Annotated in this window: 102 protein-coding genes, 1 tRNA gene, 1 other RNA gene and 2 pseudogenes (2 of these 106 cut by a window edge); 52 read left to right on the top strand and 54 right to left on the bottom strand. The window is 47.4% G+C overall.

Features of this window, described 5'->3' with window-relative positions; all coding sequences use genetic code 11:
- The 4 genes from guaB to MTO69_RS10185 all read left to right on the top strand — a co-directional run.
- On the top strand, positions 1-303 hold the 3' end of the coding sequence (guaB, locus tag MTO69_RS10200) for an IMP dehydrogenase (protein ID WP_248328919.1). It extends 1164 nt beyond the left edge of the window; only the last 303 of its 1467 coding nucleotides appear in the window; its start codon lies beyond the left edge, outside the window; it ends in the stop codon at positions 301-303.
- A gap of 97 nt (positions 304-400) precedes the next feature.
- On the top strand, positions 401-1954 hold the full coding sequence (gene guaA / locus MTO69_RS10195; RefSeq protein WP_248328918.1) for a glutamine-hydrolyzing GMP synthase: 1554 nt from the start codon (positions 401-403) through the stop codon (positions 1952-1954).
- A gap of 262 nt (positions 1955-2216) precedes the next feature.
- The gene (locus tag MTO69_RS10190) at positions 2217-3929 is read left to right on the top strand and encodes a chitinase (protein ID WP_248328916.1); all 1713 of its coding nucleotides are present in this window, start codon (positions 2217-2219) and stop codon (positions 3927-3929) included.
- A gap of 181 nt (positions 3930-4110) precedes the next feature.
- Positions 4111-4707 carry an acetate uptake transporter gene (locus MTO69_RS10185; protein ID WP_248328914.1) on the top strand — a complete coding sequence of 199 codons (597 nt, stop codon included), beginning with the start codon at positions 4111-4113 and terminating at the stop codon, positions 4705-4707.
- 109 nt (positions 4708-4816) lie between these two features.
- Here MTO69_RS10185 and MTO69_RS10180 read toward each other — a convergent pair whose 3' ends face one another.
- Together MTO69_RS10180 and MTO69_RS10175 are read right to left on the bottom strand one after the other, a co-directional pair.
- Positions 4817-6358, bottom strand: coding sequence for an alanine/glycine:cation symporter family protein (locus MTO69_RS10180; protein ID WP_248328912.1), 1542 nt, complete (start codon positions 6356-6358; stop codon positions 4817-4819).
- A 293-nt stretch (positions 6359-6651) separates the two neighbouring features.
- Positions 6652-7911, bottom strand: a complete 1260-nt coding sequence (locus MTO69_RS10175) for a D-amino acid dehydrogenase (RefSeq protein WP_248328910.1) — start codon at positions 7909-7911, stop codon at positions 6652-6654.
- Positions 7912-8014: 103 nt separating this feature from the next.
- Between MTO69_RS10175 and MTO69_RS10170 the strand changes: the two genes are divergently transcribed.
- Together MTO69_RS10170 and MTO69_RS10165 are read left to right on the top strand one after the other, a co-directional pair.
- Positions 8015-8923 (top strand): LysR substrate-binding domain-containing protein, encoded by a 909-nt coding sequence (locus tag MTO69_RS10170; RefSeq protein ID WP_248328908.1) that lies wholly within the window; start codon positions 8015-8017, stop codon positions 8921-8923.
- 187 nt (positions 8924-9110) lie between these two features.
- Positions 9111-10088: an ion channel gene (locus MTO69_RS10165; RefSeq protein WP_248328906.1), complete on the top strand. Its 978-nt coding sequence runs from the start codon at positions 9111-9113 to the stop codon at positions 10086-10088.
- 15 nt (positions 10089-10103) lie between these two features.
- On the opposite strand, the gene MTO69_RS10160 is transcribed toward MTO69_RS10165, so the two are convergent.
- A complete protein-coding gene (locus tag MTO69_RS10160; RefSeq protein WP_248328904.1) occupies positions 10104-10634 on the bottom strand; it encodes a hypothetical protein in 531 nt (176 codons plus the stop codon).
- A 145-nt stretch (positions 10635-10779) separates the two neighbouring features.
- Positions 10780-11505, bottom strand: coding sequence for a DUF3581 domain-containing protein (locus MTO69_RS10155; protein ID WP_248328902.1), 726 nt, complete (start codon positions 11503-11505; stop codon positions 10780-10782).
- Between the two features lie 264 nt (positions 11506-11769).
- On the opposite strand from MTO69_RS10155, the gene MTO69_RS10150 reads away from it, so the two are divergent.
- Entirely contained in the window at positions 11770-13038 is a 1269-nt protein-coding gene (locus tag MTO69_RS10150) for an O-acetylhomoserine aminocarboxypropyltransferase/cysteine synthase family protein (protein ID WP_248328900.1), read from the top strand.
- A gap of 40 nt (positions 13039-13078) precedes the next feature.
- Here the strand turns inward: MTO69_RS10150 and MTO69_RS10145 are convergent, their stop codons facing one another.
- The gene (locus MTO69_RS10145; protein WP_248328898.1) at positions 13079-14611 is read right to left on the bottom strand and encodes a bifunctional GNAT family N-acetyltransferase/carbon-nitrogen hydrolase family protein; all 1533 of its coding nucleotides are present in this window, start codon (positions 14609-14611) and stop codon (positions 13079-13081) included.
- Between the two features lie 151 nt (positions 14612-14762).
- The gene (locus MTO69_RS10140; RefSeq protein ID WP_248328896.1) at positions 14763-15521 is read right to left on the bottom strand and encodes a 1-acylglycerol-3-phosphate O-acyltransferase; all 759 of its coding nucleotides are present in this window, start codon (positions 15519-15521) and stop codon (positions 14763-14765) included.
- 397 nt (positions 15522-15918) lie between these two features.
- On the opposite strand from MTO69_RS10140, the gene MTO69_RS10135 reads away from it, so the two are divergent.
- From MTO69_RS10135 to MTO69_RS10125, 3 genes are all read left to right on the top strand, one after another.
- Positions 15919-18273: a S8 family serine peptidase gene (locus MTO69_RS10135; RefSeq protein ID WP_248328895.1), complete on the top strand. Its 2355-nt coding sequence runs from the start codon at positions 15919-15921 to the stop codon at positions 18271-18273.
- A 9-nt stretch (positions 18274-18282) separates the two neighbouring features.
- Positions 18283-18621 (top strand): ATPase, encoded by a 339-nt coding sequence (locus tag MTO69_RS10130; protein ID WP_248328893.1) that lies wholly within the window; start codon positions 18283-18285, stop codon positions 18619-18621.
- Between the two features lie 93 nt (positions 18622-18714).
- The gene (locus MTO69_RS10125) at positions 18715-19443 is read left to right on the top strand and encodes a DUF429 domain-containing protein (RefSeq protein WP_248328891.1); all 729 of its coding nucleotides are present in this window, start codon (positions 18715-18717) and stop codon (positions 19441-19443) included.
- Between the two features lie 11 nt (positions 19444-19454).
- Here the strand turns inward: MTO69_RS10125 and MTO69_RS10120 are convergent, their stop codons facing one another.
- A complete protein-coding gene (locus tag MTO69_RS10120; RefSeq protein WP_248328889.1) occupies positions 19455-20414 on the bottom strand; it encodes an L-threonylcarbamoyladenylate synthase in 960 nt (319 codons plus the stop codon).
- Between the two features lie 209 nt (positions 20415-20623).
- Between MTO69_RS10120 and lhgO the strand changes: the two genes are divergently transcribed.
- Positions 20624-21856, top strand: coding sequence for an L-2-hydroxyglutarate oxidase (gene lhgO, locus MTO69_RS10115; RefSeq protein WP_248328887.1), 1233 nt, complete (start codon positions 20624-20626; stop codon positions 21854-21856).
- 114 nt (positions 21857-21970) lie between these two features.
- Here the strand turns inward: lhgO and MTO69_RS10110 are convergent, their stop codons facing one another.
- Positions 21971-22399 carry a VOC family protein gene (locus MTO69_RS10110; RefSeq protein ID WP_248328885.1) on the bottom strand — a complete coding sequence of 143 codons (429 nt, stop codon included), beginning with the start codon at positions 22397-22399 and terminating at the stop codon, positions 21971-21973.
- A 125-nt stretch (positions 22400-22524) separates the two neighbouring features.
- A complete protein-coding gene (locus tag MTO69_RS10105; protein WP_248328883.1) occupies positions 22525-24135 on the bottom strand; it encodes a BCCT family transporter in 1611 nt (536 codons plus the stop codon).
- 342 nt (positions 24136-24477) lie between these two features.
- On the opposite strand from MTO69_RS10105, the gene MTO69_RS10100 reads away from it, so the two are divergent.
- Positions 24478-26172, top strand: a complete 1695-nt coding sequence (locus MTO69_RS10100; RefSeq protein WP_248328881.1) for a class I SAM-dependent methyltransferase — start codon at positions 24478-24480, stop codon at positions 26170-26172.
- A 313-nt stretch (positions 26173-26485) separates the two neighbouring features.
- Here the strand turns inward: MTO69_RS10100 and MTO69_RS10095 are convergent, their stop codons facing one another.
- Positions 26486-26926 (bottom strand): hypothetical protein, encoded by a 441-nt coding sequence (locus MTO69_RS10095; RefSeq protein ID WP_248328879.1) that lies wholly within the window; start codon positions 26924-26926, stop codon positions 26486-26488.
- Positions 26927-27144: 218 nt separating this feature from the next.
- Between MTO69_RS10095 and MTO69_RS10090 the strand changes: the two genes are divergently transcribed.
- On the top strand, positions 27145-28107 hold the full coding sequence (locus MTO69_RS10090; RefSeq protein WP_248328877.1) for an Mbeg1-like protein: 963 nt from the start codon (positions 27145-27147) through the stop codon (positions 28105-28107).
- Between the two features lie 182 nt (positions 28108-28289).
- Here MTO69_RS10090 and MTO69_RS10085 read toward each other — a convergent pair whose 3' ends face one another.
- A complete protein-coding gene (locus tag MTO69_RS10085; RefSeq protein ID WP_248328875.1) occupies positions 28290-29036 on the bottom strand; it encodes a hypothetical protein in 747 nt (248 codons plus the stop codon).
- Between the two features lie 110 nt (positions 29037-29146).
- Positions 29147-29743 (bottom strand): annotated as a pseudogene (locus tag MTO69_RS10080) (tyrosine-type recombinase/integrase).
- A 109-nt stretch (positions 29744-29852) separates the two neighbouring features.
- Between MTO69_RS10080 and MTO69_RS10075 the strand changes: the two are divergent.
- Genes MTO69_RS10075 through MTO69_RS10060 form a run of 4 tightly spaced genes read left to right on the top strand, consistent with a single transcriptional unit; the run spans position 29853 to position 36951 of the window.
- The gene (locus MTO69_RS10075) at positions 29853-31556 is read left to right on the top strand and encodes a type I restriction-modification system subunit M (protein WP_248328873.1); all 1704 of its coding nucleotides are present in this window, start codon (positions 29853-29855) and stop codon (positions 31554-31556) included.
- Entirely contained in the window at positions 31546-32778 is a 1233-nt protein-coding gene (locus MTO69_RS10070) for a restriction endonuclease subunit S (protein ID WP_248328871.1), read from the top strand. The genes MTO69_RS10075 and MTO69_RS10070 overlap by 11 nt, the downstream gene beginning before the upstream one ends.
- On the top strand, positions 32778-33707 hold the full coding sequence (locus tag MTO69_RS10065; RefSeq protein WP_248328869.1) for a COG2958 family protein: 930 nt from the start codon (positions 32778-32780) through the stop codon (positions 33705-33707). The genes MTO69_RS10070 and MTO69_RS10065 overlap by 1 nt, the downstream gene beginning before the upstream one ends.
- A 16-nt stretch (positions 33708-33723) precedes the next feature.
- On the top strand, positions 33724-36951 hold the full coding sequence (locus MTO69_RS10060) for a type I restriction endonuclease subunit R (protein ID WP_248328867.1): 3228 nt from the start codon (positions 33724-33726) through the stop codon (positions 36949-36951).
- Between the two features lie 121 nt (positions 36952-37072).
- Here the strand turns inward: MTO69_RS10060 and MTO69_RS10055 are convergent, their stop codons facing one another.
- The 9 genes from MTO69_RS10055 to smpB form a co-directional block, all read right to left on the bottom strand.
- A complete protein-coding gene (locus MTO69_RS10055; protein ID WP_248328865.1) occupies positions 37073-37702 on the bottom strand; it encodes a hypothetical protein in 630 nt (209 codons plus the stop codon).
- A 125-nt stretch (positions 37703-37827) separates the two neighbouring features.
- Positions 37828-38907, bottom strand: a complete 1080-nt coding sequence (locus MTO69_RS10050) for a helicase RepA family protein (protein WP_248328863.1) — start codon at positions 38905-38907, stop codon at positions 37828-37830.
- On the bottom strand, positions 38891-39787 hold the full coding sequence (locus MTO69_RS10045; RefSeq protein WP_248328861.1) for a toprim domain-containing protein: 897 nt from the start codon (positions 39785-39787) through the stop codon (positions 38891-38893). The genes MTO69_RS10050 and MTO69_RS10045 overlap by 17 nt, the downstream gene beginning before the upstream one ends.
- Positions 39772-40203 (bottom strand): hypothetical protein, encoded by a 432-nt coding sequence (locus tag MTO69_RS10040; protein ID WP_248328859.1) that lies wholly within the window; start codon positions 40201-40203, stop codon positions 39772-39774. The genes MTO69_RS10045 and MTO69_RS10040 overlap by 16 nt, the downstream gene beginning before the upstream one ends.
- A gap of 2 nt (positions 40204-40205) precedes the next feature.
- A complete protein-coding gene (locus tag MTO69_RS10035) occupies positions 40206-40448 on the bottom strand; it encodes a helix-turn-helix transcriptional regulator (RefSeq protein WP_248328857.1) in 243 nt (80 codons plus the stop codon).
- 97 nt (positions 40449-40545) lie between these two features.
- Positions 40546-41388, bottom strand: a complete 843-nt coding sequence (locus MTO69_RS10030; protein ID WP_248328855.1) for a hypothetical protein — start codon at positions 41386-41388, stop codon at positions 40546-40548.
- Positions 41378-42604, bottom strand: a complete 1227-nt coding sequence (locus MTO69_RS10025; RefSeq protein WP_248328853.1) for an integrase domain-containing protein — start codon at positions 42602-42604, stop codon at positions 41378-41380. Before MTO69_RS10025 ends, MTO69_RS10030 begins: the two co-directional genes overlap by 11 nt.
- 205 nt (positions 42605-42809) lie before the next feature.
- Positions 42810-43176, bottom strand: a transfer-messenger RNA (tmRNA) gene (ssrA, locus tag MTO69_RS10020).
- 67 nt (positions 43177-43243) lie between these two features.
- Positions 43244-43729, bottom strand: coding sequence for an SsrA-binding protein SmpB (gene smpB / locus MTO69_RS10015; protein ID WP_038205832.1), 486 nt, complete (start codon positions 43727-43729; stop codon positions 43244-43246).
- Between the two features lie 117 nt (positions 43730-43846).
- Here smpB and MTO69_RS10010 point away from each other — a divergent pair, with 117 nt between their 5' ends.
- Positions 43847-44290 (top strand): SRPBCC family protein, encoded by a 444-nt coding sequence (locus MTO69_RS10010; protein ID WP_248328851.1) that lies wholly within the window; start codon positions 43847-43849, stop codon positions 44288-44290.
- Entirely contained in the window at positions 44280-44633 is a 354-nt protein-coding gene (locus tag MTO69_RS10005) for an RnfH family protein (protein WP_248328849.1), read from the top strand. The genes MTO69_RS10010 and MTO69_RS10005 overlap by 11 nt, the downstream gene beginning before the upstream one ends.
- Positions 44634-44822: 189 nt before the next feature.
- Here the strand turns inward: MTO69_RS10005 and MTO69_RS10000 are convergent, their stop codons facing one another.
- The 4 genes from MTO69_RS10000 to nadK form a co-directional block, all read right to left on the bottom strand.
- Complete coding sequence (locus tag MTO69_RS10000) at positions 44823-45098, bottom strand: hypothetical protein (RefSeq protein WP_248328846.1); 276 nt, start codon at positions 45096-45098, stop codon at positions 44823-44825.
- On the bottom strand, positions 45082-45441 hold the full coding sequence (bamE, locus tag MTO69_RS09995) for an outer membrane protein assembly factor BamE (protein ID WP_248328844.1): 360 nt from the start codon (positions 45439-45441) through the stop codon (positions 45082-45084). Before bamE ends, MTO69_RS10000 begins: the two co-directional genes overlap by 17 nt.
- A 172-nt stretch (positions 45442-45613) precedes the next feature.
- Positions 45614-47278 (bottom strand): DNA repair protein RecN, encoded by a 1665-nt coding sequence (recN, locus tag MTO69_RS09990; RefSeq protein ID WP_248328842.1) that lies wholly within the window; start codon positions 47276-47278, stop codon positions 45614-45616.
- Positions 47279-47690: 412 nt separating this feature from the next.
- Positions 47691-48575 (bottom strand): NAD(+) kinase, encoded by an 885-nt coding sequence (nadK, locus tag MTO69_RS09985; RefSeq protein WP_248328840.1) that lies wholly within the window; start codon positions 48573-48575, stop codon positions 47691-47693.
- 144 nt (positions 48576-48719) lie between these two features.
- On the opposite strand from nadK, the gene grpE reads away from it, so the two are divergent.
- From grpE to dnaJ, 4 genes are all read left to right on the top strand, one after another.
- On the top strand, positions 48720-49316 hold the full coding sequence (grpE, locus tag MTO69_RS09980) for a nucleotide exchange factor GrpE (RefSeq protein ID WP_248328838.1): 597 nt from the start codon (positions 48720-48722) through the stop codon (positions 49314-49316).
- A 283-nt stretch (positions 49317-49599) separates the two neighbouring features.
- On the top strand, positions 49600-50871 hold the full coding sequence (locus MTO69_RS09975) for a dicarboxylate/amino acid:cation symporter (RefSeq protein WP_248334456.1): 1272 nt from the start codon (positions 49600-49602) through the stop codon (positions 50869-50871).
- Positions 50872-51193: 322 nt separating this feature from the next.
- Positions 51194-53104, top strand: coding sequence for a molecular chaperone DnaK (gene dnaK / locus MTO69_RS09970; protein ID WP_248328836.1), 1911 nt, complete (start codon positions 51194-51196; stop codon positions 53102-53104).
- A 184-nt stretch (positions 53105-53288) separates the two neighbouring features.
- Positions 53289-54431 (top strand): molecular chaperone DnaJ, encoded by a 1143-nt coding sequence (gene dnaJ, locus MTO69_RS09965; RefSeq protein ID WP_248328834.1) that lies wholly within the window; start codon positions 53289-53291, stop codon positions 54429-54431.
- A 56-nt stretch (positions 54432-54487) separates the two neighbouring features.
- Here dnaJ and MTO69_RS18880 read toward each other — a convergent pair whose 3' ends face one another.
- Positions 54488-54916, bottom strand: a complete 429-nt coding sequence (locus MTO69_RS18880) for a type IV pilin protein (protein ID WP_282567522.1) — start codon at positions 54914-54916, stop codon at positions 54488-54490.
- Between the two features lie 106 nt (positions 54917-55022).
- Between MTO69_RS18880 and MTO69_RS09950 the strand changes: the two genes are divergently transcribed.
- The 5 genes from MTO69_RS09950 to MTO69_RS09930 all read left to right on the top strand — a co-directional run bounded on the left by MTO69_RS09950 (position 55023) and on the right by MTO69_RS09930 (position 58815).
- On the top strand, positions 55023-55520 hold the full coding sequence (locus MTO69_RS09950; RefSeq protein ID WP_248328832.1) for a pilus assembly FimT family protein: 498 nt from the start codon (positions 55023-55025) through the stop codon (positions 55518-55520).
- On the top strand, positions 55511-56146 hold the full coding sequence (locus MTO69_RS09945) for a pilus assembly protein PilW (protein WP_248328830.1): 636 nt from the start codon (positions 55511-55513) through the stop codon (positions 56144-56146). The genes MTO69_RS09950 and MTO69_RS09945 overlap by 10 nt, the downstream gene beginning before the upstream one ends.
- Entirely contained in the window at positions 56146-56586 is a 441-nt protein-coding gene (locus MTO69_RS09940; protein WP_248328828.1) for a hypothetical protein, read from the top strand. Before MTO69_RS09945 ends, MTO69_RS09940 begins: the two co-directional genes overlap by 1 nt.
- Complete coding sequence (locus MTO69_RS09935; protein WP_248328826.1) at positions 56579-56974, top strand: type IV pilus modification PilV family protein; 396 nt, start codon at positions 56579-56581, stop codon at positions 56972-56974. Before MTO69_RS09940 ends, MTO69_RS09935 begins: the two co-directional genes overlap by 8 nt.
- Positions 56975-57255: 281 nt before the next feature.
- Positions 57256-58815, top strand: a complete 1560-nt coding sequence (locus MTO69_RS09930; RefSeq protein WP_248328824.1) for an AbgT family transporter — start codon at positions 57256-57258, stop codon at positions 58813-58815.
- A 47-nt stretch (positions 58816-58862) separates the two neighbouring features.
- Here the strand turns inward: MTO69_RS09930 and fghA are convergent, their stop codons facing one another.
- Together fghA and MTO69_RS09920 are read right to left on the bottom strand one after the other, a co-directional pair.
- Positions 58863-59708: an S-formylglutathione hydrolase gene (gene fghA, locus MTO69_RS09925; RefSeq protein ID WP_248328822.1), complete on the bottom strand. Its 846-nt coding sequence runs from the start codon at positions 59706-59708 to the stop codon at positions 58863-58865.
- A 71-nt stretch (positions 59709-59779) separates the two neighbouring features.
- A complete protein-coding gene (locus MTO69_RS09920) occupies positions 59780-60904 on the bottom strand; it encodes an S-(hydroxymethyl)glutathione dehydrogenase/class III alcohol dehydrogenase (protein ID WP_248328820.1) in 1125 nt (374 codons plus the stop codon).
- A gap of 168 nt (positions 60905-61072) precedes the next feature.
- On the opposite strand from MTO69_RS09920, the gene MTO69_RS09915 reads away from it, so the two are divergent.
- Complete coding sequence (locus tag MTO69_RS09915; protein ID WP_248328818.1) at positions 61073-61942, top strand: LysR family transcriptional regulator; 870 nt, start codon at positions 61073-61075, stop codon at positions 61940-61942.
- An 8-nt stretch (positions 61943-61950) separates the two neighbouring features.
- Positions 61951-62508: a tRNA adenosine(34) deaminase TadA gene (gene tadA / locus MTO69_RS09910; protein ID WP_248328816.1), complete on the top strand. Its 558-nt coding sequence runs from the start codon at positions 61951-61953 to the stop codon at positions 62506-62508.
- Between the two features lie 46 nt (positions 62509-62554).
- Here the strand turns inward: tadA and MTO69_RS09905 are convergent, their stop codons facing one another.
- Together MTO69_RS09905 and mltF are read right to left on the bottom strand one after the other, a co-directional pair.
- Entirely contained in the window at positions 62555-62692 is a 138-nt protein-coding gene (locus MTO69_RS09905; RefSeq protein WP_248328814.1) for a hypothetical protein, read from the bottom strand.
- A gap of 206 nt (positions 62693-62898) precedes the next feature.
- Positions 62899-64455 (bottom strand): membrane-bound lytic murein transglycosylase MltF, encoded by a 1557-nt coding sequence (gene mltF / locus MTO69_RS09900; RefSeq protein ID WP_248328812.1) that lies wholly within the window; start codon positions 64453-64455, stop codon positions 62899-62901.
- Between the two features lie 331 nt (positions 64456-64786).
- Between mltF and purL the strand changes: the two genes are divergently transcribed.
- Together purL and MTO69_RS09890 are read left to right on the top strand one after the other, a co-directional pair.
- Positions 64787-68683 (top strand): phosphoribosylformylglycinamidine synthase, encoded by a 3897-nt coding sequence (gene purL, locus MTO69_RS09895; RefSeq protein ID WP_248328810.1) that lies wholly within the window; start codon positions 64787-64789, stop codon positions 68681-68683.
- A 179-nt stretch (positions 68684-68862) separates the two neighbouring features.
- The gene (locus MTO69_RS09890) at positions 68863-69213 is read left to right on the top strand and encodes a DUF3622 domain-containing protein (protein ID WP_248328808.1); all 351 of its coding nucleotides are present in this window, start codon (positions 68863-68865) and stop codon (positions 69211-69213) included.
- Between the two features lie 67 nt (positions 69214-69280).
- On the opposite strand, the gene MTO69_RS09885 is transcribed toward MTO69_RS09890, so the two are convergent.
- The 5 genes and pseudogenes from MTO69_RS09885 to purM form a co-directional block, all read right to left on the bottom strand.
- Positions 69281-69472 (bottom strand): DUF4250 domain-containing protein, encoded by a 192-nt coding sequence (locus MTO69_RS09885; protein WP_248328806.1) that lies wholly within the window; start codon positions 69470-69472, stop codon positions 69281-69283.
- Entirely contained in the window at positions 69472-69678 is a 207-nt protein-coding gene (locus MTO69_RS09880; RefSeq protein ID WP_039478024.1) for a YaeP family protein, read from the bottom strand. Before MTO69_RS09880 ends, MTO69_RS09885 begins: the two co-directional genes overlap by 1 nt.
- A gap of 109 nt (positions 69679-69787) precedes the next feature.
- A pseudogene (locus MTO69_RS09875) lies at positions 69788-69943 on the bottom strand (DUF533 domain-containing protein); the annotation flags it as partial.
- Positions 69944-70004: 61 nt separating this feature from the next.
- Positions 70005-70646, bottom strand: coding sequence for a phosphoribosylglycinamide formyltransferase (gene purN / locus MTO69_RS09870; protein ID WP_248328804.1), 642 nt, complete (start codon positions 70644-70646; stop codon positions 70005-70007).
- Between the two features lie 2 nt (positions 70647-70648).
- Complete coding sequence (gene purM / locus MTO69_RS09865; protein ID WP_248328802.1) at positions 70649-71689, bottom strand: phosphoribosylformylglycinamidine cyclo-ligase; 1041 nt, start codon at positions 71687-71689, stop codon at positions 70649-70651.
- 176 nt (positions 71690-71865) lie between these two features.
- Between purM and upp the strand changes: the two genes are divergently transcribed.
- The gene (gene upp, locus MTO69_RS09860) at positions 71866-72492 is read left to right on the top strand and encodes a uracil phosphoribosyltransferase (RefSeq protein WP_248328800.1); all 627 of its coding nucleotides are present in this window, start codon (positions 71866-71868) and stop codon (positions 72490-72492) included.
- A 340-nt stretch (positions 72493-72832) separates the two neighbouring features.
- Here the strand turns inward: upp and rluF are convergent, their stop codons facing one another.
- From rluF to MTO69_RS09845, 3 genes are all read right to left on the bottom strand, one after another.
- Positions 72833-73861 carry a 23S rRNA pseudouridine(2604) synthase RluF gene (rluF, locus tag MTO69_RS09855; RefSeq protein ID WP_248328798.1) on the bottom strand — a complete coding sequence of 343 codons (1029 nt, stop codon included), beginning with the start codon at positions 73859-73861 and terminating at the stop codon, positions 72833-72835.
- A 93-nt stretch (positions 73862-73954) separates the two neighbouring features.
- The gene (gene smrA / locus MTO69_RS09850) at positions 73955-74536 is read right to left on the bottom strand and encodes a DNA endonuclease SmrA (protein WP_248328796.1); all 582 of its coding nucleotides are present in this window, start codon (positions 74534-74536) and stop codon (positions 73955-73957) included.
- A 132-nt stretch (positions 74537-74668) separates the two neighbouring features.
- Positions 74669-74809: a DUF3149 domain-containing protein gene (locus MTO69_RS09845; protein WP_248328794.1), complete on the bottom strand. Its 141-nt coding sequence runs from the start codon at positions 74807-74809 to the stop codon at positions 74669-74671.
- 261 nt (positions 74810-75070) lie between these two features.
- Between MTO69_RS09845 and MTO69_RS09840 the strand changes: the two genes are divergently transcribed.
- A tRNA-Pro gene (locus tag MTO69_RS09840) sits at positions 75071-75147 on the top strand.
- 306 nt (positions 75148-75453) lie between these two features.
- On the opposite strand, the gene MTO69_RS09835 is transcribed toward MTO69_RS09840, so the two are convergent.
- Positions 75454-76320, bottom strand: a complete 867-nt coding sequence (locus MTO69_RS09835; protein ID WP_248328792.1) for a TraB/GumN family protein — start codon at positions 76318-76320, stop codon at positions 75454-75456.
- 403 nt (positions 76321-76723) lie between these two features.
- Between MTO69_RS09835 and MTO69_RS09830 the strand changes: the two genes are divergently transcribed.
- Complete coding sequence (locus MTO69_RS09830; RefSeq protein WP_248328790.1) at positions 76724-79375, top strand: beta-N-acetylhexosaminidase; 2652 nt, start codon at positions 76724-76726, stop codon at positions 79373-79375.
- 69 nt (positions 79376-79444) lie between these two features.
- On the opposite strand, the gene MTO69_RS09825 is transcribed toward MTO69_RS09830, so the two are convergent.
- The 5 genes from MTO69_RS09825 to nagA all read right to left on the bottom strand — a co-directional run bounded on the left by MTO69_RS09825 (position 79445) and on the right by nagA (position 87045).
- Complete coding sequence (locus MTO69_RS09825; RefSeq protein ID WP_248328788.1) at positions 79445-80836, bottom strand: peptide MFS transporter; 1392 nt, start codon at positions 80834-80836, stop codon at positions 79445-79447.
- A 293-nt stretch (positions 80837-81129) separates the two neighbouring features.
- Complete coding sequence (gene asnB, locus MTO69_RS09820) at positions 81130-82794, bottom strand: asparagine synthase B (RefSeq protein ID WP_248328786.1); 1665 nt, start codon at positions 82792-82794, stop codon at positions 81130-81132.
- Positions 82795-83017: 223 nt separating this feature from the next.
- Positions 83018-84604: a cation:proton antiporter family protein gene (locus tag MTO69_RS09815; RefSeq protein ID WP_248328784.1), complete on the bottom strand. Its 1587-nt coding sequence runs from the start codon at positions 84602-84604 to the stop codon at positions 83018-83020.
- An 87-nt stretch (positions 84605-84691) separates the two neighbouring features.
- A complete protein-coding gene (nagC, locus tag MTO69_RS09810) occupies positions 84692-85906 on the bottom strand; it encodes a DNA-binding transcriptional regulator NagC (RefSeq protein WP_248328782.1) in 1215 nt (404 codons plus the stop codon).
- A gap of 2 nt (positions 85907-85908) precedes the next feature.
- Complete coding sequence (gene nagA / locus MTO69_RS09805) at positions 85909-87045, bottom strand: N-acetylglucosamine-6-phosphate deacetylase (protein WP_248328780.1); 1137 nt, start codon at positions 87043-87045, stop codon at positions 85909-85911.
- 479 nt (positions 87046-87524) lie between these two features.
- Between nagA and nagE the strand changes: the two genes are divergently transcribed.
- The gene (nagE, locus tag MTO69_RS09800; RefSeq protein ID WP_248328778.1) at positions 87525-89099 is read left to right on the top strand and encodes an N-acetylglucosamine-specific PTS transporter subunit IIBC; all 1575 of its coding nucleotides are present in this window, start codon (positions 87525-87527) and stop codon (positions 89097-89099) included.
- Between the two features lie 275 nt (positions 89100-89374).
- Positions 89375-91045 (top strand): glutamine--tRNA ligase, encoded by a 1671-nt coding sequence (gene glnS / locus MTO69_RS09795; RefSeq protein WP_248328776.1) that lies wholly within the window; start codon positions 89375-89377, stop codon positions 91043-91045.
- Positions 91046-91148: 103 nt separating this feature from the next.
- Here the strand turns inward: glnS and fcrX are convergent, their stop codons facing one another.
- Positions 91149-91595, bottom strand: a complete 447-nt coding sequence (gene fcrX, locus MTO69_RS09790) for a ferric iron uptake transcriptional regulator (RefSeq protein WP_248328774.1) — start codon at positions 91593-91595, stop codon at positions 91149-91151.
- 199 nt (positions 91596-91794) lie between these two features.
- Here fcrX and MTO69_RS09785 point away from each other — a divergent pair, with 199 nt between their 5' ends.
- Entirely contained in the window at positions 91795-92295 is a 501-nt protein-coding gene (locus tag MTO69_RS09785) for a DUF4442 domain-containing protein (RefSeq protein ID WP_248328772.1), read from the top strand.
- A 39-nt stretch (positions 92296-92334) separates the two neighbouring features.
- Here the strand turns inward: MTO69_RS09785 and fldA are convergent, their stop codons facing one another.
- The 3 genes from fldA to MTO69_RS09770 all read right to left on the bottom strand — a co-directional run bounded on the left by fldA (position 92335) and on the right by MTO69_RS09770 (position 93989).
- On the bottom strand, positions 92335-92868 hold the full coding sequence (gene fldA, locus MTO69_RS09780) for a flavodoxin FldA (protein ID WP_248328770.1): 534 nt from the start codon (positions 92866-92868) through the stop codon (positions 92335-92337).
- Between the two features lie 41 nt (positions 92869-92909).
- Complete coding sequence (locus tag MTO69_RS09775) at positions 92910-93131, bottom strand: DUF2788 domain-containing protein (RefSeq protein WP_004413180.1); 222 nt, start codon at positions 93129-93131, stop codon at positions 92910-92912.
- 93 nt (positions 93132-93224) lie between these two features.
- On the bottom strand, positions 93225-93989 hold the full coding sequence (locus MTO69_RS09770) for an alpha/beta fold hydrolase (protein WP_248328768.1): 765 nt from the start codon (positions 93987-93989) through the stop codon (positions 93225-93227).
- A 92-nt stretch (positions 93990-94081) separates the two neighbouring features.
- On the opposite strand from MTO69_RS09770, the gene seqA reads away from it, so the two are divergent.
- Both seqA and pgm read left to right on the top strand, forming a co-directional pair.
- Positions 94082-94621, top strand: coding sequence for a replication initiation negative regulator SeqA (seqA, locus tag MTO69_RS09765; protein WP_248328766.1), 540 nt, complete (start codon positions 94082-94084; stop codon positions 94619-94621).
- 87 nt (positions 94622-94708) lie between these two features.
- On the top strand, positions 94709-96355 hold the full coding sequence (pgm, locus tag MTO69_RS09760; RefSeq protein WP_248328764.1) for a phosphoglucomutase (alpha-D-glucose-1,6-bisphosphate-dependent): 1647 nt from the start codon (positions 94709-94711) through the stop codon (positions 96353-96355).
- A 58-nt stretch (positions 96356-96413) separates the two neighbouring features.
- On the opposite strand, the gene MTO69_RS09755 is transcribed toward pgm, so the two are convergent.
- Positions 96414-97163, bottom strand: a complete 750-nt coding sequence (locus MTO69_RS09755) for a DUF1853 family protein (RefSeq protein ID WP_248328763.1) — start codon at positions 97161-97163, stop codon at positions 96414-96416.
- A 122-nt stretch (positions 97164-97285) separates the two neighbouring features.
- Here MTO69_RS09755 and MTO69_RS09750 point away from each other — a divergent pair, with 122 nt between their 5' ends.
- The gene (locus MTO69_RS09750) at positions 97286-98044 is read left to right on the top strand and encodes a Nif3-like dinuclear metal center hexameric protein (protein ID WP_248328761.1); all 759 of its coding nucleotides are present in this window, start codon (positions 97286-97288) and stop codon (positions 98042-98044) included.
- Positions 98045-98238: 194 nt separating this feature from the next.
- On the opposite strand, the gene MTO69_RS09745 is transcribed toward MTO69_RS09750, so the two are convergent.
- Positions 98239-99528: a citrate synthase gene (locus tag MTO69_RS09745; RefSeq protein ID WP_248328759.1), complete on the bottom strand. Its 1290-nt coding sequence runs from the start codon at positions 99526-99528 to the stop codon at positions 98239-98241.
- 394 nt (positions 99529-99922) lie between these two features.
- Here MTO69_RS09745 and sdhC point away from each other — a divergent pair, with 394 nt between their 5' ends.
- The 8 genes from sdhC (at position 99923) to sucD (ending at position 109615) form a co-directional block, all read left to right on the top strand.
- A complete protein-coding gene (gene sdhC / locus MTO69_RS09740) occupies positions 99923-100315 on the top strand; it encodes a succinate dehydrogenase cytochrome b556 subunit (protein ID WP_248328757.1) in 393 nt (130 codons plus the stop codon).
- Positions 100309-100653, top strand: coding sequence for a succinate dehydrogenase, hydrophobic membrane anchor protein (gene sdhD / locus MTO69_RS09735; protein WP_038140120.1), 345 nt, complete (start codon positions 100309-100311; stop codon positions 100651-100653). The genes sdhC and sdhD overlap by 7 nt, the downstream gene beginning before the upstream one ends.
- Positions 100654-102420: a succinate dehydrogenase flavoprotein subunit gene (gene sdhA, locus MTO69_RS09730; RefSeq protein ID WP_248328755.1), complete on the top strand. Its 1767-nt coding sequence runs from the start codon at positions 100654-100656 to the stop codon at positions 102418-102420. It begins immediately after the preceding gene.
- A gap of 14 nt (positions 102421-102434) precedes the next feature.
- Entirely contained in the window at positions 102435-103145 is a 711-nt protein-coding gene (locus tag MTO69_RS09725; protein WP_248328753.1) for a succinate dehydrogenase iron-sulfur subunit, read from the top strand.
- Between the two features lie 166 nt (positions 103146-103311).
- Positions 103312-106137: a 2-oxoglutarate dehydrogenase E1 component gene (sucA, locus tag MTO69_RS09720; RefSeq protein ID WP_248328751.1), complete on the top strand. Its 2826-nt coding sequence runs from the start codon at positions 103312-103314 to the stop codon at positions 106135-106137.
- Between the two features lie 28 nt (positions 106138-106165).
- The gene (gene odhB / locus MTO69_RS09715; RefSeq protein ID WP_248328749.1) at positions 106166-107374 is read left to right on the top strand and encodes a 2-oxoglutarate dehydrogenase complex dihydrolipoyllysine-residue succinyltransferase; all 1209 of its coding nucleotides are present in this window, start codon (positions 106166-106168) and stop codon (positions 107372-107374) included.
- A 202-nt stretch (positions 107375-107576) separates the two neighbouring features.
- Positions 107577-108743, top strand: coding sequence for an ADP-forming succinate--CoA ligase subunit beta (gene sucC, locus MTO69_RS09710; RefSeq protein ID WP_248328747.1), 1167 nt, complete (start codon positions 107577-107579; stop codon positions 108741-108743).
- A complete protein-coding gene (sucD, locus tag MTO69_RS09705) occupies positions 108743-109615 on the top strand; it encodes a succinate--CoA ligase subunit alpha (protein ID WP_005476019.1) in 873 nt (290 codons plus the stop codon). The genes sucC and sucD overlap by 1 nt, the downstream gene beginning before the upstream one ends.
- Before the next feature lie 112 nt (positions 109616-109727).
- On the opposite strand, the gene MTO69_RS09700 is transcribed toward sucD, so the two are convergent.
- On the bottom strand, positions 109728-110015 hold the full coding sequence (locus MTO69_RS09700) for a hypothetical protein (RefSeq protein WP_248328745.1): 288 nt from the start codon (positions 110013-110015) through the stop codon (positions 109728-109730).
- A 779-nt stretch (positions 110016-110794) separates the two neighbouring features.
- Here MTO69_RS09700 and MTO69_RS09695 point away from each other — a divergent pair.
- Positions 110795-111313 carry a GNAT family N-acetyltransferase gene (locus MTO69_RS09695; RefSeq protein WP_248328743.1) on the top strand — a complete coding sequence of 173 codons (519 nt, stop codon included), beginning with the start codon at positions 110795-110797 and terminating at the stop codon, positions 111311-111313.
- On the opposite strand, the gene MTO69_RS09690 is transcribed toward MTO69_RS09695, so the two are convergent.
- Both MTO69_RS09690 and MTO69_RS09685 read right to left on the bottom strand, forming a co-directional pair.
- Entirely contained in the window at positions 111261-111560 is a 300-nt protein-coding gene (locus MTO69_RS09690; RefSeq protein WP_248328741.1) for a DUF3301 domain-containing protein, read from the bottom strand. The genes MTO69_RS09695 and MTO69_RS09690 overlap by 53 nt on opposite strands.
- 2 nt (positions 111561-111562) lie before the next feature.
- Positions 111563-112600, bottom strand: coding sequence for a DUF3549 family protein (locus tag MTO69_RS09685; RefSeq protein ID WP_248328739.1), 1038 nt, complete (start codon positions 112598-112600; stop codon positions 111563-111565).
- A 75-nt stretch (positions 112601-112675) separates the two neighbouring features.
- On the opposite strand from MTO69_RS09685, the gene MTO69_RS09680 reads away from it, so the two are divergent.
- Together MTO69_RS09680 and truC are read left to right on the top strand one after the other, a co-directional pair.
- Positions 112676-112996: a YqcC family protein gene (locus MTO69_RS09680; RefSeq protein WP_248328737.1), complete on the top strand. Its 321-nt coding sequence runs from the start codon at positions 112676-112678 to the stop codon at positions 112994-112996.
- Entirely contained in the window at positions 112989-113711 is a 723-nt protein-coding gene (truC, locus tag MTO69_RS09675) for a tRNA pseudouridine(65) synthase TruC (RefSeq protein ID WP_248328735.1), read from the top strand. The genes MTO69_RS09680 and truC overlap by 8 nt, the downstream gene beginning before the upstream one ends.
- A 50-nt stretch (positions 113712-113761) precedes the next feature.
- Here truC and dxs read toward each other — a convergent pair whose 3' ends face one another.
- Positions 113762-115343, bottom strand: partial view of a 1-deoxy-D-xylulose-5-phosphate synthase gene (dxs, locus tag MTO69_RS09670; RefSeq protein WP_248328733.1) — the 3' portion only. Its footprint extends 284 nt past the window's final position; the window shows 1582 of its 1866 coding nt (coding positions 285-1866); its start codon lies beyond the right edge, outside the window — the gene reads right to left on this strand; the stop codon is at positions 113762-113764.

Here is a 115343-nt window from a genome sequence, read left to right as displayed (position 1 = left end):
GGTTCACTAGGCGCAATGTCTCAAGGTTCATCTGACCGTTACTTCCAAACTGATAACGCAGCAGACAAGCTTGTCCCTGAAGGTATCGAAGGCCGTATTGCATACAAAGGTCGCCTGAAGGAAATCGTTCATCAGCAAATGGGTGGTCTACGTTCAAGCATGGGCTTAACCGGCAGCGCAACGATTGAAGATATGCGCACCAAAGCTGAGTTTGTTCGCATCTCTGGTGCTGGCATGCAAGAGTCACATGTACACGACGTACAGATTACTAAGGAAGCGCCAAACTACCGTTTGGGTAACTAATTACTCAACATAAACGGTCGCTTTTCCTGAAAGCATTAATATGAGGCGAGTAGACTCGCCTCGGTTTTAATCACTTAGCCTAAAAAGACTGCTCAAAATGACTAAAAATATCCATGACCAACGTATTCTGATCTTGGACTTCGGTTCTCAGTACACTCAACTTGTGGCTCGCCGCGTTCGTGAAATCGGCGTTTACTGTGAACTCTGGAGCTGGGATGTAGAAGAAGCGGATATTCGTGAATTCAATCCAGATGGCATCATTCTATCTGGTGGTCCTGAAAGTGTGACAGAAGACAACTCTCCTCGCGCTCCTCAATATGTATTTGACTCTGGTGTGCCAGTACTTGGCGTATGTTACGGAATGCAAACTATGGCTGAGCAGCTAGGCGGCAAGGTTGCAGGTTCGAACGAGCGTGAGTTTGGCTATGCGCAAGTAAAAGTATCCGGTGAGTCGGCGCTATTTAAAGATCTTGAAGCCACGCAAGACGTATGGATGAGCCACGGCGATAAAGTGGTCGAAATTCCAGCGGACTTCGTTAAAGTTGGCGAAACCGACACTTGCCCATACGCGGCAATGGCCAACGAAGAGAAAAAATACTACGGCGTTCAGTTTCACCCAGAAGTGACGCACACCAAACAAGGCCTACAAATGCTAGAGAACTTTGTTCTTGGCGTATGTGGTTGTGAGCGTCTTTGGACATCTGAGTCTATCATCGAAGACGCGGTGGCTCGCATTAAAGAGCAAGTGGGTGACGATGAAGTGATCCTAGGTCTATCAGGTGGTGTCGATTCATCGGTTGTGGCTATGCTGGTTCATCGTGCCATCGGCGATAAGCTGACCTGTGTGTTCGTTGATAACGGCTTGCTTCGTTTGAACGAAGGCGAGCAAGTGATGGAGATGTTCGGCGATAAGTTCGGTCTCAACATCATCAAAGTGGATGCGGAAGAGCGTTTCCTTGCAGCGCTGGAAGGTAAGTCAGATCCAGAAGAGAAGCGTAAAACCATTGGTCACGTATTCGTTGATGTATTTGACGAAGAGTCGAAGAAGCTGAAAAACGCCAAGTGGCTTGCTCAAGGTACGATTTACCCAGACGTTATCGAATCTGCGGCGTCTAAAACCGGCAAAGCGCACGTGATTAAATCACACCATAACGTGGGTGGTTTGCCAGACGATATGGAAATGGGCCTAGTTGAGCCACTACGTGAGCTGTTCAAAGACGAGGTGCGCAAGATTGGTCTAGAGCTTGGTTTGCCTTACAACATGCTTTACCGTCACCCATTCCCGGGTCCTGGTCTAGGTGTTCGCGTTCTTGGTGAAATTAAGAAAGAGTACTGTGATTTGCTGCGTCGTGCGGATGCTATCTTTATCGAAGAGCTGCATAACGCGGATCTCTACCATAAAGTATCGCAAGCGTTCACTGTGTTCCTACCGGTGCGCTCTGTTGGTGTCATGGGCGATGGCCGTAAGTACGATTGGGTGGTGTCGCTGCGTGCAGTGGAAACTATTGACTTTATGACTGCGCACTGGGCTCACCTGCCATACGATTTCCTAGGTAAGGTTTCTAACCGCATTATCAACGAAGTTGACGGTATTTCGCGCGTCGTTTACGACATTTCTGGTAAGCCACCAGCAACCATCGAATGGGAATAATCTCCTGTTAATTGTTGTGAGAAAACCAGCTTTCGAGCTGGTTTTTTTTCGCCTATTGAATGGCGAGATGAATCTAGTTACCTATTGATAAGTAAAAGAATAGTTTTTGAATCGACCAGACAGTTTTATCTGGTACAGAATGTAGAGATCTGTTGTATTTGAACACTGTCTCGCAACTTGACGTTTGTGACCCCAGCTTTGCGTGCAGCACTCTGTGCTTTTTTCTAGTCTTGTGACAGCAATTGACATAAGGACTAGTCCGATGAACAAAACCTCCTACCTAACTGCACTCACGATACTCGCCGCTGCGCCGACATGGGCGACAATGAACATTCAGCCCGATCCTGACAACCCGACCGGCTACGTGATTGCACGTGCTGATATCGAAGCCGTCGAGCAACAGAAAACGGCTAACCCCATGTACCAAATTTGGTCTCAAGCGCTGCGCACTGCACCGAACAGTGTGGTAGAGGCGATTGATGCGGGATTGGCGACCAACCCAGACAACGTCAAACGAGCTGAGCGCGTGTTTCCCCGCCAAGAGTGGGATTTTCTCACCCACATGGCGGCACCTGAGTACACCTACACACGTTTTTTACGCGCAATCGGTAAGTTTCCCGCCTTTTGTGCGGAATACACCGATGGGCGAGACTCAGACGCTATTTGTAAGCGCTCGATCGTAACTGCCTTTGCTCATTTTGCCCAAGAAACGGGCGGTCATATTGCCAAAGACAATATCTCCGACAACCCTCTGGCGCTAGAAGAGTGGCAACAAGCACTGGTCCATGTTCGAGAAATGGGCTGGTCTGAAGGCCAAGAGGGGTACACCACAGGATGTGGTCAGAACGATTGGCAAAACCAGAAGTGGCCATGTGCCGCTGGTCAAGGTTACTTTGGACGTGGCGCCAAGCAGCTTTCTTACCACTTTAACTATGGCGCTTTCTCTGAGGCGATGTTCGATGGCGATGCGTCGGTGTTGCTCAATAATCCGGGGCTGGTGGCGGACTCGTGGTTGAACCTTGCCTCGGCGATTTGGTTTTTCCTAACTCCACAAGCGCCAAAGCCGGCCATGTTGCATGTGATCGATAAAACCTGGACCCCTTCACAGCGCGAAATCGACGCTGGGATTGGCTATGGCTTTGGCACCACCATCAATATCATCAATGGTGGTATTGAGTGTGGTGAGCAAAATAAAGATAAAGGCCAACCCGTCAATCGCATTCGTTACTGGCAAGGATTATCAGACCATTATCAAATCCCGCTAGAGGCTGACGAAAAGGATACTTGTTGGCAACAAACCCCTTATGGCAGCTTAAACTTGAACGGTGCAACCGATGTGCTTTATACCAACTGGGATGGCAACTGGAAATACTATGCGGACCGTCCGGGTGGTTACTCTTTTGAGTGTGAGTTAGTTGGCTTTCAAACCGCTTACTCGGCACTTGTGGCTGGAGACTACGAAAAGTGTGTCACTAACTTTTACGGATCGCATGCTAGCTGGCCCGAAGTCCGAATCGTGGAAGAGTTAGGACCTGTTGATCCAGGAACCGGCCCCGGAAATGACACTGATTGGGATGCAAACAAAGTCTACACCGGTGGCGAAGAGGTCACCCATCAAGGGGCGACTTACCGTGCTAAATGGTGGACCCAGGGCGATGACCCTAGCTTAGGTGGGCCTTGGGAGTTGATCGCAGGGACGCCAACGGAACCACAGCCGTCTCCAGAGCCAGCACCAACACCAGAACCTACGCCTGAGCCGGAACCAGAGCCGGAACCAGAGCCGACACCAGAGCCTGCGCCAGAGCCTGCGCCAACGCCTTCCACCTTCATCGAGTGGCAACCGGGTTCAACACAAGTGGCCGATGGCGACAAAGTCACTTATCTAGGCAAGTGTTTTATGGCCAAAAATGGCCCTGGGGTATGGGAGTCTCCCATTCAATCAAACTGGTTCTGGGATCAGATTTCGTGTCAATAAGCGACATGTTCAATAGTTTTTAGCTCTACTTACTAACAACGGCGACTCCAAGGAGTTGCCGTTTTTTGTTCATAGTATGATTTGCGCAACCTTAGATTGCGCTTGCGGCCTCTATCATTTTTGTTGAACAAGATTAAACTTCGCGCGTAATTTTTATTAATTTTTTTTAAAGGTGTGCAAGATGTCAACAAAACTGGCCAACCCAGCGCCACTCGGACTGATGGGATTTGGGATGACAACGATTCTGCTCAATATTCACAATGCAGGCTTTTTCCCTATTGATTCTATGATTCTGGCGATGGGGATCTTCTATGGTGGTCTGAGCCAAGTATTGGTCGGCATGATGTGCTTTAAACGTGGCGATACTTTTGGTACCACGGCATTTACATCTTACGGCTTGTTCTGGTTGACGTTAGTCGGCCTTATCGTAATGCCTTACATGGGGTTACCTGCGAGCCCAGCAAGCTTTATGGGATGGTACTTGCTGTTATGGGGCGTGTTCACCGGCTTTATGTTTATTGGCTCACTTTGCTATCCGGTAGCCAAACAAGTGGTATTTGGCTCGTTGACGATTCTGTTCTTTTTGCTAGCTGCTCGTGATTTTACCGGCAGTGAGTTGATCGGTACGATTGCCGGTTTTGAGGGTATTTTCTGTGGTGCGAGTGCCATCTACTTTGCCATGGCACAAGTGCTCAATAACGAGTACGGCCGCACCATTTTACCTATTGGTGACAACAAGTCAGAGCAACAGGTTGAGCTTGAGCAGGTTGCGGCATAAGGCACAGCGCTGAATGGCCTGAAGTATTTAATGGAACGGGAATAATAAAGGGGGTAGCAACACGCTACCCCCTTTTTTTTAACCACTGCTTTTTTTGATGATTATGGTATTAGGTTGATGGCTGCTCGACAGGTTTAGTATCTGCCGCTTCAGCTTGAGGCTCTTTACCTGTTTTGCGGCGGTACTTATCTTCCCAGTAGTCAGCGCCTTTGATGCCCAACTTGACCGGGTTGAAGGTGTACTCTTCCACACCTTGTCGCTGCTGCTCTTCGTAGTCTTTTAACGCTTTCAGAGCGGGCTTAGACATAAAGAAGATGATCAGAATGCCGACAATGTTTAGCCATGCCATTAGACCAACACCCACATCACCCATTGCCCAAGCTAGGTTGGCCGTTTTAACCGTGCCGTAGAATACGACAGCAATCAGCGCGACCTTAAGCAAGAACATAACGCCATTCACTTTGATGGTACGACGAATGTAAGCCACATTGGTTTCAGCGATGTAGTAGTAAGCCAGGATGGTGGTAAAGGCAAAGAAGAACAGTGCGATCGCGATGAACGGTTTACCGATACCTGGTAGCGCACTTTCAATCGCCATTTGGGTAAATACAGGGCCGTTAGCCGCGATGTCTGCACTGAGATTCTGTACTAGGAAACCTTCAGCGCCGTGAACGTTGTATGCACCAGTGATGATGATCATAAACGCCGTTGCAGAACACACCAGTAGTGTATCGATGTAAATCGAGAAAGACTGAACCAGACCTTGCTGCGCTGGGTGATCGACACTGGCTGCAGCAGCGGCGTGTGGACCCGTACCTTGACCTGCTTCGTTCGAGTAAACACCACGTTTTACACCCCAACCGATGGCCGCACCGACACCCGCCATAGGAGTGAATGCATCGCCAACAATCATCGCAAATACACGAGGCACTTCACCGATGTTAAGTAGGATGATGATAAATGCGGTGATGATGTAAGCCAACGCCATAAATGGCACTACAATTTGGGTGAAGTTAGCAATACGTTTTACACCACCAAAGATGATGAACGCTAAGATCACAGAGATGATGGTACCCGTCAGGATTTTAGCAAAGCTAAAGGTGCCCATGGCGGTTTCAATCATTGCGCCAGAGCCAAACGCTGCTTCAACGGCGTTACCGATGCTGTTTGATTGCACACCAGGAAGTAGGAAACCACAAGCAAAGATAGTAGCGATAGCAAAGATCCACGCGTACCACTTTTGCCCCATCGCTTTTTCAATATAGTAAGCAGGACCACCACGGAACTCGCCGTTGTCTTCTTCTTTATAGATTTGTGCCAGCGTCGATTCGGCGTATGCCGTTGCGGCGCCAAAAAAGGCCACTACCCACATCCAGAATACCGCGCCAGGACCACCGAAACCGATCGCCGCTGCCACACCCGCAATGTTACCTGTACCGACACGGCCTGATAACGAAACGGCTAATGCCTGAAATGATGAAATGCCTTTCGATGAACTTTTGCCTGAAAGTAGCAGACGCCACATCTCAGTAAAGTGACGAATTTGCACGAAACGAGTCATGATTGAGTAGAACAAACCAGCACCCAGGCACAGATAAATCAGTACCGGACTCCAGATGATTCCATTCAGAAAATCAACAAATGACTGCATAAGTATTTTCCCTGTTCTATTTTGTAATGGTTGTTTTCTGAGCGGGATATTACCCTTTCTGTAACGTAATTGTTAATTTATTTGTCTGTTGATGTTGATTTGCGTGAGCCGAAACACAAAGTGCTAAAAAAGTGTTAATTAATGGTGATTGCTGATTCTATATGACTGGTTGGCATGGTCTATATGCGAAGATAGCTAGGTGGGATAGTTGAAGGTAAAGATGATTTCACGCTACACCTGTCTATCGATTATTTTGTTAATTACGATAGGTGTAGCGTTTTGTATGGTTGGAATTAAGCGCAGCGAAGGTAACGGGTCAAACTGAGCTCCTCAGATGCCGTTTGGCCACTACCTGTGATGATCTCGGCCAATATCTCCGCTGAGCCACAGGCCATAGTCCAGCCTAAAGTGCCGTGCCCAGTATTGGTGTAAAGATTGTTCAGTGGCGTTTGACCGATGATCGGCGTGCCGTCAGGCGTCATTGGGCGAAAGCCGGTCCAATATTCCGCTTGTGAAAAGTCGACCCCATTTGGGAACAAGTTGCTCACCACATGGTTGAGCGTCGCTAAGCGTTTGTCAGGCAGGCTAGGGTCAAAGCCCGCGAGCTCTGCGGTGCCGGCCACTCGAATTCGCTGGGCAAATCGAGTCAGTGCCACCTTATAGGTTTCATCCATGATGGTAGAGCTAGGTGCTTGCTGCTCATCAATCACCGGGAGCGTTAATGAATAGCCCTTGACTGGATAAATAGGAACATCAATGCCCAGTGGCAATAACAGTTGTTTGGAATAGCTGCCTAGCGCCACGACAAAACGGTCGCCCTCAATCGTGCCTTGGTCGGTGTCCACTGCGATAACTTGGTTCCCTTGGGTGACCAACTGCTTGATATGGGTATCGAACAGAAACTTGACGCCCGCTTGCTGCGCCATCTTTTGCAGCTGTTGGCAAAACAGGTAGCAATCACCGGTCTGATCGTCTGGCAGATACAGCCCACCTGCCAGTTGCCCTTGCATATTGGCAAGCCCAGGCTCTTGCTCGAGACATTGGCTTGGGTCTAGCAGTTGATAACGTGTTCCGCTCTCTTCAAGCAGTTGGATGTCTTTTTCAACGGCGCTGAGCTGCGCGGCATTGCGAAAGATCTGCAAGGTTCCTTGGCTGCGGCCTTGGTAATCGAGTTGATACTGCTGATTTAATTTAGCTAAACACTCTCGACTGCGATTGGCGACCATCAGCATCCGCGCTTTGTTGATCCGATACTTATCTAGGTTACAGTTGAGTAACATCTTCCCTGCCCATTGAATCAACTCCGGACTTAGGGAAGGCTTGATCTTGAGTGGCGCATATTGCTCAAATAGCCATTTCACCGCTTTGCTCGGAATACCAGGTGCAGCCCAAGGTGATGAGTACCCATACGAGATCTGACCGGCATTGGCGAAGCTGGTTTCTTCTGCTGCTCTCGACTGCCTATCAACAACCGTCACTTCACAACCTGCTTGCGACAGATACCATGCGCTGGTTAAACCGACGACACCACTTCCCAAAACAACCACTTTCACGTTCAGTTCTCACATTATGAAATTTTGCCAATCATGATTAATTTACATTGCTTTAACAATCGATAAGAATTGATACAAGTATTTAGAAAAACTAAAGGCTAATATGAAGTCAACGATTCTCCATGGGGTCAACTTAATCTGCACCATCGCCAAGCATCAAAGCTTAACCAGCGCCGCAAAAGACTTAAACTTGACTGTCGGGGCTGTGAGCCAACAGTTGCAGCAAGTTGAACAGAAGCTGGGTTTTAGTGTGTTTGAACGCCACGCACGCGGAATAAGGCTAACGGAGCAGGGCGCGAAATTGGTTGATGGCACAGCACATCATCTCGCGGCGATAGAAGACAATGTGTTTCAAATAACCCAAGTCTCTGAGCGCAAACAGATTCGGCTTAAACTCACCCCGTCGTTCGCGTTTAAGTGGTTAGTGCCGAGGCTGGAAAAATTTCATCGCCAATACCCAGATGTACAGATTCATACCATCGCTGAGGGTGCGTTGGTTGACAGCGATAAGCGCAATTTCGACATCGCCATTGACTATGGCCCGCTGCCATACAAACACCCCGATGCCGAGCTCATTCTTGCTGAGTCGCTGCTCCCAGTCATGAGTCGAGACTACTTCAACCAGCACGCTTCGATCGTTGAGGGGGGGGAGGCGTGGAGTCAGGTGACCTTGCTGCACGATATGATGCCCTGGCAGGGGGCGAGTAAAGATCACGAGTGGCGCTTCTGGGTCGCTGCGCACAAATTTGATTTTGCGACACATCAAGGACACTTCTTTAACCGCACCGACATGGCGATGTCGGCAGCGGAAGCAGGCGTTGGGATTGCCCTAGCGCGAGTGGCACTGCTGGGGAACGAAATTGAGCAGCAGCGCTTGGTTGCTCCCTTTGCTCCGATCAGCGCGAATGCCGGTTACTTTGTGATCACTCATACCGAGGACCCTTATACCCGTTTGTTTAAGCAGTGGTTACGCCAGCAGGTCGAGAACGAACGCGGTGAGTCGAAGTCGTAGCAATGCGACAATTTGATGGTGCAGTTGTAGTTGATAAAAAAAGTCACTGTAGTTTTATGAAATATAAAACAAAAATTGCTCCTGCGTTGTCGATATTGCCCAGATTCCATGTCGAGAGATCGATCTGCCACTACACTTAATATCATATCGATTCATTCGACAGAGAGGCAGTGAAGGGGCAGCGCATATGGAATCTCAAACAGGCCGATGCCGCTATCAAAACCCAGATGGCTGGTGCTGCGATCAACCCAGTGGAGAGTCAGGCCTTTGTTACTGGCACGACCCCCAGGTCGACAAAAGCAATGACAATATCAAACAACAGGTTGAACAATGGGCCGCAGCAGGTAAACCGTTAGATGGATTTCAGTTGGCAAGAACCGACCTTGAGGATATCGACTTGGTCAATCGTGGCTGCAAAGATGGCTACCAATGCCGTGACGCCGATTTTTATCGAGCCAATTTGAGCGATGCGCATTTTTTTGGCTTAGATCTGCGCGGATCGTCATTGATGAAGGCCAAGCTTATCGGTGCCAATCTGCATTGCGCTAAGCTCGGTGGGTGCAATTTACTCGGGGCCGAGTTAGCACGGGCCAAGTTAGAAAATATTGAATGGGGCCAACACCTTAAACAAGAGTTAGAAGCGAAACAGTCGAAGCGACAGCGGCGTAGTCAACAAGCCGCACAGCTCTACCAAGAGGCAGAAGAGGTGTGCCGCAACATCCGCAAACAGTGTGAGAAACAAGGCTTATTTGAGATGGCGGGGGACTTTTTCAAACGTGAGATGCGCTTTCGTCGCTATCAAATGCCGCGTTTCAGTACTAAACGTATTATCTCTAAATTGGTCGATGTGTTCTGTGGCTACGGAGAAGACCCATTGCGGGTGGTCGGCTTCTCGATTTTTTTGATTGTGGTTTGTGCGTTGGCCTACTTCTTTCTCGACACCACTGGGGCTCACCCTATTTATGAAGGGGTCACAGGGTGGCAGTTTTATGTATTGGAGTTCTTTAACTCGCTCTACTTTAGCGTAGTGACTTTCACCACCCTAGGTTACGGGGATATTTCTCCGGTCGGGGTCGCGCGCTTTATCGCCGCTTGCGAAGCATTTTTGGGCAGCTTTACCATGGCGCTGTTTGTGGTGGTGTTCGTTAAGAAAATGACCCGATGATTGGGTTGCTTGGCGTTACGTTTCTATCGTTGCTAACCACTCATTGAGCATAATTTGGTCATCTTTATATTGATTGGCGAAGTGCTCGATGAGCAGCGCAAGGTGCTCTCCATTATCACACATAGGATTGGCGACCAACTGCGGCGAGACCAAAATAGGGCTGCCTTTAGCCTGAGCGTGGCTGACTAAATAGAGCGGAACAATAAACCGAGTTTGGCTGCCAAGATGATGCTGCTTTAAGTATTGCGCTTTTTTCAGCAGGGCATCCATGACATCGGGGCGATAGTCTTGCTGGTCAAAATCGACGGCGACAACAAACACTATGCCTCGATAGAGAATAACGGTGTCAAACGCTTGCTGTTGATGCTCAAGGCCGAGAACAATGTCGCCAGCGAGGTGGGGCAGTTGTTGCAGTTGCTGCTTGAGTAGCGTGATGGTGTTGAGCCAAACTGAACGCTCCCCCGAAAGTGAGGAGCTAATTGTCACGGGATCGGCTGCGACGAAATCAAGGAGTGGGGCGCTGTAGCGACTGGGCATGGTCATCATGATTGGCTTGGAAAAAAGATGATGCAGAGGCTAACCAAAAAAGCACGTTGTCGCTAGCGCAAAATCTCGATTGTTGAACGCTTAGCATCAGATAGCAACTAAGGCGCACAAAAAAGGCTACTCGTGGTAGCCCTTTGACATTGATTTATGCAGCGTTGGCAAACTCGGCGAGAAACGCCTCTTTACGTTGGTTGAAGCGCGCAACCAGATCGTCAACCGCATCTTGGTCGTAAGGTTTTAAACCGCTCGCGACCATACGTTTGATACCTTTACCCACCACTTGCCCATCTTCTTTAAAGGCAAAGTTCAGCGTTACCACACCACGTTTACCGTCAACATCAAATGTGGCGCCAGTGAAGTCAACTTCAGGATGAGTCAGATCCAAGCGGTCGAATTCCACTTCCATGCTCTCGTAAATCACCAATGGACGTTGGCAGTTGATCATCATCTGCTGCTGTTCCATTAATGGCACCATGATGTGCGGAAAGTTCATCCCAGAAAATTGTACGTAACTGGTCACGACATGTTCGATAAACTCAGGGTTATGGTTCACTTCGCCATCACGTGACATGTGCAGGTACTCTTTACCGTTGGCATCAACCAGCGAGCTCTCTTTCTCACATTTATTGTCAATCGACAGTGCGACACCATCACTTACCATGCCTGAAAAATCAAAGCGCATCTTTTGGCTGATGCCCTCTTTGCTTAGCAGCACGGCGAAGAGCAGATCACCCGGAACACAAAAGCGCTTGCTGTCTTCGTCATGAATCGGATTGAAGTCCCCGGCCACCTTCTTAGCAAAATGGCTAGCTTGTTGGCGAGTGAACTGAAATTGTTGGTTATCGTGTGAAAAATACGGTGTCAGAAACATACTTTTAATCATGTGGCTAAAACTGCGGCGCAGTATACCCTAACGATGGCGGTTAAATGGTCTAATCAGCTAACTTGTGGCCACTATCTTGATTATGAGCAAGTTTACCTAGTGGCAAACGTCTTTAGTGATCTGAGTTATCGGGCGCGATACTCACAATCGCTGTGAATTCCTCCACACATTTGCATTATTTATTAACTAATAGTGAATAAATACTGATATCACAGTAGTCCACATTCAACACTAATACCCCAAGGAAGGACGATGAAAGACGAAACCTTATCGATTCATTTTGGTTATGAAACGGACCCAACGACTAAGTCGGTGGCGACGCCTATCTATCAAACCGTAGCCTATGAGTTTGACAACGCACAGCATGGTGCGGATCTGTTTAACCTTGAGGTACCAGGTAACATTTATACTCGGATCATGAACCCGACCAACGATGTGTTGGAGAAACGCATGGCGGCGCTAGAAGGTGGCATCGCTGGCTTGGTGGTCAGTGCGGGCAGTGCGGCAATCAATTATGCGATTCTCACTCTGGCGCAGGCTGGTGATAACATTGTCTCTACCCCGCAGCTCTACGGCGGTACTTATACTCTGTTCGCTCATATGCTACCTAGCCAAGGTATTGAGGTGAAGTTTGCCAAAGATGACAAACCTGAGAGTTTGGCCGAGCTGATTGATGACAAAACCAAAGCGGTGTATTGCGAAAGTATCGGTAATCCGGCCGGCAATATTATCGACCTAGAACGAGTGGCGCAGCTGGCGCATGCGCAAGGGGTGCCAGTGATCGTCGATAACACGGTAGCCACGCCAGCACTATGCAAACCGATTGAGTTTGGCGCCGATATCGTGGTTCACTCGCTCACAAAGTACGTCGGTGGTCATGGCACCACGCTGGGTGGCATTATTATCGATTCAGGCAAATTCCCTTGGGCGCAGCACAAAGAGCGCTTCCCGGTATTTAACCAACCTGAGCCGTCTTATCATGGTGTGGTCTATAGTGAGGCATTTGGTGAAGCGGCCTTTATTGGTCGAGCTCGCACGGTTCCTTTACGCAATACGGGAGCCGCACTGTCGCCAATGAACGCCTTTATGCTGCTGCAGGGATTAGAGACGTTGTCGCTGCGTATGGAGCGTCACACCGAGAACGCAATCAAAGTTGCTGAGTATCTACAGCAGCACGAGAAGGTGAGTTGGGTGAGTTACGCCGGGCTACCAAGCTCTGAGTTTTATCCGCTGGCAGAAAAGTACATGCAAGGTAAACCTTCAGCGATTTTATCTTTCGGTTTGAAAGACGGATACGATGCAGGGGTGCGCTTTTACGATGCGCTGAATATCTTCAAGCGATTGGTGAACATTGGTGATGCAAAATCACTGGCGTGCCATCCGGCCTCAACCACTCACAGGCAGTTAAGTGAGCAAGAGCAAAAGCAAGCGGGTGTTGCTCCTGAAATGATTCGCTTATCGGTGGGAATAGAGCACATTGATGATATTTTGGCTGATCTAGAACAGGCGCTGAACGCCTAATCGATGGTAAACGGCGCTGCAAATCAGCGCCGTTTTTCTGTTACTCGCTCGGGGTAATAAATGAGCCGTAGATATCGTGACGACGATGTTTCAGGTTGGTCACTGAGCCCTCAGTATTAAGCTGCTTCAACTTAGTCAGATCTACGTCGGCAAAGATGATCATTTCGGTATTGGCGCTCGCCTCAGTCAGAGTTGCATCGTGTGGGAAGTAGATATCGGACGGTGAGAATACCGCCGATTGTGCGTACTGAATGTCGACATTGTCGACCCTTGGCAAGTTGCCAACACTGCCACCAATGGCAACATAACACTCATTCTCTATCGCACGGGCTTGAGAACAAATCCGCACTCGTTGGTAGCCGTTTTTGGTGTCAGTCCAAAAAGGGACGAAAATAATCTGCACGCCTTGCTCTGCCATCATACGGCCTAGCTCCGGAAACTCACTGTCGTAGCAGATCAAAATCCCGATCCGCCCTGCATCTGTTTCAAACACTTTGACATTATCACCACCATCGATAACCCAATCTTTCTCTTCGTGAGGGGTGATGTGGATTTTGTATTGCGCTTCGATATGCCCATCACGCTGTAGCAAATAGGAGACATTGTACAGCTTATCGTCTTCTAACACGGGCACACTGCCGGCAATGATGTTGATGTTGTAAGTCACCGCCATTTGCGAGAAGCGGTTTTTGATCTCCTCGCTGAAGCTGGCCAAAAAGCGGATCGCTTCAACCGAGTTTTGCCCCTTTTGCAATCCCATCAATGGCGCATTGAAAAACTCTGGGAATAGGGCGAAATCGGCCTTGTAGTTAGACAGTGAGCTGACAAAGAATTCCGCTTGATCCATTAAGTCGTCAAGGTCACGCATCGCACGCATTTGCCATTGAACCACGCCAATCCGGACCAAGGTTTTTTCAATGTCGTGCACCGATTGAATATCTTCTTCATAGAAAAAGTTATCCCACTCCAGCAAGGTCGCGTAACCTTGTGATGCGTCATCTTCTGGTAAGTAGTTACGCATCAAGCGCTTAACGTCAAAGTCGTTGGCCAGTTGGAAGGACAATATCGGGTCGTGCAATTCGCGGCGTTTAATCTTGTCGATGTATTCGGTCACCGTCAGTTCGTTCGCGTGCTCCTGATAGTTCGGAATGCGTCCGCCAGTAAGAATGGCCTTGAAGTTTTTGCTGCGGCACAACTCTTTGCGCGCGTCATACAAGCGTCGACCTAAGCGCAAGCCGCGATAATCGGGATGAACAAAGACGTCCAGTCCGTACATGGCATCGCCTTTGGGGTTATTCTGAATCACATTGTTGGCATCGATGATATCGGTGTAGACATGTGGCAGCGAGAACCGATTGTAATCAACCTTGATGGTCAGCGCCGCCCCGACAATCGTGCCATTGTCTTCGATACAAATCTGGCCATCGGGAAATTGGCGAATCAGGTCCATAATTGTACTGCGTGGCCAGGCACCACCCACATCGGGAAAAACTAAATCCATCAGTTCGGCAATGGCAGGATAGTCGGCTTTTTCAATGGTTCGCAGTGACAATCTTGGTGTCGTGTTGTCCATAACAGTGTTCCGTGTTTTTACAGCATTAACATAAGCCTAACACATTAAAATGCGAACATTAATTGCAGCAGGGTAAATGGGAAGATGGGGCGGTTTTGGTGCGAGCTAGTCACAAAGTAAGAGCCGCGAATGCGCGGCTCAGGAATGGTAATTAAGAGGAGGACTGGGACAGTGAGCGTTTGCGTTGCTGCTCAAGTTGTATCACCTCAGCGTCGAGTTCGGCAATTTTAGCTTGCATCAGTGCATGGCAGTGGTCGGCCAGCGCTCTGGCATCGCTGAGTTTATAGTTGGTGACTTCAATAGGCTCAAGCATTTCAGTAATGACAATGCCGTTGTCACTGCGGTTGAGATCAAACTTATTGTGCGTCGTGCTCACCACCATAGGGGTAATAGGGACCCCAGCTTCAATCGCCATTCGAAATGCGCCAGTTTTAAAAGGTAAAAGCCCACGACCTTTGCTGCGTGTTCCTTCGGGGTAAGCCCAAACAGACAAGTTTCGCTGATGTATGGCGTCGGCCACCTGCTTGATGGTGTCACGTGCTTTTGATTTGTCTTGTCGGTCGATAAGAATATTGCCGGTGATCCAATACAAGAAGCCAAAAAACGGCACCCAAATCAGCTCTTTTTTTCCTAACGACACGGTGCGAGGTCTGAGCATGCCGGGAGAGGTGACAAAGTCGTACACACTTTGGTGATTGGAGATATAGACACTATTGCGCGGCAGTGGGGCATTGTCGAGTCCACGTTGGATAAGCTCAACACCGAGCAGTTTGTGCAGTTGATTAAACCAGCGACAGAAAAAGTACACATGCTTTGGGTTGCGCGGGCTAAACAAGCAGTAGACCGCGGCGAACAGTGTCATGATAACAATGTATATTCCAGCCAATAGTAGGCGCAGTACAGCGAGCAAAATGAACTCCTTAGGTTGAACACTTGATAGGGTCAATCATGACTTAAGCCTAGAGTTTTAATTCTATTTAACTAAATTGCAACATAAAATCCGCCAGCTTTGGCGGCGGGTCACTGTTTGTGCGTCACACGCTCAATAAGGCTGTTTTATCGCCAGATAAAACAGCTAATCACTAAATAAGTGATTGCTTTTTAAGATAAAAATACTATTTCTATTGACCGTTCACTCTTTTGGTGGATTCAGTGATCTTGAGTTGAAAAATAGTGTCTTTACTCTACTAAGCCTTTGGTTGTTTTCTGTTCATGCCTTATAGCTAGAGCGCTCATCTCTTGTCATACCAAATGATGAGAGTGAGTGTTATTTAGACTAAAAAATAGCTCGAAAAGGAATAGAGCAGATGCACAACATAATTAATAAAAGCAAAGGGTTATTTACCCTATCAACCGTCGCAGTGGCTATGGCAGGATTGTCCGCGGCGCATGCAGCGCCCGGCTTAGGCTTCAATGAAGCCGATCTTCCAACCAAATATATCGTTAAGTTTAAAGACAACGCCCCAGCACCATTTACTCGTGCCGGTGAGCCAGTGATGGCACCGAGTGAAGTTCGTCAATCGGTGCTAGAGCAGGTTGAGGCGCGTAAAGTGGAAAAGCTGGGCGCAACGCCTATCTACAGCGTAGAGATGGATGAGCAGCAGCTCTCATCATTGCGTAGCAACGATCAGGTTGAGTATGTCGAGGTTGATCCTCCTCGTTACCTACTCAGCGAAACCACGCCTTGGGGCTTTGAGGCGGTGAACGCGCAATTGCTTGATGACGCCAATGCGGGAAATCGCACTGTTTGTATCATTGATTCGGGTTACGACCTAGCGCACAACGATTTGAGCGGTAACCGAGTCGACGGCACCAACGACAGCGGCACGGGCTCTTGGAGCGCACCAGGCAACAATAATGCTCACGGCACCCATGTTGCGGGCACCATTGCTGCGATTGCCAATAACGAAGGTGTGAAGGGCGTAATGCCCAACCAAAACGTCAATCTGCACATCGTTAAAGTATTCAATGAATCAGGTTGGGGATACTCATCAAGCCTAGTAAAAGCGATTCAAACGTGTGCCGACAACGGTGCTAACGTGGTCAACATGAGCTTGGGTGGTAGTCAATCCAGCCGCACAGAGCAAAACGCACTGCAATCACTTTATGATCAGGGCGTGTTACTCATTGCTGCGGCAGGTAACTCAGGTAACACCGCGCACAGTTACCCTGCGTCTTACGATGCGGTAATGTCAGTGGCCGCTGTCGATACTAACAGCGATCATGCGGCGTTCTCGCAAGCGACCGATCAGGTCGACATCGCGGCGCCAGGCGTTGCTGTGTTGTCTACTGTCACTGTGGGCGAAGGGGTACTGTCGGATATTAACATCAATGGCACCAGCTACTTTGAACGTGGTGTTGTGCCGCACAACCGTAAGATTCTTCAGTCAGGCTCTTACACTTCGGCTCCGGTAGCCGGTAGCGTAAATGCGCCACTGGCAGAATGTGACATTTCATCTGGCCGTTATGAGTGTGGTGACATGACAGACAAGGTCTGTTTAACCGAACGAATTGACAACCAACGCACTGGCGTTCGTCCTGAAATTGATCCGGTCAAAGCGTGTTACAACGCAGGCGCCAAAGCGGCGATTGTATACAGTAATCAAGACTTACCTGGCCTACAAAACCCATTTGTTCTTGACGACAACGATGCGTATGGATTGGTCTCGGTCACCGTTGATCGTGCATTAGGTCAAGAGTTGTCGGCGCAAGTGGGTCAAAGCGTGATTGTGTCTACCACCACAGGTGAAGATTATGAGTACTACAATGGTACGTCGATGGCGACACCACATGTGACAGGGGTAGCCGGCTTGGTTTGGAGTTACCATCCAACCTGTAGTGCGCAGCAAATTCGTAGAGCGCTCACCGCAACGGCGACCGATATCGATGTGGCAGGGCGCGATAATCGTACTGGATATGGCTTGGTGAATGCAGATGCTGCGAAAGCATACCTAGACAAAGGGTGTGATGGCGGTGAAGTATTAAAACCACAACTGGAAAATGGCGTGGCGACCGCTCCATTGTCGGGCGACGCTAAGTCGAGCCGTTTGTTAACCTTTGATGTGCCAGCCGATGCCACTTCAGCAACGTTCAACTTAAGTGGCGGTAGCGGTGATGCGGACATGTACGTCAGCTTTAATGGTGAGCCAACCACGAGCAATTACGACTGTCGCTCATGGCAAAGCGGTAACCAAGAGTCTTGTCGCTTGGATGTCAATGGTCAAGGCACATTCCAGGTGTTGATCGATGGTTACAAAGCCTATACTGGAGCGACTCTGGTGGCGACTCACAATGGTTCTGATAACGGCTCAACACAGCCATCGAGTTACAGCAATAGTGAGTCAGTGTCGATTCCTGATAACAGTGCGTTAGGTGCGAGCAGTGCTATTTCTGTGCCGCGCTCAGGGGACGCAGGAACGGTGACCGTTGAACTTGATATCAGTCACAGCTATGTTGGCGACTTGAAAGTCACCCTAACGTCACCGACAGGCGCTCAAGCCGTATTGCATGACAATGAAGGGGGCTCTAAGAGCGATATTCGTGCTAGCTATCAAGTCGATTTCAGCGGTTTTGAATCCCAAGGTGATTGGACGCTAAAAGCCGTTGATAATGCGCGCCAAGATACGGGGCGTATCAATAGTTGGTCACTGACTTTTCAATAAGGAGTGAATATGAACAAGTGGTTTAACTCGCGTTGGACGATGGTTGGCCTGCTACTCGCATCGCTGGCAGCGTGGAGTCATGCTGATAACCCCGGGTTTCCCGCAGTCGATGAGCGTGCAGCCGAAGCGAAGCAGCAGCCCAGTCGCTTCTTTGTTAAATATCACCAAGGAAGTGAACGGCAAGCGAAAGCGCTTGTTCATGACTATCAACTAGAGCTGGTGGAAACGCTGGAAAAGCAGCAAGTGCTGGTGGTGTCTGGTGAGGAAGCGCAGGTCAAACAACTCAGTCGACATGAGTTGATTGACTATGTTGAGCCAGAGCCTATCCGCAGTTTGTATTCTCAATAACAGAGATCAATTCAACGCCCCGAATTTGGGGCGTTTTTTATTGCCGGCAAAACCGCTAGACTGCCGATAGCAAAGCAAATAAAAGAGCGAAACATGGTCAAAACAGTGAATGGGATTGATGGCTGTAAGGCGGGGTGGGTGATTTGGACCTTAGTGGATGACAGCCCCGAATGTCATATCGTGGAGCAGCTTGTCGATGCGCTTTCGCTGCTTCGCTCTGCACATAGTTTGATTGATATTCCAATTGGTTTTAGCGATGCGAGCACGCCCGATCGGTTGTGTGATAAGGCTGCGCGTCAGCGATTGGGTAGACGCGCCTCGAGCGTATTCCCTGTGCCATGCCAAGAGGCAGTCTATGCGCCGAACTATCCCGAGGCCTGTGAGAACAATCAGGCAGTGCTCGGTAAAAAACTCTCAAAGCAGAGCTGGTATATTTTGCCCAAAGTCAAACAGGTCGATGCACTACTGACACACTATCCCGAATTATCGCTGCGTGAATCTCACCCGGAGGTGGTGTTTACTGAGCTTAATGGGGCGCCGCTTGTGCACAACAAAAAGAGAGCCGTAGGGGAGCAACAACGTTTAGCGATTATTGAAAAGCGAGCGCCACAATGGATGGCTGTACTGCACCAGCAACTCAACACTATCCCGCGCAAAACCGCTAGCCGTGATGACATCATTGACGCTTTTGTACTGATGTTGATTGCGCGTGAATGGCCACACCTGAGCACGCTCCCTATCAATCCAGATAAAGACGCTAATGGCCGAGTGCGCGAGATTGTCTACCTAGAAAATCAAACGAGAGCCAGTGGGCTCTCGTGATGATTGTGTTTTTACAGCTTAGATTGAGCGCGATTGAGGCGGTCGTGAACGGCTAACCATTCGTCGCTAACTGGCGGGCGTTCGACCCAAATTTCATCGCAGCCCCATTGATCCACCTCATCCAGAGCGCGGTAGAGATCGTGCGAGTATTGGCTCACCTCATTTGGCATGGCTTTGGTTTTAAACCCAAAGTCTGAACTCAGTGGCGAAATATGCACGCAAGCGATATTGCCAGGTTGCGCTGTTTCAATCTGCTCGAGAGTGACTAAACGCACTCTGGTATTGGGCTGATAGTGACTGGTCACATTGCCTGGCACGGCAACAGAGTGTGCTTGCGGCGCTTCAACCGGCATCCCCAGAGTTTGCGAAAGCTCGGCGGCACTTACTGGGCCGCTGCGCAAAATGCGAAAAGGTCGCTGGGTTAAGTCAATAATGGTCGATTCTAAACCGTGGGCGCAGTCGCCGCCATCAAGTACCGCAGCAATCTTACCTCCGAGCGATTTAAGCACGTGTTTAGCCGAGGTTGGGCTCAGTTTCTTGTAAGGATTGGCAGAGGGCGCGGCAACCGCCATGCCCGATGAAAGAAGTTGACTGAACACAGCATGAGCGGGCATGCGAATACCAATGGTGTCTAGACCACCGGTGACCACAGAGGTAGCTTGAGGCGCTTTGTTGAGCAGCAATGTCACCGGGCCCGGCCAATAAGCTTCAGCGATAGTATACGCCTCGGCAGGGATATCTATCGCCCAATCACTCAATTGAGCCACATCACCAATATGCACAATCAAGGGATGATTGGCCGGACGACCTTTGGCGGCAAAGATCTTCTTCACTGCTTCAGGGTTTGAGGCATCGGCGGCGAGGCCGTAAACCGTTTCGGTCGGGATCGCCACCAACTCACCATCGGCTAAAATCTGCTTAGCTTGTTCAATATCTAGGCTGTTGTGGGCAAAAAGGTGTTGCGTGTTCAATGTAGGATCCTCGACCAAACAAGTAGGTTTAAAAATCTAGGCCGGCTATTTTAACTATGTTTCGTAAACTTTCGACGATTAATTGCATTTCTGCACCATCAAATTGACAACTTTTTCTCTATATCCAAAACTTTCAATCGCTTATAGGCAAGACTAACATAGGGTTTGAACCAAGGAACTGGCTGAGAACGGCAATAAGGAGCGCTAAGTTGAACAATATGTACGATTACATCATCGTGGGTGGGGGAATTGTCGGGATCTCCACGGCATGGCAACTTAAAGTGCGTCAGCCGCAGGCATCCGTATTGGTGGTTGAAAAAGAGCCTCAGCTTGCGGCTCATCAAACCGGACATAACAGTGGCGTTATTCATGCCGGGGTTTATTATGCGCCCGGCAGCCTAAAAGCCGAGTTTTGCCGACAGGGCGCCCAGGCGACGATGGCGTTTTGTCAGCAGCATAATATTGCGCTGGATAACTGTGGCAAGTTGCTGGTCGCCACCACACCTTTAGAGCTCGAGCGGATGGAGGCACTATATCAGCGCTGTAAGGCCAATGGTCTAGAGGTCGAGCGGTTAGACCAAAACCAGCTTAAGCAGCGTGAGCCGAATGTGGTGGGGCTTGGTGCGCTGTTTGTGTCGACCACCAGTATCGTAGACTACCGTCAAGTGACCCAAGCAATGGCGCAAGAATACCAAACGGCAGGCGGTGAGCTGGCGCTATCTTGTCAAGTGACGGCGATAACTGAACGGCGCGATTGGGTAGAGGTGACTGTCAATGGAGCGCAGGGTGTCAGGCGCTATCGGTCGCGGTTTCTGATCACCTGCTCTGGGTTGATGGCCGATCGCATGGTCAAGATGATGGGGCTCGAGTGTAATTTTCAAATCATTCCTTACCGCGGTGAGTACTATCGCTTGCCCAGTAAGTACAATCAGATTGTTAATCACCTCATCTATCCCATCCCAGACCCGGATTTACCTTTTTTGGGTGTGCATTTAACCAAGATGATCGATGGTTCGGTAACGGTCGGCCCGAATGCGGTGCAAGGGTTTAAGCGAGAAGGCTATGGGCGGCTGAACCTTAACTGGCGCGACGTGTGGGAGATGCTAACATTTAGTGGTTTTTGGAAAGTGACCGCTAAGCACTTTAAAACTGGATTGAGCGAGACGAAAGACTCTTGGTGGAAAGCTGGGTATTTAAAGCGGGTCAACAAGTATTGCCCAATGATAAAGCTTGAAGACTTACAACCTTATCCTGCCGGTATCCGCGCTCAGGCGGTGTTGCGTGATGGCACCTTAGTGCATGACTTTTTATTTGCTCAAAGCCGGCGTAGCCTCCACGTGTGCAATGCACCATCACCGGCAGCAACGTCAGCGATTCCTATCGGTGGCTACATCTGCGATAAAGTCGCCAATAAACACGGCGAGTTAGCGAAATCCAAATAGCCCGTTAGCTAAACTGTTGTGTTGATCATTTGGCGCACACCACAGGCAACCTTGGTGTTTGATAGTGGCCGTTGCCTGCCCAATTTGCCTTGAGATTTACAGATAGGTGAAAGCCTAGCGCTCGAATCTGACGTGTGGTTTGAGTTCGACCACGTTGCCTTCGGGGTCTTCTAAGTAGACAGAGCGACCAAAGCCTTGCGCGCCGTAACGTTTGGCAAACTCTGAAGTGGTCACATTATGTTGCTTGAGGTAATCAAGCAGCTCGTGTTCGTCAAAGTCTTCAATCTGCAAACAGAAATGATCGACATTGCGCCCATCCTGTTGGGGCGCTTTACCACCAAGTTTGCCCAATTCACTGTCTACCGGAACAATATCAATCAACGCGCTGCCTGCGCGGCATTGAACCAAGCCAATGTCTTCTTTTTCACGCTCAATAGGGCAGCCAAGAATATCGCGATAGAAATGCAGCATGGCGTCAAGTTGAGTGGTGCGAACCACGACATGGTCAAGTGCTACCACTTGAATAGGATTTCGCTGAGTCATCTTTGCTCCTTAACTGAAACTGTAACCATAGTATACGCATCAGTTTTTGCGAGGATCGGCAGTGCAGACGAGCAGACAAAAAAATGAGCGCACAGGGCGCTCATTATATGGATTACTTTCAATGGCTAACTAGTCGCAACGCTTTGGCTTGTCGTGCTTTGATAGGCTGGCAGCTCTGAGCGCAGACCTTTAATCAAGCTCACACACATCACCAGTAGCACTAAGGTAAACGGTAGACCTGTGGCGACCACACCCGACTGCAATGCTTGCAGTGCTTCTTTACCACCAATCCACAGCATTACTGCGGCGATAGAGCCCTCGATACATGCCCAGAAAATACGTTGTGGTACGGGCGCATCAATCTTACCGCCAGCGGTAATACTGTCGATGACCAGTGAACCTGAATCCGATGAGGTGATGAAAAACACCAAAATCAAACCAATAGACAGTACTGAAATAATTGAGCTGTACGGCAGCGCATCGTAAACGTGGAATAGCGTGAGCGAGATGTCGGTCAGGCCATTGGCGCCGAGCTCGCCTACTTTGTTTACCACTTGATCAAGGGCGATACCACCGAACACAGACATCCAAATCAGGGTAACGACTGTTGGAATCACAATCACCGCAAAAATAAACTCTCGTACGGTGCGACCTTTGGAAACACGCGCGATGAACATACCAACAAATGGCGACCAAGAGACCCACCAAGCCCAGTAGAACACTGTCCAGCCATGCATCCACGCCGTATCTTCACGGCCATGAGGGTTACTCAGAGGCAAAATGTTTTGCACATAGGCCAGCGTGCTATCCCAAATAGAGGTAAACGCGATGTCGAAATTGATCAGAATGACAAACGCCAGCAGCGCAAATGCAATCACCATGTTGACGTTACTCAGGAGCTTAACGCCACCATCAATACCACGGATCACCGACAGTACGGCAATCAAGGTAACAAAAGTAATAACCACCATCTGCATACCGATGCCGCCGTCTAGACCAAACACGTGGTTGATCCCGCTGGTGGCTTGTTGAGCACCTAGGCCAAGTGAGGTGGCCAAACCAAATAAGGTCGATAGCACCGCCAAAATATCAATCACGTGGCCAAGCCATCCCCAGGCACGGTCACCAAACAGAGGATAAAACGCTGAACGCAGCGAAAGCGGCAAACCCTTATTAAAGGCAAAGAACGCAAGAGATAGAGCAACAATGGCATAAATCGCCCAGCCGTGGATACCCCAATGGAACATGGTCGCACCCATGGCCAAGGACTTGGCCTCTGCACTATAAGGTTCGGCATTAAGAGGCATACCCCACCAGTCAGTAAAGTAGGCGGTCGGTTCGGCGACACTCCAAAACAGCAGGCCAATACCCATACCAGCGGCAAACAGCATAGACAGCCATGAGAGGGTCGAGTGCTCCGCTTTGGCCTCTTTACCACCAATACGAATTTTCCCCAGCGGAGATAGCAGCAAGCCAATCGCAAAAAGAATGAAAAAGTTTGTCGACCACATGAAGAAGAGGTCAAAGTCAGCGATGATGCTATTTCGGAGCCCGTTTAGCGCGTCGCGAGCGGTAGCGGGATCGACAACAAGAAGAGAAAGAAGACAAAGAATCACAAGACCAGCACTAATCCCAAACACTGGATTGTGGATATCGAAACCCCACTTCTGCACGTTGTCTTGGCCAACCTGATAATCAGTCGTTTCGATACTATATTTTTTTAATGCATTTTCCATAAATACAAAGTAAACGTTTTTATTCTGTGTTGTTCTCTAACAAGAAAAACACTAAAAGCGCCCTCCAATAATTTGAGTTCAAATGAAATTTTGTGACGCAAGTATAACTATTTCGCCATTTTTCTGCAAATTTTACTTATTTTGTCGATTTTGATACTGGTTTTCGTTTTGGAGTCTAAAGGTTTGAGGTGTAATTGGTGGGGCAAGGAAAATAAGTGGAGTTGAGCACTTATTTGCGCTCTATCATAGGCTTAGTGATATTTGGCTGAAAACTACTGCTATATTTGTTATCGTCCAATTGCATATCTAACCGATTGATTTTCATCTTGTGCTGAGACTCTTATGTCCGACTCTTCTTCCATCTACCACTGTCACGCTACACGCTTAGCCGAACAGTACAATCAATTGGACTTTCCATCCGCTCATGACAGTTGGAAGGCGCATTGGCCGATGAAAGGGGATAGAGTTCTCGATATCGGCGCTGGCTCGGGCAGAGATGCAAAGTGGATGGCTGAGCAAGGCTGCGAGGTTTTTGCGGTAGAGCCCGCCGAAGCTATGCGTCATTTGGGCCGAGAAAACACCAAAGACAGAGTGAGTTGGCTTAATGATACGCTCCCGTCACTCAATCGGGTTGTCTCACTTGGGCTCAGATTCGATGTTATTCTTGTCAGCGCTGTTTGGATGCACATTCCCCCAAGTTCACGTCAACGGGCTTTTCGAAAACTATCTAATCTACTCAAAACTAATGGGCGTCTTATCATCACCTTGCGCCATGGAGAGTTTGAAGATGGCCGACAGGCGTATCCTGTATCGGTTGAAGAAATTCAGCAACTGGCTAAAAATAGCGCGTTGCTGGTCAACCATATCTCTCAGAGTGACGATAGCCTAAAAAGGGATGGGGTCAGTTGGCAGACAATGGTCATGAGCTTGCCTGATGATGGCTCCGGGGATCTCAATAAAATCCGACATATCATCGTGAATGATCGTAAATCGGCGACCTACAAATTAGCACTGTTAAGGACTTTGTTGCGGATCGCGGATGCGCACCCAGGCGCGGTGATAGACAGAAGTGATGCTCGAGTCGCGATACCACTTGGTCTTGTGGGGTTGTATTGGGTTAGGCAATTCAAACGTTTGATAGATAAAGAGCAGATTCAGCAAAACTCCAATCCGTCGCGGGGGTTGAGCTTTATCAAGCCTGATGGCTGGGGGCAGATGAGTCATTTAGCACCAGAAGATCTGTCTATTGGCAGTCTGTTTTTTGCTGAGGAGGCTCAAGCGCTGCAACGTACACTGCGCGATGCTATCAGTACCATTACTCAAAATCCGGTCAAGTTTACTTATATCGGTAGCAAAGAGAATCGAGTCTTTACGGTTTCTCGCAAAGCGAAAAGAATGCAGCCTACGGTGCAACTGGATATGGCATTTCTGTCCAGTTTTGGTGAGTTCGTGCTTGATGAAAGTCTTTGGGAGTGCATGCGATTGTATCACTCATGGATTGAGCCACTGGTTGTCAATCAGTGGGTGCTTGAGATGCAGAGTTATGTGCTCAATCAGCAAAGAAACCTGTCACTTCAAACCTATCACAACAGCCTCGCTTGGATAGATAGAGAGCATGATACTCGTCCTATTAGGCAGCGTATCGATAGCTTATTGGCAAACGATCATCACTTACACAGTGTTTGGAGTGGAGCAAAACTCAGCAAAAACATCCATGTCGATCACTGTTTGCCCTTCACCTACTGGCCAAACAATGACTATTGGAACTTATTGCCAACGACTCAAAAAGAAAATCTGCAAAAGAGTAGCCGAGTCCCTTCTTCTAGAAAGCTAACGAGTTCGAAACAGCGTATTGTTGAGTGGTGGAAACTGGCGTGGTTGAGTGAGCCAGAGTATAAACAACGATTTTTCACACAAGCTGCGTTCTCACTTCCCAACATCTCTCGCCACACTGAAGATTGCGAAGAAGTGTTTGAAGCAATGGGGTTCCAAGTCAGGGGCCTAAAAAGCCGTTTGCTGATCAATGAATGGGAATAGAACAGTTTGAACAAAAAAGGCGCTAACTCCAAAGAGTTAGCGCCTTTCCAAACGTTTGGTGGGCTGGCGGGGTTTGAATTGAAGCTTTAAGTTTTTGTAATAAAATGGCTTTCTTGATCTTATTTTTCTGTTTGGGTAACGGTTTGGGTAAAAAGGAAATACGCTGAATATCCAAGTTTCCGAATTACTTGTTGAATATTGATGCATGAGTAAAAATCATACAAAAAGACTGTTGCTATGTAGGGCATGTCGATAAACACGCCTTTGCACTTCTAAACGAGTGTTTAGCTAATGGACAAAAGCGAGTTTTAGCTCACCGTGTTCGACAGAGCTTGAACTGATAGCCTTTCTCAACCGATCCATTGAGTTCCTTCACTATCCACAAGTGGCTGTCATAACCAGCTTTAACACCTCCTTTGGTAGTTCCAAATTTAGTGCCTTTTACCAGTATCACATAGCATTCGATAGACCGAGACATTGCATCAGTTACAGCTTCAAATAATTCTTTGGAATGGCTGACACTTAGAGGTTCATGGCCAAGTTCTTTGGTCATTGCTGGAACTCTTTTGAAAAACGTCCCTGCCTTGTGGCTGTATTTGTTGTTTTCAGGATCTATATGGTCTGTTTCCGCAGAAAACACATAGGTTTCATCGGTTTGAGCGACCCAAGAATATTGATCACGTTGAGTAGCACCAAGGCACTGGTACGCTGTCTTTAAGCCTTTAACCCAATTTAACTGTTTTGACGGTTCCATTTGCGACTACCAATACGTAATGTTGATTATGATTTCATAGTACGGATATCTAATAGGAGTGGTCAATTAGAAGAGAGACAGAAGCTCGTTAGGGTCAATGTTCTAAAATGCCCAATATAGGTACAGGCTACCATGTTTTTTGTGACAAGGTGCATATCAGGTCAACGTTGCTTCTCCTAACCTTTTAGATTGGCTCATATTAAACGGAGTGAGTGCAGATGTTGAAGACATTGGTAACTATTGCAGTAGCATTGTCTGTGACCAGTTGTAGTTTGTTTCCAACTAACTGGGGAAAAGAGGAAGGATATGTATGGTGTAACGCGCGTTATTTGGACTTAACATCACCAGACTATCAGAAATCTAACACTATAAATGCTGACAAAGATAAACGGTTAAGGCTCGCCTATGAAGGATATATTTATGCGTTATTAGGAGCAGTAGTTCTGCAAAAGGAGGAAAAAAGTGAAGATAAACATTTTAACTTACCTTCTTACATAGAAATTGACTCCTCAGTTGATGAAAGCTCTGGCTTTCAAGCTACCGCTTTTAGGGTGTACGAAGAGTCCAATAGGACTCAGCTTAAGGAAGTGGTCGTAGCATTTCGTGGCACCGATCAATTTTGGAAGGATTATAGTGGACACAACTTACATCCTGCTCCCAAACAGTACAAACCAGCTCAAGACTACACCTTAAAAATTGCTGATAAATACAAAGGAACGAAGTTGGTCGTTACTGGTTACTCACTTGGTGGTGGTCTGGCAATGAATGTGCTACGTAACGACAGAACCTCTTCCAAGGTAACTCAGGCTTGGGCGTTTAACTCGAGTCCGAGAGCGGGGGAAAAAGTACAAGTCGACTCACGGTTATACTTGATTTCTGCAAAAGGTGAAATATTGAATCTCCCACGTAGAATTTTGCAGGAAGGGCCTAGTTCACTAGGTGCCTTAGATGAGAATTTTTCTGATGACTACGATCTAGTCGATGCTAGTAGTGCTTATTTACACAGTCGATGGGTACTAGCAAGGCAGATGCTGATTTTCGCTGATATGGTGTATTACGAACAGTCTGGAAGACAAGATAATTATACTTCCCCACCGTTAGAGATCTTGAAATTAGCTAATACCGCCAGAGGCTGTAGTGGAAAATACAGAGATTTCTTAGTTGAAAACGGCAGGTTATAGATACGAGCACTACTATTTTTCCTGAATCTAAGCAGCGGAGTTTGATGACCCAATTACTGTATGATGTAGGCTTGTATGGTGTGATGGAGCTTCGCTATTTCTGGGATAAGAGCAACTTAGTATAAATAGTCTAATTAGTTCTGTCCCGATATGCAGAAGTGAGCCGCGATTTTACTAGGGAATTACTTCATTACACCGTCTATAAGTAGCTTTCGTCCGACATCACCAACAACGAAGTTGTTGATAAATGAAGAATAATTTTTAATAGGCTTGAGTCCGTATCTAGGGTTTTCCTCTATTAGTTTTACCGCACCATCATAACTGTCAGGCATTACCGTGATAGTGTGGAATGACATTGATGGCTGCATATGTCTATTTACGCCGATCGATAACTCAATCAAAAAAACGAAGCCGTCTGCGTGAGCAACTAATTGGTTCGACTTTCTATCTGAATCAGATATGAAAGCTAGACACTGTTGAATGATTGGCACGACTATCGTGTTTAAGTATCGACTAGCGTTAACGTAATGTTTGATGGTCGGTTTCTTCCTAAGGATTAAACGTTCAAGACCATGCTTGGAAAGAGAAAAAAAGATGCATCGACGATAGATACCTGAAGGCAAATCCAGATCCATATCGAAGCCCAATTTGTCGTATTCCATATTTTCGTCATTTTTATCGATAGATAACGTTGCTCTAGATATCGGAGCCCAACCTCCGTACAGCAACTCCCACTTAGAGGTTTCTGACCTGTTTTCAGACACGACTAGGTGAGTAGGATCTTTCTTAAAGAACTTGATAGCCTCTCGGATTTTCTTTCTTCTTGGAAAATGGTCTATCCCCAAAGGCTCAATTTTATGAGTGTGGAACTCTCTGATAATCTTAGTAGCCAAGCCTTTTGCCAAAGTTTCGTTAATCGAGGTTTCCATACTTTCCTGAATTAATTGGTGAAGTAATATTCGTTTGGCTCAAGGCATTTATTGTCCAATCCAATCCCGACTAAGTGGTTCTCATGTTCAGGGCATTGCATAGTGACTCCTTAAGTCTCACAACTCTCCGAAATCCTTAGCGCATCTTCAATCTCAACACCAAGGTATTCAATAGTACTTTCTAACTTAGCATGTCCAAGAAGTAACTGGATAGCACGTAAGTTCTTGGTTTTGGAGTAGATCAAAGAATCCTTGGTGCGACGTAGCGAATGTGTGCCGTACTGAGATTTATCTAAACCGATATCCGTTACCCATCTGTTAACCATAGTCGTGTAGTAATGGTAAGAGATTGGTTGCCCTTCACGGCGTGGACTTGGGAAGACGTAGTCGGTTTGTGTCAGACCATTAAGGATAATCCATTGAGACAAGGTTTGTTGGGTCTTAGGCGTGATCTCGAAGTGCACTTCTTGATGGGTTTTCTGTTGCTTCACAATAGCTCGTGACATCACGCAGCCACTGTGGCTTACGTCTTGTACCTTTAGGTTACGCAAGTCACACGCTCTGAGTTTGCTATCTATGGCAAGGTTGAAAAGCGCTAACTCGAACAGTCGTTCTTCAAGCTCCAACCGAATTCGAATTCGTCAAATGTCTTCCAATTTAAACGCTTTCTTCTGCCCAACTCTTTTACCTTTATTCCAAGCAGCCATAATGTGCTCCTTACTTCATAAAAATCACTGTTAAGTAAGGAAGAACTCAAGGAAATTTGCGTAGTTACTGGTATCATAAGGCCAACTTTTCGAACTCAAGAAACCCGTAATGAACGAACAAGAACAACTATTCCTCAAAGAGCTGGAAAGCAAGCTCTGGACAGCCGCAGACAAACTCCGTGCGTCACTCGATGCCTCTCAATACAAACATGCGGTGCTTGGCTTAATTTTCGTTAAATACGTGTCTGACGCCTTCATGTTGCGCCAAGAAGAACTAAAACAAGACTTTGCTAACCCTGACCACGAGTATTTCTTCGATCCTGAGGGTTACACGGCTGAAGAGCTTGAACAAGAAATCGCGATTGAGCTGGAACAGCGCGATTACTACAAAGAGAAAAACGTGTTTTGGTTGCCTACTGAATCTCGTTGGAAGTTCCTGCAAGGCAATGGCCCGATGGTCATTGGCGGTGCCGATTTGGTTATTGATGGTAAGACGAAGAAAATTACGTCTGTTGGTCACCTGATTGATAATGCATTGGAGGGGATTGAGCGCGACAACCAGAAGCTCAAAGGTGTCCTCAACAAGCACTACGCATCGCTAAAAATTGATCAGGCAAAACTGAATGAACTGATTAACCTAATTGCGACCATCCCATTCAATCATAAATCGCTTAATAGCAAAGATATTCTTGGTCATATTTACGAATACTTCTTAGGCCAGTTTGCGCTTGCTGAAGGTAAGAAAGGCGGTCAGTTCTACACGCCAGCATCAATCGTTTCGCTGATTGTTGAGATGATTGAACCGTTTGAAGGCCGTGTGTATGACCCAGCGATGGGTTCCGGTGGTTTCTTTGTACAATCAGAGAGATTTATTGAGCGCCGCGCGAACCAAAAAGAGATTGACCCGTTAACGCAAAAGCAACGAATCTCGATTTACGGTCAGGAATACAACTACACCACATGGCAGCTTGCTGCGATGAACATGGCAATCCGTGGATTGGATTATGACTTTGGTAAGGAGCCTGCCAGCACCTATACCAACGACCAACACCCTGATTTACGAGCTGACTTCATCATGGCTAACCCACCTTTCAACATGAAAGAGTGGAATACAGGTGTCGATGATAATGATCCACGCTGGGTATACGGCACACCTCCTTCAGGTAACGCTAACTTTGCTTGGATGCAGCATATGCTTTACCACCTTGCACCTGATGGCTCACAAGCCTTGTTACTTGCCAATGGTTCGATGAGTTCGACCACTAACAACGAAGGCGAAATTCGTGCTGCGCTGGTCGAGAACGATTTAGTGGAGTGTATGGTTGCGCTTCCGGGACAACTGTTTACCAACACGCAGATTCCGGCCTGTATCTGGTTCTTAACCAAAAACAAAAAAGCTCGTACCGATAAATCAGGTCGTAAGCTGCGTGATCGCAAAGGTGAAGTGTTATTTATTGATGCGCGCAACCTTGGCTATATGAAAGACCGCGTTCTGCGTGATTTCACTCGTGATGACATTCAGAAAGTCGCAGACCTTTACCATGCATGGAAAACTGGCGCGGAAGTAAATGGTATCGCTTATGAAGACCAAGCAGGCTTCTGCAAATCAGCAACTTTGGAAGAGATTAAGAAACACGATTTTGTGCTCACTCCGGGACGTTATGTTGGCGCTGCTGAAGAGCTAGACGATGGTGTTCCATTTGGTGAGAAGATGGCAGCGCTAACGGCTAAGTTGAGTGAGCAATTTGCAGAATCCGCAACGCTAGAAGCTGAGATCAAGAAGAACCTAGCGGGGTTAGGTTATGAGCTTTGAAAAAACACCACTGAATGAGTTTATTACCTTACAAAGAGGGTTTGATCTTCCTAAGGGAGATAGAGCTGAGGGTACAGTTCCTGTTATCGCTTCTACAGGTATTGGGGGATACCACAATACAGCCAAAGTCGATGCTCCCGGAGTAGTAATTGGCCGAAGCGGAAGTATTGGTGGCGGTCAATACATTCAGGAACCATTTTGGCCTTTGAATACTACTCTTTGGGTCAAAGACTTCAAAGGACATGATCCTCGTTATATTTATTATTTAATGCGTAGTATTGATTTTACAAAATTTAATGTTGGCTCTGGTGTTCCTACACTAAATCGCAATCATTTAAGCTCATTATTGGTAAACGAACTAGGTATCGACAGAGAGAAAGCTATTTCCAAGCAGTTAGGTGACCTTGATGACAAGATAGCGCTCAATACACAAACCAACCAAACCCTAGAACAAATGGCACAGGCTATCTTCAAGTCATGGTTTGTCGATTTCGACCCCGTAAAAGCCAAGATGAATGGCGAACAACCAAAGGGAATGGATGAAGCGACTGCCTCGCTATTCCCAGAAAAGCTCGTTGAGTCTGAGTTGGGTTTGATTCCTGATGGGTGGGAAGTAACTAAGCTATCTAAGGTCATCGATTTATTGAATGGATTTGCATTCAAGAGTCCAGACTACGTAAAAGAAGGTACGTTCGTACTCAGAACTAAAAACTTTGATTCATCCAACTCGGTCGAGCGGTTAGGTGACGATGTTTACCTTCCTGATGAGTTCCTTGAAAGTCATAAAAAGTATCTCTGTGAAGCGTATGATTATCACGTTGTAATGGTTGCAGCGAGTATTGGCAAAACAGCTATGATCTATCCTCATCAACTGCCAGCGTTGCGTAATCAGAACATGTGGTGTTTTAGACCTAAAGATGAAAGCTTGCGTTTCTACACCAAATATATGGTGGATGGATTGGTGAAACTTAATATGGGGTTAGCGTCTGGCAGCGCGAGAGCATTCTTCAAAAAAGGCGACTTCAACTCGTATGAATTTGCACTTCCATCAAGTGAGCTACTGAATAAATTTAACGATGTTGTGGGTAATTTAGTTAAGCAAAAAGGCTCTCTTCTTAATCAAAATGTACAGCTTGCAGCTATGCGTGACACGCTACTTCCTAAATTGCTTTCCGGCGAAATCGAGTTAGGACAAGCTCAAGAATTAGCAGAGGTCGAATAATGGCAACCCGAGTAGAAATGATTATCGAAACGCTCAAGGCGAACCCCGACAAGAAGTTTACTGCTCGGGATTTAGCCAAAGAATTTGTGCTTCGATATCCAGAAGAAATCGCTGAGAAGCAAGCAAACCCGCGATACAACACCGAAGAAAAGCTTATCGCCCAGCTCGCGGCAGAAATTGGTGGGGAACGTACTGAAAGAGCGAAAATCGTTTGTCCTAATGTCGCCACTCGTGACAAACCAAGACCTCGGGTTTATTACTGGGAGCAGAAGCCTACATCTGCTCATCAGGAAGATGATCTTAGCGATGCAGTTGAATCAGACATCGATACGCCTCTGGTGCCGCAAAGCTTAAGCGAGAACGATCTCTACCCAATGTTGATTGAGTACCTCAGTAAGGATCTGGGTCTTTACTGTCAGCGCATTGACGAGCGTAAATCTAAAAACTCTCATGGAAACGGTGGCAATCACTGGTTACATCCTGATGTGGTGGCGTTAGAGCCGCTCGACCAAGGTTGGGATGAAATTGTGAGAAGCTGTGTGCGTAGTGGGAATCACAGCTCGGTTCGACTTTGGTCTTTTGAAGTGAAGAAACATCTTACCAAAAGCAATGTACGAAAATACTTTTTCCAAGCCGTATCGAATTCGAGTTGGGCCAATTTCGGCTATCTTGTTGCCACGGGCTTAAATAGCGACGTTGAAGGTGAGCTGCAAATGTTGTCGAGCTTGCACGGGATTGGCGTTCTGATTCTGGATACTGAATCTTTGTTTGATAGCCAAATACTCATTCCAGCTCAAGAGAGAGTCAACGTGGATTGGCAATCTGCAAACCGAATCGTCTCTGAAAATAGGGATTTCCACCATTACATTGAGCAAGTTGGCATTTATAACCAAACTGGACGGTTGATTAAGAGCGCATGGAATAAATAATAAGGATAAAGGCTTAATGATTACTGAAGACCAACTAGAACAACAATGCCTCGATTGGTTTAAAGAGCTAGGCTACCAATACCAAAATGGCTATGACATCGCACCAGATGGTGATACGCCTGAACGTGAAAACTATCAGCAAGTCACGCTACAGGCGCGTTTAGTGTCGGCATTGGAAACCTTAAACCCTAATGTACCTTGTGACACCTTAATTGAAGTAGCGAAAATCGTTGCCACGCCGCAAACGCCTGTACTGATTAAAAACAACAAACTATTTCACCAATATTTAATCGAGGGTGTGCCCGTTGAATACTCTGTGATGGAGCATGAACAATGGGTAACCAAGCATACCCATGTTCGATTAATTGATTTTGAGAACCATGAGAATAACGAATTCTTAGTGGTCAATCAGTTCACCATCACGGGCACCAAAGTCAATCGTAGACCAGATGTAATTGTCTTTATCAATGGCTTGCCTTTGGCAGTGATAGAGCTGAAAAACCCCGCTGATGATCATGCCGATATTTGGAATGCTTACAATCAAATCCAAACGTACAAAGAAGAAATCGCTGATCTCTTTGTGTTCAATGAAGCGCTGGTCATTTCTGATGGCTGGACGGCGCGAGTCGGCTCGTTAACGGCTAATAAAGAGCGCTTTTTGCCATGGAAAACCATCGAGGACGAAGGCGATAAGCCGTTACTCGAATTCCAACTAGAGACCATGGTGCGTGGCTTCTTTAAGCCTGAACTGTTGCTCGATTACATTCGTTACTTTGTGTTGTTCGAAAATGATGGCGACAAGATCATCAAAAAAATCGCAGGTTATCACCAATTCCATGCCGTCCGAGCTGCTGTTAAGGCAACCGTCACGGCTGCCACAACGTCCGACCAAATTACTGAGCCACGGGCAAATTACGCCAATACCGTGGTGCCCGGAAGTAAAAAAGCGGGCGTGGTTTGGCATACTCAGGGAAGTGGAAAAAGCATTTCGATGGTCTGTTACGCAAGTAAATTGCTGCAACAACCAGAAATGAATAACCCAACCTTAGTAGTGGTTACCGACCGTAATGACCTAGACGGCCAGCTATTCAATACCTTCACCATGGCGCAAGAAACGTTGAAGCAAATCCCTCAGCAGGCTGAAGATCGTGATTCATTACGCGATTTACTTCTTAATCGTCAGTCCGGTGGCATCATCTTCACAACCGTACAGAAGTTTGCTTTACTCGACGAAGAAATGGCACATCCGGTTCTTTCTGAGCGCTCGAATATCGTGGTGGTGTCAGATGAAGCCCACCGCAGTCAGTATGGCAATAAAGCTCGTCTTGTTGATGTCAAAGACGATAATGGCAATGTGATTGATCAGCGTTATGTCTATGGTTACTCAAAGTATATGCGTGACGCGCTACCAAATGCGGCCTTTATTGGTTTTACGGGTACACCGATATCACTAGATGACAAAGATACTCGCGGTGTCTTCGGTGATTATGTTTCTATCTACGATATTCAAGACGCGGTCGATGACGGCGCGACAGTGCCGATTTACTACGAATCCCGCTTAGCCAAGCTCGATATTAATCAAGATGAAATCGAAGCGCTTAACGATCAGGTCGAAGAGGAAATTGGCGAAGACGAAGAAACGGAAAGTCGCGAGAAAATAAAATCACAGTGGTCAGCTCTCGAAAAACTCGTTGGTGCGGAGCCAAGAATCCAGCAGGTTGCCCAAGATCTGGTTGAGCACTTTACCACTCGCTGTGAAACCTTTCCGGGTAAGGCAATGATTGTTGCCATGAGTCGCGAGATTTGTGTGGATTTATACGACGCCATTGTGTCTATCAAACCCGAATGGCATAGCGAAGATCCAAACAAAGGTGCAATTAAAATTGTCATGACAGGCAGTGCCGCCGACAAAGCCAAAATGCAGCCTCATATTCATGATAAGAAGACCAAGAAGCTGTTCGAGAAACGCTATAAAGACGCCAGTGATGAACTGCAATTGGTAATTGTCCGTGATATGTGGCTAACAGGTTTTGATGCGCCTTGTTGTCATACCATGTATATCGACAAGCCAATGAAAGGCCATAATCTGATGCAGGCGATAGCGCGTGTGAATCGTGTGTTTAAAGATAAGCCCGGAGGTTTGGTTGTTGACTATATTGGTATTGCCAATGAGCTTAAAAACGCACTTAAGACCTATACCAACAGTCAAGGGAAAGGTCAGCCTACAGTCGACACCGCTGAAGCTTTAGCTGTCTTCATGGAAAAAATAGACGTGATTCGCGGAATGTTTGCGACTCCCGTTGATGGTGAAGTATTAAACTATCGTCCAGATTTTGAAACCAAACCACTGCAACTTCTTCCGGGAGCCGTGAATCATATATCTGGTCTCTCACACCGCAACAGCAAAGGCGAAGAAGTTCGTGATGGAAAACGCCGTTTTCTTGATGTCATGGCAGCGCTTATGAAAGCCTTCTCTCTGTGTAATACCTTGGATGAAGTGGACGGCTATAAGAGCGAAATTGCGTTTTATGGAGCGATAAAGACTGCTTTCTTAAAACACTCGACAGTTGATAAAAAGCGCAGTGATGAATTGCGTAATTCTGCTTTGCGCCAAATCCTAAACAATGCAATTGTGGCAGATGGAGTCGATGACATCTTCAAAACCGTTGGCTTAGATAAACCCAATATTGGCTTGCTCTCTGAAGAGTTCTTAGAAGACGTTAAGAACATGAAAGAGAAGAACCTCGCCGTTGAGCTGCTTGAGAAGCTGCTGCGTGATGAAGTCAAAGCTCGTATGAAAAATGATGTGGTGCAAGAGAAGAAATACTCCGATCGAATTTTAGAGTCTTTGCGTAAATACCATAACCGTAGTATCGAAACCGCACAGGTAATTGAAGAGCTAATCCAGTGGGCGAAAGAGATGCAAGCCGACGCTGAAATGATGGATAAGCTCAACCTGTCTACTGATGAAATTGCGTTTTACCGTGCACTAGTCACCAATGAAGCCTCTGTGCGAACCCTAGGCGACGATAACCTACGCCAACTAGCCATTGAACTCACTCACCAACTGCGTAAGTCCGCTACTGTAGATTGGCAGAAACGTGAGAGTGTGCGTGCACGGATGCGCAACCTTGTACGTCGTCTACTGCGTCGATGGAAATATCCACCAGATGCGGCTGAAGAGGCGATTAAGCTGGTTCTCGAACAAGCTGAGGCAATGGCTGACGGGTGGTATTCAAGCTGACTTGGTATGTACAAATGGAAACTCCATTACAAGTATAAGCTCATGTCTGGAACTGCTCTTCATCAAGGCTTTGCCTAGGGAAATCTTGATGAAGAGACCCGGTTGCTTTCCGATATGTCACCTACCATTCAATATGATAGGTAACTTTGTTGTCCATGTTGGAAAGTGCTTTGCGCTGTTCTATAGAGATATGAGTTAGCTCTGTTTGAGCTTCATCTTTTAATAAACTGACCTTATCACGAGATAGTTTTGATCTTGTAGAGTGTAATGACTCAATCCTCGCAATAGTACGATCTTCGGCATCTACTAGTTTGAGTAGTATCTCTGCATACTGAACCCTAAGCTCATGAGAATCGATGTCCTCTAGCGTCTCTTCGAGCTGATTTCTTGATTTAATTATGGATACTAGCCGTGTTCTACTAACCAATAGTTCTTCATCAATCGATTTGGCTTCTAGAGCTATTCTGAGGTCATCCTCAACCAGGAGTTCAGCATAAGCCCCATGCTTTCGAGCTCTTTGGTTGCCTTTTTTAAATGAACGTCGGTTCGCTTTTTGTGGTTGTGGTTCGATCACATTTTGCCGTTTCGTTTTTGTAGTTGCAGGGCAGCCTGCTTGCACCTGTCTAGCCTTGATGTGCTTACGTGCATTTTGATAGTTTATTCCTTGTGCTGAACACCATGCTTTTAGGTTAATTCCACTCTCCTGGAAAGCCACCTTATATTCTTGTCTATGCATTTCCCAATCGGCCATAGATTCATCTTCCCTTTTAGTTCCAAGGACTTAATGAGTGCGTAAAAAAGCACTCGTCATGAAATTTACGCGAGTATGGCTCTTCATCAGGTTTTGCCTAGGGAAAACCCTGATGAAGAGCTGCCTCAGCGATGTGAAACACACACGTACTGGCCATCGACCTCTCTTATGTGTTCGTTCTCAACCAGTAATTGTAAATCTCTCGAAAAATTAGATACTTTCATGCCCATGACCTTGAGATCATCCCGAATCAAATCTTTTGTTGTGCACTCGCTCTTGCACTGTCTTGAACGAATGGATTGCCAAATAGCAGTTTGAGTTTTGGATTTTATCTCGCTGGACGTATCTACATTCGGTGGCGGAGCAAACTGCTCTGGCACCACTACCAATGAATAGACGGATTTGCCTGACTCTTGGGTAAATACATGTTGTGGCTTAAGACTATATGCGCGTTCTGGAAGGGGTTCGTCATCCTTCATTTTTTCACATTTTAGTATTAAGGTGGGTTCCCCTTCACTTGAGCTATCTGGTCTCGTGACTTTGTATTCAAAATCACAAGCAGCCCTGAGTGCTGAGCTACCACGTGCTGCATTCGCTTCATTTTTACCACTGTGATGAACTACCAACACCGTAACCCCTTTGTTTGCTTTGAGAGTGTCACAACCCGCCACAAAGTAGTTCATGTCTTTAGTGCTATTTTCATCAGCACCATTGAAGCAGCGAGCCAAGGTGTCGAATACCACCAGCTCGATTTTAGTGGAACATTTTTTTTCAATATCTTCGATAGTGGCTTCAAGCATTTGTTCTGAGTGGATGCTTGATATATGAACAGGCTCGTTTACGACGAAGAAGTTATCGAGTTTCCGCCCGTTAAGATAGGCTTTCTCGAATGCTTTTACTCTGCGTGGAGCGCCGATCCCACCCTCTGCAACAACATAAAGAACCCCCGAGCGTTTGGTTTTTTTTCCGTCCCAATCCATCCCCGATGAAATATGAGCGCACCAGCTCATGACTAGAAAGGACTTGTAAGAGCCACTGGGTCCATAAACCACACCAAAAGATTTAGCAGGGAGGATGCCTTCGAGTAAGTAATCTAACTCGACGTTGTAGCCTTCCGTACCGTATTGCCAAGAAAACGGCTTTACACTGATACCGCTACTAGGAGGTTGTGAAACTAGTTCAACTACGTTAATCGGTTCTGACATGCTCTCTACTCCCAGAAACAGTTAGATAATAATCGTTCCAATCGGTCAACCCCAGTTTCTTATCGCTGGCGTCAAACGGAGGGAAGGACACATTAACGTTGTACTTCATAGCGGCTTCAATCGCGGCATGCTTTCCCGGATTTTTCCCAGTTTTTTGTTCGGTTAGCCAATCATCATCACCAGCAATGATGACTTGAGTTGAAGGAAATAATGAAACGATAGTTTTAGTCACTGAATCCAAATTGTTTGCAGTTAATGCAGCAGCAACTGCAATGTTACGGTTATTCATATGTAAGCTGAGTGCTGTAGCAACACCTTCACACACGTAAATGGCTCTACAGGAGTCCACATTACTTAATCCGTAGGAATAACAGAATCCCTTGATTCTCCCACCCGGAAGAAATCGTTTATGTCCTTTATAATCAATGAGTTGTAGATTTCCTATCCTTGCTTGCTCTTTGGAAAGTTCAAAAACTGGTATGGCTAACTTTCCTGCAGAACACAAAATATTGGGGTAGGGGACTAAACCTTTTGCGTCTAGATAAGGGTGCTTGTCTACTTTAAGGCTTTGTTTATAGATTTGTTGTGCATCAATGGCTGCATTGTGCTGTTTTCTCCTGATTTCTTGCTTTTTTAGCTCAATTTCACGTGTGATTTTAAACTGTATTTCTGGTGAATAGGGGGTTGCTCTTGAGCTTAAAACCGTTTTTGTATTAGACTCCCAGTCGCCAAAGACGATGAGTTCATTATTGATAGCCGTGTACCAGCCGTTGAGACTGTTAGGTTTAGATACCGTTGGGACACGGTGGATTTCACCGTCTAGGTTTAGGTGCTTCACTTCTAAGCCTGCTGATCGCATAGCTTCTAGCATGTCGAACATTTGCAGCCTCCTAACATTGATGGACGCAATCTCTGCCTACTTTGACCTTGTAGCTGTTCTATGCGTTTTGATAGGAGTTCAATAGCAATTGTCTCTTTTAAGTAGTTCGATGGATCATCGTAAGCAGATAGCTTCTGTGCAATCCAGTTGTCATCCATAGGTAGGCGCTGATTTAGATAGAGGTGAGCGATTAGTTGGACTCCATCTTCATTAAGCATTAGGTAGATGTCATCCGGATCGACAAAAAAGTGGCTGTAGTCAGGTGTCGGTAAGTATTGCCCATACTTATCCTTATGCAGGACCTTTAAATCAACGAGTTCACCAATTACTAAAGACTTCGATGCTAAACCAGGTAATTGGCCAAGGTAGTCGTAGAGAATGACGGCTGTTGATGTATTTCCCAAACTAGAGGTCATATTTAGCCCTCCCCGTTGCGTTTCTTTAGGAGGTCTTGTACTACAGCGACTATATCTTGCTGCTGCATTCTGGCGATGATGATGGCATCAACCTCGTGCTCTAGGAACCCAACCGCACGTGCGCCAAGTGAAATTGGTGTAACGAATGTACCGTTATTGATGTGACGGTGAAGTGTGGCGTGGCTTATGCCGAGGCGTTTCAGTACTTCTGGTTTGCGAATAAAGCGAGAATCGATAGGTAACATAATGTCTCCTTTTATTTATAAAAAATTCAGGAGACATAATTGCGTGTCAGTCGGGATAAAAAATTAGGGTAGCCGCGCTAGCCCATAAGATTATATGTTAAAGCCCTGAAAAATAAGCGGATTTAAATTTGGTTTTTTTCCATCGTTTGGTCTTTTCGTTGTATTCATAAAGCTTATCGAAATTGTAGATAAAAGCACTTAACGTTTTGTCATCCATAGTTGAACCACTTTTTTGGCCTTCCGGATCAAACCCTTCTTCAGTAAACGCACGTGATAGTTCTCTCTTTAGCTCTGCTTTGAACCATCCGTTTCGTTGGTGCCGACCATGCTGCATGTTATTTGCTTTATGTTTTTTCATTATCTGAATAATAAGCTTCAATACAGGCTTGTATTTTCGGGGCATGCTTGCATTGTTAGTCTGTTGTTCACGGTACTTTCCCCCTGCCAAGGTATTGTTCTGAACTAGCGCTGCGAATGCGTCCAACAGATAGTTAGTGTACTCCCATTGAAAGGCGCTAGAGTTTGCGTCTTGCTCGTAGCTGCTATCTTCTATAATACATGCTCTTAGAAAGAAAATTGCTTTTGCTAAGTTTTGTGAAATCAAGCATTTCTCGTGAACCGAGTACCAGTATAGGAACGCCTCTAAGACAAGTTCAGGCTCGGCGGGATGTACAGGACGATGCAGGTGAAATAGCTCGGTAGGAAGATCTAGGAGGGTTAGTATATTACATATGTTGCCCCAGTGACGGACGATATTTTCCTTGTTTCTGAAAGCATGCTCTAATGAGGTTACGTGTTTTGGCGTATCTAATGATAACTGAATTAATGCAGGCAAGAGGTCTGCGTCAGGATCATCGAATACATCTAACTCTAACAGTCCATTTAACCCTGTTTCTGTAATGGCTACTTCACGCCTTAAGCCTTTTATATTAGAGAACATTTAGTTTACCTGTTGACTTCTTTGATGCTTTCTCGATGGTTTGGCTCCACCAGTCCATTACTTCGCGTCGACGCTCTAAGAAATCACTCCGATTGTAAGCTCGCCGCACCTCGTTCTTATCAACGTGAGCCAAAGCGGACTCAATCAGATCTGGTTCAAATCCTTTTTCATTGAGCGCAGTACTACCGATAGAACGCAAACCATGTGCGACAAGCTTGTTCTTATATCCCATTCGCTTTAATGCGGCGTTTGCTGTTTGACTGCCAATAGAGCGTTTTGGGTCTCGGTCTCCAGGAAATACATATTCTCTGTGACCAGAATACGGCTTCATGCGCTCGAGTATCTCAAGCACCTGTGGGGTTAGTGGTACTCGGTGCTCTCTCTTTTTTTTCTTCATGCGTTCTGCTGGGATTATCCAGAGGTTTTGAGAGAAATCGAATTCAGCCCATCGAGCGCCTGCTGCTTCGTTTGGCCGAACCAAAGTATGAAGTTCGAACTCAATGAGGCAGCGTGTAGCGAGCTTGATACTAGCGAATGATAAAGTCTCCATAAGCTCCGGTAGAGCAGATGGTGGGATGGACTTCATATTTTTCTTTTTGGGGGCCTTGAACGCTGCTTTGATACCACTTAAAGGGTTACTGTGTACCAAACCTGTATTAACACCATAAGTCATCACCTCGTTTGCCCTTTGTACTACGCGTCGAACGCTCTCTAACGAGCCCTTGGCCTCCAAAGGTCGTAGTGTATTAATTACCATAGGAGCCGTGATTTCAGATATGTGGGTATCAGCTAATTCATGGAATATATGGAGTTCCAGTGAGCGCCATATATCATTTGCATAGTCAGGGCTTACTTCGCTTTTCTTTACCTCAAACCAATCACGAGCAACGTTGATAAATGTATGGTGTCGAAGTGAATGAGCTTCTTCTAGCTTGGCTTCACGGTGAGCTTTAGGATCGATACCTTGTGCCACCAGCTCTTTAAACTCGATGGTTTTCTTTCGAGCATTAGCTAGAGAAAGGTTGGGGTAGGTACCAAGAGAGAGGCGCGCAGGTTTGTTCGTAACTGGGTTCTTGTATAGCAAACGCCAAGATTTAGTGCCATTGGGCATGATTCTAAGTTGCAGACCATTGCCGTCGGATAGTATACGTTCTTTCCCTGAGCTTTTTTCCGCTCTGATAGCGGTGTCCGTCAACCGGGTTGTTGTTCTCGCCATTCTAGAGTCCCTTTGCAGTTACGCTCTTTGGGGGCTTCCTATTTACCCAAAGACTTATTACCCAATAACTGTAGGGTAATGTATTGGGTAAAATAAATGCAAGATGGCACGAGATGCAGTGAAATTTAATGATAAGAAAAACTTTTGTATGCAATTGATTTGGATACAAAAACGGGACATCCTGAGATGTCCCGTTCCAAACGTTTGGTGGAGCTGGCGGGAGTTGAACCCGCGTCCAAGAACCATTCATCATTGGTACTACATGCTTAGTCGATCTTTAATTTCACCAGTGACCTGCGAACCGACACGCCAGCCAAAGGCTATCCTGAATTAAAATTCGCCGTTCATCTCTCAGGCGGGAGAATCCGGGCTAGCGCGTTTGGGTTTGATCCCTCGTTGGTCCCCGTCTTACGTGCGGAAGCTAGGGCGAGAGAGCTCTGAGCAGGTTATTAAGCTGCTAGTGCGTAGTTTTCGTCGTTTGCGACTATTTTTTTGCGGCTTTTTACGTGGCCAACCGCCCCACGGCATGCACCTCAGACTGCAAAATTCCTGTCGAATCCTAAATCAGCCCCAAAGTGTTCCTCGCATAGTACCAGAAAAGTGTAACCTGTCTAGCCTTGCGCGTTTAAGTGTTCAATATTAACGCAGCGAGCTTTTCATCACGCGTGCTTTCTCACGAGCCCAATCTTTTTCTTTAAGATCAGTACGTTTGTCGTGAAGTTTTTTACCTTTCGCCACCCCAATCTTCATCTTAACCCAAGAGCGAGACCAGTAGAGTGACAGAGCGGCTAACGTCATGCCTTCGCGGTTAATGCGCCCAAGTAAGTTGTCGAGTTCTCGGCGACTTAAAAGGAGTTTACGAACGCGCGTTGGGTTGGCCACAACGTGGGTGGATGCTTGGTTTAATGGAGTAATAGTCATGCCACTGACAAAGGCTTCTCCGTCTCGCATAAAGACGTAGCTCTCTGCGATATTGGCTTTGCCTTGACGAAGTGACTTAACTTCCCAGCCTTGAAGCTCCATGCCTGCTTCGATTTCATCGTCGATGAAATACTCATGGCGAGCTTTCTTATTGACAGCGATGGTATTGCTACCCGCTTTTTGTTTCGATTTTTTCTTTGCCATAATCGCTGCATTATACGGATAGGATGTAAGTTAGGAAATCCCTTTATTTGCGCTGAGTGCAAATAAAAGTAAAATTGCCTCATGCTTGAAGTTCAAGCGGTATCACGAGGAGTCCATATGAAGCAAGTTAGCCGTTCTGCATTGGTGTCATTTAGTGCCGAGCAGATGTTCAATCTAGTGAACGATGTTGCCAGTTATCCGGAGTTTCTGCCCGGTTGCTCAGGTTCACGTGTGATTGAGTCTAGCTCTAACGCTATGGTTGCTTCTGTTGATGTGGCTAAAGCAGGGATTAGCAAAACGTTTACCACGGCGAACGAGCTAATTAATGGTGAAGCCATCATGATGAACTTAGTTGATGGCCCGTTCAAAACGCTGAGGGGCGGGTGGTTTTTTACTCCGCTTGATGAGCAAGCCTGCAAAGTCGAACTGAAACTAGAGTTTGAGTTTTCCAGCAAAATGATTGAAATGGCATTTGGTAAGGTGTTTAACGAGCTCACCAACAATATGGTCAATGCGTTTACCAAACGAGCTAAACAGGTGTATTCAGTTTATGAGTATTGAGTCGGATATGATTCATGTCGAGGTGGTCTATGCTCTGCCTCATGAGCAACGTGTGTTTACGTTGGTCGTTAACAAAGAGATGACGGTTGAAGAGATTATCGCCCAATCTGGTGTGCTTGAGCTCTACCCTGAAATCGACCTAAGTAAGAACAAGGTTGGGGTGTTTAGCCGCAATGTTAAGCTCGATGCGACGGTCAATGATAGGGACCGCATCGAAATCTACCGCCCGCTGCTGGCCGACCCGAAAGAGATCCGTCGTAAGCGTGCCGAGCAAGCGAAAGCGTCAGGCAATGCAGATCCTGTTACTGGCGGTAAAAAGAACCCACTGAGGAAGGAAGGGTAGGGCTACGAGCTGTTAGGCCGATTTGCTTCGAGTTCGGGCTGCGCCCTGCGAGAATCTAGCACACTTCGATCCGAGAACGGACTTCGTCCTTCGAGAGTCTAGTGGTTAAATAATCGAATTTCCTGGCATCACTGGTTCTAATTGGAAGCTAATTCTTTGAATTTAAAAGAAAAGGGTTGACAAGCACTGTCAACCCTTAAGATTTTCTCGCTTCTCGCTTCTCGCTTCTCGCTTCTCGCTTCTCGCTTCTCGCTTCTCGCTTCTCGCTTCTCGCTTCTCGCTTCTCGCTTCTCGCTTCTCGCTTCTCGCTTCTCGCTTCTCGCTTCTCGCTTCTCGCTTCTCGCTTCTCGCTTCTCGCTTCTCGCTTCTCGCTTCTCGCTTCTCGCTTCTCGCTTCTCGCTTCTCGCTTCTCGCTTCTCGCTTCTCGCTTCTCGCTTCTCGCTTCTCGCTAGTTGATACTCTCAAAGAAGTCGCTGCTTGGTGGAAAGTCACCGCTGACATTGACCAACTGACCTTCATCGTTGAAATCAACAATTAGGTTCTTCTGTACCGAGTCGTTGTGACCTTCTGTTTTATGGTAGATGTAGTACCAAGTATCTGGATAGCCATTCTCGACTAGCATAGGTGAGCCCATTACGTAGCGAACTTGCTCTTTGGTCATACCAAATTTGAGTTTTTCGACGGCACTTTGCTCGACATAGTTGCCTTGGTTTATATCAATGCGATAAACCAGTTTTTCTAGGAGAGAGCAGCCTGTCAGCATTGTCATTGCGAGTGGTACTGCGATAAGCCACTTTTTAAATTGCATACTTAAATTCTTTGTAACGGATAATGATCAAACTCAGCCGATAATAAACAAGCTAGGCGCTAAAGTAAAAAGCTGAAAGCCTTTTGAATTGTTTCTGACCGTGATTTTTGAATTTGGTTGCAAAGTAGAGCCAAAATTCTACAAGAAACGGAACTTTGGCTCTGAAGTGTGGCTAGGCGGCGATCAGTAATTCTTTAGCGTTGGCGATGGTAGAGTCGGTGATTTCGCTACCGCCCAACAAGCGAGCAAGTTCAGTCACGCGTTGTTCATCGTCGAGTCGCTGCATCTGAGTTTCAGTTTTACCCGCTTTGGTCTTCTTGGCGACAAACAGTTGTTGGTGGCCGCAGCCGGCAACTTGCGGTAAGTGTGTCACACACAGTACTTGAGTCGACTCACCAAGCTTACGCAGCATTTTTCCAACCACCGCTGCCGTAGGGCCGCTAATACCCACATCAACTTCATCGAAAATCAGGCTAGGGGTATCCACTTTTTGGGCTGTAATTACCTGAATAGCGAGCGAGATTCGTGAAAGCTCACCACCAGAGGCAACTTTGGCGATAGGCTGCATTGGCTGACCAGGGTTAGTCGAGACCACAAAGCAGACTGTATCCATACCGAGTGGCGATGGATGATTACCTTCATTTGATACCTCAATACGGAATTGTGCCTTCTCCATGCTGAGCTCATGCATACTCGCTGTAATCAATTTATTGAGCTCTTTAGCATAGCGCAGGCGAGACTTGCGCAGCTTTTCTGCCGCAGCCAAAAAGTCTTGGTACTTGGTTTCCACTTCTTGCTCAAGCGCTTCGACACGTTCGTCAGAACAGTCTAGCTGCTCGATTTGTGCAAGCAGATCTTGATGGTGCTGATAGAGTTCCTCTGGCATCACGTGATGTTTTCTGGCAATCGACATCACTTTAGAGAAGCGTTCTTCCACATAAGCCATACGTGCAGGATCGACATCAATATTATCGAGGTAGTTACGCAACTCGCTGTTGGCTTCTTCAAGTTGAATAATGGCTTCCGCGACCATGTTAGGTAACTCGGCGAGCTTGTCGTCCAACTCTGCAAGTTGAATCAAGGAGTGATTGGCCGATTGCAAAATACCAAGCGCATTAACTTCTTCACCTTCATAGATAAGCTCAATGGCTTGCTGACAGGTACTGGCAAGCTCACCGCTGTTGGAAAGGCGTTTGTGTTCTTGTTCGAGTTGTTCATATTCATCCTCGCCAAGAGAGAGTTCATTAAGCTCTTTGATCTGATATTCGAGCAACTGCTTTTGTGCCAAGTTGGCGGCACTGTTCTCTTTAAGTTGCTTGAGGTGATTATCGGCTTGACGCCAAGTTTGGTAAGCATTACGCGTACCTTTGAGTAAGTTGGCGTGGCCTGCATATTGATCGAGCATTGCCATCTGGTACTCATTTTTCATCAACTGATGATGAGCATGTTGACCATGAATGTTAATCAGCAATTGCCCAAGGGCTTTGAGTTGCGAAAGTGGCACAGGGCTGCCGTTGATAAAGGCACGCGAACGACCCTCTTTGCTAATAATGCGTCGCAGAATACAGTCACTGCCATCGAGCAGGTCGTTATCTTCAAGCCAGCGTGTCGCGTTGATATTGTTCTCAAGGGAAAAAGCCGCACTCACCTCGGTTTTTTCTTCGCCCTGTCTAACCATGCTGGCTTCGGCGCGCCCGCCTAAACAGAGCCCAAGCGCATCAATGGCGATAGATTTACCGGCACCGGTTTCGCCAGTGATGGTTGTCATTCCTTTGGATAGCTCTAGCTGTAGAGACTTAACAATTGCAAAATTATTAACACTTAGATGAGCCAGCATTTCTCTTACCTGTTTAAATGAACAATACTGTATAAGAAAACAGTATATACTGTTTCTTTATACAGTAAAGTTACAGGTGAGAAAAAATGTGAGCGAGCGCGGAGTTCGTCCTGCGAGAATTTAGAACGCTATGCTTCGAGAACGGGCTGCGCCCTCCGAGTTTATAGACCGGACTTCGTCCTTCGAGAGTAGCTTGTGAAGAGCAAGTCGAAAGTTGCAGGCAGTGTTGGCTAAGATTTGAGTTTAATTATCTGAATTTAAGAGAAAAGACTTGACGTATACGGTCAAGCCTTACAATATTTTCTCGCTTCTCGCTTCTCGCTTCTCGCTTCTCGCTTCTCGCTTCTCGCTTCTCGCTTCTCGCTTCTAGCTTCTCGCTTCTCGCTTCTCGCTTCTCGCTTCTCGCTTCTCGCTAGAACAGCTTACTCGACCAGCCGAGTTTGTTTCTGAGTACGTGGTAGTAGCTGTAGTCTTTAGGGTGGATCAGCTTTAACACATTCGGGCTTTGATAAATGTGCACTTCATCGCCAGGAGAGACAGGTAGCGACACTTGGCCATCACAGCTTACCTCTTGCGTGCCACGATTGTCCGGTGAGACGATCAGTTTGATGTGGCGCTTGCTATCGACAACCAGAGGTCGACTAGACAAGGTATGCGGAAACATAGGCACAAGCGAGATGGCGTTTAAGCTCGGCGACAGAATAGGGCCACCGCCTGACAATGAATAGGCCGTTGAGCCTGTCGGTGTAGAAACAATCAAACCATCGGCGCGCAGCGAAAAAGCGAAGCTCTCATCAATGTAAACCTCAAACTCAATCATGTGCGCTACTTGGCCCGGGTGCAACACTGCTTCGTTAAGCGCCGCATTATGGCTTTTAACTTGACCATGGCGGTGCACTTCCGCTTCCAACAAAAAGCGCTCTTCTTCTATATAGTCTCCGGCGAGTACGCGCGATAAAGCGTGCTCAAAATCCTCGGGGTTGAGATCGGTAAGAAAGCCAAGGTTGCCTCGGTTAACACCGATCACCGAAACATCAAAGCGAGACAGAACGCGAGCGGCGCCAAGCATGTTGCCATCGCCACCAACCACGATGGCGAGGTCGGCAATACGTCCCAGTTGAATTAAGCTGGCAAAGGCATCGCTGGGAATATCGTCTAAAATTTCACTGAGGCGATCGTCGATATAGACCTTGTAGTCTTGGTTTCGCAGCCATGTGTAGAGCTCTTTGTGAGTGGCAATTGCTTGCTGATCTCTAGGCTTTCCAATGATGGCGATCACTTCAAAAGGTTTTTTCATAGGTTTTCCGCACCAAATAGGCTTGAATCGACAATCTTCATCCCCATAATAATGGCAAGTCAGCTAATTATGCGAATTTTTGTGTACCTCAATACGATAAACGTGATGTATTGAGTGCCGATAGATATGAGTTCTGGAGATATCATGAGCAACGAAGAAAACAAAGTGACAGAAGAAGAGCTAGATCAAATCATCGAAGAGGCTGAAAAAGTGGAAGCTGCTGCTCAAGAGGCAGACGCTGAGCTGGAAGAGATTGGTGATGAGAAAGACGCTAAGATTGCTCAGTTGGAAGCTGCGTTGCTAACGAGTGAAGCAAAAGTTCAAGAGCAACAAGACAGCGTGCTTCGTGCCAAGGCTGAAGTTGAGAACATGCGTCGCCGCACTGAAACCGAAATTGATAAAGCACGCAAGTACGCACTGAACAAGTTTGCCGAAGAGCTGTTACCTGTTATCGATAACCTAGAGCGTGCCATCCAAGCCGCAGATACAGAAAATGAAGTGGTGAAGCCACTGCTTGAAGGGGTTGAGCTAACACATAAAACCTTTGTTGATGCCGTTTCTAAGTTTGGCCTGAAGGAGATCAACCCAGAAGGCGAGGCGTTCAATCCAGAAATGCATCAAGCGATGTCCATTCAAGAAAGCCCTGACCATGAATCAAACACAGTGATGTTTGTGATGCAAAAAGGCTACGAGCTTAACGGCCGTGTTATTCGCCCTGCGATGGTGATGGTTGCAAAATAACCTTTGGTCAAATCAATATCTATATAAAAGAGAGGCTTAGCCTCTCTTTTTTTTGCCTGTCGGACCAGATTGCGTACGGTCTTTCAACTTCTTGATTTGGTGAATTATTCTATAAATTTACGTTGCGTGAACATTAATTTCCAATTTGAAACTTGTAACATTATCGTAAACAAAGTCTTTATTTTGTAACTTGAATGTGTACTATGTGCGAACTCTGCCGAGAAATGTGGCGGAATTAACTATAAAACCATAAATTATAAACACAACATTCTGGAGATGAATGATGGATAAATCGCTTTCAAGCAAGATTTTTGTAGGCTTGTTTGCTGGTCTTCTGATCGGTACAGCCATCCAGTACTTATTTAGCGGCGTTGCCATTTTTGATACTTACCTTTTAGGCGCGGCTGAAGGTGCGGGCGGCATGTTCGTATCACTGATTAAATTGTTAGTCGTTCCATTGGTCTATGTGTCAATCGTGTGCGGTATCGTTGATTTAAAAGATATCTCAGCGTTTGGTCGCCTAGGCGGCAAAACGTTCGCGCTGTACATTGTCAACACCATTATTGCGATCACCGCAGCGCTAACCGTTGGTATGATTTTTCAGCCTGGCGCAGATGCGAACCTAGCGGGTACCATTTCAGAGAGCGTGAAGCTGACCACAACCGAAACACCCGATATTTTCTCTTTGGTTGTCAACATTGTCCCAAGCAACCCAGTTCAAGCGTTTGCTAACGGCGATATGCTACAAATCATCTTTATGGCAATCCTAACAGGCCTTGCGATTCAAGCACTTGACTCACGCGGTGGCCCAGCGATTCGCACGTTCAAAATGGCCAACGAAATCATGATGAAACTGGTTGGCTTGGTGATGAGCCTCGCGCCATACGGTGTGTTTGCGCTAATGATTCAACTAGGTGCGACTCTCGATGCCAACACACTAATGTCGGTTGCTGGCTACGTAGCCCTTGTGGTTTCAATGCTAGTGTTCTGGATCTTCTTCTTCTACCCAATGGCGGTAGGTATCGCGACAGGTACGTCTCCAAAGGCTTTCCTGCGTGCAACTCGCGAACAGATTCTGTTCTCTCTATCTACAGCAAGTTCAAACGCAACCATTCCAGTCACAATGCGTACCCTAACTGAGAAACTGAACGTTTCTAAATCAGTCGCGGGCTTTGGTGTACCACTAGGTGCTACCATGAACATGTCGGGTGTGTCTATTTACATTGCTCTGGCGACTATTTTCGTTGCTAACGCATTTGGTCAGCCTATCAACACTGCTGACGTATTTACTCTTGGTCTAACTATCCTTCTTCTATCAATTGGCGCAGGTGGTGTACCAGGTGGCGGTGTAGTTATGGTCGGTGTTCTTCTGCACCAACTTGGTCTACCACCAGAAGGTCTAGCGATCATCGCCGCGGTTGACCGTATCAACGATATGTTCTGTACCTCTTCGAACGTAGTGGGTGATACTGCCGTCAACACTATCGTTGCGAAAACTGAAGGTGAAATCGGTAAAGACGAAGCAGAAGTAGAAGCGAAGCCAGTAGAAGCTTAATCTTCAATGCTGTTAAACATGAAAGCGAGCCCCAGGGTTCGCTTTTTTACCTTAGAGCTCGAGCAACGAGCGTAAGCAAATAGTATGAATAGTTGCGAATTGACCTGAGTACCAACCACTAGAGTTATTTCTCGCCTCCCAAGAACTTTTTTCATTTTTTTTCCATCTCTCCCTTGAAAAGCAATTTGCCGCCCCTATCTATTGGGCATAGACAAACAAACATCTTTATTTTTGTTTGTGAGCAAGGGTTGAAACCCGATTCTCCATCCCCACATAGGGGATATAGCAAAACGAAAATAGACATTTATTCGGAGATAGCCTGATGGGTAAAATCATTGGTATTGACTTAGGTACTACTAACTCGTGTGTTGCGGTACTAGACGGCGACAAACCACGCGTCATTGAAAACGCAGAGGGTGAGCGTACCACCGCATCGGTAATTGCATACACAGATGGTGAGACGCTAGTAGGTCAGCCTGCAAAACGTCAAGCAGTTACAAACCCTGAAAACACGCTATTTGCAATCAAGCGTCTTATCGGTCGTCGCTTTGAAGACGAAGAAGTACAGCGCGACATCGAAATCATGCCTTACAAAATCGTTAAGGCGGACAACGGTGATGCTTGGGTAGAAGCAAAAGGCCAAAAAATGGCGGCTCCTCAGGTTTCTGCTGAAGTACTGAAGAAAATGAAGAAAACTGCTGAAGACTTCCTTGGTGAGGAAGTGACTGGCGCAGTGATCACTGTACCTGCTTACTTTAACGATGCTCAGCGTCAAGCAACAAAAGATGCTGGTCGTATCGCAGGTCTAGAAGTTAAGCGTATTATCAACGAGCCTACAGCAGCAGCGCTTGCTTACGGTCTTGATAAGAAAGGTGGCGATCGCACTATCGCGGTATACGACTTAGGTGGTGGTACCTTCGATATCTCTATCATCGAGATTGATGAAGTAGAAGGCGAGAAGACGTTTGAAGTACTCGCGACCAACGGTGACACACACCTAGGTGGTGAAGACTTTGACAACCGTCTGATCAACTACTTGGTTGAAGAGTTCAAGAAAGAGCAAGGTATCAACCTTAAGAATGATCCACTAGCGATGCAACGTGTGAAAGAAGCAGCAGAAAAAGCGAAAATTGAGCTTTCTTCTACTTCTCAAACTGACGTGAACCTACCATACGTGACGGCGGACGCAACGGGTCCTAAGCACATGAACGTGAAGGTAACACGTGCGAAACTAGAGTCTCTAGTAGAAGACCTAGTACAACGCTCTCTAGAGCCACTAAAAGTTGCTCTTGCTGACGCAGACCTATCGGTTAACGACATTACAGACGTTATCCTAGTTGGTGGTCAGACTCGTATGCCAATGGTTCAAGCGAAAGTGGCTGAGTTCTTCGGTAAAGAAGCGCGTCGCGACGTGAACCCTGATGAAGCAGTGGCAATGGGTGCTGCGGTTCAAGGTGGTGTACTTGCTGGTGACGTGAAAGACGTACTGCTACTTGACGTTACTCCTCTGTCTCTAGGTATCGAGACTATGGGTGGCGTGATGACGAAATTGGTTGAGAAGAACACCACTATCCCAACCAAGGCGAACCAAGTGTTCTCGACAGCAGAAGACAACCAGAGCGCGGTAACTATCCACGTGCTTCAAGGTGAGCGTAAGCAGGCGATGTACAACAAGTCTCTAGGTCAATTTAACCTAGAAGGCATTCAACCTGCACCGCGTGGTATGCCACAAATCGAAGTGACTTTCGACCTTGATGCGGACGGTATCCTGCACGTATCAGCGAAAGACAAGCAGACGGGCAAAGAGCAGAAGATCACAATCCAAGCTTCTGGCGGTCTGAGCGACGATGAAATCGAGAAAATGGTACAAGAAGCAGAAGCTAACAAAGAAGCGGACAAGAAGTTCGAAGAGCTAGCGGCTGCACGTAACCAAGCTGACCAAATGATTCACGGTACTCGTAAGCAAGTGGAAGAAGCGGGTGACGCACTTCCAGCAGACGAGAAAGAGAAGATTGAAGCAGCGATCAACGAGCTAGAAGAAGCACGTAAAGGCGAAGACAAAGAAGCAATTGATGCGAAAGTTCAAGCTCTTATGGCAGCAGCTCAAAAACTGATGGAAATCGCTCAGCAACAAGCTCAAGCTCAACAAGGCGCGGAAGCAGGCGAACAGCCTAAGCAAGACGACGACGTTGTAGATGCGGAGTTTGAAGAAGTGAAGGAAGACAAGAAGTAATTCTTGATTCTGACTTAACTTAATCGATGATGCGGGCGTTTGAGGAGACTCATACGCCCGTATGTTTGTAAGTAGCAGTTTATGGATACTAGTTCCTAGTTCCTAGATTTAGGAATGACCATACTCTAGGCACTAGGAACTAGCATCTAGTCTCTTAAGTAGTTTTTAATTGGTGACGAAGAACATGTCGAAACGTGATTTTTACGAAGTATTAGGCGTAAGCCGCGATGCATCAGAGCGCGATATTAAAAAAGCGTACAAGCGCTTGGCGATGAAGTACCACCCTGACCGTAACCAGGGTGATGACACCGCGTCAGATAAGTTTAAAGAAGTAAAAGAAGCGTACGAAGTGCTACTCGATCCGCAAAAGAAAGCGGCCTATGACCAATATGGTCACGCTGCCTTTGAACAAGGCGGTATGGGCGGCGGCGGCTTTGGCGGCGGCAGTGCTGACTTCGGTGACATCTTTGGTGACGTATTTGGTGATATCTTTGGCGGCGGTCGTCGCGGCGGCGGCGGTCATCGTGCGCAACGCGGTGCTGATCTGCGATACAACATGGAACTGACGCTAGAAGAGGCGGTTCGTGGCGTTTCTAAAGAAATTGAAGTGCCGACTCTGGTCCACTGTGATAGCTGTGAAGGCAGCGGTGCGAAGAAAGGCACGTCGGCGGAAACCTGTGGCACCTGTCATGGCCATGGTCAGGTACAAATGCGTCAAGGCTTCTTTGCCGTACAGCAAACCTGTCCTACCTGTCATGGTAAAGGTAAGATCATTAAAGACCCATGTAATGTGTGTCATGGTCAAGGTCGCAAGCAAAAGACCAAAACGCTTCAAGTTAAGATCCCAGCAGGCGTGGACACTGGCGACCGTATTCGTCTGTCTGGCGAGGGTGAAGCCGGCGAGATGGGCGCACCAGCGGGTGATCTGTACGTACAAGTGCATGTTAAAGAGCATCATATCTTTGAACGTGATGGCAACAACCTATACTGCGAAGTGCCAGTCAGCTTTGCGATGGCAGCACTAGGTGGCGAAGTGGAAGTTCCGACTTTAGATGGCCGAGTTAACTTGAAAGTGCCAACGGAGACTCAGACTGGTCGTATGTTCCGTATGCGTGGCAAGGGTGTGAAAGGCGTTCGCGGTGGCGGTGTAGGCGATCTTATCGTTAAGCTGGTTGTAGAAACGCCGGTTAACCTAAGCTCACGTCAAAAAGAGCTTCTTAAAGAGTTTGAAGAGTCTTGTGGTGGAGAAGCGGCGACTAAGCATAAGCCAAAATCAGAAGGTTTCTTTAATGGGGTTAAGAAGTTCTTTGATGACTTAACCAGCTAATCTGATACTGAGTTATTTTAAGGCCTGCCACTGCAGGCCTTTTTGTTGCATCTCGATTATCGCCAGCACTCGCTAGGAGTGGCCTGACCAAGGTGATCCATGGTCAAACTGAGGTACTGAGTCTCGCCGCAAGAATCTTGCCGTTGAATCGCGAGGGGAGTGGCACGAATCAGATAGCGGGTCTCAGTGGCTTCGATATCAAGTCGAAAGCGATCAGTATTGCTTTGACACCCAGAGCAGTAATGGCCTGAGAGTATCCCTTCAGCCGCTTGTTGATAGTCTGTTTGATAGCGACGCTCTAGCTCGAGTTGCAGCAGCGCCAAATCGGCAAGCGCCGTAATCCGCTCGGCGCGAAGTAAATAGCGTTGATAATTGGGGTAAGCGATACTCGCAAGCAAGGCAACAATCGCCATCACCACGATTAGTTCGATCAACGTCATCCCAGTTACTTTTCTTATACTTTGTTTGCAGTGATCCGTTTTCATTGCTTCCCAGCCTTGATTTGTTAGTGCCAAGTTATTGTTCAGAGCTGTTAGCATTTCAACAAGATGAAACTCACTCAACTTGTTGGTTTACATATAAATGTGCGAAATGACTCGCGGCTTCACCCTCTTTGAACTAGTGATTGTTTTGGCGATCCTCAGCTTGTTGTTAAGTGCGGCTACGCCGTCGTTAACCACCATGAGTGATCATAAACAGATGCAAAGTTTTGCTCATGAAATAAGCGGTTTTATGAGCCAAGCGCGAGCCGAGGCAATATGGCGTCATCAAGATTTGTGGGCGCATATTGAGCGCACGTCGGCGACTGATTGGCAACTGAATCTGAGCGACTCTAGCCGCGCTTACACTGGGGAGGTGGTGCTGAGTTTCCCTGCGGAGCGCTATCGGCAACTGGTGTTTAGCTGGACCTACTCGGCGGATAAAATCAAGTTCAGCGGTGGCAGGGGACGGATAAAATCGGGGAGTTTGATTTTTTACAGCGCACATCAGCCAAACTCGAAACTCAAGCTCACAACGTCATTTGGCGGCAACCGAGTGATGGTGTGTGGCGTGGGTGGCACTTATTACGGATTTCCCGAATGCGGTTAGCTTGTCATCAGAGCGGTACTAGCTTAGTCGAGTTACTGATAGCCACTTTACTGGGAAGTGCAGTGATGGCTATGGTCGCCAGTGTGTTGATTGGTGGGCAGAAGCTGGTCACAGAGCAAGCCAAGCAGTTGCTGCTGGTGCAAAATTTAGCCAGCGTCGCGTTGCAAATTAAGCGCGATATGATGCAAGCAGGCTATAACGGTGAAAGCTTGCATGCCACCTATTTGGCTGGCGAGAGCGTGGTGGTGAAATCGGTGCAAAGCCCGAGTCGATTAGGCTACGTCTATCGTATTGCGCCTTCAGGCAATCGCGCATTTCGCAGTGTTGTACTGAAGCATCAACTTTCAACGGAAACAGACTTGGGCAACGGTTTGTTACTGTGTGAGAAAGAGCGCCCTCATCCACCTTCATTTACTCAAGCGGTAATCTCTGGCTGGCACGGTAACTGTTTCAACCTTTTCAATCCCAAACAAATCTCCATCACAGCGTTTTCCGTTGATAGCCAGTCTGTGGTCAATGACGATGTGACGAAGCAAGTTGTCACACTGACACTTTCGGCTGAGCTGGTTGCAGACAGTCAAGTACGTCATCAGTTACAAGTAACCATAGGGTTGAGGAACGGCTGATGAACAATAGGATGTCGGCGCGAGGAGCGATTACCTTACTGATGACCAGCGCACTGCTCGCGGTGACCTTAATGACCAGTTTGGCGATGATGAAAACCGTGTTTTATCAGTTCAAGCGAGCGCAGAACGAACTTAAACAGCGTCAATTGCACTGGCGGGCAGAAGGCGCAGTGGAATGTGCCGTTGCCTTGGTCGGGCAATATGAGCATGAGTTGGAGGCGAAGTTTGCTGCCAACCCGGTGTTGGACTTCGAACACTGCGCCAACCAGATGCGGCTGGATGAGGTGGCTATCGAGCAGCGCAGTCCAAAGACATACCGAGTTTACGCTGTGGACAGCCATTTTCAGTTGAGTCGTTATTATGCGTATCCGCGCGACGTGACCGACCCCGACTTTTCAGCCGAGTTTTATTGGCTTGCTGGAGGATGGACGGTTGAGTAAGGCGCGCGGTTTTACCTTAATGGAAGTGCTGGCGGCGCTCACCTTGGTGAGTTTAGCCCTACTTGGACTGGCGAAAATGCAGGTGATGGTGAAGCAGAAAGCGGCTCACGCAACGCAAAGTATGACGGCATTGAATCTGGCAGAGCAGTCACTGGAACACCTAAAAGCGCGCAGTATTGATGGTGTCATCTCTTGGTCTGAACTTACCGAGTCACGGTCAGGCAGTGAGGTGATAGGCGAGACGCCTTACACACTTGAATGGCAGGCTTCGCCAGTGGTGACTCATTCAGATATCGTGCTAAGACATTTGATTGTCACTGTGCGTTGGTCAGATCAAAGTGGCCAATCTCGCGCTTTGTCGTTAATGACGATGCTCTCAAGTCGCTAGCGGTGCTGGGCTCGATAATCAATGCCGCTGATGGTTGGGTTTTATCTACAAGCATACGTTATATTTTGCAATTTCGTTTCAAACTTGTTTGGTTTTTTCAGGTTGGAGTGTATTGACTTTGTTGCACGTAGATAGCGTTTTTGCAAAATATGTCTCCAAACATGGAAAAACCTTTAGAACCTTGTGCTTTATTGATGGGGATTTATTAGAATGATCGGCGAAATAGGCCGACATAATAATAGCCAAAAGCCTTAGGCAACAACATCACATATGGAGTTACCATGAGTAACCAAGCAATCAAACAGTCGCCATCTTCACAGCCGAGTGGGATGGACCGCTTTTTAAACTTTATTGAACGTGCAGGCAACAAAATTCCTGATCCTGCTATCTTGTTCTTCTGGGCCCTCGTCATCACTTGGGGCGCATCGGCACTACTGTCAAATGTAAGTTTTGACCTTATCAACCCTCGTTCGGGTGAAGCTCTTGCAATCAATAACCTTTTAACTGGCGAATCTCTAGCAAGCTTCCTTGCGAACATGGTAAAAACCTTCACTGGTTTTGCTCCACTGGGTATTGTATTAGTCGCTATGCTCGGTGTGGGCGTCGCAGACTCTTCGGGCTTTATCACCACTGGCCTGAAGAAAATGCTCAACTTCACGCCAGCTAAATTACTGACACCAATGCTCATTTTAGTGGCAATCGTGTCACATACAGCGGCGGATGCAGGTTATGTACTGGTTATCCCACTAGGTGGCATCATCTTCCATGCAGCAGGGCGTCACCCTCTTGCTGGTATCGCAGCTGCGTTTGCTGGTGTATCGGGTGGTTTCTCGGCCAACTTTATTCCTTCTGGTATCGATCCACTTCTTGCTGGCTTTACGCAAACAGCGGCGAACGTTCTTGATCCAGAATACGTGGTCAACCCATTAGCGAACATCTTCTTCACTGGCCTATCTTCGGTCATTATTGTCGCGATCGGTTGGTATGTCACAGAGAAGATCATTGAGCCTCGTCTTGCGAAAATGCCCATTGATGAAGATGCTGAAACGGCACCTGACTTAGGCACGTTTACCGAAATTGAATCGAAAGCGTTCCGTTATGCAGGATGGGCGATGATGGCGGGTATCGCGCTGTTGGTCGCGGCTCTACTTCCTGAAAACTCAGCGCTGCGCTCGCCAGACGGTGAAATTACCGCTTTCTCTGCACCGATTATGCAGTCGATTGTGCCGCTGATCTTTATCCTGTTCATTATTCCAGGCTACGTTTACGGTAAAGTGTCAGGTACGTTCAAAACCAGCAACGACATTATTAAAGCCATGTCAGACACCATGTCAACCATGGGTGCCTACATCGTGATGTCGTTCTTCTGTGCTCAGTTCCTATCGGCGTTTGCGCAGTCAAACATCGGTACTATGCTGGCGCTGTATGGTGCAGAAGGCCTAAAAGCGATGAACCTTCCTGGTGAAGCGACCATCATCGGCATGATCTTACTGACGGCAGCGGTTAACTTGTTGATTGGTTCAGCATCCGCCAAGTGGGCGCTGATTGGTCCAATCTTGGTACCAATGTTGATGGCGGTGGGCATCTCTCCAGAGCTTTCTCAAGCGGCTTACCGCGTGGGTGACTCAGTATCGAACATCATTTCACCTCTGATGGTATTCTTCCCACTTGTGGTGGTTTACTGTCAGCGCTATGTGAAGTCGACGGGTATCGGTACGCTTGCTTCTCTGATGATGCCATTCTCTATTGCGATGTTGATTGGCTGGTCAATCTTCTTGATCGCATACTGGATGCTTGGTATCCCACTAGGTATTCAAGCGCCATACACTTACACTATGTAAGCTGTTCAATAAGACAAAGCCCGTCACTCGTGACGGGCTTTGTTGTTTTAGTCGCTCAAGTAAGAGGCGTGGAACTTGAGGTGATCGTCGATAAAACTTTGAATGAAGAAGTAACTGTGGTCATAACCAGGTTGCATGCGAAGCTTGACCGTACTGCCAGATTCCTCTGCCGCCGCCAGTAGTCGTTCTGGCTGGAGTTGCTGTTGCAAAAAGCTATCCTCTTCACCTTGGTCCACCAAGATAGGCACACTTGCTCGGTTCGCCTTCAGGAGCTCGACACTGTCGTACGCTTTCCATGCTTGAGGATCGTTGCCCAAATAGTGGCTAAACGCTTTTTGTCCCCAAGGGCAATTGATCGGGTTACTGATTGGGCTAAATGCAGAGATTGAGCGGTAACGATGACTATTCTTCAACCCTATCATTAGAGCGCCATGACCTCCCATACTGTGGCCCGAAATCGAGCGGGTTTGATTCACTGGAAAGTGTTGCTCGATAAGCTGCGGCAGCTCTTCAACGACATAGCTGTACATTTGATAGTGGCTTTGCCATGGCGCTTGTGTCGCATTGACATAAAACCCTGCTCCCAACCCCAAATCGTAAGCACCATCGGGGGCATCGGCTACCCCTTCGCCGCGAGGGCTAGTATCAGGCGCCACGATGGCGATCCCTAACTTGGCAGCCATGCGAAAGGCGCCTGCCTTTTGCATAAAGTTCTCATCGCTACAGGTTAGGCCTGATAACCAATAGAGTACCGGTACAGGAGTGTCTTTGCTCGCTTGCGGGGGCAGAAAGAGAGCAAACCGCATGGTGCAGTTGAGTACTTGGGATTGATGCTGATACTGTTTGTGAAAGCCAGAAAAAACCTTGGCTTGGCTGATATTTTCTATGGTCATGATCGATCCTAGAAGTGTCACTAGGCAGTGCCGCGGCACTGCCTGAGGAGTTAGTGAGTAATGGGAGTGAATCAGTAATGAATGACGCTGCGGATGCTTTCCCCTTTGTGCATAAGGTCAAAGGCTTGGTTTATCTCTTCCAATGGCATGGTGTGAGTTATAAACTCTTGTAAGCCAAATTCCCCAGCCATATAGCGCTCTACGATCTCTGGCAGTTCGCTGCGCCCTTTAACGCCACCAAAGGCACTTCCGCGCCAAACCCGGCCCGTAACAAGTTGGAATGGACGCGTCGAGATCTCTTGACCCGCGCCGGCAACGCCGATGATCACAGACTCTCCCCATCCTTTATGGCAACACTCAAGTGCTTGGCGCATCACATTGACGTTACCGATACACTCGAATGAATAGTCGACACCACCGTCGGTCATTTCAATAATCACCTCTTGAATAGGTTTGTCGAGAGTTTGTGGGTTGATGAGATCGGTAGCACCCAGCTGTTTCGCAAGCTCAAACTTACTCTCATTGATATCGATACCGATAATGCGACTCGCACCCGCCATACGTGCGCCAATGATGGCGGAGAGACCAATTCCACCGAGGCCGAAAATCGCCACTGTGTCACTTTGCTCAACCTTCGCGGTGTTGAGTACGGCACCCATACCGGTAGTCACGCCGCAGCCTAGCAAGCATACTTCTTCGAGTGGTGCCTCTTTGTTTACCTTAGCGAGTGAAATCTCAGGCAGCACCGTATATTCAGAAAATGTTGAGCAGCCCATGTAGTGATAGATCGGCTGACCATCTTTGTAAAAGCGAGTGGTGCCGTCTGGCATTAGCCCTTTGCCTTGTGTTTCGCGAACCGCCTGGCAGAGGTTGGTTTTCCCCGACTTACAGAACTTACACTCGCCACATTCGGCGGTGTATAGAGGGATGACGTGATCGCCAACGGTAACGCTGGTAACGCCTTCACCCACCATCTCTACAACTCCACCACCTTCATGGCCTAATATACTCGGAAATATCCCTTCTGGATCCTCACCCGATAGCGTAAAGGCATCGGTGTGGCATACACCTGTCGCGACAATACGCACGAGTACTTCGCCCGCTTTGGGTAGCATTACGTCCACTTCTTCCATTTTTAGTGGTTGGTTTGGCCCCCAAGCCACCGCCGCGCGCGATTTAATAAATTGTTCAGTCATGATCATTCCTATGTAGAGGTCAGAGTTAGAGCCAACGGCCATGTCACTAAGCCTAGTTCACTGGCGGCCGTTTGCATTCGACTGCAACAGTATATTTATTTCTTATTTGATGATAATTACGTGATTGTGCAATAAACTATTACGATAATGTAATAAATTGGATTAAAGATGGCAGATTGGGATGGAATCACTGAGTTTGTTGCTGTGGTCGAAACTCAAAGCTTTACCGCCGCGTCTGAAAAGCTATCGACATCGGTCGCTAATATCAGCCGCCGCATCAATGCATTAGAGAAAAAGCTAGCAGTTAAGCTATTTGTCCGCACGACGCGCAAAGTGTCAGTGACCGAAGCGGGCGCGACTTATTACCAGCATTGTAAGCCCTTAGTTGAGGGGCTCATGTTGGCCGAGCTCGCAGTGACTCAGTTACAAGCAACGCCAACTGGGCGAATCAAAATGACCGCTCCCGTCACTTTTGGCGAACAGATCCTTGCCCCCTTGATGCACGAATTTTTGCTGCAATACCCGCATATCGAACTGGATCTGTTTCTGTCCAATCAACGCTTGGATCTGGTGCAAGAGGGCTATGATTTGGCGATTCGTTTAGGCAAGCTTGAAGATTCCACTATGATGGCGCGCAAGCTGCTAGACCGGCATGTATTTGCATGCGCAAGCCGCGAATACCTTGAACACCATGGCGAGCCGCATACGCTCTCTGAGTTAAAACAGCACCAGTGTTTACGGGGTTCAAACAGCTACTGGCGCTTTGAGCAAGATGGAGCGGAGCGATTGATTCATGTCGAAGGACGGATTCAATGCAACAGTGGTTATGCGTTGGTCGATGCAGCGTTAAAAGGGTTAGGCATAGTGCAACTTCCCGATTATTATGTGCAGCCCTATTTAGCCACCGGCGAGTTGGTGGAAGTGTTGACCTCTTATCGAGGCAATCAAGAAGGAATATGGGCACTGTATCCGCAAAATCGTATGTTAACGTCTAAAGTACGCACGTTAATTGACTATTTATCAACCGCGCTGAAATGAGATGAGTTATGAGTGAAGTCCCACAAGTAGAGCCTTTTAGCCCCGAAGATCATCAGTTTATGCGTCGAGCGATGGAGCTGGCAGAACTGGCAGAGCAGAATGGCGAAGTGCCAGTGGGTGCGGTACTGGTTAAAGATGGTGAGATCATAGCCGAGGGATGGAACCAATCCATTGGTGACCATGATGCAACGGCTCACGCGGAGATTCAAACCTTGCGCAAGGCTGGGCAAGTACTGCAAAATTACCGCCTACTTGATACCACGCTGTATGTCACCTTAGAGCCTTGTCCCATGTGTGCGGGGGCGTTGTTACACAGTCGAGTCAAACGTATTGTATTTGGTGCGCCAGACCTAAAAGCAGGCGCAGCAGGAACCGTACTCAACCTATTTGAACACCAGGCGGCTTATCACTACGCAGACGTTGAGCAAGGATTGCTTGAGGATGAATGCCGAAGCCAGCTGCAGTCTTTTTTTAAGCGTCGACGCAAAGAGAAAAAGAACCAACGGAAGGCGACGCGTTTTACATCTACTCACGAAGCCAAGAAAGGCCAAAATAACGAGGGCTGAAGGGCTTGAGCAAACATCTTAGATTTAAGATGTTTGCTGTCGATAGCTATGCAGCAGCGATGAGCTGCATGAATGCGCGGTGACGGGCAATCACCTTTTTCTTGTTGTTGCTGATCATGCGTTTACGACGGTTAGCAGCAACGGTTTTGTTAAGGCGTTTTGACTGCAATTTACGTCTCAGCATAAAACAACCTCCTCTGGTAGTGAAAATAAGATTGAGCGAAAAAGCTTATCTAGGCAATTGATAAATAGAGACTAATGATGCTCTATTTATGAGATTTGCTGCTTTGACAAGCTTGGTCACCTATCAGGAATACGCTATTTTGTATGGCTTTCCGGTGAATAAGTCAAGTGCGTCGTGAATGAAAGCGTCAACGCGCCAATTAGAGGCTATTGCTCGACGACCTCTTGCTCAGTTTCTTGTTCACTTTGTTGCTCATTTTCTGGCGCGAGTTCCTGCTCCATTTCTTCACTCTCATCCATCTCTTCGGCAAATTCGATAACCGCAAGATCATCGATGTTGACGTCTTGATCGTCAGCCGATTGTTGCTCAACGTGGCCGATGATGCTTTGGTAGTAGCGACGGATGTTTTCGACATAGTTACGCGCCTCGTCGCCGCGGGCAAAGCCGTAGCGAGTTTGACTGTAGTATTTTTTCTGTCGCAGCAACGGCAGACGATCTTTAACGTCAGACCATGCATCAGGGTTGCCCCCTTGTTTCTTGGTTAAGCGACGGGCATCCATCATGTGGCCATAGCCGACATTGTACGAAGCGAGCGCAAACCAGATTTTTTCGTGTTGCTCTATCGAATCGGGAATTCGGCCAACAATACGCCGTAGGTATTCTACCCCCCCGCGCACCGATTGCTCAGGATCAAGGCGATTGGTTACCCCCACACTTTTCGCCGTTGGTAGGGTGAGCATCATCATGCCGCGCACCCCTGTTGGCGACTTAGCGCGTGGGTTCCAGTGCGATTCTTGATAGGCCAGTGCTGCGACTAAGCGCCAATCAAACTCGTCGGAGTATTTTTTAAACAGCGGTGACCATTTAGGCAGTTTCGAATCCAGTGCTCGAATGAAAGCGCGTGTGTCGACGTAATCAAAGCTACTGATATGGCCAATGTACTTTTCTTCCAGTGAGGCAAGGTGGCCTGACTGCTTAACGCTACCAAAATACTCAATCAACAAACCATACAGACTCTCATCTTGTGAACGGCGTAAAAACCAGGAAATCGGTTGGTCTTCGGTGAGCTCAAAGGCTAAGGCAATGTCGGGGTAGATACGCTGAGACAGCGAGACTTCAACCGAGTCGGCGACAGTAAAGCGCAGCTCGCCTTCAGACACCGCCTTGAGCAAATCGTTGACGTCGGCATTAGGGTCGATATCGTAAGAAAACTCACTGTGTTGGGCCTGAATTTCAGCCAAGCTTTGGTTGAAGTGCGAGTCACTGACAATGCGCAATACATCCTCGCCATCGTTCTCTTCAATCAATTGCGCTTGTCTGTCAAGAAGCTGCTCAATGTTACGTGGGCGCCAGTTGCCCTTTTTGTAGACCAACTGTTGGCTAACGTAGTAGTAAGCAGGACCAGGACGAAAGGCACGCAATCGCTCTGGAGACTGGGTTAAGCCCGCTGCGATGATGTCGATTTCACCGTGTCTTAACGCCGGATAGAGGCTAGATATGCGATAAGCGGGCTTCATTTCAAGTTGAACCCCGAGCTCATTGGCAAACTCACGCGCCAGCTCATAGTCTAGGCCGGCAGGGCCATCGGGACCGATATAGTAGGAGAGCTGGTTGTTGAGTGTGCCCACGCGCAACACGCCACGCTCTTTTATCTGCTCGAGCTCGCTTTTCGGCTCAGACTCAATTTGACAGCCCGATAACAGCAGCACGCTAAATACCAGCATACTGAACGACTTAAGCGGTTTAAGGTAATGCTCTTTCATTCACGACAATCTCACGCATTGAATAGGGCATTTATATCAAAGTGGTATAACAAGGCAAGCCAAACCCGCCCGCTTCGGGGTAAGCGATCCCACTTTTGGATTTTTGCTGTATTTCAAAATTGACAAAAAAAATGACGCAAACGGTTGCTTTTGGTGTTACATCACAAAAACATTTGCTTTATAATGCGCTCGCAAACACAGAGGTGGAATCGGCATAGGTTTGAGAAACCTTCGGGAATAGCTTCGAAGAAAATACAGTAACCCACTGAATTTATTCCAATATCACCTCAGGTCATTAGACCTTAACCAATTGCATAAGAGACCTAAGCACATGAGAATTTTTCGTGGCTCCCCAGCTCTATCTGAATTTCGTGTTAACAAGCTTCTAGAGCTTTGTCGTGAACTCAATCTGCCAGTGACTGGCATCTACGCCGAGTTCGCTCACTTTGCTGAATTATCAGCGGATCTTGACGATCAAGAAGTGGAAAAACTAGAAAAACTCCTGACTTACGGTCCAACAATTGAAGAGCACGAGCCAGAAGGTCTACTGCTTCTTGCTACCCCTCGTCCGGGCACTATTTCTCCTTGGTCTTCTAAGTCGACCGATATCGCCAATAACTGTGGCTTAGATAAAGTGGTACGCCTAGAGCGTGGTACCGCTTACTACATCGAAACATCAAGCGAGCTGTCTGAGCTTCAACTTGTGGAGCTTAAAGCCATTTTGCACGACCGCATGATGGAAGTGGTGTTCACTGACTTCGATTCGGCTCAAGCTCTGTTCCAAGTTGCTGAGCCTGCGCCAGTAGCGGATGTGGATTTACTCGCTGGTGGCCGCGCTGCGCTTGAAAACGCAAACGTTACCCTAGGCCTTGCGCTCGCGGATGACGAAATCGAATACCTTTACGATGCATTCGTAACTAAGCTAGAACGCAACCCAACCGACATTGAGCTAATGATGTTTGCTCAAGCAAACTCAGAGCACTGTCGTCATAAGATTTTTAATGCAGACTGGACTATCGACGGCGTCAAGCAAGAGAAGTCTCTGTTTAAAATGATCAAAAATACCTTTGAAGTGACGCCAGATAACGTGCTGTCTGCATACAAAGACAATGCTGCGGTCATGGTTGGTTCTGATGTGGGGCGTTTCTTCCCGAATCCAGAAACTCGCCAGTACGGTTACAGCCACGAGAAAGCGCACATCTTGATGAAAGTGGAAACGCACAACCACCCAACCGCTATCTCTCCATGGCCGGGCGCTTCTACGGGGTCGGGCGGCGAAATCCGTGACGAGGGCGCAACCGGTATTGGTGGCAAGCCAAAAGCAGGTCTGGTTGGTTTCACCACTTCTAACTTACGTATTCCTGGTTTCGAACAGCCATGGGAAACCGATTTCGGCAAGCCAGGTCGCATTGTTAACGCGCTAGACATCATGCTAGAAGGCCCATTAGGTGGCGCGGCGTTCAACAACGAATTTGGTCGTCCAAACCTCTTGGGTTATTTCCGTACTTACGAAGAGAAAGTCAACTCTCACGCCGGTGAAGAGGTGCGTGGTTACCACAAGCCAATCATGATTGCCGGCGGTATGGGTAACATTCGTGAAGAGCACGTGCAGAAGAAAGAGATCCCAGTCGGTGCAAGCCTAATCGTTCTTGGTGGTCCTGCAATGAACATCGGCCTTGGTGGCGGTGCGGCTTCTTCTATGGCATCAGGTCAATCAGCAGAAGATCTCGATTTTGCATCAGTACAGCGTGAAAACCCAGAAATGGAGCGTCGCTGTCAGGAAGTGATCGACCGCTGTTGGCAGCTAGGTGAAGCAAACCCAATCGCATTCATCCATGATGTGGGCGCGGGTGGTATCTCTAACGCACTGCCAGAACTGGTCGATGATGGTGAGCGTGGCGGCATCTTCCAACTGCGTGATGTACCAAACGACGAACCAGGCATGAGCCCACTAGAAATCTGGTGTAACGAATCTCAAGAGCGTTACGTGCTTGCGGTTGCGCCAGAAAACATGGACGCATTTGATGCGATTTGTAAGCGCGAGCGTGCACCGTACGCTGTCGTAGGTATCGCAACAGAAGAGCGTGAACTGAAACTTGAAGATTCACACTTCGACAACACGCCAATCGACATGCCAATGGATGTGCTGCTTGGCAAGACACCTAAGATGCACCGTGATGCGAAAACGCTAAAAGCGAACAACCCAGCGGTTAACCGTGACGGTATCGAGCTAAATGAAGCGGTAGACCGCGTTCTACGTCTGCCAACGGTGGCAGAAAAAACATTCCTAATCACTATCGGTGACCGCACGGTGACGGGGCTTGTGGCGCGTGACCAAATGGTTGGCCCTTGGCAGGTTCCTGTCGCTAACTGCGCAGTCACCGCGGCAAGCTACGACACTTACCACGGTGAAGCGATGTCGATGGGTGAGCGTACACCAGTTGCTCTACTAGACTTCGGTGCTTCAGCGCGTCTCGCGGTGGGTGAAGCCATCACCAACATCGCCGCGACCAACATCGGTGATATTAAACACATTAAACTGTCTGCAAACTGGATGTCTCCAGCGGGCCACCCAGGTGAAGATGCAGGTCTTTACGAAGCAGTGAAAGCGGTGGGTGAAGAGCTATGTCCAGCACTTGGCCTGACTATCCCTGTGGGTAAAGACTCAATGTCGATGAAGACCAAGTGGGAAGAGAACGGTGAGCAGAAAGAAGTGACGTCTCCGCTATCTCTAATCATCACAGCGTTTGCTCGTGTTGAAGATGTGCGCAAGACAATTACTCCTCAGCTACGTACTGACAAAGGCGACACTTCATTAGTTCTTATCGACCTAGGTAACGGTCAAAACCGTCTAGGTGCAACAGCACTTGCGCAGGTTTACAAGCAGCTTGGTGACAAGCCAGCAGACGTCGACAACGCAGCGCAGCTAAAAGGTTTCTACCAAGGCGTTCAAACTCTTGTAGCGAACGATCAAGTTGTGGCTTACCACGATAAGGGCGATGGCGGTCTGTTGGTTACACTTGCAGAGATGGCATTCGCCGGTCACTGTGGTGTTAAAGCGAACATTGAAGCACTGGGCGAAGACACACTAGCAGCACTATTCAATGAAGAGCTAGGTGCGGTACTTCAGGTGAAGAACCAAGACCTAGACGCTGTACTTTCAACATTAGCGGCGAACGGCCTTGAGGCATGTTCTCATGTTATTGGCACTGTTGAAGCATCGGATGAACTAGTGATTACTTCTGGTGAGACAGTAGTTCTTGAGCGTAACCGTACTGAACTACGCACTATCTGGGCTGAAACCACACATAAAATGCAAGCGCTACGTGACAACCCAGCGTGTGCAGACCAAGAGTTTGAAGCCAAAAAAGACAACTCTGACCCAGGTCTGAACGTTAAACTGAGCTTCGATGTAAATGAAGATATCGCCGCGCCATTTATTGCTAAAGGCGCAAAACCTAAAATGGCAATTCTGCGTGAGCAGGGCGTGAACTCTCATGTTGAAATGGCCGCAGCGTTTGACCGTGCAGGGTTTGAAGCGACCGATGTTCACATGAGCGATATCCTAACTGGGCAAGCAGTGCTAGAAGAGTACCAAGGCCTAGTGGCTTGTGGTGGTTTCTCTTACGGTGACGTACTAGGTGCGGGTGAAGGTTGGGCGAAGTCAATCTTGTTCAACGAGCAAGCGCGTGACCAGTTCGAAGGCTTCTTTAAGCGTGAAGATACCTTCTCACTAGGTGTATGTAACGGCTGTCAGATGCTATCAAACCTGAAAGAGCTAATCCCAGGTGCAGAGCTATGGCCACGTTTCGTTCGCAATGAATCTGAGCGTTTTGAGGCTCGCTTTAGCCTAGTAGAAGTTCAGAAGTCTGACTCTGTATTCTTCGATGGTATGGCTGGGTCTCGTATGCCAATCGCCGTCTCTCACGGTGAAGGCCGCGTAGAGGTGCGTGATGCAGACCACTTAGCGGCGATTGAAGCATCAGGGACAGTAGCGGTTCGTTACGTGGATAACCACGGTAACGCGACGCAGCAATATCCGAACAACCCGAACGGTTCGCCAAACGCGATTACTGGCCTAACAACTCAAGATGGCCGTGTCACTATCATGATGCCGCACCCAGAGCGTGTATTCCGCACGGTGGCGAACTCATGGTCTCCAGAAGGTTGGGGTGAGAACGGCGCATGGATGCGTATGTTCCAAAACGCACGTAAGAATGTGGGTTAATGAGTTAGTTGCTAGTTGACTAGAATCTAGTCGCTAGAAAATTGAAAAGCGCAGATCGAAAGGTCTGCGCTTTTTATTAGTCTAGGGACTATTTTCTAGGAACTTGAAACTTTCTATGCTCTAATACCGCGCTTGCCAAGGGATGGCTAAATCCCTAAACAATCCCTTAGGAAATGAATATGTCGAACAATAAGAAATTTGCCATTCGCGTTAGTGAAAAACGCAACGGCTGGTGTGCTGAGATCACTCGCCAAGTGACCTCACGTAAAACCTCAGTATCTAAGCGTGAAACTGGCTTTGAAACTGAAGCTCAAGCGCAAGAGTGGGCAGAAAAAGAACTTGCTGGTTTCATTCAAAACCAAGCAGCGCGTAACGAGCGTAAAGGTGAAGCGCGTAAGGTTCGTATCGAACGTGAGGAGCGTCTTGCTCAAGAAGCCGCAGAAAAGAAGGCACGTCGTATTGAACAAGCTAAGTTAGCAGCAGCTCAAGCTGAAATCGACGACGAAGACGACTTCTTCAACGAAGAGTAATCATGCATTACCTGATTGAAAAAACCGCCAAATAGGCGGTTTTTTTGTCTCTGGGCTGGTTACCTAGTTAGCGAAATTGACCGGCTTCAGGTAAGAAGTCGAATCCAGCTTTTGCAAGCTTGGCTTCGAGAGCCGTCTTGTCGATATCAAAATATGCCGCTAACTTATCGAGATCGCCGGCAAAATCATCACGCAACTTCATATTGACGATACTCATAAGCATCACAGGATCCATTGACTCGAAGTTAGCTAGGTTCATTACTTATCCTCGAAATCTGAAATCAACAGGTTGGCTGCTGCAAATGCCGCTTTTTCGCGCGCTTCTTTAGGTAAAGATTCGTCAGCAGCAATATCATTTAACGCTCTCACTGCGCACGAAATCGCCTGGGGTACATAGGCTTGATCGCCACTTCCAATTTGCGCATAAAGTTCGCGCACCAACTCACAACAGCCGTAGACTTGCATGGGCTCTACTCCAATAAATGATAACTGCTCTCAAATATACACATACCAGTAAGGAAACTCAAAGCATCGACTTGTCCTAGCGCAAGGCTAGGCTCATGCTGCTGGTTTTCTAATCAAACTGATTGAGTTGTAAGTGAAGTTGCTCAATAACCTCTGGCTGCAATTTGAGCTGCTTTGCCAGTTCATTCAAATAGACTTATTCCATGGTGTTTTGCTCATCAATCACGATGAGTGAAGCGAGATAGATCTCGGCGGCTTGCTGTGGTTACCAATACAAACAATAAAGGCGAGCTAAGCTCGCCTTTGAGTGAATTTGAATCCACTGGTTACTCTTGCGCATAACCATGAATGCCGAGGCGCTGGCCATCAAGATAGGCCTCTTTGCCGTCCTTCATTTCCAAACGCTCTTCCACTAGCCATTTAACGACCATAGGATAGATGCGATGTTCTTGGTTCTGCACTCGCTCAGTCAGTGTTTCTACCGTATCTTCATCAAAAATAGGCACCTTAGCTTGAAGAATGACCGGGCCACCATCGAGTTGCTCGGTAACAAAGTGTACGCTGGTACCGTGTTCTTCATCACCAGCGTGAATCGCACGCTGATAGGTGTTCAGCCCCGGGTACTTAGGCAGCAAAGAAGGGTGGATATTGATCATGCGGCCCATATAGTGGCGCACAAACTCGCCGCTAAGGATGCGCATATAACCAGCAAGAACAATGACATCAGGCTGATATTCATCAATCTGCTTCATTAACTCATGGTCAAAAGCATCACGGGTATCGAAGCTTTTAGGATCAAGGAAGTGCGCCCCAGCTCCAGCCTTTTTGGCGCGCTCTAATGCGTACGCTTCAGCTTTGTTTGAAAAAACGGCTGTCACGCGGCCGCCAGTAATGCTGGTCTCACAAGCATCGATGATCGCCTGCAAGTTAGAGCCATTGCCTGATACTAGAACAACGATACTTTTCATACTTATTTGATCTCTACCTGTTCTTCGCCAGTTGCAGCGTTCGCGATTTCACCAATTACCCAAGCGTTTTCGCCTTCAGCGGTTAATAGCTCGACAGCGGCCTGTGCCTGATCTTTCGGTAGCGCAACGACAAGGCCAACACCACAGTTGAAGGTACGATACATTTCGTGGGTGGTTACGTTGCCTTTTTCTTGTAGCCATTTGAAAATGATTGGCCATTCCCAGCTGTTACCATCGACAACGGCTTTAGTGCCTTGTGGAAGAACGCGTGGAATGTTTTCCCAGAAACCACCACCGGTAATGTGAGAAATCGCGTGGATATCGTGTTTCTCAATCATTTTAAGTGCGGATTTGATGTAAATCTTAGTGGGTTCTAAAAGGTGTTCACCGATAGTGCGACCTGCGAGTTCTTCGCTCTTGTCTGCACCAGAAACTTCTAGGATCTTACGGATCAGTGAGTAGCCGTTTGAGTGTGGGCCGCTAGAGCCAACAGCGATAAGTGCGTCGCCTGCTGCCACTTTAGTGCCGTCAATCACGTCTTCTTTTTCTACCACACCGACACAAAAGCCAGCGACGTCGTAGTCTTCGCCTTCGTACATGCCTGGCATTTCGGCAGTTTCGCCGCCAATTAGGGCACAGCCTGCTTGAACACAACCGTCAGCGATACCTGATACCACATCTGCAGCAGTATCCACATCCAGTTTACCCGTCGCGTAGTAGTCGAGGAAGAATAGTGGCTCAGCGCCTTGAACGATGAGGTCATTCACACACATAGCAACAAGGTCGACGCCGATGGTGTCATGCTTTTTCATATCCAAAGCAAGACGTAGCTTAGTACCGACACCGTCAGTGCCTGATACCAATACGGGTTGCTTATATTTAGTTGGTAGCTCACACAATGCGCCGAAACCACCAATACCACCCATTACTTCTGGGCGACGTGTACGTTTTACAGCACCTTTGATACGGTCAACAAGCGCGTTGCCTGCATCGATATCAACGCCAGCGTCTTTATAGCTAAGAGAAGTGTTATCAGCACTCACAGGGAAGTCCTCTGTTTGAAGTTGGATATGAAAACGGCGCTATTCTACCAGTGGTTAAATATAAAGAGCAAACGTTTGCGCAACTTTTTTTGTTGCCGATAGAAGCGGAATTTTCTGACGAAATCGTTTATAATCTGCAGGTTTGTTTAAATTTTACCTGATATCCGGAGATGGAAATGAAAGTTGTTGAAGTAAAGCATCCTCTTGTTAAGCACAAACTGGGTCTAATGAGAGAAGGTGACATCAGCACCAAGCGCTTTCGTGAGCTAGCGACAGAAGTAGGCAGCTTGTTAACTTATGAAGCAACAGCAGACTTTGAAACGGAAAAAGTGACCATTGAAGGTTGGAACGGTCCTGTCGAAGTTGACCAAATTAAAGGTAAAAAAGTCACCGTTGTGCCTATTTTACGTGCTGGCCTAGGTATGATGGATGGGGTACTTGAGCACATGCCGAGTGCACGTATCAGTGTGGTAGGTATCTACCGTGACGAAGAAACGCTTGAGCCGGTACCTTACTTCAATAAACTGGCATCAAACATCGATGAACGTATCGCACTCGTGGTTGATCCTATGCTTGCGACTGGCGGCTCAATGATTGCAACTATTGATCTATTGAAAGAGAAGGGCTGTCAATCAATCAAGGTGCTTGTACTGGTTTCCGCTCCTGAAGGTATTGAAGCGCTAGAAAAAGCGCACCCAGATGTTGAGCTTTACACGGCGGCTATCGACGACAAGCTTAATGACAAAGGCTACATTGTCCCAGGTCTTGGTGATGCTGGTGACAAGATCTTCGGTACGCTATAAGCGACGATGTTAAGTTATTGAGAAGAGAGCCTTAGGGCTCTCTTTTTTTCGTCCTATGAAAATCGAGAACGCTGCGCTCCGAGACCGGACTTCGTCCTTCGAGAAGTTAGACCGGGCTGCGCCCTTCGAGAGGTGTTTGTGGTGATTAAGTCTAAATTTGCTGACAATGTGGTTTTCTGATTAAACTTAAATGTCTGAATTTAAAAGAAAAGGGTTGATACAAACTGTCAACCCTTCAAATTTTCTCGCTTCTCGCTTCTCGCTTCTCGCTTCTCGCTTCTCGCTTCTCGCTTCTCGCTTCTCGCTTCTCGCTTCTCGCTTCTCGCTTCTCGCTTCTCGCTTATTTTTTCAAACTCAACGTGCCGCCTTTGGGTTTTGCGGGTCGCTGCGTTTTATCTGCAGCCGGCTTATAGAAGGTTTTCCCTTTCGCTGACTTACCTTTCGACTCATTGTGTTTATCACCGCTGCGACCCTTTTTCGAATTTGGAGCGTGACGGAACTCGTCGGCGTTACGGCCTTTAAAGGTGCGCTGTTTTTGGTTGCGGCGAGCTGTTGATTGCTGATTTTCTTCACGACTATCAAATAGCTTGGCATCAGTCGCACGGCGGATACGTTGACCTTTCGCATCCACTTTTGATGCTTCTTCTGTGCCGCTTGAATCTTCACACATCGCCACGATCTCAGCCACTTCTGCGTCTGTTAAGTAGCGCCATTGACCGTTGGGAATACCATCAAGTGAGATGTTCATAATACGCACACGACGAAGTTTAAATACCTCATAGCCGAGCGCCTCACACATGCGGCGGATTTGACGGTTTAAGCCCTGAGTCAGCACAATGCGGAACGAATATTTTGTCTCTTTTTCTACTTTGCACGGCAGGGTAACGGTGTCTAGGATGTTAACGCCTGAAGACATCTGTTTAATGAAACTGTCGGTAATAGGTTTATCAACCCGTACCACATATTCTTTTTCGTGGTTGTTACCCGCGCGAAGGATCTTGTTGACGATATCGCCATCGTTGGTCAGGAAAATAAGTCCATCAGACGGTTTATCTAAACGGCCAATCGGGAAGATGCGTTTTTTGTGTCCGACGAAGTCGACTATGTTGCCTGGGATATCGCGCTCTGTGGTACAGGTGATACCGGTTGGCTTGTTTAATGCGATGTAAATAGGCTTATCACTCGCCGCTGCAATGGGTTTGTCGTCAACACGAACATCGTCACCCAACTGCACTTTGGTTCCCATTTCTGGAACTTTACCATTAATGGTTACTCGGCCTTGTTCGATTAAACGGTCTGCCTCGCGGCGCGAGCAAAAGCCGGTTTCACTGATAAATTTATTTAAGCGTTTAGCGGAATCTTGGGACATAGTTTGGCTACCTCAGTTACGTTTCACAACGGCGTTAAAAACAAAAAGCAGCCGTGGTGGCTGCAAGTAGTAAGTGTAACACTGGAGGACAATTTACCCCAAGCGCTTTTGGTGGCGCTCGCGGGTTTCAAGCTTTTTCTCGGCACTTTTACGCAGCATGACATAAACAGCTCCTGTACCACCGTGAAAGCGTTGCGCGCTATGTACGCATTGCACATCACGAATTTGTTGTAGCCACTGAGCAACGTAGCTTTTCATCAATGCGGGTGGATTAGAGCGCTCGCCACGTCCGTGGACAATGACCACAGTACGAATATCCATTTGGATGCACTGCTTGAGAAATTTGACTACTTCATCGCGCGCTTCTTTTAGGGTTCTTCTATGCAGATCTAAGCGAGCTTGAATAGGATATTTTCCAAGGCGTAACTTGCGATAGACGCCCTCTTGCACCCCATCACGCTTAAACTCAATCATATCTTCTGGCTTAAGCATTGGAGCGTGATCGATAGAGAGATATTCCGGGTCATCTTCCGTTAGCCAAATCGCGGCTTCGCGCTTCGCAAGTTGGGCATCCGTCACTTGATGCTGCTTTTTGTGCTCTGCTGTATCTTGGGCGAGGGGTTTTACATCGCCCATCATCTGCTGAAATAGAGCGAAGTCGTCGTCGTGAGACATAGCGACATCTCAAACTGGGGAAACAATATCGATATTATACCCATTAGGGTAAGAGTGTGATCAAGCTAGAAATAAAAAACCGAAGCAGACAAGCAATCTGCTTCGGTGCATAGCGAATAGGGCTAAGCGATTCTAGTGAGGAGATTTGTCGTTCGTCACTTTGTAGATAATGAAACCGCCATAGAACAGCATAAGACCTAAGGCGCCAAAGATCACAATCATCGAAGACAGACCTACCGCATTACCAAATAGGAGATCGAGCCAAAAGTCCATAGTTCCTCCATCGAGACAAAATGAGATGACGGGAATTAAGGTAAACTGCGGTTAAATATGCAACACTGATCTGGATCAATTGTTGTGAATACGTTGCGCATTTGTATTGATTGGTGTGTTTTTGCTCACACTTTGTCGCCCGTCGATGATGTTTTAGTCAAACGAACCGAAAGTGAGAAAAAGTTGCGTAAATGGCTTGCGTTCATATTTAGAATCCGTAATATACCACCTCGTTGACGGGCTGATAGCTCAGACACTAATCGGTGAATAGCGCAGCTTGGTAGCGCATCTGGTTTGGGACCAGAGGGTCGGGGGTTCGAATCCCTCTTCACCGACCACTTTCAGAAAGCCTGCTTCAATAGCAGGCTTTCTTCGTTTTCGGGAATGACTATTTGCTAGCATGGGATCTGAACCCAAGTGGGGTTCGCCTGATGTTCAAAGTATGTCTCTTCACCGACCACTTTTAGAAAACGGCTCTGATTAGTTTCAGGGCCTTTTTTACATCTGCGAACTAGTGATTCGACCGAGTGGGGTTCGCCTGATGTTCAAAGTATGTCTCTTCACCGACCATATTTAGAAAGCCTGCTTCAACAGCAGGCTTTGGTTATTTTCTGATTCAGTTGAATCGATGTGTGCGCTTTACGTTAGTACTTGAACTCACAACGCGTTGGTTGGCTTTGAGACAGCTGCTTGATGGTAAACCCTTCTCTTTCAAGCATTTTGAGTAAGCTTTGCTCACCGATAAGATGTAAGGTACCGACCACAATGAGGTATTGGCCTTTTCGTTTGGGCAGCCATTCTGGGGAAGCAAGCTTTTTTGCCCAGTCGAGATTACGCTCAGTCAAGAAAGCGTACTCAAACTCTTCCGACATAGAGGTTAACTGTGCGAACTCGTTGAGTTTGTCGATGTCTCCGTTTTTCCAACTGGTGATCAAGCAGCGCAGCGCGTTTTCTGAGTGGTCAAACTCTTCGAGTACGCTGACCAACATCTCTTGCCCACCCATGGGTTGACCAGTAAGAAGATCGATTTGGAACTGCATTGACTCTAAGCTTAGCGTCGGCACTTGCAACAGATCTGCTTTGACCATTAAGCGCACGTCCACGCCGTTTGCAGTTGAATAGCCCAAGTACTCTATTTGCTTCATTTGAATCGCCAAGGCGGCAGCCCAGGGCGGTGTGTTTAGCAAGTCACTACCATTTATTTCGAGTAAGTTAGCTAAGCCCAACAGCTCTTTCTGCTGCTGAGTGGTGAGTACGTCGCGGCTCGATAGGCGAGTGGTTGGATAGACCAGATCCCCCTTGTTACGGGTGTCGGTTTCAACGATCAATCCTTGGCTACTCTCTAGCTCGTCAAACAGACGCTTAGGCAATGGATACATCGACTCATCGCCGACATGAACTGAGCCGACAATAATGTACTTAAGTTTGCCTTTCTCAACTTGCCAGTAGAGCGGCTCTGCAGCGACTTGAGCGGTAATGAGCAGCAAGACGCTGAGTAAGAGTTGGCGCATAAGGTATCCTTCTGCTGTGTAAAAAACGTCGATTACCTAAATTCAACGAGGTTTGACGGAGAAAAAATTGCGGCTTATGTCACATTTACGCACCGCTTATGTCTTTTGATTTTATGCCAACAGAATCGATCGTGTGATCGTTAATCAATATTTCGCTAGATTACCGGGCAAAGGTGTGATTTTGTTCTCAGTAATCTCGTCAAAATAAGTCTGCCAATTTTAACGAGCATCTTAACTTAATGTTTTTATTGGTTTATTTCGAATGGTGAAATGTGAATTTTGAGAGTGATCACTTTTAGTAATTATTAATTTTACGACGCGAAATAACTCGAGCTATGTTTAAGCCATCTTGATTTTGACGCCTATTGTTTCGGGCCTCGTTCCACTTTTAAGGGTAAGTAAGATGTTTAAACACAGTCTCATCGCAACGTCTGTATTCGCTACATTGGCCGGATGCGCTTCATTCCAGTCAACTGAGCAAACTGTTGTCAATGCTTTGGCAGAGAATCTTGATGTCCAGTATCAGGTTGTCACTAATCATGGCGCGAATGAAGGTTTGGCTTGCCAGGAGTTGGGCGCTGAGTGGGCATCTTGTAATCAGGTCAACATGACCTTAGTCAATCAAGGAGAAGCCATTGACTCGAAAGATTGGGCGATCTACTTCCACAGCATTCGTTTGATTTTGGACGTCGACAATGATCAGTTCAAAATTTCTCGAGTAACCGGTGACCTACATAAGTTGGAACCCACCGACAAGTTTGAAGGTTTTGCTGCGGGCGAGGAAGTTGTCCTGCCTATGGTTGGAGAGTACTGGACGCTGTTTGAAACCGATTTCATGCCAGGCGCTTTTGTGACTGCGCCGAACGCAGAGCCTAAGATGATTGCATCTCTTAATACAGAAGACGTTGCTTCTTTCGTCACCGGCCTTGAGGGAAATAACCTAAAGCGTACCCCAGATGACAACAACGTATTTGCGAGCGCAGTGTCTCGCTTCGAGAAAAACCAAGACCTAACAAAACAGGATGTATCAACCACCTTACTTCCTACACCAATGTTTATTGAGGCGGGTGAGGGTAAAGTGAACATCGCTGGTGGTATTGCCTTGCCGGCAGAGGCGTTTGATGCGGCACAATTTGCAGCGATTCAAGCACGTGGCGAAGTGGTAGGTGTGGATGTTGCGGGTGAGCTTGCTGTAAGCATCGCCCTTGTTCCAGCAGACTTCACAGGGGAACTCGCAAAATCTGGTGCTTACGAAATGAGCATCAAAGGCGATGGTATTGCGATTAAAGCATTTGACCAAGCAGGTGCTTTCTACGCAGTACAATCTATCTTTGGCCTGATAGATAGCCAAAACGCGGAGTCTCTACCACAACTGTCGATCAAAGACGCGCCTCGTTTTGACTATCGCGGTGTGATGGTGGATGTGGCGCGCAACTTCCACTCTAAAGACGCTATTCTTGCGACGCTAGACCAGATGGCCGCGTACAAGATGAACAAATTGCACCTTCACCTTACCGATGATGAAGGTTGGCGTATTGAAATCCCAGGTCTACCAGAGCTGACTGAAGTCGGTGCCAAGCGTTGTTTTGATGTTGAAGAGAAAAGCTGTTTACTGCCTCAGCTTGGATCGGGTCCAACAACAGACAACTTTGGCTCTGGCTACTTCAGTAAAGCCGACTACGTGGACATTTTAAAATACGCTAAAGCACGTAACATCGAAGTGATTCCAGAAATCGATATGCCAGCGCATGCTCGTGCAGCTGTGGTTTCAATGGAAGCACGTTACGATCGTCTGATGGAAGAGGGCAAAGAAGCGGCAGCAAATGAGTACCGCTTGATGGACCCAATGGACCAATCTAACGTGACGACGGTTCAGTTCTACAACAAGCAAAGCTTTATCAACCCATGTATGGAGTCGTCGACTCGCTTTGTTGATAAAGTGATTTCTGAAGTAGCAGCAATGCACATCGAGGCGGGCGCACCGCTAACGACATGGCACTTCGGTGGTGATGAAGCGAAGAACATCAAGCTTGCGGCAGGTTTCCAAGACGTTAACGCCCAAGACAAAGTCAGCTGGAAAGGCACGATTGATCTGTCTAAACAAGATAAGCCGTTTGCACAGTCGCCACAATGTCAGACACTAATCACGGATGGTACAGTCAGTGACTTTGCTCACCTACCAAGCCACTTCGCAGAAGAAGTGTCTAAGATTGTGGCAGAGAAGGGCATTGCAAACTTCCAAGCTTGGCAAGATGGTTTGAAGTACAGCGAAGGTGAAAAGGCGTTTGCAACAGAGAGCACGCGTGTCAATTTCTGGGACGTACTCTACTGGGGCGGGACATCGTCGGTGTACGAATGGTCACAGAAGGGGTATGACGTAATTGTGTCGAACCCAGACTATGTATATATGGATATGCCTTACGAAGCTGACCCCAAGGAGCGTGGTTACTACTGGGCAACACGTGCAACGGATACGCGTAAGATGTTTGGTTTTGCCCCTGAAAACATGCCTCAGAACGCCGAAACGTCATTAGATCGTGATGGCAATGGCTTTACCGGTAAAGGTGAAATCGAAGCGAAACCTTTCTACGGTCTATCGGCACAGCTTTGGTCTGAGACAGTACGTAACGACGAGCAATACGAGTACATGGTATTCCCTCGCGTACTGGCAGCCGCTGAGCGTGCATGGCACCGTGCTGATTGGGAAAACGACTACAAAGTGGGTGTTGAATACTCGCAAAACTCTAACTTAGTAGATAAAGCGGCGCTAAACCAAGACTACAACCGCTTTGCCAATGTACTTGGTCAACGTGAACTGGCTAAGCTTGAAAAGTCAGGCATTGAATATCGTTTACCGGTACCGGGTGCGAAAGTCGCCGATGGCAAGCTAGTCATGAACGTTCAGTTCCCAGGAGTTGAGTTACAATACTCATTCGATGGTGAAAACTGGCTGCCATATGCGGACGACGCTCGCCCAGCGGTGAAAGGTGAAGTTTTTGTCCGCTCAGTCTCGGCGACGGGGGAGCGAGTGAGTCGAGTGACCAGTCTGAACTGATTCCATTGATTAGGTTAACGACCAAAACGCCTGGCCAACTGGCCGGGCGTTTTTATAACAGACTAGAGTTTAAGCAACCTGAGCTTGCTGTTGTTCCACTTGTACTGCATTACTGATGGGGGTTTCTGCACCATGCATCCAACGGACTAATGTATTTGAGAACATAAGCAGAATCACACCTGATACAGTGGCCGCAATAGCAATACCACCGAAAATAGGCATTGCGCCCAGCTCGCCGACGTGTGAGCCAATCAATCCCGCCACGTAGTTAGCAATGGCGTTGAAGCCAAACCAAGCGCCCATCATCAGCGACGCTAGACGCAACGGAGCGAGTTTGGTGACCAGTGACAGACCAATAGGCGACAGGCATAGCTCGCCTAGCGTGTGGAAGAAGAAGGCGCCAACGAGCCACAACATTGAGGTTTTTACTGCTGTGTCTCCGCCTTGTTCCATAACTGCGCCCACCATACATAGGAAGCCTAACGCAAGGAAGAATAGAGCAAGGGCAAATTTAACTGGAGAGTTTGGCTCTTTAGGCCCAAGTTTGACCCACAGCGCTGCGAGTACAGGTGCCAGAGTAATGATGAAGAACGGGTTCAATGACTGGAACCAGGCCGCTGGCACTTCAAAGTTGCCAATCATGCGGTCGGTGTACTGCTGCGTGTAGATGTTCATCAGGCCGCCCGCTTGTTCGAAACCGGCCCAGAAAACGATGACAAACAGCCCCATAACCAAGATAACTTTCAGACGATCAACTTCTTGCTTAGTAAGAGGCTGTTTTTGAGCTGATTGCTTGTTCTCAAGGTCACGCGTGGCCGCTGGAACCACACCAATGTCTCCAAGCCAAGATCTTGCCAGTGTCATCTGCATAACAAGGCTAATGAGCATACCGATCCCGGCAACAACAAAGCCCGCTTTCCAACCGAGTTCGTTGGTCACCGAGCCAGAGATGACACCTGCCAGTAGCGCACCAATATTGATCCCCATGTAGAAGATAGTAAACGCACCGTCTCGGCGGTTATCACCTTCTTGGTAAAGGTCACCGACCATAGTTGAAATGTTTGGTTTGAATAGCCCGTTACCTACGATTAGCAGTGCCAGACCAAGATAAAAACTGTGAGTAACGCTCATACCAATCATGTCGGCAGGCAGCGCCAAAGTAAATTGTCCGACTGCCATTAGGGCACCACCGATCAAAATGGATCGACGTTGGCCAAGGTAGTTGTCAGCCAGATAGCCACCAATCATAGGGGTTATATAAACCAGCCCAGTATAGATGCCGTAGAGGTCAAGGGCATCTTTGGTGGACCAGCCGAGACCGCCATTGAGGGTGGTGTCGGTAAGATAAAGCACAAGAATGGCGCGCATTGCATAGTAAGAGAAGCGCTCCCAAAGCTCAGTGCCAAACAGGAGGAACAGCCCGCGTGGGTGGCCGAAGAATTGTCGATGTTGGTTTGTCATAAGTTTTACTAATTTTGCATATTACAGATTTTAATTTTTAACTACATATACTCCTTAGGTTAATTATCTGCAAACTCTACCTAAATCAGGCTTAATGGCCTTTGTGGGCTTAAGTTTATGATTTACATAAATAAAAGTAGGGTGTTCGAAGGGCTGGCTTCGTGCTACAAACTTAGTTTGCAAAACTGAGGTGGCTTTTCTAAGTGGTTGCAGCCATCACTGATTTGGTGTGTTGGTATTTAAACTGCAATAAAAAAGGCACCGAAGTCGGTGCCTTTGTATCGAACTTTTGCTTAGTAAGCGTCGTTGTGTACGCTCTTAACTGCGCGGCCTGATGGGTCGGCCATGTTCTTGAATGACTCATCCCATTCAATTGCTTTAGCAGAAGAACAGGCTACTGATGGGCCACCAGGTACACACTCAGCCGCTGATGGGAGTGGGAACAGCTCTTCGAAGATTTCACGGTAAGCGTAGCCTTCTTTAGTGGTTGGGGTGTTGTACGGGAATCGGTATGCTGCCGTCTCCATTTGCTGATCTGTCACTTTCGCTTCAGCGACTTCTTTTAGCGTATCAATCCAGCTGTAGCCAACACCGTCCGAGAACTGCTCTTTCTGACGCCATGCGATAGATTCTGGTAGGTAATGCTCAAAACACTCACGAAGGATATGTTTTTCCATCTTACCGTTGCCACACATCTTGTCCTCTGGGTTGAGGCGCATTGCGACATCGATAAACTCTTTATCTAGGAAAGGTACACGACCCTCAACCCCCCAAGCAGCAAGAGATTTGTTGGCACGAGCACAGTCAAACATGTTGAGTGCCAGTAGCTTGCGCACTGTTTCTTCGTGGAACTCTTTTGCGTTCGGCGCTTTGTGGAAGTATAGGTAACCACCAAAAATCTCATCTGCACCTTCGCCAGAGAGTACCATCTTGATACCCATCGCCTTAATCTTGCGGCCCATTAGGAACATAGGGGTCGAGGCACGAATCGTGGTGACGTCGTAAGTTTCAATGTGGTAAATAACGTCGCGAATGGCATCCAGACCTTCTTGAATAGTGTAAGTCATCTCATGATGGACAGTACCGATCTGCTCGGCAACTTCTCGAGCGGCTTTAAGATCGGGAGCGCCTTCCAGACCAACCGCAAATGAGTGCAGTTGAGGCCACCAGGCTTCTGACTTCTCATCGTCTTCGATACGCATCGCCGCAAAGCGCTTAGCCACTGCTGACGTGATAGAAGAGTCCAGACCACCAGAAAGCAATACACCGTAAGGAACGTCTGTCATCAGTTGGCGTTTAACGGCGGCTTCCAGCGCTTCAGTCAGCTCTTCTTTGCTGGTTGAATTGCCTTGAACAGCAGCGTACTCGTTCCAGTCACGAATGTAGTAACGCTGTGGCTCTGAATCTGTTGAGCTGTAGTAACTACCCGGTGGAAACTCGCTGACCGTCTTACAAACAGGAACCAGTGCTTTCATTTCTGAAGCTACGTAGTAGTTACCGTGCTCATCATGGCCCTGGTAAAGTGGAATGATACCGATGTGGTCACGACCGACTAGGTATTGGTCCTTCTCTTCATCGTAAAGAACGAAAGCGAAGATGCCGTTGAGCTCTTCAAGCAGATCTGCGCCCATATCTTGGTATAGGGCTAGGATCACTTCACAGTCTGAATCCGTTTGGAAGTCGTATTTGCCCTCGTAACGAGCACGAATCTCTTTGTGGTTGTAGATTTCGCCGTTAACTGCAAGGATGTGTTTTTTATCAGGGCTGTAAAGAGGTTGAGCACCGCTGTTGAGGCCAACGATCGCCAGACGCTCGTGAGCAAGGATTGCTTTCTCTGAAGAGTAAATACCAGACCAGTCTGGGCCACGGTGGCGAAGCTTTTTAGACATTTCTAGCGCTACTGGGCGTAGCGCTTCTGCGTCACTTTTGATGTCTAAAATACCGAAAATCGAACACATACAACTTCCCTTTAAAATAAATTTAATCTGTTGAGTTCAATTTGCCATTTTGATTAAAAAAATCAACCGCCACTAATTAAAAAAGTGAACAAAGTGCCTTTGTGTTAAATTTCATCTAATTATTAATGTTGTTTGGTGAATGGTTTTTAACTGCGGTTGTTTTTTGTACGCTAGACTTAAGTAAGGCAGCGTTTGCGCTGCCTTAGTTTTGCTTATTGTTTGCTTATTGTTTGCTAAAGGTGGGCTGTAGCTGCTCACAGACATGGCGGGCGAAACCGCTACCTGCCTCATTATAGATGTTGAAGGCAGCATCGACTCCATTTTCAATCAGCGCATCAAGCTGATCTGGATATTCTGCGATCGCCGCAATCTGTCCTTGAAAGTTTCTGCGCCTCAGTTGCTCGAGCGCAATTTGATTTCCTTGGTGGTGAGGCATCGCCAGCAGTACCAGTTTAACGTTAGCGGTGTCTAGGATACGCTCCCAAAAGTCCGGGTCAGTGGCATCGCCGGCAATGACGTTGCGACCATGAGCTTTGTGTTGGTGGGCGGCATCATCGCGCACCTCGATACCTAAACTGATTTTTCCGTAGCGTTTACGTAGCTCATCATATGCGCCTGTACCGATGCGACCCATCCCCAGAATAAGCACCTGGGCGTGACCAGGGTTGATTAACTGATCGCGGGTATTGAGCTTTTCTGCTGCATGTTCGCGAAGCCAACGACCCGAGCGTTGATACAGTGCATGACCGTGACGGTTGATTGGCGCTGCCAAAATGAAAGAGATAGAAACAGCAATGGCTAACGCAACCATAATGTCGCTGCTCATCCAACCCATTTTGAAGGCAAGGCCGCCAACGATAAGCCCAAATTCACTAAAGTTAAACAGGCTCAATGACGCCAGTAATGAAGTCCGAACACGGAACTTAAAGGTGTTGAGCACCAAAAAGTACAAAATCCCTTTGAGTGGCAGCAGTAATAAGAACAGTAGCGCTAGGGCTAAACCGGAAAGCGTCGGCTCTGCAGACAGACCGATATTAAGGAAGAAGCAGACCAGAAACAGTTCTTTAAGGTTGAACAGCGATTTTGACAGCTCTGAGGCTTTTTTATGCCCGGCCAACAACATGCCTAAGATAAGCGCCCCAAGATCTGGTTTCATCCCGACCAGTTCAAACAGACCAGCACCGGCAACCAGCGCGAAAAAGATACCAAGCAATACCAGCATTTCACCGTGGCCTACCCAGTCGAGCATTTTGTAAAACAAGGGTCTGAGCAATGGCAGAGCAAACAGGGCTATTGCGTACCATTCTGGCAGTTTGCCTGTCGAAGCAGTGAGGAACACCACCGCGAAGATGTCCTGCATAACCAGTATGCCAATGGCGATGGTACCGTAAGTGGCGTTCATTTCGCCTTTTTCCTGCAGAGACTTGACGGCAAAAACGGTACTTGAGAAAGAGAGGGCGAAGCCAAGCAGCAAAATTTGGTCAATCGACATCGCCGCTAAAGAGGAAATACCGAGAAACTTAAAGCAAAGCAGGACAAGCGCGAATAGCGCGGTCGACAACAGGTTGTGAATGGTTGCTCCAGCCCAGATCTCTTTTGAAAGAAGCGTCTTTATCTCGAGTTTTAACCCGATAGTGAACAGAAGCAGAGTGACACCGAGGTCGGCTAACGTGATGATGGTGTCATTCGATTGGAAGCCAAACGCATGTAAACCAAATCCGGCCAGTAAGAAGCCGACAAGGGGAGGAAGGTTGCATTTTAGAGCAATAAAGCCTGCGATAAATGCCGCTGAAATTAAGATAAGTTCCATATTGGTGCTGTTTTGTCCTAAAAAAAACGGGCCACATAAGTGTAGCCCGTTATTCTAACTCAATTAGTTACTTACTGGTGCAGAAGATTAATCTTCTAACAATTTTTGTAACAAAACCCCGTTTAACATCGCACGCTTGATCATGGCAAATGCGCCAAGTGTGGGTTGCTTATCGATTTTAGATGCCACAATCGGTAATCCGCTGTGGAAAGTAGTCAATGATTGGTTTTCAACATTACGGCGAATGGCAGGAAACAGAATCTCTTCACATTGAGTAATGTCACCAGCGATGACTATTTTCTGCGGGTTAAACAAGTTAATGGTAATGGCAATAGCTTTGCCCAATTGGTTGCCGACTCGCACCAAACTTTGCTTAGCCAGCTCATCACCTAAGTTAGCGTGTTCACATACATCGCCAATATTGATGGTATCAAGTTCAGCCAGGCTAGATTCATAACCTTGCTGAATCAACTTGTTGACTCGCTCCACAATGGCAGGGTTTGCTGCGACGGTCTCTAAACAGCCAAAGTTGCCACATTGACACTGTTCGCCGAGAGGATCGATTTGAATATGACCAATTTCGCCAACGTTTCGGTTGTAGCCAAGAAATACCTGACCATTGACGATAATTCCCGCACCGGTACCGCGGTGGACACTGACCAGAATCGAATCTTGGCAATCCTGACTCGCGCCGAAGTAATGCTCAGCGAGAGCCATACCACGAACGTCGTTACCCACAAAGCACTGTACGTGGAAAGTGTTGTGAATTAAGTCTGACAGTTCGAGATTGTCGATGGAAATGTTTGGCATATATTCGACCACCCCGGTTTCTGGGTTAACCAGACCAGGTAGCGAGATACCAATGGCGATCAGCTGATTGATGATGGTTTGATTCGCTTGGATAAAGGCTTTGAGATGGGACAGCAAACCATCGATTAACTCTTCTTGAGTGGTGTAAAAAAACTCGGTGTAGTGTTCTGCGAGTTGTTTGCCACCTAAGTCGAACAAGCTAAATTGGATGTAGTCACGACCGATACGAATCGCGACAGAGTGGAAAGGCTCCACTTCTGTGGTCAGCGAGATGGCGCGCCGGCCACCGGTTGATGCTTGTTGCGCGACCTCTTTAATTAGGCCGCGCTCGAGGAGTTGGCGGGTGATTTTTGTAACACTGGCAGGTGCCAGTTGACTGACATCCGCGACTTGGATCCGTGAGATGGGACCTTGTTGGTCGATCAGTCTGTAAACTGCTGCACTATTTAGTTGTTTTACTAAATCTACGTTACCTATTTGTCCGCCATTCATGCTTAACTTTGCTCGTATTGTCCGTTAACAACCGTCGCCTGGACGTTGAAGTCACGATCAAACACGGTGAGGTTAGCGACAAAGCCTGGTTTAATTCGGCCAAGTTGCTGGTCAACACCTATTGCTTTTGCAGGGTAAAGAGTAGCCATGCGTAGTGCTTCGTCCAGAGCGATACCGACGTGCTCAACTGTATTTTGAACAGCCTCAATCATTGTGAGTGCTGAGCCGCCTAGTGTGCCGTTTTCATCAACACACTTACCATCTCGGTAATATACTTTCTTACCAACAAAAATAAAGTAATCCATGTCAGCGCCTGCAGGAGCTGTGGCATCGGTCACTAATACTAATTTTTCGCCCTTAATTTTGTGCGCGATTCGGATGTTGGCGTAGTCTACGTGGAAGCCGTCAGCGATGATGCCCGCATACACATCTGGTGTATCATAGATGGCTCCCACAACGCCCGGCTCGCGGCCGACCATTGGCGTCATGGCATTGAATAGGTGGGTGGCGAAAGTGATGCCCGCTTCAAAACCTTTACGTGCTTCTCTGTAGGTAGCGTTGGTGTGTCCGATAGACACCACGATGCCCGCATCTTTAAGGCGAGTGATGTGCGCAGAGTCGTTATGCTCAGGCGCAAGCGTCACTTTGGCAATTACATCTGCGTTCTCACACATAAAATCGATCATGCTGTCGTCAGATGGACGAATGTAGTCGACGCTGTGAATGCCTTTTTTCATCACGTTCAGGTATGGGCCCTCTAGGTGAAGACCAAGGGATTGGTTTTGGTATTTCGCATGGTATTCACGCGCAGCGGCGACAGATTGACGCATATCTTCATCAGAAGAGGTAATGAGCGTCGGTAAGAAGCTGGTACAGCCCGACTTAAGGTTAGCTAGGTGCATGGTCTGCATAGTTTCTGCACTGATTTCATCATTGAGCATCACGCCGCCACAGCCATTTAACTGCAGATCGATAAAACCGGGGCTGACATTGGCACCGTTGAGGTTGCGTACTTCCATTCCCTCTGCCAACTGGTCGGCAGGGCAGACTGATTGGATAAGACCGTTGTCAATGATAATGGCGTGTTCGGTTAAAACATCACTACCGGTAAATATCTTACAGTTAGTTAGCGCATACATGGTTAGCTAATCCTTATAGGTTAGATTCTTAATACTTTTGTCATCAAACTGAAGCGCTTCAATCACAACAATCTACTTTATTTGTGAGCTTCAATTAGATCGTAAAATATCTTTAGCAAACGAAAAATGGGTCGTTCTAAATTATCACAAATCTTTGCTGCTACTGGTGTGGCCAATGTATCTTGGTTGAATGATACCGTGGCGCTATGCCTGACCTGGCAACCCTAATAGCTATTATATATCAGATAAGAATACCTCGAATTCGACCGCTTCATTGCTATTTTTTTGTATTGTAAAATAAGTTTTATGATCTCGCTAGCAAAAAGCTCGGATATTGACAGATTCTGGTGATTATGATCACAAATGGTGAGGTTTTAATTTGCGGAGCAAAATTAATGTCATAAACTGAATGTGACTAAATTGAGCGACCAAAAAAAGTGGCTCAACCAAATACTAAAATCCTATAGGGGGAACTTAAGGTGAATATTCTTGGATATGCGCAAAAGTTAGGTAAAGCTCTTATGCTTCCTATCGCAACGCTTCCCGTTGCGGCGCTCTTACTACGTTTAGGTCAAGGAGACCTACTAGATATCCCATTCATGGCGCAAGCCGGTGGTGCTATCTTTGGTCAACTTCCACTACTATTCGGTCTAGGTATCGCGATCGGTCTTTCTAAAGACGGTCAAGGTGCTGCAGGCCTTGCTGGTGCGGTTGCGTACTTCGTACTGACAGCAACAGCTACCACAATCAACGCTGACATCAACATGTCATTCTTCGGCGGTATCATCGCTGGTATTATCGCTGGTCACTCATACAACGCTTTCCATGCAACTCGTCTTCCTGAGTGGTTAGCTTTCTTCTCAGGCAAGCGTCTAGTCCCTATCATGGCGGGTCTATTTGCTCTAGTCGCGGGTGCCATCGGTGGTGTGGTTTGGCCAAGCATTCAAGGTGGCCTTGATGCGCTTGCGCACGCAGTATCAACCTCTGGTGCTGTGGGTCAATTTGTTTACGGTACACTTAACCGTGCGCTTATCCCTGTTGGTCTTCACCACGTTCTTAACTCTTACTTCTGGTTCGGTATGGGTACGTGTCAAGAAGTTCTAGTCACTGGCGCACAAGCTGCTGGTAACGCACTTCCTGCACTACAACAGCTTTGTGTTGACCCAGCGCTAGCTAAGACTCTTGTTGCTGGTCAAACTCATACTTTCGAATTCGCTAACGCTGTAAACCCAGAAATCACTGCAACAGTAAAAGAAGTGACTGAAACTGTGAAATCGGGTGACCTACACCGTTACTTCGGCGGTGACAAGTCTGCTGGTGTATTCATGAACGGCTTCTTCCCTGTCATGATGTTCGGTCTACCAGGTGCTGCGCTTGCAATGTACTTTGCTGCTCCTGCTGAAAAACGTCATCAAGTTGGTGGTGCTCTATTCTCAGTGGCTTTCTGTTCATTCCTAACAGGTATCACAGAGCCTCTAGAGTTCATGTTTGTCTTCCTAGCACCTGCGCTATACGCAATGCACGCCGTCTTCACAGGTCTAGCTCTTGTGGTAGCGAACATGTTTGGCACGCTGCACGGCTTTGGTTTCTCTGCAGGTCTTATCGACTTCGTATTGAACTGGGGTCTAGCAACTAAACCAGTGACTCTACTGCTTATCGGTCTTGGCTTTGGTGCGCTTTACTTCTTCACCTTTACGTTCGCTATCCGTGCGTTCAACCTGAAATCACCAGGTCGTGAAGATGACGAAGATGCAACAGCTTCAGCACCAGCTGGTGAAGCGAAAAATGGTGACCTAGCTCGTCAATACCTAAAGGCACTAGGTGGTCACGACAACCTAACTTCAATCGATGCTTGTATCACTCGTCTACGTCTAACACTGAAAGATCGCTCTGTCGCTGACGAAGCCGTTCTTAAGAAGCTTGGCGCGAAAGGTGTGGTGAAACTAGGTGAAAACAACCTGCAAGTTATCCTTGGCCCTCTAGCGGAAATCGTTGCTGGCGAAATGAAAGCTATTGGCGCTAACGAAGACCTATCGGGTGTGAAATTGCCATAACCTAGACGATTCATCGTTTATCTAAAAAGCCTCCTCTGGAGGCTTTTTTTGTTTTGTCTGTTGTTTATTTAAACGATGCTTGCGCCCTTCGAAAGAAACCTGTTGTGCTTTTGCTCCATATCAATGGAAATCGCCAATTATTTACTAATAAACGCGCGGTTGTAGTTGTGTATTGGCGAGGAATTGTGGATCATTAGTCGCCATGTGCTCGGAGGTTTTATGTTAACTTCGAGCGGAATTTCTCTGACAATACTGAAATAATTGAGGTGCTATAGATGAGTGAAGCTGAGGCTCGTCCATCGAATTTCATTCGCCAAATCATCGATAAAGATTTAGCGGATGGTAAACACACAAGCGTGCATACTCGTTTCCCACCAGAACCTAACGGTTATCTGCATATTGGTCACGCTAAGTCAATTTGTTTGAACTTTGGTATTGCTCAGGACTATCAGGGTAAGTGTAATCTTCGTTTTGATGATACCAACCCTGAGAAAGAAGACGTTGAATACGTTGAGTCAATTAAGAATGATGTGAGCTGGCTGGGTTTTGAGTGGGATGGTGAGGTTTGTTACTCGTCAAACTACTTCGACAAGCTTTACGGCTACGCAGTGGAATTAATTAACAAAGGCTTAGCGTACGTTGAAGAGCTAAGTCCAGAGCAGATCCGTGAATACCGCGGTACACTGACCCAACCAGGTAAGCCTAGCCCATACCGTGACCGCTCTCCAGAAGAGAACTTAGCGCTGTTCGAGAAAATGCGCGATGGTGGTTTTGAAGAGGGCAAAGCCTGTTTGCGTGCCAAGATTGATCTTGCCTCATCCTTTATTGTGCTGCGCGATCCCGTCCTTTACCGTGTTCGTTTTGCAGAGCATCATCAAACGGGTGACAAATGGTGCATTTACCCGATGTACGATTTTACCCACTGTATTTCTGATGCGCTGGAAGGGATCACGCACTCGTTGTGTACATTGGAGTTCCAAGACAACCGTCGTCTTTACGACTGGGTGCTTGAGAACATCACTATCGACTGTCAGCCACGTCAATACGAGTTTAGCCGCCTAAATCTCGAATATACGGTGATGTCAAAGCGCAAGCTTAACCAGCTGGTGACCGAAAAATTGGTGAATGGCTGGGATGATCCACGTATGCCGACCATTTCAGGTCTACGACGTCGTGGCTTTACACCTGCTTCAATTCGTGAGTTCTGTAAACGTATTGGTGTGACTAAGCAAGACAACATGATTGAAATGAGCTCTCTTGAGTCTTGTATTCGCGATGATTTGAATGACAATGCACCACGTGCGATGGCTGTACTGGATCCGGTTAAAATCGTCATTGAAAACTACGATGCGGATAAGGTTGAGACCTTGACTCTAGCCAATCATCCTAACAAACCTGAAATGGGTGAGCGTGAAGTGCCATTTACTCGTGAAGTATGGATTGAGCGTGAAGATTTCCGTGAAGAAGCGAACAAAAAGTACAAGCGTTTAGTGCTTGGCAAAGAAGTTCGTTTACGTGGTGCGTATGTGATTAAAGCTGAGCGTATTGAGAAAGATGACGCTGGCAATATCACCACGATTTTCTGTAGTTACGATCCAGACACGTTGGGCAAAAATCCAGCTGATGGTCGTAAAGTTAAGGGCGTGATTCATTGGGTATCGGCTGACAAAGGCTTACCTGCGGAAGTTCGCTTGTACGACCGTTTGTTCACGGTTCCAAACCCAGCAGCAGCAGATAACTTTGCAGAAACGATCAACCCTGAATCACTGGTGACAGTGAAGGGTTTTGTTGAGCCGAGCTTAGCGAGTGCGCCTGCAGAAAAAGGATATCAGTTCGAGCGCATGGGTTACTTCTGTGCTGATGTTAAAGATTCAAAGCCGGAGGCTTTGGTCTTCAACCGCACTGTGGGTCTGCGTGATACCTGGGCCAAGATTGAATCTAAGTAATCTTGCTCACTCAAACGAAAATGCCAGCAGAAGCTGGCATTTTTTTCGCTCAATGAAAACGTGATAGCTCAATCAATAAAGGCGCTCAGTGAGCGCCTTTACATTATTTCGGTTTATGTGCATTTGGGTCGTCTTTACAACTTCCATCGCTGCATTTGCCATATAGGTACAAGCTGTGGTTTGTCAGTGTGACGTTGTACTTAGCGGCGATCTCTTTCTGGCGCTCTTCAATCAGGTCATCAGAAAACTCGATGACTTCACCGCAATCGAGACAGACCAAATGGTCGTGATGGTGTTGAGTAGAAAGTTCAAATACTGATTTACCACCTTCGAAGTGATGGCGTGTCACGATACCTGCATCATCAAATTGGTTTAATACTCGGTACACGGTAGCAAGACCGATCTCTTCTCCTAGATCAATCAGCTTCTTATATAAATCTTCAGCGCTAATATGTTGGCATTCTGGCTGCTGTAGTACTTCTAAAATCTTCAGTCTAGGTAGAGTGACCTTAAGACCAGCATCCTTGAGCGCTTGGTTGTTGTCTGACATATACTTTCCTGTTGATGATCTGCAGTAATTAACAGAATTCAATATTCCTATCATTATAGGGTAGTCGCCTCTAACAATAAACCACGAACTTCAAGGGGTTACTACTCTTTTTTTATAAACTAGTGTGACGTCACTGATATACGACATCGGACCAGTTACAATTGTGCAACATTTACAAAGTGATGGTTAGGGATCAAGGATGCACAAGTCATTGGCGAAAATCTATAAACCTGGTTTGGTGAAATTTGCGCTCAATATATGGCCACCGTTTTGGGGCGCAGGAATAAAAATTCTCTCTATTAGTGATGATTTCCGTGAGGTCAAGATGAGGCTAAAGCTGAGATGGTGGAATAAAAACGCCAATCGAACTCAATATGGTGGCAGTATCTTTTCATTAACGGATCCCACTTATTCACTGATGTTGATGGGGATTCTGGGTGAGCGCTATTATGTGTGGGATAAAGAGGCGAGTATTAACTTTATAAAGCCGGGTCAGAGTGACCTGTTTGCCGAGTTCTGTGTCACCGACGATCAACTGCAAAGCATACTTTCACAAACAGCAGAAGGCGATAAGTGTTTCCCTGAGTTCGTTATCTATGTCAAAGATTGCCAAGGGCAGGTCGTTTCTGAAGTGCAACGTAAGCTTTATGTGCGTAAAAAGCCTCAGTTCAGAGACGAAGAAGAGCAGCAAACGGCATAAAAAAACCTCCCATTAGGGAGGTTTCGATGTCGGATATGATTAGCCTTCTAACTCGGCAAGGCACATCTCATCATAAATCTGCTTACACCAGTTAGTGACGCGCTCTTCAGTCAACTCTGGTTGGCGATCTTCGTCGATACATAGACCAACAAACTGGCTGTCATCACCCTCAACCAGACCTTTCGACGCTTCAAACTCGTAACCTTCGGTTGAAGTGTAACCAAGGATAGTGCCGCCTTTCGCTTCAACGATATCGCGCACGGTACCCATCGCATCACAGAAGTACTCGGCATAATCTTCTTGGTCACCACAGCCAAAGATAGCGACTAGCTTGGTCGAGAAATCGATCTGCTCTAGTTCTGGGAAAAAGTCGTCCCAGTCACATTGTGCTTCACCGTAGTACCAAGTAGGGATACCAAGCAGCAAGAGATCAAAGTTGTCGATATCTTCTTTGCTACTCTTTGCTATATCTTGAACGTGAACCAGTTGTTTACCTAGTTGCTTTTGAATCATCTTTGCTACAGCTTCAGTGTTACCTGTATCGCTACCAAAGAAGATGCCTACACTTGCCATAGATTCGTTACCTTTCTTCAATTATGTTGTGGCTTGGCTATTCAGCCAATACCACCACCTTCCCAGCTCAACTGGATGATGCCTTTAGCAATAAAACCAGCGCAGCCAAGGAACAGGACTAACCATACAATGCGGCGACCGAAAGGGGGGACATTTCCCGCTTTTAATACATCTTTTATCGCCATACCTATTAGAAAAAAGATAGACGCAAAAAGCAGATCGAGACCAATAGACTCGAGCATGTTCATGTAGTCGTAAAGCATGGAATCCCTTTGTGCCAAATTACTTGCGCCGAACTATACCATTGTTGCTGGATAAAGTTAACGGCTTGAGCGCATCAGAGCGCTCATTCTGTTTTACGCAATAAATTTACGAATCGCTCGGAGAACTTCAGCTGGCTTTTCAGCATGCAGCCAGTGCCCGGTATTGGCGATAACATGGGCTTTAGCGCGGAGAAACTGCTTTTGTACCTCGGGCTGGTGTTGCGCGGTGAGGTAGTCGGAATCGCCCCCTTTAATAAAGAGGGTTTCAATTTGGCTTGAACTGATTGGCTCCCAACCTAGGATGTGCCAATAGTTGTCTGCCAAGCTAGCAACATTAAAACGCCACGTCAGATACTGATCTACCTTGTACAAGGATTTACTGAGAAATTGGCGAACGCCATCGAGCTCGATATGTTCTGCGAGCAAAGCTAGCGCGTGTTTACGTGTGGTCGGTTTGTGTTCGAGAACCGCTTGTAAACCTTTAAACACGTTATCATGTCGGTTTTGATTGTATTTGACTGGTGCCATATCGAGGACTAACAGCTTGCTGATTCTGGCTGCGGCGATGTCGGCGAGTTTCATCGCTACTTTGCCACCCATAGAGTGACCAATCACAATGGCATCATTGACGTCGAGGTGCTCGAGTAGCTGCTGAACATCCTTCGCCATCACCAGATAGTTATGCTCATCGCTGTGGAACGACTCGCCATGATTACGTAAATCGACACTAATGACACGATGGTCGGTTTTAAGATCTCTAGCCAACAGGCCGAGGTTATCTAAATTGCCAAATAATCCGTGGAGCAAAATAACTGAGCGGCCTTGCCCCTCGTCTTTGTAGTTGAGCAGTTGTGACATTTTTATTTATTCGTAACAGGTTAACCGTAGAGTCTGTGTAAAGATCTCGCTATAATCCCCAAGAGTTTAAACATAGAGATTGTGAAAAGCGAATGAAAACAATTGAGGTTGATGAGGATCTATACCGTTACATCGCAAGTCAAACCCAGCATATTGGTGAAAGTGCGTCAGACATTTTGCGTCGTCTATTGATGACTGATGCGACTGCGCCTATCGCTCAGCAGCCGGCTGTGACGCAAGCTAAGGGTATAGTGGTCAGTAAAGATGCAATTATGGAAGATAAGGTGGATGGTGTTAAAGCAATGCGTTCACTGCTGATCTCTGACGAGTTTGCGGGTTTGAAGAAAGCGATAGATCGCTTCATGCTCGTGCTGTCGACTTTGCACCGAATCGACCCAGCTAGCTTTTCTGAAGCCACTCAAGTGAAAGGTCGCAAACGCGTTTACTTTGCTGACAATGAGCAAACTCTCCTTGCCAGCGGTAATACGACGAAACCAAAAGCCATTCCTGGTTCTCCGTTTTGGGTTATTACCAACAACAACACCAGCCGCAAAAGACAGATGGTTGAGCAGTTGATGACAAGAATGAACTTCCCAGCCGATTTGATTGAGAAAGTCACTCACTCAATTTAAAAATTCTGATTGAAACCTCATAATGCGTCACTTAGTTGCCGTATTATGAGGTTTTTTGTTTTTGTAGTTTATAGAAAGGATGTCAACATGGCGATGCACCCACGAGCGGGACAAAAAGCTCAGCAACAAGACCTTCACAATATTCCAGCCCTAGTCGCTAACTATTTTCTTCTCCAGCCTGACCCAAAAAATCCAGCACACAAAGTTGAGTTCGGAACCTCCGGTCATCGTGGTACAGCGGATAAAGTCACTTTCAATGAAAATCACATCCTCGCGATCGCGCAGGCGGTAGCGGAAGTTCGCGCCGAAAAAGGGACTACCGGGCCGTTGTTTGTCGGTAAAGATACCCATGCATTGTCTGAACCCGCGTTTTCTACTGTGGTCGAAGTGTTGATCGCCAATGGCGTGCAAGTGATTGTGCAGCAGCATAATGGTTACACACCAACTCCGGGCATTTCGCACGCTATTTTGACCTACAATCAAGCGCATGAGGCAAAAGCCGATGGTATTGTGATTACCCCATCGCATAACCCACCGCAAGATGGCGGTATCAAATACAACCCGACTCATGGTGGTCCAGCCGAGGGTGAACTGACTCAAGCTATTCAAGATCGCGCCAATGCTTTAATTGCTGAAGGCCTGCAGGGTGTGAAACGCATGCCGTTAGCAGAGGCAAAAGCGTCTGAGTTATTCGTAGAAACCGATCTGGTTAAGCCATATATCGATGATCTAGTGAATGTCATCGATATCGAGGCGATTCAGAACGCTAAGCTGAAGATCGGTGTCGACCCATTAGGCGGGAGCGGCATTGATTACTGGCGTCAGATCGCCAAGACTTACAACCTAGACCTCACGCTAGTGAGTGAAGCTATCGATCCTTCTTTCCAGTTTATGTCTCTGGACAAAGATGGTGTCGTACGCATGGACTGCTCTTCTCCATACGCAATGGCCGGGTTATTGGCGCTGAAAGACGAGTACGACTTAGCGTTTGGTAATGACCCTGATTACGATCGCCACGGTATTGTGACGCCGAAAGGATTAATGAACCCGAACCACTTCTTAGCTGTGTGTATTGATTACCTATACCGCCATCGCGAGGGGTGGGGTAAAGAAGTTGCAGTGGGTAAAACACTCGTGTCTAGCGCCCTGATTGACCGTGTGGTCGCGGACCTAGGCCGAGAATTGTGTGAAGTGCCAGTCGGCTTTAAGTGGTTTGTTGATGGACTTTATCAAGGTCAATTCGGCTTCGGTGGTGAAGAGTCGGCGGGCGCTTCATTCCTGCGCAAAGATGGTACGCCTTGGTCAACGGACAAAGATGGCATCATCTTATGTTTGCTTGCCGCGGAAATCACAGCGGCAACCGGCAAGAACCCACAAGAGTACTATGAAGAGCTAGCGGCGAAACACGGAGCGTCGGAGTACAACCGTATTCAAGCTGTGGCAAATGGACCGCAAAAAGCTGTGCTGTCTAAGTTGTCTGCTGAAATGGTAACGGCTGAGACACTCGCAGGTGATGCGATTACTGCGCGCTTAACTCATGCACCAGGTAATGGCGCTGCGATTGGTGGACTTAAAGTGACCACTGAAAATGGCTGGTTTGCTGCGCGTCCATCGGGCACTGAAGATATCTACAAAATCTACTGTGAGAGCTTTAAAGGCGCCGAGCACTTGAAGCAAATTGAAGCTGAAGCACAAGAGATCGTAAATCAGGTATTCGCTAACGCAGGCCTGTAATTTAAGCGATGAACTGTTTTATCAAGGGCTGACAATTGTCAGCCCTTTTTTATACCTTTTAATTTGGCCAACTATCAGGCACAACAAACCAAAATTGACCCTCTTTGGTCTGAGCATGAACAAATCGTCCATTGGGTTTGTCGATTGGGGTATTGAACGCTTCCAAACCAATTGCCCAAAGCGGCTTTTCCAGTTCATACAGCGGTTCGCCAATCTTTTCCCACTGGCTCTGATAACACCAATAGCCCGTAATTTGGCTCGGGTTGATCGTAAGCCCTAGGCATTCTTTCGGCGTCGCCTCAGGTGAAAAAGGGTTGATGTAAAGACGCCCTTGAATCAGCAGACGCTCAGTGAGAGCAGAGTAGTGAGGATACTGTTGCAGGAACTCAGAGGAGGCGCTCATTTTTAGTTGATGAGAGAGCATCCGCTCAAGCTTTTTATCTAGCTGATCGTGGGCATTCGGTCCGTACCAAACGCCTTGATGAAGTAGATAAAATTTTATCGCGACCTCCCAGTGCTCTTGCCGCTGAGTTTCAAGGTTATCTAGGATGAGATCGATAGCCCCTAAGGTTTGTCCGGATGGGTTGTTAACTTGGATTTCTTCTTCCAGTAGGGAGTACTTTTCGCTATTGGAGAGTAGCTCAGTACACAGATGCTGGTAGATAAATCCGAGCCGCGGGTTACCTTGATAATCCATTTGCTGTAAAGGTCCGATAGCTAGCCCTTTGAGATCGACAAACGGCGGCGTGAGTGTAAATAGCGAAGGTGTCTCGTGGATCCAGTGATAAAAACGTTGTAAAGCGTTCATCCGTAAACCTATTTCTGTTTGAACGTCACTATTGTAGCTAGGTGCTGGTAAGGTTGCTATGGTTCGAATACACTTTGCAGATTAAGACAAAGCGCAATATTAGCAATCAGATGGAAGCGGTCATGAACAACTTACAATTAGAAAAGATCCTCAATGAGAAGCTCTCTCCACAGTTAATTAAAGACTACGCACCGAACGGTTTGCAGGTCGAAGGTACATCGACAATCAAGCACGTTGTCACTGGTGTGACGGCATCGCAAGCTTTGATTGACAAAGCGGTTCAACTCAATGCTGACGCGTTACTGGTTCATCATGGTTACTTCTGGAAAGGGGAACCTGAGCCTATTCGTGGTATGAAAGGTAAGCGTATTCGCACTTTAATTAAAAATGACATCAACCTCTATGGTTACCATTTACCTCTTGATATTCACCCACAGTTGGGCAACAACGCCGAACTAGCACGGTTACTCGATATTGAGGTTGAGGGTGGTATGGAAGGAAATGAGCAATCCGTCGCCATGTTTGGTCGCCTAAATAAGCCTGTTTCTGGCGCTGATTTTGCGGCCAAAATTAACTCGGTTTTGAATCGTGCGCCGCTGCATATTGCTCCTGAACAGGAGGACAAGCTGATTGAAACCGTCGGTTGGTGTACCGGTGGTGGCCAAGATTATATTGAATTGGCGGTGAAACTTGGCTTGGATGCGTTTGTCTCTGGTGAGATCTCGGAGCGCACCACTTACACCGCCCGTGAAATGGGCGTTCACTACTTTGCCGCAGGGCATCATGCAACCGAGCGCTATGGTGTTAAGGCGCTAGGAGAGTGGCTGACTCAAGAGCATGGTATCCAAGTGACTTTCATTGATATCGATAACCCGGTCTAGCGACAGGGCGGGTTGCCAGATATTAGGCCGCTTCGTTTTTCGATTAAATAAAAAGGGTTGATGTTTTCACATCAACCCTTTATCTATTCAGAAACTAGAAACTAGAAACTAGAAACTAGAAACTAGAAACTAGAAACTAGAAACTAGAAACTAGAAACTAGAAACTAGAAACTAGAAACTAGAAACTATCTCTCTTATTCGCGCTCATGCATTGGTGAGAATTCGCGTTGAACTTCACCTGTGTATAGCTGGCGAGGACGACCGATACGGTTTAGTGGGTCGCTGTGCATTTCGTTCCAATGCGCGATCCAACCAATAGTACGAGATAGAGCAAAGATAACCGTGAACATAGAGACAGGAATACCAATTGCTTTCAAGATGATACCTGAGTAGAAGTCTACGTTCGGGTAGAGTTTCTTAGACACGAAGTATTCGTCTGACAATGCGATACGCTCAAGCTCCATAGCAACGTCTAGCAGTGGATCTTGAATGTTGAGCTCTTTGAGTACGTCGTGACAAGTTTCACGCATTACTGTCGCACGTGGGTCGTAGTTCTTGTAGACGCGGTGACCAAAGCCCATTAGGCGGAATGGATCATCTTTGTCTTTGGCGCGCTCAATGTATTCAGGGATGTTTTCAACACTGCCGATCTCTTCAAGCATCTTCAAACAAGCTTCGTTGGCACCACCGTGCGCTGGTCCCCATAGAGAGGCGATACCTGCCGCGATACACGCGAACGGGTTGGCACCAGAAGAACCTGCAAGACGTACGGTTGATGTAGACGCGTTTTGCTCATGATCGGCATGGAGGGTGAAAATCTTATCCATTGCGCGAGCCACAACCGGATTGACCGCATATTCTTCACATGGGTTAGCAAACATCATGTGCAAGAAGTTTTCTGCGTAGCTGAGGTCGTTTCTTGGGTAGATAAACGGCTGACCGATTGAGTATTTGTAACACATTGCCGCTAGAGTCGGCATTTTCGACAGTAGTCGATAAGCGGTGATCTCGCGGTGGGTGTCGTTATTAATGTCGAGTGAATCGTGATAGAACGCGGCTAATGCGCCGACTACACCACACATTACGGCCATTGGGTGAGCGTCACGGCGGAAGCCGTGGAAGAAGCTTGCAATTTGCTCATGGACCATAGTGTGACGAGTAACGGTCGTCTTGAATTTCTCGTATTGTTCACGTGTTGGGGCTTCACCGTAAAGAAGAATGTAACAGACTTCTAAGTAATCAGCGTTATTCGCTAGCTGATCAATGGGGTAACCGCGGTGCAAAAGAATACCCTTGCCACCGTCGATATAGGTGATTTGAGATTCACAGGATGCAGTGGCAAGAAAACCTGGGTCAAAAGTGAAGTATCCGTTTGCTCCCAGTTTACGAACGTCAATTACAGGGGTACCAAGTGCACCTTCCATAATCGGCAGCTCGATAGGCGCTTGACCTTCAACATGAAGGGTAGCTTTCTTATCTGCCATAACAATCTCCTTTGTTTATTATTAATCCGTCCAGGATGTTTGTGTGACATTTTTGTACGTGTGTTCGTTATCAAAGTCAATTTTTCTCCTCTGATGTGTGCACTTGTTATGGTTTTTTGAACGTATAAGGTTAAAAATCTGGTCTGTGTAGCAAAAATTGTTACACCAATTGTATTAGAATGTTGCCAGCCGTATAGTGGCGCAGTAAATTTTGGTGAAAACCTTATAAATTCAAGGCTTGAAACAAATGTGAGGTGAAGTTTTAATCCTTGTTGTTAACAATTATTTTACAAAATACTTAGTCAATTGTTGCAAGTAATTGTTAAATAGATGTTAACTTTTGTAGGTTTGCAATCAAAATTCGTTCATAACTATAAATGCTCAATGGAGCTGAGTGAGCAAGCCCGTGAAAGAAAGAAAGTCAAGACCTGTTAATTTAGATTTACAGACCATTCGCTTTCCGATCACTGCAATCGCATCAATCTTACACCGTGTATCGGGTGTAATTACGTTTGTTGCTGTCGGAATTCTGCTTTGGTTGCTATCCATTTCATTATCTTCCCCAGTCGGTTACGCGCAAGCGGTCGACATCGTTGATGGCTTCTTTGTGAAGTTCATTCTATGGGGCATCCTAACGGCATTGGCCTATCACATTGCTGGTGGTATCCGTCATCTTCTGATGGATATGGGGCATTTTGAAGAGCTGGAATCTGGTGCAATGAGCGCTAAGGTTGCATTCGCAGCGACAGCCGTTCTGTCTTTATTGGCGGGGGTAATGGTATGGTAAAACACATTTCATCTTTTGGTCGTAATGGTGTCCACGATTTCCTATTGATTCGTGCAACCGCCATCATTATGACGCTTTACACGATATATTTGGTGAGCTTCTGTGCTTTCACCGACATCTCTTACGTATCTTGGACCCAGTTCTTCGGTGGCACCTTCACTAAAGTGTTCACTATGCTGGCGCTTGTCTCAGTCCTTATTCATGCCTGGATTGGCCTATGGCAAGTCCTGACTGACTACATTAAGTGCGCCAAGCTTCGTGGTGGCCTTCAGCTAGGCGTTATTGCTGTGCTTTTGGGTTACTTCTTCTCTGGTCTATTTATTTTGTGGGGTGCGTAAGTGTCTATTCCTGTTCGTGAATTCGATGCCGTAGTAATCGGCGCTGGTGGTGCAGGCATGCGCGCTGCACTACAAATCTCTGAGCAAGGCCTATCTTGTGCTTTGCTGTCTAAAGTGTTCCCAACTCGTTCTCACACTGTGTCTGCTCAAGGTGGTATTACCGTTGCTCTTGGTAACTCGCACAAAGACAACTGGCAGTGGCACATGTACGATACCGTCAAAGGTTCGGACTACATCGGTGACCAGAACGCGATTGAATACATGTGTAAAAACGGTCCTGAATCAGTCATTGAGCTTGAGAAAATGGGCCTACCTTTCTCTCGCTTTGATAATGGCTCGATTTATCAACGTCCGTTCGGTGGTCAATCGAAAGAGTTCGGTGGTGAGCAAGCAGCACGTACTGCCGCTGCTGCTGACCGTACTGGCCACGCACTACTTCACACGCTTTACCAACAAAACGTTAAGCACAAGACCACCATCTTCTCTGAATGGTACGCACTGGATTTGGTGAAGAACCAAGATGGCGCGATCATGGGCTGTACGGCAATTTGTATGGAAACAGGTGAAATCTGTTACTTCAAATCGAAAGCGACCATCCTAGCAACCGGTGGCGCTGGTCGTATCTACGCTTCAACCACAAACGCACACATTAACACCGGTGACGGTGTGGGCATGGCGCTGCGTGCTGGCGTTCCAATGCAAGATATGGAAATGTGGCAGTTCCACCCAACCGGTATCGCGGGCGCGGGTGTACTAGTTACAGAAGGCTGTCGTGGTGAAGGTGGTTACCTATTGAACAAAGACGGTGAGCGCTTTATGGAGCGTTACGCACCGAACGCTAAAGACCTTGCTGGCCGTGATGTCGTTGCGCGTTCAATGATGATCGAAATCCGTGAAGGACGTGGTTGTGACGGCCCATGGGGTCCACATATCAAGCTTAAACTCGATCACTTGGGTAAAGATGTTCTTGAGTCTCGTCTGCCGGGTATCTGTGAGCTTTCTCGTACGTTCGCACACGTTGACCCAGTCAAAGAGCCAATTCCTGTTATCCCAACCTGTCACTACATGATGGGCGGCGTTCCAACTCAGGTATCTGGCCAAGCAATCAAACAATTGGCAGACGGTAGTGAAGCGGAAGTTCAAGGCCTATTTGCTTGTGGTGAAATCGCATCTGTATCGGTCCATGGTGCTAACCGCCTTGGTGGTAACTCACTGCTTGACTTGGTGGTGTTTGGCCGTGCGACAGGCTTGCACCTTGGTGAAACCTTGGCAGCGCAAGTTGAGGCTCGTCCAGCGACTGAATCTGACATCGAAGCGTCACTGGCGCGTACCATGCGCTGGGAAAACAGCACTAGCGGTGAAGACCCAGTAGAAATCCGTAAAGATCTTCAGCGCTGCATGCAAAACAGCTTCTCGGTATTCCGTGAAGGCGATGCAATGGCGACCGGCTTGGAAGAGTTGAAAGTGATCCGTGAGCGTCTTAAAGAAGCACATCTTGCTGACAAATCTTCTGAGTTCAATACCCAGCGCATTGAGTGCTTGGAGTTAGACAACTTGATGGAAACGGCGTTCTCGACAGCAGTTGCGGCTAACTATCGTACTGAAAGTCGTGGTGCTCATGCCCGCTTTGACTACCCAGAGCGTGACGATGAGAACTGGCTATGCCACTCGATTTACAACCCGGAAACTGAAGCGATGAGCAAGCGTGATGTCAACATGACGCCAGTGCATCGTGAAGCATTCCCGCCGAAAGTACGTACATACTAGGGGAGGACTAAACTATGAAACTAAACTTCTCTTTGTACCGTTACAATCCGGATGTTGATAGCAAGCCATACATGAAAGACTACACACTTGAGGTGGATGAAGGGTCAGACATGATGGTGTTAGATGCACTGATTTTGCTCAAAGAGCAAGACCCAACCATTTCATTCCGACGTTCATGTCGTGAGGGTGTTTGTGGCTCAGACGGCCTAAACATGAACGGAAAAAATGGTTTGGCGTGTATTACCCCGCTATCAGCGTTGACCGGTGACAAGATTGTTATCCGTCCATTGCCTGGTTTACCAGTGGTTCGCGATCTAATCGTTGACATGACACAGTTCTACGATAACTATGCGAAAGTTAAGCCTTTCTTGATTGATGATGGTGCGTTGCCACCTTCACGCGAGAACCTACAATCGCCAGAAGATCGTGCTCATCTCGATGGTCTGTACGAATGTATTATGTGTGCGTGTTGTACAACATCGTGTCCATCATTCTGGTGGAATCCAGACAAATTTATCGGTCCTGCAGGTCTATTAGCGGCTTATCGTTGGTTAATTGATAGCCGCGACACTGCGACAGACGAACGCTTGTCAAATCTTGATGACGCATTTAGCGTTTTCCGTTGCCACGGCATCATGAATTGTGTAAGTGTCTGTCCTAAGGGACTAAATCCGACTAAAGCGATTGGTCATATCAAGACGATGTTGGTTAACCGCTCGGTGTAATGACTCGTGACCTGATTAGGCAGCAGCGGTAAAACCTGCTTTACCGCTCCGTCTGATGATACAGGTGGAGTTATAGAATAGAAAATTGCCGGCCCATACTGGGTCGGCTCTTAATAGCTCGGCGAAAGACCGCAGCAAACGTGAAAACTACTGGTTAAGGGAAAATATGCACAACGGCGTGATGAAGGCGTGGCTCGAGTCTTCACACTTGGCTGGCGCCAATGCAACGTATGTAGAGGACCTCTACGAACTGTATCTAAGTGATCCCGATCTGGTAAGTGAGGAGTGGAAACGTGTTTTTGAGGGCTTACCCAAGCCATCAGATGAGGTAGTTGAACAACCTCATTCACGTGTCCGTGACTACTTCCGACGACTCGCTCAAGAAACGAAGCATTACAATGTCCAAGTTAGTGATCCTGATGTCGACGCTAAACAGGTAAAAGTACTTCAGTTAATCAATGCTTACCGCTTCCGTGGTCATGAAGCGGCACAGCTTGACCCTCTAGGCCTATGGCAACGTCCTCAAGTGGCGGAGCTAGATCCTACATTCCACAATCTCACTCAAGACGATCTTGAAGAAACTTTCAATGTTGGTTCATTTGCTATTGGCAAAGAAACCATGAAGCTGAAAGATATTCACTCTTCACTGCAAAAAATCTACTGTGGCTCTATCGGTGCTGAGTACATGCACATGACAGACACTGAACAGAAGCGTTGGATTCAACAACGTCTCGAATCAGTCGTTGGTCAGCCGTCGTTCAGTAAAGAAGAAAAACGAGAATTCCTAGAAGAGTTAACCGCAGCAGAAGGTCTTGAGCGTTATCTCGGGGCGAAATTCCCTGGTGCGAAGCGTTTCTCATTGGAAGGTGGTGATGCACTGATCCCAATGACGAAAGAGTTGATTCGCCATGCGGGTAAGAGTGGTATGCGCGAGGTTGTGATTGGCATGGCGCACCGTGGCCGCCTGAACATGCTGGTCAACGTACTGGGTAAGAAACCTCAAGACTTGTTCGATGAGTTTGCGGGTAAGCACGACGAAACCTGGGGTACAGGTGACGTTAAATATCACCAAGGCTTCTCTGCTGACTTTGCCACACCAGGTGGTGACGTCCATTTAGCGCTGGCATTTAACCCTTCGCACTTAGAAATCGTTAACCCTGTTGTTATCGGCTCGGTGCGCGCGCGTCAAGACCGATTAGGCGACAAAGAGGGCACAACGGTTCTTCCGATTACCATCCACGGCGACTCAGCGATTGCTGGTCAAGGGGTGGTACAGGAAACCTTTAACATGTCACAAGCGCGTGGCTTCCGTGTCGGCGGCACCGTACGTATTGTGGTCAATAACCAGGTCGGTTTTACTACCTCGAACCCACAAGATACGCGTTCGACTATGTACTGTACCGATATCGCTAAGATGGTGCAGGCGCCAATTTTCCACGTGAATGCCGATGACCCAGAAGCGGTTGCTTTCGTTACTCGCATCGCACTGGATTACCGCAACGAGTTTAAACGTGACGTGGTGATTGATCTGGTTTGTTACCGTCGTCATGGTCACAACGAAGCGGATGAACCTAACGCAACTCAGCCATTGATGTATCAGAAAATCAAGAAGCACCCAACGCCACGTAAGATTTACGCAGACGTACTTATGGAGCGTGGTGACTTCGGCATTGATACCGCAACTCAAATGGTCAATGAGTACCGCGATGCACTCGACCGCGGTGAAGTTGTGGTAAAAGAGTGGCGTCCAATGGCGTTGCACTCTGTGGATTGGTCTCCTTACCTAGGTCACGATTGGGACGTAGAGTGGAAGAGCCAGTTTGACAAAGAGCGCTTGGTTGAGCTTGGCCACCGCATTTGTCAGTACCCAGAAAGCCACAAGCTACAAAGCCGCGTAAACAAGCTATACAACGACCGTATGGCAATGTTGAGCGGAGAGAAAGCAATCGACTGGGGGATGGCGGAAACCCTAGCCTACGCCACTCTGGTTGATGACGGCAAACGTATCCGTATTTCAGGTCAAGATTCAGGCCGAGGTACTTTCTTCCACCGTCACTCTGTACTGCACAATCAAAATGATGCCAGTACTTATGTTCCATTAGCGAATGTTCACGATAAGCAAGGACCGTTCGAAGTGTTCGATTCGGTACTGTCCGAAGAGGCGGTACTCGCGTTTGAGTATGGCTATGCGACCGCTGAGCCAGGTGGTTTAACCATTTGGGAAGCGCAGTTTGGTGATTTTGCCAACGGTGCACAGGTAGTAATTGACCAATTTATCTCATCTGGTGAGCAGAAGTGGGCGCGTTTATGTGGCTTAACCATGCTGTTACCACACGGTTATGAAGGTCAGGGTCCAGAACACTCGTCTGCACGCCTTGAGCGCTACCTTCAGCTATGTGCTGAGCAAAACATGCAAGTGGTTGTTCCTTCAACACCGGCTCAGGTTTACCACATGATCCGTCGTCAGGTTGTCAGACCGATGCGTCGTCCTCTCGTGGTGATGTCACCTAAATCTCTGCTGCGTCATCCGCTTTGTACTTCAACCATCGAAGAATTGGCAGAAGGCACTTTCCAAGCAGCGATTGGTGAGATTGACAACCTAGACCCTGCTATGGTGAAACGCGTCGTGTTCTGTTCTGGTAAGGTTTACTTCGATCTTCTAGAGCAGCGACGTAACAATGAGCAAGATGACGTGGCTATCGTTCGTATCGAGCAGCTTTACCCATTCCCGATGGATGAGGTAAAAGCCGTCATCGAGCAATACACCAATGTTGAAGATTTTGTCTGGTGTCAGGAAGAGCCTCAAAACCAAGGCGCTTGGTACTGTAGCCAACATAACTTCCGCGCTGCGATTCCAGCAGGTGCCGTTCTAAATTACGCTGGTCGTCCAGCGTCTGCATCACCTGCGGTTGGTTATATGTCAGTACACTTGAAACAACAAAAAGCGTTGATTGAAGACGCTCTTACCCTGAATACAGAAACTTCGAACTAAGAACTAGAAGTTAAAGGAAGAAACAGATATGACAATTGAAATTCTGGTTCCAGATTTACCTGAATCAGTTGCTGACGCAACAGTCGCAACATGGCATAAGCAACCTGGTGATGCAGTTGAGCGTGACGAGGTTCTTGTAGATATCGAAACGGATAAAGTGGTGCTTGAAGTGCCTGCTCCTGAAGCAGGTGTTCTGGAAGCGATCCTCGAAGAAGAAGGGGCGACCGTTCTTTCAAAACAGCTACTGGCGAAGCTGAAGCCTGGCGCTGTTGCTGGTGAACCAACAACAGACACGACTGAAGAGTCACAAGCGTCTCCTGATAAGCGTCATAAAGCTTCTCTAACTGAAGAGAGCAACGATGCTCTTAGCCCAGCGGTACGTCGCCTGCTTGCAGAGCATGGTCTTGAAGCGAGTCAAGTAAAAGGCTCTGGTGTAGGTGGCCGCATCACTCGCGAAGATATCGAAGCGCATCTAGCTAACGCAAAAGCAGCGCCTAAAGTGGAAGCTCCTGCCGCGGTTGAAGCGCCAGCAGCGGCTCGTAGCCAAAAACGTGTACCAATGACTCGCCTACGTAAGACGGTTGCTAATCGTCTGCTAGAAGCGAAGAACAACACGGCAATGCTGACCACATTCAACGAAGTTAACATGAAGCCAATCATGGATCTTCGTAAGCAGTACAAAGACCAGTTCGAAGAGCGTCATGGTATCCGTCTAGGCTTCATGTCTTTCTACGTGAAAGCGGTAACGGAAGCACTAAAACGTTACCCAGAAGTCAACGCTTCTATAGATGGTGATGATATCGTTTACCACAACTACTTCGATATCAGCATGGCAGTTTCTACGCCACGTGGTCTGGTCACGCCAGTGCTTAAAGACTGTGACACTCTAGGTTTTGCTGATATCGAAAAAGGCATCAAAGAGCTCGCAATCAAGGGTCGCGATGGCAAGCTAACAGTAGACGAGCTAATGGGTGGCAACTTCACTATTACTAACGGCGGTGTATTTGGTTCACTCATGTCCACGCCAATCATCAACCCACCACAATCTGCGATTCTTGGTATGCACAAGATCCAAGAGCGTCCAATGGCGGTTGATGGCAAAGTAGAAATTCTACCAATGATGTACTTGGCGCTCTCTTACGACCATCGTCTGATCGATGGCCGTGAATCAGTAGGCTTCCTTGTAACCATCAAAGAGCTGCTAGAAGATCCAGCGCGTCTGCTATTAGACGTTTAATATCGCTAAAACGTCTAGTTGGCTGAGCTGACTAGACGTTCGATAGTTTCAATGGCTAGACTAGCTCAACTGTCTGGCCTTCACCTAAATCTTTGTTTTACCAACATTGATTTATTTGAGAAGACCCTACAGACGTTTTGCAGGTCTCTGCAGCGTTATGGAAATAATAATCCCTTAAGGGAACATAAACGGAATATCAAAAATGAATTTGCATGAATATCAAGCCAAACAGCTGTTTGCAGAATTCGGTTTGCCTGTACCGGAAGGTTATGCGTGTGATACGCCACAAGAAGCGTTCGAAGCTGCTGGTCGTATCTCAACGGAGAAGAAAGTCGTTAAATGTCAGGTTCACGCTGGTGGACGTGGTAAAGCGGGTGGTGTTGAGCTGCACGATACTAAAGATGGCGTTAAAGAGTTTGCACAAAAGTGGCTAGGTAAAAACCTGGTCACTTACCAAACAGACGCAAATGGTCAGCCTGTAACTAAAATCCTAGTTGAAGAAGCATCAAACATTGCTAACGAACTTTACCTAGGTGCAGTTGTTGACCGTGCAACTCGTAAAGTTGTATTCATGGCATCTACTGAAGGTGGTGTTGAAATCGAGAAAGTTGCAGAAGAAACGCCAGAGTTGATTCATAAAGCAGCTATCGATCCACTAGTAGGCCCTCAAGCTTATCAAGGCCGCGAGCTAGCATTCAAGCTAGGTCTTGAAGGCGACCAAATCAAACAATTTGTTAAGATCTTCATGGGTCTTGGCAACATGTTCTCTCAGTACGACCTTGCGCTACTAGAGATCAACCCGCTTGTCATCACTGGCGAAGGCAACCTGCTATGTCTAGACGGTAAGATCAACATCGACTCTAACGCGATGTACCGTCAGCCTAAGCTACGCGAGATGCACGATCCTTCGCAAGAAGATGAGCGTGAAGCGCATGCAGCGCAGTGGGAACTGAACTACGTAGCGCTAGACGGCAACGTTGGCTGTATGGTTAACGGTGCAGGTCTGGCAATGGGTACGATGGATATCGTAAACCTACACGGCGGCAAACCAGCAAACTTCCTTGACGTAGGTGGCGGCGCGACTAAAGAACGTGTAGCAGAAGCATTCAAGATCATCCTATCTGATGACAATGTAAAAGCAGTGCTCGTCAACATCTTCGGTGGTATCGTGCGTTGTGACATGATCGCTGAAGGTATTATCGGTGCGGTTAAAGAGGTCGGTGTAAACGTCCCTGTTGTTGTTCGTCTAGAAGGTACTAACGCGGATCTAGGTCGCGAAGTTCTTGCTAATTCTGATGTTGATATCATTGCAGCTGAGTCGTTAACCGACGCAGCTCAGAAAGTTGTTGCTGCTGCGGAGGGCAAATAATGTCTGTACTAATTAATAAAGACACCAAAGTAATCTGTCAGGGTTTTACTGGTGGTCAGGGTACTTTCCACTCTGAGCAAGCTATCGCATACGGTACACAGATGGTCGGTGGTGTTTCTCCGGGCAAAGGTGGTCAAACTCACCTAGGTCTTCCAGTGTTCAACACAGTACGTGAAGCAGTCGAAGCAACAGGCGCGACTGCAACCGTTATCTACGTACCAGCACCTTTCTGTAAAGATGCCATCCTAGAAGCGATTGATGCAGGCATCGAGCTAATCGTGACTATCACTGAAGGTATCCCTACAACAGATATGATCGACGTTAAAGTGAAGCTAGAAGAAACTGGCGTTCGCATGATCGGTCCTAACTGTCCAGGTCTTATCACTCCAGATGAGTGTAAGATTGGTATCATGCCTGGTCACATCCACAAGAAAGGTAAAGTGGGTATCGTTTCACGCTCAGGTACACTAACGTACGAAGCAGTTAAACAAACAACTGACGAAGGTTTCGGCCAATCGACTTGTGTAGGTATCGGTGGTGACCCAATCCCTGGTTCAAACTTCATCGACATCTTGAAGCTATTCCAAGAAGACCCTGAAACTGAAGCTATCGTGATGATTGGTGAAATCGGTGGTACTGCGGAAGAAGAAGCGGCAGCATTCATTAAAGAGAACGTCACTAAGCCAGTCGTTTCTTACATTGCGGGTGTGACAGCTCCTCCAGGTAAGCGTATGGGCCACGCTGGCGCAATCATCTCTGGTGGTAAAGGTACCGCTGAAGATAAGTTCGCTGCACTAGAAGCGGCAGGCGTTAAGACTGTTAAGTCTCTTGCTGACATCGGCAAAGGTCTACGTGAAATCACGGGTTGGTAATCTAACCACTTCAAATAAGAAAGGCTTGGCATAACGCCAAGCCTTTTTGTTGTTCTGCTCTCCAAATATTGGTCATTCCATAGAGCAACGAAGGAGAGCGTGTAGAGCATCTCTATTTCTCTAACTTTTCCTCAAGCGCAATCAACCTTGCCGTTAGATCCTTCACTTGCTTTTCTAACTGTTCAATTCGGTCTGTATCAGCGACCTCTTGTTTTGCTGCAACTTCAACTTTAGGCACACGATTCGAGCTCTTCCAACTCTTTAGAGTCGTGATCAGTGCAGGCATAGGCACCGGCGTGGATAATCGCGCTTTAACCAGAGCAACGGTCGGCTCTTTTCCTTCTGCGTGTAACCGTTCAAGGACATCTTTTAGCTCTTGGCTAACATCTTGAGTAAGCATAATACCTCCATTCTGCGAACATCACTTATCATACGGTGAGCGTCGATTATTGACTAATGGAAAATTAAGAAATGGCTTGTGCGAGATATCTTACATCGCGTGTAGGACAAACGGTAATTCTGATTGAGCTTTAAGATGTCAAACAGGGTTAAGTTTATGAATTATATGCGTTAATTGTGTTGTTTAAAACTTGTTACAGCATTTTATTTGTTGCCAAGCATTGCACCCATTCGATAAAAGCGTAAATTACAAGGTGTCGGAAGGATGCTGACACGGAACAGGAACTACCACGGATTGGGATACTTCAGGATGAAGATTGGTTGACGAGGATAGTCAATCAAGCATGGAGCGAAAGGAACATTGCACGGAAGCGATCATCGACAGGAAGTGGATGACTAAGGAAAGCAATGGACACCTCAAGAGTGAGGAAGGACAGTATCAGGAAGATACCAAGGACACCGCTCAAGGAACAAGTGATGTGTGCTTACTAGGAAAGTGAGCGATCAGGACGATTAGGACACCGCTAGGAAGGCGAAGTAAGGATTTGGACTGAAGGACTCAGTCGCTATTAAGGAAGATGCATGGAGCACTTTTAGTAGCCGGACTGCTGCGAGTAAGACTATAGCCCCGACACTCACGTGTCGGGGCTTTCTTAGATCTGCCCTTTACCAAAAAAATAATATTGATATAGGCCAATCAACATTATATTGGCCGCCCTCAGTTGGTTTACTTTTCGGCTTTGTTTTCAAGACATTTTTTGCTGTTAACAAGGATGTGTCATGACCATTGTGACTCGCCGTTCGTTATTAGTGCCGTATAACGAATCATTACAATCAGAATTTTTGCTGCTTAACTGCTGCGCGATTAATCGTGCGCAGATGAACGGTGCACAAACCGTTTCTTCGGCAAAACAGTTGTTTGATAAAGCGCTCAATGACCGCAATACCTATGCGATGGCTGTGCTAGATAGCCAAAGTCGAGAATACATGGGGCATGTGTTTATTTGCGACTTAGACAGTGAACCCGAATTGGGTTTTATCTTCGATAAAGACTATTGGGGAAGAGGGCTGGCAAGTGAAGTGCTACTGGCGTTTTTCCCCAAGGCGGTGCGCGATTTGAACTTAACAAGGGTGACGGCAACGGCGAATGTCGATCATCAGCCATCGATTCGAATTTTGTCCAAGCTGGGTTTCGAGTTGCGGGCTTTGAAACAGGATACATTCGGCCCTTACAACGAGTATCTGTTTACATCCGATGTGGCGGTAAATCAACCTTCATTAGCTGAAAACCCTGCATGATGATGGTGCCTTGATAGCAGTCATCACCCAGTGCAGAAAACTCAAACTGATAAACAGAATGCCAACGCCAGACACCGTCTGGCGTTTTGAGTTTGTGACCTTTGAGCGCGACGCTGATGAGTTGTAAGTCGAGTTGGTTACACTTGTTGATTGCAATGTTTTTTGCGGTCTCGGCTTGACGGCGTTGCTGCCAAAACATCATACAAACAACGCAAAGTGCCAGAATCGCAATCAGGTCATTGATCATCGTTAAGCCTTAGTTGCTTGTTGTAGGCTAACAAGTGCCTGAGCGAGCTCTGGAGATGGACTTGAGTGCAACAGAGGAAGCAGCACCATGCGCAGCTCCGGTAGCATCACTAGGTCAGCAAACAGTTGATTAAAGAGAGCTTGGTTGCCGGTTTGAGCTAAGCGCAATAAAAACTGCTCTGCCGTATTCGCGTCACTCAGCCAGTGCCAACAACGACCAGCGATACCAATTAAAATCTCTTGGTGGCTAAGTCGTGCGCTCGCCAATATCCGTTCGACGATTGGCTTGGTGACACTCTGCTCTGCGCCAGCCAAAGCGCGCGTTAAAGCCGAGAGCAAAAACAGGTCTGGGGTGGCACTGTCAATTTGCTCCAGCGCCAAATCGGCCACTTTCTCTGCCAGTTTTGTTGGCAAGTCGGTATGCTCCAGAGCGCCCAACAGTGCATAGAGGGGCTCATTAGGTAGGTACTTAAGCGCTTTACGTACATTGACGCCATTTTGCTCCTGACCCAGACGGGCACAAATATCCGTGACACCTTGCAGGCCAACCGTATGCCATTTATCCCACTCTAGGCCACCAGAAAAATAGTGTTGGGCATGTTCATAATATTGGCTGCATGGCAAATTTAGCTTGGCGCGAACCTGACTATGAAACACCGCCATCTTGTCCTCTGCGGGTTTGAACGTGTATGGGTTATTCGCCAGCTTCTGCTGTTGGTCCTCGGTCATCTCTTGATTGATGCGCGTTCCCATCGCTTCAATCACATATTTTAGAAAGTGACCGATAGAGGCTTGTTTGAGCAGGCCACGTTCATCTAGGTCAAACTTAAGAAACCAAATCCATGGTTGCTGGCTTTCATTCCAATAAGCAATCGCGATGTGAGCTTTGCGCTGCAGAGGATAGGGGTAGGGTAGTAGCCCTTGCTCCGCGTCGGCGAAGGTTTTAGCGTCGATCGTTTTAATCCGTCGTCCGAGATCAAACACTTGGTACTGGCATTGGCTGTTGGTCAGCAACTGAGTAAGGGTATGAATGGTTTCCATCGAAGAATTGTCCTAACTTTCTTTCCTCTATAAATGGTACTCTTAGGGCCATTTTCAAGGTCCAATAAAACATTAATGACGAATCAGCAACAATTAGTCGAGTTGATCGACGTTTTAGAACAACAGATGCGCATCCATCAGTGTTGGCAGTTATCTCCACCTGATGCACAAGCACTCGCCAGCCAACAACCTTTTGCCGTAGATACACTGACGCCAAGCGAATGGCTACAGTGGATTTTTGTTGCTCGAATGCGTGCCTTGATTGAGCAGCAGCAACCACTACCCACAGGCTTTGCTATGTGCGCTTATTTTGAAGAGAGTTGGAAGCAGCAACCAGAGCTGCTGCCTATAGTCGAAACGATTCGTCAAATTGACGAGGTGTGCAGCCATGCTTGAGATCGTTTACCAAGATGATGACTTTATCGCCGTCAACAAGCCTGCTGGCATGCTGGTGCACCGCAGTTGGCTAGATAAACATGAAACTCAGTTTGTGATGCAAACATTGCGCGATCAAATTGGCCAGCATGTATTTCCGCTGCATCGTTTGGATAGGCCGACGTCAGGCGTGCTCATGTTTGCCCTGTCGAGTGAGGTAGCGTCACAAGTGATGCCCATGTTTGCCAATCATGAGATGGAGAAAACCTATCACGCGATTGTACGCGGGTGGATCGAGCAGGCAGATCGGCTGGACTATCCGCTCAAAGTAGAACTGGACAAAATTGCTGACAAACATGCCAGCCAAGAAAAAGAAGCGCAACAGGCGGTGACGGACTATACGCCGCTGGCTAAAGTTGAAGTGCCGCACTCAACCGGTAAGTTTGCCACGACTCGCTACGGCTTGATGGAATTGAAACCGCTCACTGGACGTAAGCACCAACTTCGCCGTCATATGGCGCACTTGAGGCACCCGATTGTTGGCGATACCTCTCATGGTGATGGCAAGCACAACAAACTTTTTCGCGAGGTCTATGACTCGCATCGACTACTACTGCACGCTTCTCGCCTTGAGTTTGTGCATCCGTTCAGTGGCGACAAGGTGGTTATCAAAGCGGGCGTGGATCAAACATGGCAACGTTTGTGTGCTGAGTTTAACTGGACGATGCCTGATTAGGCGCACAAAAAAGCCCTCCTGCGAGGGCTTTATTGATTTACAGCGAAACTCTATTTAGCAAGATACTGACGGATAGCATGTTCAATCCCTTCAGCATCAAGCCCTAGCTCTTGGTGTAGCTCTTGCTGAGTCCCCTGAGGTATAAAGCGATCAGGTAAGCCCAAGTTAAGCACTGGTTTTAAGATTTTTTCTTGCATTAAGTACTCAATGACACCAGCGCCAGCACCGCCTGCAATCGCGTTCTCTTCAAGGGTGACAAGCACATCGTGCTCGCCAGCGAGCTGTTTAATCAGCGCCTCATCAAGGGGCTTAACAAAGCGCATATCAGCAACGGTGGCATCTAATTGCTCTGCCGCTTCGAGCGCACTAGAAAGAAAAGTACCAAAGTTTAGAATCGCGACTTTTTGTCCTTGGCGAACCAAGCGACCTTTACCTATTTCTAAAGCCGTAAAGTCTTTGTTGACCTCTATGCCAGTACCACTACCGCGAGGGTAACGCACCGCAGACGGGCCATCATGTTTGTGGCCAGTGTAGAGCATTTGACGACACTCATTTTCGTCGCTTGGCGCCATGATCACCATGTTCGGGATGCAGCGCATAAAGCTAAGGTCAAACGCGCCTTGGTGCGTCTGGCCATCGGCGCCAACCAAACCGGCTCGGTCAATGGCAAACATGACTGGCAGGTTCATAATGGCCACATCGTGAATCAACTGGTCGTAGCCGCGTTGCAGGAAGGTTGAGTAGATAGCAACGATAGGATGGTTGCCAGCAATCGCCATGCCCGTCGCGAGTGTGACGGCGTGTTGCTCAGCAATCGCAACATCAAAATATTGGTTCGGGTACTCTTTGGAAAAGCGCACCATCCCAGAGCCTTCACGCATGGCAGGCGTGATCGCCATCAGCTTAGGATCCTGGGCGGCCATATCACATAAGAAATCGCCAAAAATATTAGAAAAACTTGGCTTACCGCCGCTGCTCTTCGGCAATGAGTTATGGCTTGGATCAAACTTAGGCACACCATGGTAACCGATGGGGTCTTTCTCCGCTGGCTCGTAGCCTTTGCCTTTTTTGGTCATGATGTGCAAGAACTGAGGCCCTTTAAGCTCACGCATGTTTTTCAGGGTTTTGACCAGTTCATTGACATCATGGCCGTCAATCGGGCCGATGTAGTTGAAACCTAACTCTTCAAACAGAGTGCCAGGGACAACCATGCCCTTTAGGTGCTCCTCGGTGCGGCGAACCAACTCTTTGATCGGCGGCACGCCAGAAAGGACCCGCTTGCCACCTTCGCGAATTGAAGTGTAGAAGTTACCAGACAACAACTGGGCTAGATGGTTATTAAGCGCGCCGACATTCTCAGAAATCGACATCTCATTATCGTTGAGGATCACCAGCATATCAGGGTGAACATCACCAGCATGGTTCATCGCTTCAAACGCCATTCCGGCGGTGATGGCGCCATCGCCAATCACGCTGACCACTTTGCGATTCTTCGCTTCTTGAGTTGCGCTAATTGCCATCCCTAGTGCGGCGCTGATTGAGGTCGATGAGTGCCCAACCGATAAGGTGTCGTATTCACTCTCTTCACGCCAAGGAAAAGGGTGTAGACCATCTTTTTGACGTATGGTCGGC

The sequence above is a fragment of the Vibrio sinaloensis genome, from assembly GCF_023195835.1.
GTDB classification, from domain to species: domain Bacteria; phylum Pseudomonadota; class Gammaproteobacteria; order Enterobacterales; family Vibrionaceae; genus Vibrio; species Vibrio sinaloensis_C.
The sequence above is the reverse complement of the archived record's forward strand: the minus strand, read 5'-3'. Positions and strand labels throughout refer to the sequence as shown.

Excerpts from the sequence above, each read along its gene's own strand:
- MTO69_RS09880 (WP_039478024.1), bottom strand. The coding sequence starts at position 69,678 with ATGCAAGTCTACGGCTGTTGTGAGTTGGTGCGCGAACTTTATGCGCAA.
- purN (WP_248328804.1), bottom strand. The coding sequence starts at position 70,646 with ATGAAAAGTATCGTTGTTCTAGTATCAGGCAATGGCTCTAACTTGCAG.
- tadA (WP_248328816.1), top strand. The coding sequence starts at position 61,951 with ATGAGTGAAGTCCCACAAGTAGAGCCTTTTAGCCCCGAAGATCATCAG.
- MTO69_RS09945 (WP_248328830.1), top strand. The coding sequence starts at position 55,511 with ATGCGGTTAGCTTGTCATCAGAGCGGTACTAGCTTAGTCGAGTTACTG.
- MTO69_RS09905 (WP_248328814.1), bottom strand. The coding sequence starts at position 62,692 with ATGCTGAGACGTAAATTGCAGTCAAAACGCCTTAACAAAACCGTTGCT.
- odhB (WP_248328749.1), top strand. The coding sequence starts at position 106,166 with ATGACAATTGAAATTCTGGTTCCAGATTTACCTGAATCAGTTGCTGAC.
- glnS (WP_248328776.1), top strand. The coding sequence starts at position 89,375 with ATGAGTGAAGCTGAGGCTCGTCCATCGAATTTCATTCGCCAAATCATC.
- mltF (WP_248328812.1), bottom strand. The coding sequence starts at position 64,455 with ATGAAAGAGCATTACCTTAAACCGCTTAAGTCGTTCAGTATGCTGGTA.
- MTO69_RS10095 (WP_248328879.1), bottom strand. The coding sequence starts at position 26,926 with ATGGAACCGTCAAAACAGTTAAATTGGGTTAAAGGCTTAAAGACAGCG.
- MTO69_RS09775 (WP_004413180.1), bottom strand. The coding sequence starts at position 93,131 with ATGCTTTACGACTACATGAACATGCTCGAGTCTATTGGTCTCGATCTG.
- MTO69_RS09690 (WP_248328741.1), bottom strand. The coding sequence starts at position 111,560 with ATGATCAATGACCTGATTGCGATTCTGGCACTTTGCGTTGTTTGTATG.
- smrA (WP_248328796.1), bottom strand. The coding sequence starts at position 74,536 with ATGTCTCACGACGACGACTTCGCTCTATTTCAGCAGATGATGGGCGAT.
- MTO69_RS09845 (WP_248328794.1), bottom strand. The coding sequence starts at position 74,809 with ATGGACTTTTGGCTCGATCTCCTATTTGGTAATGCGGTAGGTCTGTCT.
- MTO69_RS10165 (WP_248328906.1), top strand. The coding sequence starts at position 9,111 with ATGGAATCTCAAACAGGCCGATGCCGCTATCAAAACCCAGATGGCTGG.
- MTO69_RS10185 (WP_248328914.1), top strand. The coding sequence starts at position 4,111 with ATGTCAACAAAACTGGCCAACCCAGCGCCACTCGGACTGATGGGATTT.
- MTO69_RS18880 (WP_282567522.1), bottom strand. The coding sequence starts at position 54,916 with ATGAAAACGGATCACTGCAAACAAAGTATAAGAAAAGTAACTGGGATG.
- MTO69_RS09750 (WP_248328761.1), top strand. The coding sequence starts at position 97,286 with ATGAACAACTTACAATTAGAAAAGATCCTCAATGAGAAGCTCTCTCCA.
- MTO69_RS09700 (WP_248328745.1), bottom strand. The coding sequence starts at position 110,015 with ATGCTTACTCAAGATGTTAGCCAAGAGCTAAAAGATGTCCTTGAACGG.
- dnaJ (WP_248328834.1), top strand. The coding sequence starts at position 53,289 with ATGTCGAAACGTGATTTTTACGAAGTATTAGGCGTAAGCCGCGATGCA.
- MTO69_RS09830 (WP_248328790.1), top strand. The coding sequence starts at position 76,724 with ATGTTTAAACACAGTCTCATCGCAACGTCTGTATTCGCTACATTGGCC.
- MTO69_RS10025 (WP_248328853.1), bottom strand. The coding sequence starts at position 42,604 with ATGGCGAGAACAACAACCCGGTTGACGGACACCGCTATCAGAGCGGAA.
- fghA (WP_248328822.1), bottom strand. The coding sequence starts at position 59,708 with ATGACCATAGAAAATATCAGCCAAGCCAAGGTTTTTTCTGGCTTTCAC.
- bamE (WP_248328844.1), bottom strand. The coding sequence starts at position 45,441 with ATGCAATTTAAAAAGTGGCTTATCGCAGTACCACTCGCAATGACAATG.
- MTO69_RS09930 (WP_248328824.1), top strand. The coding sequence starts at position 57,256 with ATGAGTAACCAAGCAATCAAACAGTCGCCATCTTCACAGCCGAGTGGG.
- MTO69_RS09920 (WP_248328820.1), bottom strand. The coding sequence starts at position 60,904 with ATGACTGAACAATTTATTAAATCGCGCGCGGCGGTGGCTTGGGGGCCA.
- MTO69_RS09885 (WP_248328806.1), bottom strand. The coding sequence starts at position 69,472 with ATGAACCTAGCTAACTTCGAGTCAATGGATCCTGTGATGCTTATGAGT.
- fldA (WP_248328770.1), bottom strand. The coding sequence starts at position 92,868 with ATGGCAAGTGTAGGCATCTTCTTTGGTAGCGATACAGGTAACACTGAA.
- MTO69_RS10055 (WP_248328865.1), bottom strand. The coding sequence starts at position 37,702 with ATGGCCGATTGGGAAATGCATAGACAAGAATATAAGGTGGCTTTCCAG.
- MTO69_RS10030 (WP_248328855.1), bottom strand. The coding sequence starts at position 41,388 with ATGTTCTCTAATATAAAAGGCTTAAGGCGTGAAGTAGCCATTACAGAA.
- MTO69_RS09755 (WP_248328763.1), bottom strand. The coding sequence starts at position 97,163 with ATGAACGCTTTACAACGTTTTTATCACTGGATCCACGAGACACCTTCG.
- MTO69_RS10050 (WP_248328863.1), bottom strand. The coding sequence starts at position 38,907 with ATGTCAGAACCGATTAACGTAGTTGAACTAGTTTCACAACCTCCTAGT.
- asnB (WP_248328786.1), bottom strand. The coding sequence starts at position 82,794 with ATGTGTTCGATTTTCGGTATTTTAGACATCAAAAGTGACGCAGAAGCG.
- rluF (WP_248328798.1), bottom strand. The coding sequence starts at position 73,861 with ATGTCCCAAGATTCCGCTAAACGCTTAAATAAATTTATCAGTGAAACC.
- upp (WP_248328800.1), top strand. The coding sequence starts at position 71,866 with ATGAAAGTTGTTGAAGTAAAGCATCCTCTTGTTAAGCACAAACTGGGT.
- MTO69_RS10110 (WP_248328885.1), bottom strand. The coding sequence starts at position 22,399 with ATGACTCAGCGAAATCCTATTCAAGTGGTAGCACTTGACCATGTCGTG.
- MTO69_RS10060 (WP_248328867.1), top strand. The coding sequence starts at position 33,724 with ATGATTACTGAAGACCAACTAGAACAACAATGCCTCGATTGGTTTAAA.
- MTO69_RS10145 (WP_248328898.1), bottom strand. The coding sequence starts at position 14,611 with ATGGACAACACGACACCAAGATTGTCACTGCGAACCATTGAAAAAGCC.
- MTO69_RS09745 (WP_248328759.1), bottom strand. The coding sequence starts at position 99,528 with ATGGCAGATAAGAAAGCTACCCTTCATGTTGAAGGTCAAGCGCCTATC.
- sucC (WP_248328747.1), top strand. The coding sequence starts at position 107,577 with ATGAATTTGCATGAATATCAAGCCAAACAGCTGTTTGCAGAATTCGGT.
- seqA (WP_248328766.1), top strand. The coding sequence starts at position 94,082 with ATGAAAACAATTGAGGTTGATGAGGATCTATACCGTTACATCGCAAGT.
- dnaK (WP_248328836.1), top strand. The coding sequence starts at position 51,194 with ATGGGTAAAATCATTGGTATTGACTTAGGTACTACTAACTCGTGTGTT.
- MTO69_RS10045 (WP_248328861.1), bottom strand. The coding sequence starts at position 39,787 with ATGTTCGACATGCTAGAAGCTATGCGATCAGCAGGCTTAGAAGTGAAG.
- MTO69_RS09825 (WP_248328788.1), bottom strand. The coding sequence starts at position 80,836 with ATGACAAACCAACATCGACAATTCTTCGGCCACCCACGCGGGCTGTTC.
- MTO69_RS10130 (WP_248328893.1), top strand. The coding sequence starts at position 18,283 with ATGAACAAGTGGTTTAACTCGCGTTGGACGATGGTTGGCCTGCTACTC.
- MTO69_RS09940 (WP_248328828.1), top strand. The coding sequence starts at position 56,146 with ATGAACAATAGGATGTCGGCGCGAGGAGCGATTACCTTACTGATGACC.
- sdhD (WP_038140120.1), top strand. The coding sequence starts at position 100,309 with ATGGTAAAACACATTTCATCTTTTGGTCGTAATGGTGTCCACGATTTC.
- MTO69_RS09950 (WP_248328832.1), top strand. The coding sequence starts at position 55,023 with ATGACTCGCGGCTTCACCCTCTTTGAACTAGTGATTGTTTTGGCGATC.
- MTO69_RS10125 (WP_248328891.1), top strand. The coding sequence starts at position 18,715 with ATGGTCAAAACAGTGAATGGGATTGATGGCTGTAAGGCGGGGTGGGTG.
- MTO69_RS10150 (WP_248328900.1), top strand. The coding sequence starts at position 11,770 with ATGAAAGACGAAACCTTATCGATTCATTTTGGTTATGAAACGGACCCA.
- MTO69_RS09685 (WP_248328739.1), bottom strand. The coding sequence starts at position 112,600 with ATGGAAACCATTCATACCCTTACTCAGTTGCTGACCAACAGCCAATGC.
- MTO69_RS10100 (WP_248328881.1), top strand. The coding sequence starts at position 24,478 with ATGTCCGACTCTTCTTCCATCTACCACTGTCACGCTACACGCTTAGCC.
- MTO69_RS09975 (WP_248334456.1), top strand. The coding sequence starts at position 49,600 with ATGGATAAATCGCTTTCAAGCAAGATTTTTGTAGGCTTGTTTGCTGGT.
- MTO69_RS09915 (WP_248328818.1), top strand. The coding sequence starts at position 61,073 with ATGGCAGATTGGGATGGAATCACTGAGTTTGTTGCTGTGGTCGAAACT.
- MTO69_RS10070 (WP_248328871.1), top strand. The coding sequence starts at position 31,546 with ATGAGCTTTGAAAAAACACCACTGAATGAGTTTATTACCTTACAAAGA.
- MTO69_RS10085 (WP_248328875.1), bottom strand. The coding sequence starts at position 29,036 with ATGGAAACCTCGATTAACGAAACTTTGGCAAAAGGCTTGGCTACTAAG.
- nagA (WP_248328780.1), bottom strand. The coding sequence starts at position 87,045 with ATGTATGCGCTAACTAACTGTAAGATATTTACCGGTAGTGATGTTTTA.
- sucA (WP_248328751.1), top strand. The coding sequence starts at position 103,312 with ATGCACAACGGCGTGATGAAGGCGTGGCTCGAGTCTTCACACTTGGCT.
- MTO69_RS09770 (WP_248328768.1), bottom strand. The coding sequence starts at position 93,989 with ATGTCACAACTGCTCAACTACAAAGACGAGGGGCAAGGCCGCTCAGTT.
- MTO69_RS10135 (WP_248328895.1), top strand. The coding sequence starts at position 15,919 with ATGCACAACATAATTAATAAAAGCAAAGGGTTATTTACCCTATCAACC.
- grpE (WP_248328838.1), top strand. The coding sequence starts at position 48,720 with ATGAGCAACGAAGAAAACAAAGTGACAGAAGAAGAGCTAGATCAAATC.
- MTO69_RS09785 (WP_248328772.1), top strand. The coding sequence starts at position 91,795 with ATGCACAAGTCATTGGCGAAAATCTATAAACCTGGTTTGGTGAAATTT.
- MTO69_RS10075 (WP_248328873.1), top strand. The coding sequence starts at position 29,853 with ATGAACGAACAAGAACAACTATTCCTCAAAGAGCTGGAAAGCAAGCTC.
- MTO69_RS10160 (WP_248328904.1), bottom strand. The coding sequence starts at position 10,634 with ATGATGACCATGCCCAGTCGCTACAGCGCCCCACTCCTTGATTTCGTC.
- MTO69_RS10035 (WP_248328857.1), bottom strand. The coding sequence starts at position 40,448 with ATGTTACCTATCGATTCTCGCTTTATTCGCAAACCAGAAGTACTGAAA.
- nadK (WP_248328840.1), bottom strand. The coding sequence starts at position 48,575 with ATGAAAAAACCTTTTGAAGTGATCGCCATCATTGGAAAGCCTAGAGAT.
- MTO69_RS10180 (WP_248328912.1), bottom strand. The coding sequence starts at position 6,358 with ATGCAGTCATTTGTTGATTTTCTGAATGGAATCATCTGGAGTCCGGTA.
- nagC (WP_248328782.1), bottom strand. The coding sequence starts at position 85,906 with ATGAATGGCGGACAAATAGGTAACGTAGATTTAGTAAAACAACTAAAT.
- MTO69_RS10065 (WP_248328869.1), top strand. The coding sequence starts at position 32,778 with ATGGCAACCCGAGTAGAAATGATTATCGAAACGCTCAAGGCGAACCCC.
- recN (WP_248328842.1), bottom strand. The coding sequence starts at position 47,278 with ATGCTGGCTCATCTAAGTGTTAATAATTTTGCAATTGTTAAGTCTCTA.
- fcrX (WP_248328774.1), bottom strand. The coding sequence starts at position 91,595 with ATGTCAGACAACAACCAAGCGCTCAAGGATGCTGGTCTTAAGGTCACT.
- MTO69_RS10155 (WP_248328902.1), bottom strand. The coding sequence starts at position 11,505 with ATGTTTCTGACACCGTATTTTTCACACGATAACCAACAATTTCAGTTC.
- MTO69_RS09725 (WP_248328753.1), top strand. The coding sequence starts at position 102,435 with ATGAAACTAAACTTCTCTTTGTACCGTTACAATCCGGATGTTGATAGC.
- MTO69_RS09835 (WP_248328792.1), bottom strand. The coding sequence starts at position 76,320 with ATGCGCCAACTCTTACTCAGCGTCTTGCTGCTCATTACCGCTCAAGTC.
- sucD (WP_005476019.1), top strand. The coding sequence starts at position 108,743 with ATGTCTGTACTAATTAATAAAGACACCAAAGTAATCTGTCAGGGTTTT.
- guaA (WP_248328918.1), top strand. The coding sequence starts at position 401 with ATGACTAAAAATATCCATGACCAACGTATTCTGATCTTGGACTTCGGT.
- MTO69_RS10105 (WP_248328883.1), bottom strand. The coding sequence starts at position 24,135 with ATGGAAAATGCATTAAAAAAATATAGTATCGAAACGACTGATTATCAG.
- MTO69_RS09695 (WP_248328743.1), top strand. The coding sequence starts at position 110,795 with ATGACCATTGTGACTCGCCGTTCGTTATTAGTGCCGTATAACGAATCA.
- MTO69_RS10190 (WP_248328916.1), top strand. The coding sequence starts at position 2,217 with ATGAACAAAACCTCCTACCTAACTGCACTCACGATACTCGCCGCTGCG.
- truC (WP_248328735.1), top strand. The coding sequence starts at position 112,989 with ATGCTTGAGATCGTTTACCAAGATGATGACTTTATCGCCGTCAACAAG.
- MTO69_RS09815 (WP_248328784.1), bottom strand. The coding sequence starts at position 84,604 with ATGGAACTTATCTTAATTTCAGCGGCATTTATCGCAGGCTTTATTGCT.
- pgm (WP_248328764.1), top strand. The coding sequence starts at position 94,709 with ATGGCGATGCACCCACGAGCGGGACAAAAAGCTCAGCAACAAGACCTT.
- smpB (WP_038205832.1), bottom strand. The coding sequence starts at position 43,729 with ATGGCAAAGAAAAAATCGAAACAAAAAGCGGGTAGCAATACCATCGCT.
- MTO69_RS10005 (WP_248328849.1), top strand. The coding sequence starts at position 44,280 with ATGAGTATTGAGTCGGATATGATTCATGTCGAGGTGGTCTATGCTCTG.
- MTO69_RS09890 (WP_248328808.1), top strand. The coding sequence starts at position 68,863 with ATGTCGAACAATAAGAAATTTGCCATTCGCGTTAGTGAAAAACGCAAC.
- MTO69_RS10010 (WP_248328851.1), top strand. The coding sequence starts at position 43,847 with ATGAAGCAAGTTAGCCGTTCTGCATTGGTGTCATTTAGTGCCGAGCAG.
- purL (WP_248328810.1), top strand. The coding sequence starts at position 64,787 with ATGAGAATTTTTCGTGGCTCCCCAGCTCTATCTGAATTTCGTGTTAAC.
- MTO69_RS10040 (WP_248328859.1), bottom strand. The coding sequence starts at position 40,203 with ATGACCTCTAGTTTGGGAAATACATCAACAGCCGTCATTCTCTACGAC.
- MTO69_RS09680 (WP_248328737.1), top strand. The coding sequence starts at position 112,676 with ATGACGAATCAGCAACAATTAGTCGAGTTGATCGACGTTTTAGAACAA.
- MTO69_RS10090 (WP_248328877.1), top strand. The coding sequence starts at position 27,145 with ATGTTGAAGACATTGGTAACTATTGCAGTAGCATTGTCTGTGACCAGT.
- MTO69_RS10170 (WP_248328908.1), top strand. The coding sequence starts at position 8,015 with ATGAAGTCAACGATTCTCCATGGGGTCAACTTAATCTGCACCATCGCC.